Genomic DNA, 113,019 nt, shown 5'->3' on the forward strand with positions numbered 1-113,019 from the left:
AGCGCTGACGCGCCCCCGAAGGGGCGTGCGGTTCGCGCCGCACGCCCCTTCGGATTGCATGCCCCGCAGCGCGCGGTCGTCGCGGAGGCTGGCCGGCGCATGACTGCGGGACTCGACGGTGTCCGACCGGTGCGTGTTTGCCCTTGCGTTTCCATATTTCTATAATTATAGAATTATGGAAACGGAGGCTGCCGTGCAGACCCACGGACCCGACCAGAACGCCCGCTTCGCCGACATGCTCGCCGCACTCGGTTCGGAATCGCGCCTGCGCATCGTGCGGCTGCTGCTCAAGGCGCATCCGGAAGGCCTCGTCGTCGGCGAGATCGCCGCCGACCTCGACATCCCGGCCTCCACCCTGTCCCACCACCTCGAAAAGCTGAAGAACGAGGGACTGGTCCTCGTCCGGCGCGAGAGCACCTTCCTTCGCTACACCGCCAACGCCGATGGGCTGCAGGAAATCCTGGCCTTCCTGTTCGCCGAATGCTGCACGCGCAACAAAGCCATCAAGCCCGAAGCCGTCACCTGCTGCTGAGGAGGATCACATGACGACGGACATCAAGGAAGCGGTTCGACAGAAATACAGCCAGGCGGCGCTGCGCGCCGGCTCGTGCTGCGGCGGCCCCGCCCTCGATCGGGCGAGCCCCATCACGTCCCATCTCTATTCCGACCAGGAGACCGGCGATCTGCCGGAAGCGGCGGTGCTCGCCTCCCTCGGCTGCGGCAATCCGACCGCGCTCGCCGAACTGAAGCAGGGTGAGACGGTGCTCGACCTCGGATCGGGCGGCGGCATCGACGTGCTGCTCTCGGCCCGCAGGGTCGGGCCCACCGGCAAGGCCTACGGCCTCGACATGACCGACGAGATGCTGGCGCTCGCCCGCGACAATCAGAAGAAGGCCGGCGTGCAGAACGTCGAATTCCTCAAGGGCGAGATCGAGCACATTCCCCTGCCCGACAATTCGGTCGACGTGATCATCTCCAACTGCGTGATCAACCTGTCCGCCGACAAGGACCAGGTGCTGCGCGAGGCCTTTCGCGTGCTCAAGCCGGGCGGTCGTTTCGCGGTGTCGGACGTGGTGACCCGCGGCGAGGTGCCCGAGGCGATCCGCAACGACATGCTGCTCTGGGTCGGCTGCATCGCCGGCGCTCTCGAGGAAAACGACTATCGCGGCAGACTCGCGGCGGCAGGCTTCGAACAGATCGGCATCGAGCCGACCCGGATCTACCGGGTCGAGGATGCCCGCGAATTCCTCGCCGCCAAGGGCATCGATGTCGAGGCGATCGCCAAGGCGGCGGACGGCAAATTCATGGGCGCCTTCGTCCGTGCGGTGAAGCCCGGCAAGGATGCTCCCTGTTGCGCTCCGACCTGCGGCAGCTGACCGGGGCCGTTTCGATCTGCCGCGAGCACCGGATCGCTTGCGTCGCGGCAGATAATCGATCCGGCTCGTTCGTGATGCGATTGCGCGGCCGGTAACCGGCGCTTTCAGATCGACCGCTGGTTCACGCGCTCCGAGAGTTCGGCCGCACTCTCCTTGCGTTCGCTGTAGCGATCGACCAGGTAGTCCTTGCGATCCCTGGTCAGCAGCGTGAATTTCATCAGTTCCTCCATCACGTCGACGATGCGATCGTAATAGGGCGACGGCTTCATCCGTCCGGCATCGTCGAACTCGGCGAACGCCTTGGCGACGGACGACTGATTGGGAATCGTGATCAGCCGCATCCAGCGCCCCAGCACCCGCAGCTGGTTCACCGCGTTGAACGACTGGGAGCCGCCACTGACCTGCATCACCGCCAGGGTCTTGCCTTGGGTCGGGCGAACGGCGCCGATGGACAGCGGAATCCAGTCGATCTGCGCCTTCATGATGCCGGTCATGGCGCCGTGGCGCTCGGGCGAGCACCACACCATGCCCTCGGCCCAGGTGACGGCTTCGCGAAGCTCGGCAACCTTCGGATGATCCGCCGAACCGTCATCGGGCAGCGGCAGGCCACTCGGATTGAAGGTCCGGGTCTCGGCGCCGAACCGTCGTAAGATCCGTGCCGCTTCTTCGGTCACCAGGCGGCTGTAGGACCGCTCCCGGACCGAGCCGTAGAGCAGGAGAATACGCGGCGGATGGAGCGAGACCTGAGGATTTACCAGCCGATCTCGATCGATCGGCTCAAAACAGCTCTCGCTCAGATTGGGCAGATGGTCCAGCGGCTCAGACAACGCGATGGCCCTCCGCATCGATCAGCAGCGATCCGTCCTCCTTGTGGAAGGGGCCGGGCGGAAGGGTGTCGAGCAGATCGAGAACGACATCGCTTGGCCGGCAGAGGCGAACGCCTTGGCGCGTACAGACGATCGGCCGGTTCACGAGGACGGGATGCGCGATCATCGCCTCAAGAATGCGCTCGTCGGGCACGCTGTCGTCGAGAAGACCGAGTTCCGCGGCGGGCGACTTGGTGGTGCGCAGCGCCGTTCGCGGCGTCAAGCCGGCCGCAGCGAACAGCCCCAGCAGCTGCGGCCTGGTCCAGCCGGTCTTCAGGTATTCGATGATCGTCGGCCGGTAGCCCGCCGCCTCGATGATGGCGAGGACGTTGCGGGAGGTGCCGCAATCCGGATTGTGATGAATCACGACGTCCATGGTGACCGGTCTCTCTTTCTTCGTCTTGCTGCAGGGTGCCGCCGCGCGCGTTCAGCCCAGCGGTTTGGCTTGCGCGGGCTTCGTCGTCTGCGATCCCGCTTCATACCAGGACCGGGTCGCTTTGACGATCTGGACCACCGACAGCATCACCGGCACTTCGACCAGCACGCCGACCACGGTGGCGAGCGCCGCGCCGGACTCAAGACCGAACAGGCTGATGGCGGCGGCAACCGCCAGCTCGAAGAAATTGCTGGCGCCGATCAACGCCGCCGGAGCCGCGACGCACCAGGCGACGCCGAAGCGACGGCTGAGCAGATAGGCGAGCCCGGCATTGAAATAGACCTGGATCAGGATCGGCACCGCGAGAATCGCGATCACCAGCGGCTGCCTGAGGATCTGGCCGCCCTGAAAGCCGAACAGCAGCACCAGCGTCGCCAGCAGGGCGACGAGCGAGGCGGGCTGCAGGCGATTGAGGGTGCGCTCCAGGGCATCTCGCCCCAGCGACAGGAGACGGCTGCGCCAGGCTTGAGCGATCACCACCGGCACGACGATATAGAGCAGCACGGACAGCAGCAGCGTCGCCCAGGGCACCGAGATCGAGGCGACGCCGAGCAGAAGACCGACCAGCGGCGCAAACAGGAACACCATGATGACGTCGTTCAGCGCCACCTGGCTCAGGGTATAATGCGGCTCGCCCTCGCACAGGTTCGACCAGACGAAGACCATGGCGGTGCAGGGCGCCGCCGCCAGCAGAATGAGCCCGGCGATGTAGGATGAAATCTGCCCGGCCGGCAGCATCCCGGCGAACACGTGGCCGATGAAGAAGGTGCCGAGCAACGCCATCGAGAACGGCTTCACCGCCCAGTTGATGAACAGCGTCACGCCGACGCCGCGCCAGTGCTGTCGGACCTCGCCGAGCGCGCCGAAATCGATCTTCAGCAGCATCGGGATGATCATCAGCCAGATCAGCGCCGCCACCGGCAGGTTGACCTTGGCGAGCTCGGCCGACGCCACCACGGCGAACAGGCCCGGCATCAGGTGGCCGAGCGCGACCCCGGCAACGATGCACAGGGCGACCCACAACGACAGATAGCGTTCGAAAGTGCTCATTGGAATGAAACCGCCTAGGGGATCAGGCCACGTCGGGACGTGGGCGGGTTGCGCCGTCGCTGCGACCGATGTTGCGCAGCCTGGCGCCGAGCGAGATCGCGTCGACGCTTGCGAGCGGCAGGCTGGTGAAGGCGTCGATGCGGTTCTTCAGATAACGGTACGCGGTCAGGAAGGCCGTATGTTTTTCGAAATCCGTGCCGTCGACCGCGGCCGGGTCCTCGATGCCCCAATGAGCGGTCATCGGCTGCCCCGGCCAGACCGGGCAGGACTCGCCGGCGGCATTGTCGCAGACGGTGAAGACGAAATCCATCACCGGCGCGTCCGGCGCGGCGAATTCGGACCAGCTCTTCGAGCGCAGGCCGGCGGTCGGATAGCCGAGAGTTTCGAGCACCTTGAGGGCAAAGGGATTGACCTCGCCCTTCGGCGCGCTGCCGGCGGAGAAGGCGCGGAACACACCCTGCCCCTCCCGGTTGAGGATGGCTTCGGCGAGGATCGAGCGTGCCGAATTGCCGGTGCACAGGAACAGCACGTTATAACTTCTGGCGGGCATGGCTCTTCTTCCTCGCGGCGCTCGTCGTCGCCGGCGCACAGCACGCCTTGATGCTGCCGATCAAAGGCGCGCAGACGTCGGGACGGCCGTCGCAACAGTCTTGAACCAGGAAGGTGGTCAGTTCGCGGAACACACTCAGATCAACGCGATAGATGATGGAGCGGCTGTGCCGCTCGCCGACGACGAGACCGGCCCTCGCCAGCACCGAAAGATGGGCCGACATGGTATTCTGCGGCACGCCGACGAGGCGCGCCAGTTCGCCCGCGGCGACCCCTTCAGGTTCGCGCTTCACCAACAGGCGAAAGGTGTCCAGCCGCGTCGGCTGGGCCAGCGCCCCAAGGGCATCGATGGCTCGCGTTTCATCCATATATCCAGAATATTGGATATCTTAGAAGAGTCAAGCGGCGCCGGAGGCGCGGCGGATGCTCCCTTTCAGCTCGGTGGCCGCCGCGACCGTGTTCGAGATCGTGCCGTACTTGCGCACGTTCTGGTGCAGCAGGTCGAGGCGGCGGTCGGTCTCGTCGGTGTCGACGATGAGCTCATAGGAAATCGAGGCCATGAAGGGCGGGCTGTCCCGGCGCAGGCCATGGAGCCGCACCTCCACGTTGCGGAAATCGAACTGGATGATCGGCGCCACCCGCTCGATCCCCTTGATCATGCAGGCCGCAATCGCAGCCAGGAACAGCTCTGCCGGATTGAACGCGTCGAGCCGGCCGTTGACGTCGGTATCGAGCGTGACGTGGGCATTCTTGCAGCTGGCGACGCTGCCATGCGAATCCAGCCGCTTCGCCGTCACATTGTATTCAAGCATGATCGGACCTCGATGAAATACGCACTCCGGGCGCCGTCATGAAGCAACGACACACCGGTGAAACGCTTGCGATGGATCAAGCCCGCATCCTCGCCGCGTCAGACCGGCGCTCGAACGGGCCGGCTGTGGGATCGTCACCTTGTATCGGCGGCGGACAGAAAATCGCACTCGCGCGATCAACCAAAACGGCGCGCCGGAAGAATGAGAAAGACTATGCATCCCCTGTCTCTGTCAGCGCCGCGAGGCGGCTGACACCGACCGGTTCTTCCGCCTGGAACGGAATCAAGGCGACGCGCCTGGCAAAATCACCGACCTTGCGGATCTGCTCAATCTCAGCGGCCGCCCGTGCCCGCAGCACCGGATCGCACGGCTGGGCTGCCGCGAAGCTGCCATTGACCACCCAGGCAAACGGCTCGATCTTGGCCCGGCGCAGGTCATCCTGAAGCGCCCTTGCCTCCAGCACCGGCGTGGTCTCGGGCAGGGCGACGATCACCACCTTCGTATATTCGGGGTCCTGAAGCATCATCAGCGGCGTCTTGATGCGCCCGGGAGCCGACGATGCCTGCTGCGTCAACTGGCGGTGGTACGCCCCGGCCGTATCCAGCAACAGCAGGGTATGGCCGGTCGGCGCGGTATCGACGACGACGAGTTCCTTTCTTGCATCCATGACGATGTGGGAGAAGGCGAGAAACACCGCCAGCTCATCATAACACGGCGATTTCAACTCCTCCTCGTAGAGAGCGAGCTTTTCGGCGGTCAAGGTCGCGCGCGCCGCCTGGAGCATTCGCTCGCGATATTGCCGCGCCTCGCGCGTCGGATCGATATAGCTGACGCGCAGCCCCGCCACCTCCGCCTGGAGAGTCTCCCGCAGGTGCTGCGCCGGGTCCGTGGTGGTGAGGTGGACCGCCAAGCCGCGCCTCGCCAGCGATATTGCCAGCGCCGCAGCGACCGTCGTCTTGCCGACGCCGCCCTTGCCCATCACCATCACCAGGCCATGGTCCGAGCCGCCGAGTTCGCGGGCGAGTTGCCCCAGCGAGCCGATGCCTTTGGGTAAGGCAGCTTCTATCGGCTTGCCGGGCGCGATCACCTTCGGTGCGAACATCGACCTCAGCGCGTCGAGGCCGACGATGTTGACGCCCAGGAGAGGAACCTCGGCACGCGGCAGCGGCGCGATTTCGGCAGGCATGCACGCCAAAGCCTCCGTTCCCCGGCGCTCGAGAGCGACCGCGAGACCGTCACTGCGGTCTGCGGCACGGAACACGCCATTGACGACCAGCAATTGGTTCGTCATCGCCTGGCCGCGCAGCTCCGTGCTCGCGCGCGCCGCTTCCATCAGCGCGCCCCGGTCCGGACGCGCCACCAGGATCACCGCCGTGCGGGCCGGATCGACCAGCGCGGCCACGGTGCGGGCGTAACGGTCATGCTGCGTTCTCAACCCGGAGAGCGGGCCGAGACAGGATACGTCGCCGGGAGCGGTCTCGAGAAACCCCGTCCAGGCCGCAGGCAGTTCGAGCAGCCGAAGGGTATGGCCCGTCGGCGCGGTGTCGAAGATCACGTGATCGAATTGCTGTGTCCTGTCGTCATCGCCGAGCAGAAGCGCGAATTCGTCGAATGCGGCGACTTCGACGGTACAGGCGCCGGACAATCTCTCTTCGAGCAGGGCGAGCTCAGGCTGCGGCAGAACCTTGCGGTATGGCCCGATCGTTCTTTCCCGGTACGCGCGCGCCGCCTGCTCGGGATCGATATTCATGGCCTGCAGAGAAGGCAAGCCGGCGACGGGCGTCGGCCGGCTTGCCAACCGCGTCTGAAGCACCGCATCGAGATTCGAAGCCGGATCGGTACTGACCAGCAACACCCGGCGCCTTCTCTCCACCAGCAGTGCGGCACAGGCACAGGCGATCGAGGTCTTTCCGACACCGCCTTTGCCCGTGAAGAAGAGATGCCGGGGGGCGGTTGCCAGAAATGCCGGGATACTGATCATGTCCTGTTTGCTCACGCCTTGGCTTCGGCAAACTGGTCAAAGGCGCGCAGCGCATCGCCGCCGTAAACCGCTGCCGGCCCCCCGCCCATGTAGATTGCCAGCGCAACGGTCTCGGCAACCTCCTCCCGCGTGGCGCCGTGCTGGTGGGCCATCTTGGTGTGATAAGCAACGCAGCCATCGCAGTGAACCGCGATGCCGATCGCGAGCGCCATGAGTTCCTTGGTCTTGCTATCGAGGGCCCGGGACATCGTCGCCGCAGCTGACAGGGCACCGAAGGCCTTCATCGTCTCGGGCGCGGCGCGCTGCAACAACCCGACGCCGGTGACGACATCGTGCGCGATCCCTGAATGATCTTTGGGCACATCTTCCTCCTTCGATTGCCGTTTCCGCCGTGTGACGGCGGACATTCCACTCCGCGACGGCCCGGCGACGTCCGGCCATCAACGATGTTGATAGCCGCCATTCCCAGGGTTCCATTGCGATGAATCAAACCTGCAGCCGCGAGCGGCCGCGAGCGGCCGCGTGATCGCTCGTCGAAAGCCAACGATCAGAGGAGACGTTCGCTGATTGGACGCCGGGTGACAGCCCGTTGCGAAGGAGGCCGCGCGCGATCAGTTGATCTTGACGGTGAGACCGCCATCGACAACGAGGTCGATGCCGGTGACGTAGCGCGCCTCGTCGCTGGCGAGGAAGACCGCCGCCCAGGCGACGTCCCAGGCGTCCCCCATTTGCCCCATCGGCACCTGGGCATCGCGCCGCCGCCACATCTCCTCGACGTCGCCGTCGGCATAGGATTGGACGAGCCCGGCGGAGTGCGCCACCATCGGCGTCTTCATCAGCCCGGGGAGAACGGCGTTCACCCGCACCTTGCGCGCGGCATATTCCACCGCGGTCGTCCGCGTCAGGTGGCTGAGCGCCGCCTTGCTGGCGTAATAGGCCGAATAGGCCACGCCAGTATATCGGATGGCAGCGACCGACGAGATGTTGACGATCGAGCCGCCGCCCTGCGCCACCATCAGGGGCAGCACGTGCTTCATCGTCAGGAAAGCGGTCTTGAGGTTGACGGCCATGACCTTGTCCCAGTCGGCCTCGCTGATCTCGACCACACCGCCGGCCTCCGCAATGCCGACATTGTTGTCGAGAACGTCGATCCGGCCGAAGCGCTCGCGGGTCGCCTGCACCATGGCCGCGACCTCGTCGGCGCGTGTCGCATCGCAGCGGATCGCGAAGGCCTCGCCGCCCTCACCCTCGATCAGGCGCACGGTTTCCTGCGCGGCCTCGAGATTGACGTCAGCGCAGGCGACCCGCGCACCCTCGCGGGCGAAGGCGACGGCGGTCGCCTTGCCGTTGCCCCAGCCGGGTCCGATCGATCCGGCGCCGACGACGAGGGCGGCCTTGTCCTTCAGACGGTCAACCATGGTTCACCTCTCGGGAGATTGTCCGTCCGCCTTTAATCAGAAGGGACCGACCGGAGAAAGACCTCGAGGGGCCATGGCCGAATCCGACCCCACCCGACGTGCTCGAAGCACGAGTGTCCCGTCTCCGAATGACCGTGCGAGCATGAGGCAAATGGAGCGGTAATTCGGAGACGGGACACTAGTGTGGCGTCTCGCAATTGCCTATGCCCTTTGCGGCAAGCCCCTGTAGGCAATTGCGAGACATAAGCCACACTAGCATTTTGATTTTGCTAGTGTCCCTATGTCTCCGAATTACCGTGCGAGCGCGAGGCAAACGTAGCGGTAATTCGGAGACGGGACACTAGTGTGGCGTCTCGCAATTGCCTATGCCCTTTGCGGCAAGCCCCTGTAGGCAATTGCGAGACATAAGCCACACTAGCATTTTGATTTTGCTAGTGTCCCTATGTCTCCGAATTACCGTGCGAGCGCGAGGCAAACGTAGCGGTAATTCGGAGACGGGACACTAGGATCCTGCGTCTGCCTCCCGTCATGGGATGGCTCACAACGGCTGTGTCGGCGCCCATGGAAGTCAGATCTTCCGTTGCAGCGCCGCCGCCTCGGCCCTCGCCCGGCTGCGGTGGGCGCCGTAGAACGCATAGATCGCAAGTCCGAGCACCAGCCAGACGGCGAGCCGCACCCAGGTATCGATCGGCAGGCCGAGCATGAGGAAGAGCGCCGCCGCGACACCTGCCGGCGCTATGGCGTAGACTGCCGGCGTCCTGAACGGCCGCGGCAGCTCCGGCCGGGTCCGGCGCAGCACCAGCACGCCGAGGCAGACCATCGCGAAGGCGAACAGCGTACCGATGCTGACGAGTTCGCCGACAAGGCCGATGGGCAGCAATCCCGCCAGGATGGTCACCACCACGCCGGTGACGAGCGTCGCCACATAGGGCGTGCGGAAGCGCGCATGAATGAGGCCGAGCGGCGACGGCAGCAAACCATCACGCGACATGGCGAACAGGATGCGCGACTGGCCGAGCAGCAGCACCAGGATGACCGAGGTCAGCCCGAGCACGATCCCGGCCTTGATCACGGGCGCCAGCCAAAGGAGGCCGATGGCGTCGATGCCGACCGCGATCGGATCGGGGACGTTGAGCCGGTCATAGGGCACGATGCCGGTGAGCACGAAACCGACGGCGACATAGAGCACCGCGCAGACCGCGAGCGAGCCGAGAATGCCGATCGGCATGTCGCGGTCGGGATGGCGCGCCTCCTGCGCCGCGGTGGAGACGGCGTCGAACCCGATATAGGCGAAGAACACCACGGCGGCGCCGCGCAGCACGCCGCTCCAGCCATACTGGCCGAGGCCGAGATTGGGCGGCACGAAATCGCCTTGCGGATTGGCGGCCGTGATCCAGTTGGCGCGGCTGAAGAAAGGTGCCGCGGCGGCGATGAAGGCGATCACCACGGCGAGCTTGAGCAGGACGATGACGTTGTTGATGCGGGCGGTCTCGTGGATGCCGAGCACCAGCAGAAGGCTCAGCACCGCTGCGATCCCCATGGCAGGAACGTTGAGCAGCGCGTCGGTGGTGTGCCAGACATGGGCGGCGGCATCGTAGGTCAAGGGCGCCGAGACCAGCCGCGCCGGGATGACGAGACCGAAATCCTTAAGCAGGCTGACCGCATAGCCCGACCAGCCGATCGCCACGGTGATCGCACCGACGGTATATTCCAGCACCAGGTCCCAGCCGATGACCCAGGCAACGATCTCGCCGAGCGTGGCATAGGCATAAGTGTAGGCGCTGCCGGCGATCGGCACCGCCGACGCCATCTCGGCATAGCATAGCCCGGCGAATCCGCAGGCGATCGCGGCGAGCACGAATGACAAGGTGATGGCCGGCCCGGCATCGGCCGCGGCGGCATGGCCGGTCAGGACGAAGATGCCAGCGCCGATGATGCCGCCGACGCCGAGCGCCAGCAGATGGACGGCGCCGAGGCTGCGCTTGAGGCCAACAGCAGCACACGCGTCGACCTCACCAAAAACCGGAATGGCGGCTTCGGCCCAAAGCCCCTCGATGGACTTGCGCACCCACAGACCGGCCATCTGCCTCACCCTCGCCCAGTGCCGCGAGCCAACACCGTTGCGCACCTGAAGTTCCTTCTCCGGAACGCAGCCCTGAATATGCGGCGATCTTCACCGTCTCTTCAGGACTTCGACGTCAGCTATCGCGCTGGACGCCGGCCGCGCGCCGGGCGATGAAGACAGCGGGGCAGAATCAGTGCGGTGGATCTGAGGAGACCAGCGGGGTGAGCGGACACCGACGCGCCAAGGCGGCGGCAAGCTTTGCCAGCGAAGCCGATCTGTGCGCGAGCTTTCTCGCCGCGGTCGAGGCCAATGGCCAGTGGGTCGCCTATCCGGAGACCTGCAACTGGGACATCCTGCTGGCACGCAGGGCGGACGGCTTCCAGATCGGCATCCAGGCGAAGCTGCGGCTCAATCTCGACGTCATCGCCCAGTCCCTCGAGGACGGCGGTGCCATGAGCGCCGACGGTCCCGGGCCGGATTGTCGCGCCGTGCTGATCCCCTGGGGACGCAACAGCTGCGAGCGGATCTGCAAATATATCGGCCTGACCGTCATCGAGGTGAAGCCGGAGCGAACCTCGCCGCGCGAGATCGGCTTTCGGCCCCGCCTGCCCGGCCTCAAGGCCAAGCCGGCGGCCTCGGAGACCTGGCACGAATGGGCCCCGGTCAGGCGGCACGACCTGCCGGACTACGTTCCCGACGTCCGCGCCGGCGCCTCGGCACCGCTGCGCCTGACCAATTGGAAGATCTCCGCGATCAAGATCGCCGTCACGCTCGATCATCGCGGCTTCGTCACCCGCGCCGATTTCAAGCATATCGGCATCGATCACCGCCGCTGGCTGTCGGCCGAGACGCGCTGGCTGCGCAACGACAATGGCCGCTTCGTCCGTGGCGCGGCGATGCCGGACTTCAAGGCGCAACATCCGCGAGTCTACGGCGAGATCAGCGCCGATCGCGACAAGTGGATCCTGCCGACCTGACCGACAAGCACGTCCGTCATGGTGCGGGGCTACAGCGACAGCACCAATTCGTCGTAGCCGACGCCCTGCTGCCTGAGGTAGCCGGTCAAGAGATCATGGCCGGCGCGCATGCCGTCCTTGGCATTGGCATGGCGAGCCTCCTCCTCGCGAAGCAAGGCGTAGATCGGCTTGACGCGCTCGATCGGTGCCCGGTCCGGCTTGCGGCGGCTGGAGTGATAGCCGGTGATGTTGCCGTGACCGTCGAAGGTCGGCGAGACGTGGGCGAACACCCAATAATGGCTGCCGTCGGCGGCGAGGTTGACCACATAGGCGAAGATCTCCTGCCCCGCCGCGATGGTATCCCACAGCAGCTTGAAGACGCAGCGCGGCATGTCGGGATGCCGGATCAGGCTGTGCGGCGCGCCGATCAACTCGCGCGCCGGATACCCCGCCATCCGAATGAAGACGTCATTGGCATAAGTAATTCGCCCCTTGAGATCGGTCTTCGAGACGATCAGTTCCTCGTCGCCGAGCATGTGCTCGACCCCGGTCGGCCTTATCGCTCGCGCCATCGTCGTGTCCTCAGGACTGTCCCGCGTGCGCCTGCTGCGCTTCGCGTCGCGAGCGTTAAACCCACAATATTAAGCGAAGGTAACTGCGTCGGATCGGCTGGCTTGATTTTGACCACTATCAACCCCGAGTTTAGTCCGGATCAAGCGCAGCGATCGGGTGCAGGAAATGCCGGTACTTTCCTCCGCCGGCCGGCGCTATCGAAGCAATGGATGAGGCACGCGGATCCGCGGGCGCACCGACGGCCGCCTGCTTGCTCTAAATCAACACGCTCTGTCGTAATTTGCCGAGAGTGCAATTCAGCATCGCCGAGCGGCCATGAGGTGAGGTGCAGTTCCGGCCCTGCTAGGGGCTCGGCAGACCTCGGCCGGGCCCCGCCTCTGCTCGGCGTGCGCGGGCCTTGTGACGTCGGGCGCGAGCACCACGGAGAGCGCAGCCCGGCGCGATGTCCTCTCGCAGCGGCGCCGCGACCGCACCGGCCGCCCCCAGACATCCGAAGCGCAGATCGTAAATGGCGCTTGCGCAGTCCTCGTCCGGGCCTATACGCCTGCCGGCTCCAAGCCGGATCATCCCCGAGCAACCGACGGCGGGCGCCGGCGACTGTCGGTAACACCCTCTCGAGCCCCCCAGCCACCATGCCTGTGCGATGAAGACGACACTGTACGAATTCAGCGCCATGGGATCGGATTGCGGCATCTGTCTTGCCGCCGGCGAAGGCTTTGACCTCGCGCCGGTGTTCGCCGCTGCCGAGGCTGAGGTATACAGGATCGAGCAGCGCTACTCGCGCTTTCGCACCGACAGCGATCTCGCCCTGCTCAATACCACCGCCCGGAGCGGCTCGATGACCGCGACCGACGATGAGACGGCAGGCCTCCTCGCCTTCGCCAGGCGATGCCACGCCCTGAGCGGCGGTTCTTTCGATATCACCGCCGGCCCGCTGCGGCTCGCCTGGGAAGCCAGCGCCGAGCCGACGCAAGCCGAGCTCGACGCGGCGCGGCGGCATGTCGGCATGGACAAGGTCGAACTGGCGCCCGGCACGGTGCGCTTCACCGCGCCGGGCATGACGCTCGACTTTGGCGGCATCGGCAAGGAATACGCCGCCGACCGCGCCGCCGATCTCTGCCGCGCTCTCGGCGCCGCCCATGGCTATGTCAACCTCGCCGGCGACATCCGTGTCGTCGGCCCCACTCCCGATGGCCGGCCCTGGATCATCGGCATCGTCGATCCCCGCGCGCCGGATCGCATTGTGGCGCGGGTCTCACTCGCGGCCGGCGCGATCGCGACCAGCGGCGATTATCAACGGTTCATCGAGCGTGATGGCCGGCGCGTCGGCCACATTCTCGATCCGCGCAGCGGCCGGCCGGCGCAAGGCCTGTCATCGGTCAGCGTGATCGCCGAAACCTGCCTCGTCGCCGGCAGCCTCGCGACGACGGCGATGGCGATGGGATCGGACGGCCGGGCGTGGCTTCAAACGCTCGGCGTCCGCCATATCGCGATCGATGGCGACGGCGGCTATTGGGGCACGGAGCCGCGCCTTCAAAGAAATACCAACGTTGGAAACGGGACACCAGACGATGTCGGGGAGACGAGAACTTAGACTGACAGATTGACGAGCGAACCGGGCGCGCCGAGCCGGTCGAGCGCCTGCTGGCTGCTGCCCAGAGTGTCGGCCGGCGCCGCCGCCGAGGAGCCCGCCGCGGGCGCGCGCAGCGACGACATCAGCTGCGACATGGTCGTGACAAAGTCCGACTTGGAGACGCTGCCGGTGCCCGATGAATCGAGCTGGGCAAAGATCGCGTCCGCGCCCTGCTGCTGGAAGACCGCGGGCGGAGTCCTGGTCTGGAAGGCCTGCTCGAATTGCGCCTTGGTGATCGAGCCAGTGCCGGCGGTGTCGATCGCGTCGAACAGGCTGGACATCTTCTGGCGCGGCGGTGCGCCCGAGCTCGCACCCGAGACCGTGTTCGCTCCGGCAGCGGAAGCGATTGCAGATATGTCCATGGCAGGCCCTCGCAGATGCCCGAATCACGATTGAGACAAAACGTCGCAGTCGGGGCAAAATGGAACCCGAGCCATTAAGAAAGCCCTAACCGGGCTAGTGTGGCGTCTCGCAATTGCCTATGCCCTTCGCGGCCAGCCCCTGTAGGCAATTGCGAGACATAAGCCGCACTAGCTTTTTGATTTTGCTAGTGTCCTGATGTCTCCGAATGACCGTGCGAGGGTGAGGCAAATGAAGCGGTAATTCGGAGACAGGACACTTGAGCGTTTTCCTGCGAAATGCAGCAGGCGCTCTGGTGTCGGCCACCGCGCGAGGACCTTCCTCGCGCACGATGCTGCAGCCGACGCGGCTTCGCGATCGGCGTCCTCTGTCGGCGCGCGCCAAAAGCGCGGAATACTCCCGCGCTGCGCAGCCCGCCGCTCACACCCGGCCGGCGGGTCCCGGCAACTGCTGCCAGTCGAGCCCGAGCCGTTCGCAGGCCTCGCGGACTTCGCGCATGTCGAGGTCCTGGCGCGAGCCGCCGAGCGGTACCTGCGCCGTGCGGCCCTCGCGATGCACCGTCACCATCACCGGACCTTCGTGCCGCTGGTGATGTTCGTGTTTGTCGAACCGACAGCCGTGATCTTCCAGCCACTTTCGAAACGTCGCACTTTCCATGGACTTGCTCCTGTCTTGGCGACATCGCCCGTGTCACGAAACGAAGATGGGTAATGGTCAGCTCAACCGGTGGCGCCTGGCGGCCTCAGTCCTCCTGCGCCGCCCGTTCGATCGCGTCGGCATAGCCGGCCAGCCGGTCATAGCCACTGGCAATCCTGAGCAGGCGCGCCTGCAGGTCGGCGTCCGGCGATGCCCTGGCCTCGTCGCGCGTCATCGTCGCGCATTTACGCCAATATTCCCCATCGTAAACTTCTTCCGGCGTTAAGGGCCTGTGCGCGTCCAGGAACATGGAATCGCTCCCTCCTATCGGAGCGACTGCCACAAAACGCAAAAGTGATGGCGGCTTATTGATCGAGGTCAAAGCCGCCTCGAGGCGCGGCGCCGCGACGCACCATGCGCCAACCGGTGTCCGCGTCACGCGAGAACGCGAGCATGATCCTTTCGATCAGATCTTCTCCGTTGACGGAGTTTCCTCCGCCCCGCGAGGGCCGAGCGCAAACAGGCTGGACAGCGAGGGAACTCCTGGCGGCCGAGCGAATTGCGCGAGATCAGGCCGAGGATCCGCGCATGGCAAAACTGGTCAAGCAGCTTCAAAGGCAGGCCGACAAGGCCGCACGCCTCGCCATCGAGATGAACGACCCGGAATTGTCGAAAGACTTCGCCAATCTCGCCGCCGCCTACCGGGCGCAGGCGGCAACAGTGAAGGAAACGGCAAAGAAGAAGGGCAAGAAGAACCGGGCCGGGAAATAGAGCCCACCGCAATTGCTCGCCTCAACCGTTGCGCCGAGCGATCGCGGTCGATGCCGGGCGGCGAGGAGCGGCGCCAAGCGCACCTCTCCCCGCACTGCGGCTGGCATCCGGGGAACTCGTCAGGCCTGCGAACAGGCTCCCCGGCGGCAAGGACTTGAGACTGCAAGCATTGGGAAGCCTGCGCGCGGATCGAGGCTCTACGACAGCGCGCTCCAGGTGCCGTCGGGATTGCGGCAGGCGGTGCCGCGCTCGGTCTGCGGCTGGCCGTCGATATAGATCACCTGGGTGAATGGCCGGCACCGCATGCCCTGGCGCTGATAGGCGGCGCCGGGGACGACATCGCCGTAGCGGCCGGTCTGCGGATTGCGCCATTGGACCGGCGTTCCGGCCGGTCCCTGATCGAGCGCCCGCATCTGCGCCTCGTAGGCGAGCCGCCGGTCCTGCTCGTCGAGACTGGCGCCGATCCGGTTGCCGATCAGGCCACCGATGGCCGCGCCGGCCAGAGCCGCGCCGACGCGCTCGCCGGTGCCACCGCCGATCGTCGATCCGATCAGCGCGCCGGCGATGGCACCGCCGGCGGTGCCGGTGTTCTCCTTTGGCCCTGCGTTGGACGCACAGCCCGCCAGCGCGACGGCGAAAAGGGTGGAAATGAGAATGGTCGGCTTCCGCATCATGTGTGTCCGCTCGCAGAGTTGGCGGCTGCGCGGGCATTTCCACCCAGCCGGAAGGCAAATCGAAATCGCAAGAGGGGCCACACCGCATGGTCCTTATCCCGGCCATTCGCATCGCGGTGCGCCAGGCGCGCCGCGTGAAATGGTAGGATCAAAAGGACCACCAGAACATTAATGGTCTGGCGGAGCGTTGGATCTGAGCCTCGTTCGCATGTCCGCTGTAACGCGGGCCGCGCCTGAGATCCGCTCCACCGGGCGTCCCCCTTGCCTTTCGAGACGAGCAAGATTGAATGATTGGGGCGGAAATTCGACCGTGCGGATCGCGCAGCGGGCGAATCGCAACTTGCGCGCCGATGTCGCCGTTTGCACCCAGGGCATTGCGCCGCAATGCGTGATAGAATCAAATCATTTCCACAAGCTCAGATATTGCAATTCCGGCTGGCAGGACTTTAGATCGGCCAAGGACAAGAGGGCGACGGCGATGAGAAAACCATCGAAAGCCAGGAAAGCGGCGCGCAAGACGAAGGCGGCGCCCAAGAAGAGATCCCCCAAGAAGCGATCCCTTAAGAAGACATCGCGCAAGAAAGCCGCGGCCAAGAAGTCGCCGGTCAAGAAGACCACCCGCAAGAAGACGGCGGCCACGAAGACCGCGAGCAGGAAGGCGAAGGCCATCGGCAAGCGCGTTGCCGCGGCTACCGGCTGCTGCACGTTGACGGGGAGCGGTCCCGACGAGCAGCGCGAAGGCCTGACCAAGGAGCAATGCCGGCGCCTCGCCATGCGCAAGGGCAAGAATTACCAGTGGATCGCCGGTCTGTGTGCCGAGTCGGGCCGGCGGTGAAGTCCGCCCGCCGGCTTCCCGCGATGGCCGCCCTGCTGGGCGCCATGGCCTGCACCGGCTGCGCCGTCCCCTCCTATGACGTGCCGCGCGACGAATATGCACAGCCAACGGTGCGAACGATCATCGAACGCATTCAATGCGAGTTGCGCGACATGGTGCGCGACGACCGACCGGGCGATCCGGCCGCCTTCCACCGGCTGTTTCTTCTCAATGGCGACTACGAGGTCGTCGCCTCGCTCTCCCTCGAAGTCAACGACGCCGGCGGATTGGCTCCGAGCGTCACATACCTGACGCCGCTCGGGGCGGCCGCCTCGCTGACGGTGAGCGCCAACGCAACGCTCAACGCCTCCCGCGACCACACCTTCAGCGAGAATGTGCAACTCTCCATCCGACAGATCTATCAGGACTGGAAGTCGGGCCTCAGACCCTACGACTGTCCGGCGGCGGACACCCATCTGTCGGGGGCGCTCGGCGTCAAGGATCTGGTGTCGATGGCCGCCTCCACACCCGAGCTGAGCGAAACCACGAAGGACGGGCGAAAAGGCGTCTTCGGCGGAACCATCCAGTTCGTCGTGACGAAATCGCTCACCGCCGCCGGGCCGGCGTGGGCGCTGGTGCGCTTCAGGAACATTTCGCTGCTCGGCAACCTGTCCGAGATCAACACCGACCGGATCACCCTGGCTTTCGCCCAGGGCAGTCTCGCCGGCAAACGGCTGCCTCAGATCAATGGGTACAATGCCGCCGGCTATCAATTCCTGCAGCAGCAGCTGCTCAACTCGATCAATTCGCAATTGGTCATTCAGAACAGCCCGCGATGACGCGGCGAGGCCGGCGCTCATCGACCTGGCGCACCGTCATCGGCAAGCCGCGCTACTGAAAATTTCTGGCGAGCTGGCGGACGCTGTTCAGCACCATGTTCCCCAAGCGCTTGCCGCGGTTGCGCAGAATGCGCTGCAGGCCGCTGTCGACGAAGTACTGCAGGATGATCAGGTCGCGCGTCGTTACCTCCGGGCCGACCGGGTCGACCGAATGCCAGCTCTCGTCGCCGACGGCGAAGGCAAAGCCGGAATTGGGCAGGAACTGGCCTTTGCCGGCGCGCTCGAGGCTGCCGTCGGCCGCACGCCTGTGCAGCACCGTGCCGATATGCGCCGTGGCCGCGTCCCGCGGCAGGTAGATCAGGACGGTGATGCCCTTCCAGTGCGTGTCGGTGTGCGGCGCGATGTGATAGCCGGCGATGTCGCGGGTCAACACCGGAATCGGAAACAGGCCGACCTTGTCGTAGCCGGCGCCGAAGCGCGCGCGCAGGCCGGGCGCCATCCGGCGAACGAAGGCTGCCTGCAATTCGCTCGAGCACAGGACACGGCCGACCAGATCCCACACCGCGCGCTTCTCCGGCGGCAGGGCGCGCGTGTATTCGGGAAACAGATCGATCTTCACCCGCGTCGGTGTGCCGTCGGCGAGGTCGTTCTCCCTGGCGCGGCCCGACATCGGTCGATAGTCCGCCGCATCGGGCAAGGTCGCGGTCATCTGCCGGTAGAGATCAGGCGGAAAGAACCGATCGAATGTAACGTGGTGAAACGGCGCACTCACGTCGCGCGCGCCATCAACGGCCCTCACCACGAAATCGGAAATATCTTTCATCGACCCCAGCTCGCTCATGGAAAATCAATACCGGCACTGCTCGCCGCGAGCAAGCGACTGACATATCAACCCGCAAGCGAGTTGAGAAACGCTCCGATCTCGACGCGAGAGCGGAAGAATGGTTTCGCTCGGCAGCCGTCCGTAAACGCTTCGATGATCCAACGCCCGACTGATGCGGCCTCGCGCGTGGGTGCGATCGCATCGCGCTGCAATCGCGGAGCATCATAGCTGCCGGCGGCTCGGCCACAAGCTCGCCAAGGCAGACGTTACGGTGCAGCCCGCACTCGCCACCTTCGGCTAAGCGACCATGGAGGCGCCGGAGACGAAGCTATCGCCCTGTTCCTCAAAAGGCCGGAATCTGGCCGGGCAACTTGTCCTTGATGACCTGGCGGATGGTGTCATTCTGATAGGCGTGCACCAGCTTGGCTACCCAAGGGGCATTCTTGTCGCGCTCGCGGACAGCTATGAAATTGTTGTAGGGGTTGTTGACCGGCGACTCGATCGCGATCGCGTCTTTCTCTGGAATCAGCCCGGCCGGAACGGCGTAGTTGGTATTGATCACAGCGGCGTCGACATCGTCGAGGCTGCGCGGAAGCTGGGCCGCGTCGATCTCGCGGATCCGCAGCTTCTTGGGATTGTCGATGACATCGAGCACGGTCGGCAACAGGCCCACACCGTCCTTGACCTTGATCAGCTTCTGAGCCTGCAGGAGCAGGAGCGCACGCCCGCCGTTGGACGGGTCGTTCGGGATGCCGATCGAGGCACCGTCCCTGATTTCGCCAACAGACTTGACCTTCCTGGAATAGAGGCCAATCGGCGCGACGATCGTCTCTCCGACCGGGGTGATCTTGTAACCCCGCGTCTTGATCTGGTTGTCGAGGAAGGGCTTGTGCTGGAAGGCGTTGGCGTCGAGATCACCGGCATCGAGCGCGGCGTTCGGCAGCAGATAGTCGTTGAAGACCACGACGGTGATGTCGAGGCCGTCCCTGGCGGCGATCTCCTTGACCTTGCCCCAGACGGCCTCATCGTTGCCGCTCGAGATTCCGACCTTGATTTTCTGATCGGCGAAGGCCGGTGCGGCGAACAGCGCGACACCGACGAGGAGGGAAACTAAACGGTGCATCATCTCATCTGATCCCAAAAACGACGCTTCTTCCAGTCGGGGCACATCCGAAGCCTCGGGCGTGAGGCATGCCTCCGATGGCGACCATTCGTCCAAAACGACAAGCTCGTCAACCGATCGATCTTCTAGTGTCCCGTCTCCGAATTACCGCTTCGTTTGCCTCACCCTCGCACGGTCATTCGGAGACATCGGGACACTAGCAAAATCAAAAAGCTAGTGTGGCTTATGTCTCGCAATTGCCTACAGGGGCTCGCCGCAAAGGGCATAGGCAATTGCGAGACGCCACACCAGAGCTGCTTGATCCCGGGATCGCCCCTCACTCGAAAACTCCACGCCCATTTCGGCGTACACATCTACCGTAGTCCATTCCAAATAATGACGTGCGGTGAGAACGATTCAACTTCGTCCTCTGAGCAGATCAGCCGGTCTCACTCAGTTCAGCATGGTGCTGCAGAGTGCAGCCCCCGCATTTCATCGAGATGCGGGATCATCGCGCTTGTGCCCGAAGTTCAATGACAGCCGTGCCGAGACCAGAATAGCCCTTCGACCGCGCCGACACCGCACGATCGCAGCAGAGTTTTCCGTCCGTCCCATGCCGCGTCGAAACTTCGCCTCCACTTCGATCGAAATACAAAATTGACCGTTTGTGCCGGCGCGCCATAGCTTTTCGTGCGCTGATTTCGCGTATATCGCCCACCGCGACGCCAGAGGTGATCCAGGATGGTCAAGAAGCCCGATCGCATTCGCAGTCTCCTCAACCGGCGACAGGTCCTGACGGCTGGCGCCGGGTTGATGGCATTGCCGCTCGCCGGCTCTCCTGCCCTTGCCCAGATACGCCGCGGCGGCACCTTGACCGTCATCACACAGGGAGAGCCGCGAACGCTCGTCCCGCTGCTCGACACGAACACGTTCACCCGCAACATCAGCACCAAGGTCGTGGAAGGCCTGCTGACCTACGATGCCCAATTCACGCCGCGTCCGCTGCTGGCGATCGCCTGGAATGTCAGCGCGGACGGCCTCGAATATGCATTCACGCTGCGTCCGGGCGTCAAATGGCACGACGATGCCGACTTCACCTCCACCGACGTCCAATTTTCGCTTCGAGCCTTGCAGAAGGTCGGGCCGCGCGGCCGGATCAGCTTTGCCAATATCGAGCGGGTCGAAACACCCGACAAATTGACCGCCGTGGTGAAGCTGTCGAAGCCCATTCCCTATTTTCTCAAGGCGCTTTCCTCTGCGGAGTCCCCCATCATTCCGCATCATGCCTACCAATCCGCCAATCTCGAAAATCTCGATGCCAGCCCAAACAACAACGCGCCCATCGGAACTGGACCGTTCATTTTCGAGGACTGGAAACGCGGCAGCCATGTCAGCCTGCGCCGCAATCCCCAATACTGGCGTCCGGACCGCCCCTATCTGGATCGGGTGGTCGTTAAATTCATTGCCGATCCGGCGGCGGCGTCGGCAGCGCTCGAAACGCGAGAGGCGGACGTCAGCGACAGCGTCTCGCTGTCCGATCTCCAGCGGCTGGAGCAAGGCGGGAAATTCCTCATTTCATCGCAGCGGGATGCCTATCTCAACAATGCGGAGGTGCTGGAGTTCAATCTTGATAACCAGTATCTCGCCCAGCGCGCCGTCCGACACGCGATCGCGCACGCAATCGACCGCGATTTCATTCGCCAGTGGATCTACTATGGCTACGCCAGCCCCATACGCACTCCGATTCCGGACGTGCTGCCGGCGTACTCCGACCCGACGACCTTCGACTATCCTTTCAACCTTGACGAAGCCAACCGCCTTCTCGACGAAGCGGGCCTGAAGCGTGGCAGCGGCGGCGTCCGTTTTGGCTTAAAGCTGACGTTCATTCCAGGAGCCGCTTTCAAGTCGACGGCCAGCTACCTGCGCTCCGCCCTTGGTTCCGCCGGCATCCGCGTCGATGTTGTCGAGGGCGACCTCGGCACCTTCATCAAGCGAGTCTACTACGACCGGGATTTCGACCTCAACGTCAATGGGCTCGGCCTTCTGTTCGATCCGACCGTGGGCGTCCAGCGAATCTACTGGTCTGACGGGATCAAGCACCCGCTGCCTTATGTCAACGCGGCACACTACAACAATCCTGAGGTGGACCAGCTATTCCGCCTGGCTGGCACCGAGCGCGACGAGAGCCGCCGCGCCGAGCAATTCCGCGCGATCCAGAGGATCGTCAGCGACGAGCTGCCCGCCCTGCCGTTGGTGGCGCTGAATACAAGGACCGTGAGCAATCGTCGCGTGCACGATCTCTACAACAGCGTTGACTTGACCGCGGGAGACTTTTCCGATGCCTGGCTTGATCGGTAACGGTGAAGCCTCGACGAATATCGACCGAATGACCTCAGGTGCATTTCGTCCGACACCTGTCTGACGGGCGGCACACCCCAAGGGCTGGCTCTTGACGAGGTCGGAGGCATCCACCCGGTTCCACCATGCAGTCTGAAACGGCAGCCGGCCCGCATCCGCCACACGCGGGTCGCGCATGGGCCGCACCTCGGCCGCAGCGCGGCACGGCACGGCACGGCACGGCAAGGTTGCCTTCACCGGGCGCTCCACCTATAAAGCCCGAATGACATCCGCTCCGATCCGGCCCGCGATCTCGTGGTGGCGCTCCTCATAAGGAGCGGCGTGTCGTCTTTCATCGACCGATATTGCCGCCGTATTGGCTGGCAAGGTTGATATCCGCGCAAAGATCGATACGGCGGCTCCCTCCAGGAGAGCCTTCCGTCATGCCTGTTCGTCCAACCGTTCTCACTGGCGATCGCCCCACCGGGCCGCTTCACCTCGGCCATTATGTCGGCTCGCTGCGTAATCGCGTCGCGCTGCAGCGCGATCACCGTCAATTCATTCTGGTGGCCGACGCCCAGGCGCTGACCGACAACGCCCATGATCCGGCCAAGGTCTCGCGCAACGTCCTCGAAGTCGCTGCGGATTATCTCGCTGTGGGCATCGATCCGGCGGCGAGCACGATCTGCGTCCAATCCGCGCTGCCGGCGCTCGCCGAACTGACGCTGCTCTATCTGAACTTCGTCAGCGTCGCCCGCCTCGAACGCAATCCGACGATCAAGGACGAGATCAAGGCGCGGCAGTTCGGCAGGGACATCCCGGCGGGATTCCTGTGCTATCCCGTGGCCCAGGCGGCGGACATCACCGCTTTCAAGGCCACCATCGTCCCGGTCGGCGACGATCAGCTGCCGCTCATCGAGCAGACCAACGAGATCGTCCGGCGCATCAATCGCCAGGCGAGGCGCGACATCCTGCCGGACGCACGCGGGCTGTTGTCCAGGATCAGCCGCCTGCCCGGCATCGACGGCCGCGCCAAGATGAGCAAATCGCAAGGCAACGCCATCACGCTGTCGGCGTCGGACGCCGACATCATCGCCGCGGTTCAGGCCATGTACACCGATCCGGATCATCTGCGCGTCGCCGATCCCGGTCGTGTCGAAGGCAACGTGGTCTTCACCTATCTCGACGCGTTCGATGACGACAGCGCCACCGTGGCCGATCTGAAGGCGCGCTATCGTCGCGGCGGGCTCGGCGATGTCGAACTCAAGCGCCGGCTCGCGCGCGTCCTCTGCGACGTCATCGGACCGATCCGCCAGCGCCGGGCGGACATCGCCCGCGACCCCGATACGATTCGCGACATCCTGCATGCGGGGACGATGGCAGCCCGCGGGGTGACGGCCACGACGCTGGCGGAGGTGCGACAGGCGCTGGGCCTGTTCGAACTAACGAAGCCTGACAAGTGCCCGGCCCCCGAATGACCGCCCACTTACCGCACGCACTCCGAATACCAGTGCCGCGACCGCCACGCGCTGAACATGCCCGCCAGGATGCTCAGCCTTTAAGCGCGGTGACCACGACTTCAATCGAGGCGCCGCCACCGAGACCGGCCACCTCGACCGTCGCTCGCGTCGGCAGGTTGTCGCCGAAGAATTCGGTCCAGGCCGCGTCCATCTCCTTCTTCTTGGACAGATCCGTCACGAAGATCGAGGCGCTGACGACGCGGGATGCATCCGTTCCCGCCTCTTTCAGATAGCCGGCAATCTTGCCGAGGATGTTGCGGGTCTGCTCAGCCATGGAGGCGCTGGTGTCGTCGGCGATCGTGCCGCCGACGAACACAAGACCATTGGCTTCGACGGCGCGGTGCATGATCGGGGTACGGATGTTACGGATGATGCTCATGATGTCCTCTTGTTAGAGCGTGGAAGGATGAAAACGGCCGATGCTGAGATCGCCGATCCGTGTTGGGGTGCCGCCATTGACGATCAGCTCCGCCATCACGGCACCGGCGCCGGGACCGAGCTGGAAGCCGTGCAGCGAAAACCCGAACTGGTGATAAACGCCGTTGTGGCGGACGCTCGGCCCGAACACCGGCAGATTGTCCTGCATCCGGGCCTCGATGCCGGCCCAGGCGCGGACGATCGTGGCCCCCCGCATCACCGGAAACAGCTCCAGCACCGTGCGCGCACTCACCGCCAGGCTGCGGAAATCCAGCACGGTCTCGTTGCGGTCCTGGTCCGGCGTGGCCAGATGACCGCCGCCGATCAGCACGGTGCCGTTGGCGAATTGCTTGAACGACAGCTTGCGGCCGCCCAGGATCACGACGGGATCGATGAAACGCGGCACGGGCGACGTAATCATCAGCATCGGCGCCACGGTCTCGACCGGGACCGGCTCGCCAAGCGCGGTCGCGAACCGGCCCGCCCAGGCGCCGGCGGCGTTGACGAGCACCGGCGCGGCATAGCTGTCCGCGCCGACGTCGACCTGCCAAAGCCGGTCGCGCTGCCGGATATTGCTTGCGGCCACGCCCTCACGAACCGTCGCGCCGAGCGAGGCCGCCCTACGCCGGAATGCCGTCGTCGTCCGGGCGGGATCGGCCGCGCCATCGCGCCGCGACACCACGCCCCCGGGACAGGTGTCCGCCACGGCGGGCACCAGCCGCCGCAGCTCGGCTCCGTCAATCAACTCCTCATGGCTGAAGCCGAGCGTGTTCAGCTCCGCGACGCGGGCGCGACATTGCTCGAGCTCGGCGTCGGTCTCGGCGACCAGAACCTGGCCGTGGCTTTCGAAACTGCAGTCGTCGTCGACGAGGTCTTCGATCCGCTCCCAGATTTCCATGGAGCGGACCGAGAGCGGAATCTCGGCGACGTGCCTTGCGAGCTGGCGGACGCCGCCGGCGTTGACGCCCGAGGCGTGCCGGCCGGCATAGTCCTTCTCGATCAGCACCGGCTTCATGCCGGCGAGCGCCAGGTGAAGCGCCGTCGAGCATCCATGGATGCCGCCGCCGATGACGATCGCATCTGCGCGTTGCGTCATCCGCGCGCCACCGCCTTGACGTCGGCCTCGGTCTTCGGAAGGGCGGCGAGCTCAGCCAGCGTGATCGGCTTGACCGGCGCCCGCAGCCGGTAATAGCCGATCTCCTGCGGGCTCTTGCCGCGCGCTTGCGCCATCAGTTCGGTGACGGTCAGACCGCACAGTCGCCCCTGACATGGACCCATGCCGGTGCGGCGATAGGCCTTGAGCTGATTGGGCCCGGTTGCGCCGATGGCGACGGCATCGAGGACATCCTTCGCGGTCACCTCCTCACAGCGGCAGACGATGGTATCGCCCGAGGGAATGCGAAACTGCGGCGCCGGACGGAATAGCGTATCGAGAAAGGCGCGCCCGCGCTCGGCCTGAACCAGGCTTGTGCGCAACGTCGCCATGGCCGTGAGCTTCACGGCCGCCGCGGGCGCCAGCGCTTCCACCGCCGCGCGCGCGGCGATACGTCCACGAAACTCGGCGGCTCCAGCGCCTCCGATCCCGGCGCCGTCGCCGGCGATTGCGATGCCGTCGATGGATGAATTGCCGTTCTGATCGAGCTCCGGCGACCAGCACAATTGCCGCTCGTCCCAGCGATGGGTGATGCCGGCCGCCATCGCCAGATTGACGTTGGGCACCACGCCCTGATGCAGCAGCAGCAGATCGGCAGAAACCGTCTCGCGCCGGCCTCCGGCCACATAGCTCACGGTTGCGAGCTGGCCGTCGCCGGCGGCCGCGAGCTCCGTGACGGCGGACACGACCGGCACCTTCGCCCGCACTTCCCGCATCATGGCAAGCCCCTTGGCGAAATAGGGCGAGGTCAGGAAGGCGAAGGCGTGCGGCAGCGCGGCGAGGTAGTTGCGACGCCCGGTCGTGTCGAGGATCCGGTCGATGCGGCCGCCGAGGCGCAGAATCTGCGCCGCGAGCAACCAGAGCAACGGCCCCTGCCCCGCGATCACCGTGCGCCCGTCCGGCACCAGCGCCGAGGACTTCAGCATCGTCTGCGCCGCCCCCGCGGTCATCACGCCGGGCAGCGTCCAGCCGGGAATCGGAAACGGCCGCTCCAGCGCGCCGGTCGCCAGGATGACGCGCCGCGCCTTGACGAAGGTCGAGGCGCCACCGACCGAGACGCCGATCTCAAGATTGCGATCGAGACTCCAGACCGTCGCGCGCTGGATGATCTCGGCGCCGCTTCCGCGCACCGCTCGAACGAGCTCGGCGCCCGCCCAGTATTCGGCGCCGAGGCGATCGCGTTCGGTCACCGGCGTCGACGCAATCGCGCGCCAGACCTGGCCGCCGGGACCCATATTCTCGTCGAGCAGCAGGACCGACAAGCCGGCCTCGGCCGCTGTCGCCGCGGCGGCGAGCCCCGCGGGCCCGGCGCCGATCACCACGACGTCGTAGCTGTCGCGCTTGGGGGTGGTCATCGTCCGATCTCCCGCTTGCCCTTCTGGATCTCGACCTGCATCCCCTCCGCTACAGGCACCAGACAGCCCTGGCGGTTGCCGACGCCATCGATGGTGACGAGACAATCGAAGCACACCCCCATCATGCAGTAGGGCAGACGCGGCGCGCCGCTCACCGCGGTTGCCCGGCGCACGTCGCGGCGCGACGCCAGCAGCGCGGCAGAGACGGTGTCGCCCTGACGCGCCGTGACGGCTTCGCCATCCACGAAGATCTGCACCGACGGCCTGTTGTCCTGATCCGATCGTTTGAACATTGGCATGCCTCCTGGCTTCTTCCCTGATGTCAGTAGTAGCCGCTGCCGGTCGCTGCGCCGCCGCCCTCGAAACGGCGGGCCGAGAAGGCGCCGACCAGTTCAGGCTCGAGCGCGCCCGCGGCGACCATGCGCGCAACCTCGAAGGCGTGGTTGGAGGCAAGCGTCACGCCGGAATGGCAGCAGGCCACGAATGCCCCGGGATGACTTTCCGACTGGTCATAGATCGGGAAGCCGTCCCGCGGCATGACGCGGATGCCGGCCCAGCTCCTGACGACATTCAGCCGCGCCAGATGCGGAAACACCCGTTGCGCGCGATCCGCCATCACCGCGCTGACCGCATGTTTCAACGCCCGATCGTCGATCTCGTCTTCCTTACTGTCGCCGATCATCACCGTGCCCTCGTCGGTCTGGCGGATCGTGGTCAGGGGGTGCGGCAGGAACGGCATCGTGCGCTCGGTCACCACGATCTGACCGCGGGTCGGGCCCATCGGCGCCGACAGACCAACCATCGGCGCAAGCGTCGGATTGGCGTTCCCGGCGGCGAGCACGACCTTGCCAGCGCGGATCTCGCCGTTCGGCGTCGTCAAACGGAATTCGCCGCCGTCCCGGCTGATCGCCGACACCGGGCATTCCGGGAAATAGTCGATGCCGAACGTCGTGAAGCCGGTATGGAAGGCACGGAAGGTCCGCAGCGAATTGACGTGGCCGTCGAGCGGACAGAAGCTGCCGCCGGAAACCTCCGGGCCGATCAGCGGCAGCATCTTCTTCACCCTGGATGCCGGCAACATCTCCATCTTGTAGTCAGCGGTGCCGACCTGGTCGTGCATCCGCGCGACCAGTCGGGCGCGCTGCTCGAACTCGTCATCGCCGAGAGTCAGATGGAAGCCGCCATTCTGCTGGAGGCAGACGTCGAGACCGGTCTGCTCCTTCAATTCGGCGGCGAGCCGGCCCCACGTCGCCGACGCCCGCATGGTCCAGTGCGAATAGGCCGGCATGCCCAACCCCTTGCTCTGCACCCAGACCAGCGCGAAGTTGGCGCGCGAGGCGCGCTTGGCGATGTCGCCCTCGTCGAGCACGACGGTCTTTTTGCCGAGCCGGCCGAGCCCCCAGGCGATGGCGGAGCCGAGCAGCCCGCCGCCGACGACGGCGACGTCATAATCCCTGCGCATGAGTTCTCCTATCGCCCCGTATCACTCTTGCCGGCGAGCACGCGGTCGAGCCCGTAGAAGCGGTCGAGCAGAACGAGGGCGGTCATGGTGATCGCGATCACACAGGCCGAGACCGACGTCACCAGCGGATCGATGTTGTTCTGGATGTAGAGGAACATGCGGACCGGCAGCGTCTCGGTGCCCGGCGCCGCCAGGAAGACGGTCATGGTCAGATCGTCGAAGGACTGGATGAAGGCGAGCGCCCAGCCGCTGATGACGCCCGGCAGGATCAGCGGCAGCGTCACCCGGCGGAACAGGGTCCAGCCGCCGGCGCCGAGCGAGACCGCGGCCATTTCGACCGAACGGTCGATGCCGGTGGCCGCCGCCAACGTCAGCCGCAGCGCGAACGGAAACACGACGATCACATGGGCGATCAGCAGCGCCGGAAAGCTGCCGCTCATTCCGATCGACGTGAAGAAGCGGAGGAAGGCGATGCCGAGCACGACATGCGGAATCATCAGGGGCGACAGGAACAGCGCCGCGAGCGCGTCGCGGCCGCGAAACGCGCAGCGGGCGATCGCCAGCGCCGCCGGCACCGCGAAGAGCAGCGCCACGAAAGAGGACAGCGCGCCGAGGCCGAGACTGACCCAGAACGCGTGGATGAATTCGGGATAGTTCGCGATCGCCCTGAACCAGCGCAGCGAGAAGCCGTTGGTCGGCAGCGACAGGTAGCCCTCGGGCGTGAAGGCGACGAGGCAGACCACCACGATCGGCGCCAGCATGACGACGACGAAGATTGCATGGAAGATCAGCGCGAGCGGGCCGTTCCGCCTCATCGGAACACCTCGGCATAGCGCCGCTCGATCAGCGCGTTGCTGCCGACCACGATCAGCACCAGCGCCACCAGCAGCAGTATGGCAACGGCCGCGCCCAACGGCCAGTTCAGCGTGTTGAGAAACTCGTCGTAGGCGAGCGTCGCCGCGACCTTGAGCCGGCGGCCGCCGATGATCGCAGGGGTCGCGAACGCGGTGGCCGAAAGCGAGAACACGATGATCGCGCCCGACAGCACGCCCGGCATGATCTGCGGCAAGATGATGCGGCGGACGATGGTGAGAGAGCCGGCGCCGAGCGAGAGCGCGGCGTTCTCGATCTGCGGATCGAGGCGCTGGAGCGCGGCCCACACCGACAACACCATGAACGGCATCATCACATGCGCGAGCGCGACCACCATGCCGGTCTCGGTGAACATGAAGCGCAACGGCGTTCCGATCAGCCCGAGCGAGATCAGGAGCTTGTTGACGAGCCCGTTACTGCCGCCGAACAGGAGCGCCCAACCGAGCGTGCGAGCCACCACGGAGATCAGGAGAGGGCCGAGGATCACGAGCAGGAAGAAGCTCTTCCAGCGCCCGCTCATGCGGTTGAGGATGTAGGCTTCCGGCGCGCCGAGCACGGCGGTGATCAGGGTGGCCAGAGCCGCGACGCGGAACGTCCGCCAGAACATTTCGGCGTAATAGGGATCGGTAACGATCTCGCGCCAGTTCTTCAGGATGAAGACCGGCTCGATGCCCTTATACTGGCCCCAGTCGTGAAACGACAGCATCACCGTCATCGCGAGCGGGATCACCAGCACGCCGACGAACAGCATCAGCGCGGGAGCGGCGAGCGCCCAGGGCGCGTTCGCCGTCTGCGCCTGCCCGGCCGCGACGGCTGTCGCGGGAGCGGTGTCGACGACCGCGCTCATGCGGCGCCTCCGGCGCGCAGGCTCATGTCATCGGGACGCCAGGCAAGGCGAACGGCGTCGCCTTCGGCCGGCTGCGCCTGGCCGTCGTTCTGGCGGATCACGATCGCCGGGCCGCATTCGCTGTCGCACTGGAACAGCCAGTGATTGCCCTGGAAGATCCGGGTGACGATCTTCGCGGCCAGCCCAGCATCGCCAAAACCGATCCGCTCGGGACGGATGCTGACCGTCACCGAACCGCTCAGCCCCGCCGGCGCCGCGGCGCTCCAGGAGCCGGCAACCAGCCGCGCGGGAGCGGTCGTCCGATCGACCGTCGCGGCAAAATCATTTGTCTTGCCGAGAAATCGCGACACGAACGCCGAAGCCGGCCGCTCGTAGGTCTCCTGCGGTGTGCCGATCTGCTCGATGCGTCCCTGACTCATGACCACGATCCGGTCTGACAGCGACATCGCCTCGCTCTGGTCATGGGTGACGAGGATCGTGGTGGTGCCGAGCGTGCGCTGGATCTGGCGCAGCTCGATCTGCATGTCCTCGCGCAGCTTGGCGTCGAGGTTCGACAGCGGCTCGTCGAGCAGGAGCACGCTCGGCCGGATCACCAGCGCGCGGGCGAGCGCCACACGCTGCTGCTGGCCACCGGACATGCGGCGCGGATGGCGGTCCTCGTAGCCGGCAAGGCCGACCATTGCGAGTGCGGCGCGGGCGCGCTCGGCCCGCTCGGTCCGCGGCACCCGCCGCATCTCGAGACCGAAGGCGACGTTCTCCGCCGCGGTCATGTGCGGAAACAGCGCATAGCTCTGGAACACGATGCCGAGCGCGCGTCTGGCCGGGGGCACCGCCGTCAGGTCCCTGCCCTCCAACCGGATCGCCCCGTGTGAGGGATCGAGAAAGCCCGCGATCATCTGCAAGGTTGTGGTCTTGCCGCAGCCGGACGGCCCGAGAAAGGAGATGAACTCCCCCTTGCCGACCGCGAGGCTGAAGTCCTCGACCACAGTCTGCGCCCCGAACTGCTTCCCGACCCGATCGAGCTCGAGATAGGCCATCGTAATGTCTCCGCTGCTGCCGATCCGCTCAGCGCTCGACTTCGCGGTTCCAGCGCCTGGTCCACTCCTCGCGCTTGTCGTTGATGACTGTCCAGTCGGGCGCATAGAGCTTCGCCGCGCGCTCGCCGATCGGCGCCATCCTGCCGAGCTCCGGCGGCACCACGACCGATTTCAGCACCGGGCTGTCGCCATAATCCTTCAGCATCAGGAGCTGGATCTTCGGATCGAGCAGCAGCTTGATGAAGCTGGAGGCGAGCGGAGAGGCGTTGGGCTTGGCGACCGGACAGGCGGTCGTCAGCAGCGTTGCCGCGCCTTCCTTGGGGTAGACGAAGTCGACGGGGAAGCCGGTATTGGCGAAACTCTGCACGCGCCCCGTCCCCCACACCGCGATCACGGCCTGGCCGGACTGGAACAGCTCGGTCATCTTGCCCGGCGAGGGCTCGTAGGCGAGCACGTTCGGATTGATGTCGTTCCTGAAGATCCTGAAGCCGGCGTCGACGTTGGCTTCGCTGCCGCCGTTCATCTTCGCGAGCATGATCAGCGCTTCGAGGCCGTAGGTGTTGTTGATCGGCGGAATGACGACCTGCTTCTGGTACTTCGGATCCTTCAGATCGTTCCAGGAGGTCGGCGGGGCCCAGCCCTTCTCCGCAAATACCTTGGTGTTGTACATGAGGCCGGTCGCGACGATACCGATCGCCACGGCGCGATCGTCCTTGATGCGGGCCACGTCGTAGAGATCGGCTTGCAAGCCATCGAGCTTGCCGCAGAAGCCGAGCTGGAGCGCCTGGTACATCGGACCGTCATCGACGATGGCGACGTCGATCTGCTGGTTGCCCTTCTGGGCCTGGAGCCTGGCCAGCGTATCCGTCGAGTTGCCGGCGACGTATTGGACCTTGACGCCATTCTCCTTCTCGAAGGCCGGGATCACCTCGTCGCGGATGGTCTTCTCGAACAAGCCGCCATAACCGGCGACGTAGAGCGTCTGTTGCTCGGCCGAGGCGACCGACGGAACCGCCGCGAGCGCCGAGATGCCGACCGCAGTCAGAAGGCTGAGAGGCTTCATGTGAACCGATCTCCAATGGCGAGGGGACGAGGCGAGGGGCTGAGGATCCGGGCGCCGAAGCTCATCCGCGTTTCATTGGCTGTGAGAGGGCTTTTGGCCCAACTGCCGAAAAAACGAGCCGTCCGCAGCGTTGATGAAAAATATTGCAATGCACGCTTTCGTCGTCCAATGAATAATGATAGGCACTTCATACCAAAATGTTATGAATGGAACTCTGGATGGCGCGGATTAATTCACGGCAGGTGGAGGCCTTTCGCGCTATGATGCTGACGGGCAGCGTGACCGAGGCAGCGAAGCTGATCGCCGTCACGCAGCCGGCGGTCAGCCGATTGCTGCGCGACTTCCAGGCGCTCCTGAAGATGACGTTGTTCGAGCGGCGTGGCACGGGACTAGTGCCGACCGCCGCTGCCACGGCGCTCTACACCGAAGTGGAACGCTCCTTCGTCGGTCTCGAACGCATTAGCGCGGCGGCCGAAGAGATCCGCGGCCGTCGGACCGGCACGCTGCGGGTCGCCGCGCTGCCGGCACTCTCCAACGGTTACCTGCCGCGACTCGCGGGACGCTTCCTCAAGGAGAGGCCCAATCTCAACCTTGCCTTCTTCGGCGTGATTTCGCCGATTGTCGTCGACTGGGTGCTGAACAATCAGTGTGACATCGGCTTCGCCGAGGTGCCGATCGCCCATTCCGGTCTGCCGATGCGACGACTGCCTGCGCTTCCGCGGGTCGCGGTTCTACCCGTCGGACATCGCCTGGCAGCGAAGGAGGTTCTGGAGCCGCGCGATTTCGAGGGCGAAACGTTCGTGTCGCTGTCGGCCGGATCGACCAGCCGACACCTGATCGATCGGGCTTTCCACCGCGATGACGTCCGTCGCGTGCTGAGGGTCGAGACCGCGCTGTCGGAGATCATGTGCGGAATGGTGTCGTCCGGCCTCGGGGTCTCGATCTGCGATCCCTTCACGGCAGAGGAATTCTCGACGCGCGGCATCGTCGTTCGTCGCTTCGTGCCGCAAATCGATTTCGAATTCGCCGCCGTCTTTCCCGCGCAATGCAGCCCCTCGCCCGTGGCCTTGGACCTGGTGGAAACGGTGCAACAGGCGCTCAACGAACTGGATCGCACCCCTCCCGATCAGGCGCGTCGGTAAACGGCCGTTGGGCCTTCAGCGGCACGCCCCTTGCTGCTGCAAAGGAATACGAACGTTGGAAACGGCACAATAGTGTCCTGTCTCCGAATGACCGCTTCGTTTGCCTCACCCTCGCACGGTCATTCGGAGACATCGGGACACTAGCAAAATCAAAAAGCTAGTGTGGCTTATGTCTCGCAATTGCCTATGAGAGGCTTGCCGCAAAGGCGGTAGGCAATTGCGAGACGCCACACTAGAGCGGAGTGACATGCGCATGGAGAACCGCGGCGCGCCCGCGATCGACGGCGCCGAGGCAACGGCTTATCGCCTCGTCGAGTTCCGCCGCATCGGAAACCTGCTCGCCGTAGGCGCCGAATGCCGATGCGACGTCCGCGAAGCGGCGCTGCTCGCCCTGCCGGCCTGACGTCAGCCGCGAGAGAAACTGATTCGTCTGTTGCGCTGCCCCGTCCGGATAGACCCGCTGCACCGACGATTTCACCGCCTGCCAGCCGCCGTTATCGACGACAAGGGTAAAGATCGGCAGTTGATATTGCTGGGCCACCGCATAGACGGAATCCGGCGCGGAAAATTGGAAGGCGCCGTCTCCGACGACCTGCACCACGCGACGAGAAGGTTGGGCCAGCTTGAGCCCCAGCGCCATGCCGCCGCTGAATCCCAGCCCGCCGCCGGCCAGGCCGACATAGCTGCAGGGTTCTATCCGTCGGAGTTGCTGCTGCAGCAACGGTGCGTTCCGGATGGCCTCGTTGATCACGACGTCGCTCGGCGAAAGGCAAGCACCAAGGCGGGAAAACAGATAAGCCGGATTGATCGCACCGGGCACGCCCTTCTCGGCCGCCGCCGCTCTCCGCCGTGCCTCGGCGGCCGCGCGCGCCGGTGCCCAGCCCGCGATCCGCGCCTCGACCTGTCTTCGATAGGACGCGTCCGCCCGTGTCTCGACAATGTCGAGCACCTGTTGCAAGACGGTCGCGCAGTCGCCTTGAACACGCATATCGGTGGCAAACCCCCACATCGGAAAATCCGCCTTAAGCGGATCGACGTCGATCTGGATCCAGCGCTTGGTCGAGGCGGCCTGCAGCGTTTGCGGCACAAAGGGCACATCGACGTCGAGCAACAGGCCGAGATCCGCCTGCGCCACCAGCGCAGCGGGATCGAAGCCCGCAAAGCAGGGCGAATCCTGCGGAATGTTGAGATCGATCGCATTGAATTCGACGACGCGGATGCCGCAGACCCGCGCCAGGCGGTCGAGCACCGCGACCGCCTGCGGCTTGCGGCCCAGGTAGGCGGTCACTGCAATCGGATTTTCCGCTGCCATCACCGCTTGTGCGATCGCAGCAGCCCGCGCGGGCTCGATGCCGCCGGCCCGCACCCCGCCGTACCGCGCGGCCGGATAGGCCGGCATTACGGCATCATCCCAGGTCTCGGCGAGGGTCTCGCGCGGCAGCATCATATAGACCGGCCCCGGTGGATCGCTGTGCATGAATGCGGCCGCGCGCGACAGCGCCTCCTTCACCATGACGCCGGAGGGCAGCGTATATTCCCACTTTACGTAGGGCCGCACGATGCTCCCCGGATCGAAACTGTCCTGGACAAAGTGGACATAGGTGTCACGCGACCCCGGCAGTTCACCGTGAAGCGTAAACGGCGCCCGGCCGGCAAACAGCATGACCGGCAGGCGATAGCGGAAGACATTCTGAATCGCCATGCAGGCATTGGCGGTACCGGCATCGACATGAACAAAGACGGCCTGGCCGCGGCCGGTCGCGAGGGCGTAGCCCGCGGCCATGTGAACGGCGACGACTTCGTGAGGGCAGAGGATGACCTGCGGATGGCTGCGCCCTTCGCTGTCCCGGCGCGCGATCTCCTCGATCAGCGAAACGTGGTCGGTACCGAGATTGGCAAAGATGCAGTCGATGCCGATATCCGCGAGACCCTCGAGGAAATGGTGCGCCGTGCTGTGGATCGCCATGTCTAGTGTCCCGTTTCCAACGTTCGTATCCCTTTGCAGCAGGCGCTCATACGAACGTTGGAAACAAGGGGACACTAGCAAAATCAAAGTGCTGGTGTGGCTTATGTCTCGCAATTGCCTACGACAGACTTGCCGCAAAGGCGGTAGGCAATTGCGAGACGCCACACTAGTCGCCCGATTCATTCAGATTGAAGGGTAAAGGTGCTTGAGTTTGATGCGAGCATTGGGAGTTGTGAAGTGCCAGTTTGCCTTGGTGTGGTTGGCATTGCGGTCTTTCTCCCAGGCGGCGATTTCCTCGGCGAGGGTCTGTTTGTCGGGAATCCGTCGATCGAGGCATTGGGACGATAGGACGCCGAGTTCGGACTCGGCGAGATCAAGCCAACTGCCGTGCTTTGGTGTGTAATGCCATTCAAAGCGCTCGACCAGCCGCCTGGCCTCAGGGGCCGGAAAGGCTTCATAGAGTGACGCCTTGCTGTGGATGTTGAGATTGTCCTGGATCAGAACGATGGTCTTGGCGCCGGCGAAGTGGACATCGGCCAAGTCCTTCAGGACGTGAGCATAATCCACGGCGGTATGGCGATCGGTGACTTTGACATGGCGCCAGCCTTCGAGCGGAGCAAACATCATGAAGAGATTGGCGGTGCCGTTGCGTTTGTACTCGTAATCGCAACGAGCCGGGCGCCCACGCTTCATCGGAATCGGCATGCGCGTCTCGGCGAGGAGTTGCTTTGAGCTCTCGTCCAGGCAAACCAGCGGGTAGTCGGGATCGCGTGGCCGGGTGTAGACGGCCAGCACGTCCTCCATGGCGGCTACGAACGCACTATTGGCTTTCGGCGGGATGACCCAGCACTGTCGGCGATGGGGCTGGAGAGTGTTTTTTTTAGTGCCCGCCCGATCGTCGAGTCGCTGGCACGATCAACAATATGGAGTTCTACGACTTTTTGCTCCAGTAGCCGCAGGGTCCAGCGTGCGCGTCCCTTGGGAGGTTCGGAACAAGCCAGGGCAATCAGTTTGGCTTCCTTCTCACCGTCAAAAATCCGCGCAACCCCCGGTGTTGCGCGCTGCTTACGGCTCAATACCGCCTCGAAGCCTTCTTCCACCAGTTGCTTCCGCACTCGGTAAACCATGGAAACGCTGGTATCGAACGCCTTAATGATCCGGCTGTCACTCCAACCTTCGCCGGCTTCCGAGACATCGGCCTTCAACAATATTCGCGCCTTCAGCAGCTTTTGAGCTGCGCTCTTGCCCTTCCGTATCAGCGTTTCAAGCTGTTCGCGTTCCTCGCCGCTCAGCCGCACAACATACTTCTTTACCGAAATTTCCGTCGCAGCCATGATCCTCTCCGGCGCTCGCGTCGAGACGATCGAATCGAATCACAAATTCTCCATCCTTTCAAATTATTTGAAGCGAGCGACTAGTGTCCCGTTTCCAACGTTCGTATCCCTTTGCAGCAGGCGCTCATACGAACGTTGGAAACAAGGGGACACTAGCAAAATCAAAGTGCTGGTGTGGCTTATGTCTCGCAATTGCCTACGACAGACTTGCCGCAAAGGCGGTAGGCAATTGCGAGACGCCACACTAGTGTCCCGTTTCCAACGTTCGTATCCCTTTGCAGCAGGCGCTCATACGAACGTTGGAAACAAGGGGACACTAGCAAAATCAAAGTGCTGGTGTGGCTTATGTCTCGCAATTGCCTACGACAGACTTGCCGCAAAGGCGGTAGGCAATTGCGAGACGCCACACTAGCCCGCTTGTCCGAATGCGTCAGATTGAGGCTTGCGTCGCCGTTCCTGCGACGATGTAGCAGGTGACGAGCAGGCCGCAGATCAGCGCCCCCGGCAGAGCCGAGCCGGTACGACGCCAGGTGAAGGTCGAGATGACGGCGATGGCGACGAGCAGCGGCACGAACTGGATGGCGATGATCGTCGACAGCGGCACAACCGGCGAAGCGGGCACCGGATTGATCAGCCTGCCGCCGAGCCACAAGGCCAGGTATTGGCCGCCGACGAGGATGACGAAGCCCAGCGAAAGCGACAGGACGATCGTGGCGTAATGGCCGAACGCGGCGGCGCCGCGCCGGCTGAAGTTACGGTGCAGCGCGTGCAGGGCCACAATGAAGTACAGCGTGAACGGAACGAGGTAGATCAACACGATCAGCCATTGCTTGGCGCTCGGAAGCTTCAGCGCCACGACCCAGAAACGGAAGTCGATCTTGAACATCACATCGGCCAGCCAAAGCGCGACATAGCCCACGGCAACCGTCGCAACGGCGATCAGCAGCGACTGGCCTACGACGCTTTTGCGGATCGCGGCCTTCGGCACAAAGGGAAGCAACGCCAGCGTGATTGCCGTATTGATCAGAGCCCAGACCGCGATCTGGGTGGTGCAGGACTGCGGCAGGAAGCCGGATGCGGGCAGCCATGCGTCGCCGATGGCGAAGGCGGGATAATAGGTCACAGCAGGCAGCAACGCCGACACCCAGAACGCCATCCACCAGCGCCCGCTTCGCTGCGGCAACGCGGCCGCCGCCTCTTGGCCGGGCGGAAGCGTCCGGAGGTTTGAAAAGCTGGACCAGCCGAGCAGGAGATCGAACGTGCCGAGCAAGAGCACGACAAATCCGATCAGAGCGATCAACGTACCGAATTCCTTCCGCCGCCAGATCTGATCGGTCGCCGGCAGCGGCGTGCCGCCGGTCAGCGTCGCGGCGAACCAGTCGAGACTATAGCCAATGGCTTCCTGCGAGAAATGATCGGACGGATGTGTGATTGCCGGCGTGTAGAGAACCCGCGCCGTGCCGTGGGCGATGTCGCCGTACACCCTGCCCGGCGCGATCGGGCCCGCGACGCCGAATACCGCGGCAAGCTTTGCCGACTGAGGAACATTCCTTGCGTATTCGCTTCCCCACATGATCAGCGAAAACTCGTCGTACTGGGAGAACACGACCGCAAGGTTGCGCGGCCATGCCGGCGTCCCTTCGGCAGCGAACGGCTTGCCGGTCGAGGACCCCTCGAGCACCACCGATTTGTAGCCGTCCGGCATCGCCGCTGCCGCGGCAAGGACGGTCCAGCCGCCCATTGAATGCCCTTCCAGCCCGATGTTGTTCTTGTCGACGTAAGGGAGGCTGCGCAAATAGGAAAGGCCGTCGGGGCCGCCGAAGCCATTGGCGAATGCCGGCGGATCGCTGTAGCCGTGACCGGTCTGGTCAAGCGCAACGACGACGTAGCCGCGCCGTGCAAATTCGATCGCAAAGCCGTCTTGGGTCTCGCGCGAATTGATGTAGCCGTGCACGGCGAGGATTCCGGGCGCCGGCGTCTTCTCGGTTGCATTGGCCGGAATATAGACAAGGGCGCTCATCGTGCCGCCCTTGGCGCCCTTGAAGCGGACGTCTTCGATCCGAATTCCGTTCGACGTTTGGGTGAAGTGGGCGAGAAGCCCGCCGATCACAATGAGAATGACACCGAATGCGGCCAACGCCCCTCGATGATTCATGAAGTCCCCCTGATGCTGCTGGCAGAACGGCGCGTCGCCTCTGTCCGATTTCCTGGAGCTCAACCGACGTCGGAGGTGTCGGCCTCGCCGACCGGCGCATGGCGGCGCTCGCTCGCCTCGAAGGCGGCCCCCCGCAAGCGGTCAAGCAACCGCCGCGGGTCGCGCGGCAAGGCATCTCCGCGCCAGGCGATATGACAATCCGGCCGTACGATCAGCAGGTTTTCCGCAGAATGTGCCGTTGCCTTGTTTCGCTCGACATCGATGACCGCAAGCGGAACATGAGACAGCGCGGCGGCCTGCGTCAACGCCGCAACATCGATGGTCGGATCGAAGCGCAGCAAGGTATAACCCTCGCCAAGTGCATCCAGCAAGGAGCGGCCATCGGCCAGCCAGGCATGCGGCGCCCTTGCTCCCGGAACGGTCGAGGCGACGAAGCTGCCCATGCTGTAGGGCGGCGGGGTCTCGCCGTCATAGGCGATGATTGGCGATCCCTCATAGTAGTATCCGAAGTTCAGTCCCGCACAGCAATACTGCTGAACATTGAGGTCGTAGGCGGCGCGACCGACCCTGTCGCGCACCTCGTCGCCAGCTGGACCATCGGTCTCGACTTCGGCGGGAACGGAGCGCCGCTGACTCATGACGGCGAGAGCGTGGTTCATCGCGAAATGCGAAACCTGCTCGGTGATCGGCTGCCGCTCCGCCTCATAGGCGTCAAGCATCCGGGGGGGCGCCCAGCCCTGCAGCACCGACGCCAGGATCCAGCACAGATCGACGGCATCGGCGATCCCCGCGTTCATTCCGTATCCGGCGTAGGGGATCCACAGATGCGCGGCGTCGCCGCAAATGAAGGCGCGGCGGTCGCGGAAACGATCGGCGACCAGGCGTCGGCCGACCCAATCCTCCTTGCTCAGGATCTCGTAGCGGAATTGATCGTTGACGCCGAGGATCGTGCGAAGCGCCCAATCGCGATCGACGCTCTCGAACTCGGTCTCATCCGCGGCGAGATGGTTGTGGATCAGCCAGTTGTCCTTGCCGTCGATAGATACGGTCGTGCCGCAGCGGCGCGGATTGAGCGACATGGTCATCCAGGCCGGTTTTTGGACGATCAGGTCTTTCAGCTGGGGCGCATGAATATAGGTCGACTGCACCCGCTGGACGACGTCCGTGCCCGTCAACCGTGAGCCGATCGACTTGCGCACCGTGGACCGGCCCCCATCGCAACCGATCAGATATTCAGCGGCGATGGTGAAGGCTCCGCCGCCGTCGAGATCGCGCGCATAAGCCACCACGCCATCTGCACTTTGCTCGAAGCGGTCGACCTCGACACGGTTGAGAATCCTGATCCGCGGTCGTTCCTGCGCGCAGGCGAACAGGATGGGCTCGAGGTAGATCTGGTTGATGCGATGGGGCGGCTCGGGCGTTGGCCAGTCGGTGTCGGGGCCCTCCGTCGCAGTGTACCGGTCGGCCCGGCAGGGGATGGGAATCCGTGTCAATTCGCGACCGACGACGGCCGTACGATAGGCGCAGTCGTTGGGGAAATCGGCCGGCAGGCCGCCATCCCGCACCTGGCGGACAATGCCGAGGCGGCGGAAGACCTCCATCGACCGGGCGGAGACGTGATTACACTTGACGTTCGGCGGCTCTCCGGCGCGGCGAATCTCGGCCACCACCACATCGATGCCACGAGAGGCCAGATCCATGGCGGCCGTCAGTCCGACGGGACCTGCGCCCACCACGAGCACCTGAGTTTCGATTCCCTGCATTCCCATTTCTCGCCCGTTTTCTTGTTGATCAGGTTCGCTCGGTGACCGACAGCGCGTTCGCTCGGGCATCGCCGGACGCCGCAACGCCACGGCGCATGCTGAAAAGCGTCAATCCAAGGATCACCAGCGCCGAACAGAGCTGCGGCGCGGCGCTCGCCTGGAACAGCGAGGGGATCGTCCATTGTGCGGCGAGCATCCACCCGCCGAGCGTCACTCCGATGATCGACCCCAGCCGACCGATGCCCAGCGCCCAGCCGATGCCCGTTGCGCGGATATAGGTCGGATAGACGCGCGCCGCGTAGGCGTTGCAGCCGATCTGGCCGCCGATCACTGCGACGCCGGCGACGAAGACCGCCGGCACGAGGATCGGCAACGACGCCCCCGCCAGACCAATCGTGACGATCGAGGCAAAACCGGCGACATAGGTCATGAACAGGACCCGGTGAAAGCCCAGGCGCTCGATCAACAGGCCGAGCGCGACCGTTCCAAGCATGCCGCCGATCTGGAAGGCAACGCCGATCGCGATCGCTGCCTGGACATCAAGTCCGACGCCGTGCGTCAAAGTCGGCAGCCAGTTGTTGAGGAAATAGATGTCGAGCATGTTCATAAAGAACATGATCCAAAGCAGCACCGTCGGCACCAGCCGGTCGTTGGTGAAGAGCTGCGGCAGGAGAAAGCCCTTCCCGCTCTCTTCGACGATGGTGAAGCGGGTGTCGGCGGTCACCGTCGCCGAATGATCGATCCTCATGAGCAGGATCCCCACCTGGTCATTCTTTCGTGCGTCAAGCGCCAGCATCGAAAGCGACTCGGGGAGCCAGACGATCAGGATGGGGCAGACGACAAGCGGCAGGGCGCCACCGATAACGAAGACGACCTGCCAGCCATAGGCCGGGATCAGTTTTGCGGCGGCGAAACCGCCGATGGCTGACCCGAGCGAAACCGTCATGAACATCAGCATGATCAACAGCGTTCGGCGGCGCTGAGGCGCGTATTCACCGGTGAGCGCAATCGCGTTCGGCAGAACGCCGCCAAGACCGAGACCGGTGACGAACCGCAGGATCAGCAGGTCGGGGACGCCGGTGGCCCGGCACGTCGCCAATGTCCCCACGGCGAAAACCAGGACGCCGGCAATCACCAGCCATTTGCGGCCGAAATAGTCGGCCAGCGCGCCGAAGAGGAACGAGCCGATCATGACGCCGAACAACGACGCTCCAAAGACCGGCCCCAATGCGCCGCGCGCCAGGTGCCAGTCCTTGGCAAGCGCCGGCGCGACAAAGCCGAGCGCCTGCGCGTCGAACCCATCCAGCCCGATGACGAGTGCGCAGAGACAAATGGTCCTGATCTGAAATGCCGAAAGCGGTCGTTCGTCGATAAAGCGGCCGACGTTGATCATCTGCGACAAGCTTTCCTCCCTCCTCATCGGCTCGCGCCGTATTTTTTTGTCCGTCGTTCACGCACGGGGCGGCGACGACGGGATCGAAATATCTTGCAGGTTCTCATTCATCTGATTAGTCACAAAGTTCTCATAAATTCATAAGGCAACCTCATGACACCGACGATCCGGCAACTTGAGGCGCTGGTTCTGGTCCATCGCCTCGGCAGCGTGACCAAGGCCGCAGCCGAGCTGCGCGTCACCCAATCGGCCGTGAGCCTCCTGATCAGGCAGATCGAGGAGAACTTTCGGCTCAAATTGTTTGATCGCACCACCCGCGCGCTGCATCCGACACCGGCCTGCAACGACGCCATCCCGATTGCGGAGCGGATCCTCGCCGACGCCAACGGCCTCGCCCGGCACATGCGCGATCTGGTCGAGGTCAAAACAGGTCGAATTGCGGTTGCCGTATCGGCGGGAGTTGCATCGGCATTGCTGCCCCGCGTCCTGGCAAAATACCGGGTCGGCTACCCGGATGTCAGGGTCGAGCTGTTCGACGTTGCCGCGGACGAACTGCTTTCGTTCGTGATGGGGGGCAGTGCCGAACTGGGCATCGGCAGCGTCGAGAACGCCGATACGCCGGAGATGAAGATCGAAACCCTCATGCAAAGCTCGCTGTCGGCGATCGGCATCAGGGACGGCCGCTTCGAGAAGCGTTCCCGATTGACATGGGACGAGATCGGCGATGGCGAGCTGATCGCAATGCGCCGCGGGACACGTATCAGAAGCCAGATCGACGAGGCGTTGTCCCGAACAGGGCGTCAGCTCAAGCCGACTTTCGAGGTTTCATTGATCACAACGGCCCTGGCGTTGACGGCGGACGGCGTGGGAATAAGCATTTTGCCGGCGCATATGCTGCCGAAACGGCAGTTCCCGACGCTTGCCGCCGTTCCGTTGTCCCGCCCGACAATAGCGCGACACGTGTCGTTGGTCAGCCGCGCGGGATTTGTCCTTTCTCCGGCGGCACACCGGTTCGTGGAGGCGGCGAGGCTCGGTATGCAATTCTGATCGCCCATTCCGAGCGTGCCTAAGGGAATGAGATGGCGCCGAGGACCTGGCCTGCCGATGGCGCCGCTCACGATGATAAAGGCGGTCCACGCGTGCACCGAGAACGCCGCGTCTGGCGACCGGGCGCGGACCTGCGCGGCGCTCCGATCTGCGATACGGCTGGCGTCGCGATCGGGCGTCTCAGGCTTGAAAGGGATCGGGAAAGAGGTAAAACCCCGGCCGCTGCGGTGGCATGCTGCGGCAAGCCAATCGAGCTCGCGGCGCGGGCTTTCTCAGCCACGGCGTGCAAGCCGAGCCAAGGAATGAATCACAATCGGGATAATTGGAAAACTGGTCGGAGTGGTAGGATTTGAACCTACGACCCCTGCGTCCCGAACGCAGTGCTCTACCGGGCTGAGCCACACTCCGACTTGGTGGCGGCCTTATAACCAACGCATCCGCTCACCGCAAGAACCGGAATTGGGGAAAATTCTGAGCGACACCACACCTGTCCCGGCCGATCCGGCCACCGAAACCGTGCCCGCGGGCGAATCCGCAGCTATCCGGGCCGCGGCCGTGCTGGCGCGCGGCGGCCTTGTCGCCTTTCCCACCGAAACCGTCTACGGCCTCGGCGCCGACGCCACCTCGGCTGCGGCGGTGGCGCGGCTCTACGCCGCCAAGGGCCGGCCCTCCTTCAACCCGCTGATCGCCCATGTGGCGGATCTCGACGCCGTCCGCGCCCTCGCCCGGCTCGAGGGCGACGGCCTGCGCCTCGCGCAGGCCTTCTGGCCGGGGCCGCTGACCCTGGTGCTGCCCAAGGCGCCCGCCTGCCCGGTGTCCGACCTCGCCACCGCCGGTCTCGACACCGTGGCGGTGCGCATTCCCGCCCATCCGCTCGCCCATGCCATTCTCGCGGCCTTCGGCCGGCCGGTCGCGGCGCCCTCGGCCAATATCTCCGGCCATGTCTCGCCGACCACCGCGGCCCATGTCGCGGCGGATCTTGGCGGCCGGATCGACCTCATCGTCGACGGCGGGCCGGTCGCCGTCGGCGTCGAATCGACCATCATCGCCTGCCTTGGCGCGCCGGTGATGCTGCGGCCGGGCGGCCTTCCCCGTGCCGAGATCGAGCGCGTGCTGGGCCATCCGCTCGGCGACGGCGCTGCCGCCCGTGGACCGACGGAGCGGCCGGCCGCGCCCGGCCTTCTCGCCTCCCATTACGCGCCGCGCGCATCGGTGCGGCTCGAAGCGGCGAGCCTTGCGCCCGGCGAAGCCCTGCTCGCCTTCGGCCCGCAGCCCTTGCCGGGGGCCGAACAGGCCGCCAAGGTGCTCAACCTGTCGCCGCGCGGCGACCTCGTCGAGGCTGCGAGCAACCTGTTCGGCTACCTGCGCGCACTCGACGGCTGCGGCGCGGCGAGCATCGCGGTGATGGCCGTGCCGCGCCACGGCCTCGGCGAAGCCATCAACGACCGGCTGCGCCGCGCGGCGGCACCGCGCGACGCGGCCGATGAAGAGATTGAGGGATAGGAGCACGAATTTGCGATGAGCAGGCCGCGCCTGCCCCTTGCACGGTGTCATGCCCGCGCTCGCCGCGGGTATCCACGTCTTAGCTGAAGCTCTGCAAAAAAGACGTGGATGGCCGGGACAAGCCCGGCCATGACGAGGAGAGAAACGAGAGCAGAACGAGGAATTGAGACCATGACTTCAGCGGAACGGCCCGCAGCGGTACTGCCCCCCGAGCTGATTGCGCGCTTTGCCGCCATTGTCGGCGAGCGCTATGCGATCACCGATCCGAACGAGATCGCGCCCTATCTCACCGAGGAGCGCAATCTCTACCAGGGCCGCTCGCAGCTGGTGCTGCGGCCGGGCTCGACCGCCGAGGTCGCGGCGATCTGCCGCCTCGCCACCGAGACCCGCACGCCGCTGGTGCCCCAGGGCGGCAATACCGGCCTCGTCGGCGGCCAGACCCCGCATCACGGCGAGGTCGTGCTGTCGCTGCGCCGGCTCGACAAGATCCGCGATGTCGACGTTGCCTCCAACACCATGACCTGCGAGGCCGGCGTCGTGCTCGCCACCGCCCAGGCCAGGGCGGCGGAGGTCGACCGCCTGTTTCCGTTGTCGTTAGGTGCCGAAGGCAGCTGCACCATCGGCGGCAATCTCTCGACCAATGCCGGCGGCACCACGGCGCTGGCCTATGGCGTCGCCCGCGATCTTGCGCTGGGTGTCGAGGCGGTGCTGGCCGACGGCCGCATCGTCAACGGCCTGTCCAAGCTCAAGAAGGACAATACCGGCTACGACCTGCGCGACCTCTTCATCGGCGCCGAAGGCACGCTCGGCATCATCACCGCGGCGGTGCTCAAGCTGTTTCCCAAGCCACGCGCGGTGGAGACGGCCTTCGTCGCGCTGGGCTCGCCCGAGGCTGCCCTCAAGCTGCTCGCCATCGCCCAGCGGGAAGCCGCCGGCACGCTGACGAGCTTCGAGCTGATCGCCGACATCTGCATCGATTTCTGCGTCAGGCACGGCCCCAACATTCGCGCGCCGCTGCCCTCGCGGCCGCCGTGGTCGGTCCTGATGGAGATCTCGTCGCAACGCGATGACGCCCGCGACACGCTGGAGAAGATTCTCGGCGACGCCATGGAACAGGGCGTGGTCGACGATGCGGTGTTCGCCGCCAGCCTCGACCAGCGCAACGCCTTCTGGACGCTGCGCGAGGTGATCTCGCCGGTGCAGAAATACGAAGGCGGCTCGATCAAGCACGACGTCTCGGTGCCGGTCGCCTCGGTGCCGCAGTTCATCACCGAGGCCAATGCGGCGGTGACGCAGCTGATCCCCGGTGCGCGGCCCTTCCCCTTCGGCCATCTCGGCGACGGCAACATCCACTACAATGTCAGCCAGCCGGTCGGCGCCGACAAGGCGGCGTTTCTCGCGCGCTGGCAGGATGTCCACGATACCGTGCACGAGATCGTCGCGAAGTTCGGCGGCTCGATTTCGGCGGAGCACGGCATCGGCGTGATGAAGCGCGACGAGCTGCCGCATTTCAAGGACGCCACCGCGCTCGCCGTGATGCGCACGCTGAAAGCGACGCTCGACCCGTTGAACATCCTCAACCCGGGCAAGGTGGTGTAAGGGTAGGTGCTCTCTCCGTCATCCTGAGGTGCGCGTGGCTGCGCGCCTCGAAGGATGGACGGCCCGGACTGTCATGGTTCGAGGGCGCTTCGCGCCACCTCACCATGACGGTGATGTCGGTGACGGGCGATGTCGGTGGGCTCGGCTCTTTTCAAAACAACGAGCCCTGGTCGTCGTTCGCCGGCGTTGGTTTGGGCTTTGCCGCGCGCGGCTTCGGCGCGGGCTTGGGCATGGACTTCGGCACGGATTTGGATACGGATTTGGGCACGGGCTTCGCCGCGGACGCGGTGTCTTCAAGCGAGACCGGCAGCAGCAATTGCGGGCCGTCATTGGCGACGCGATTCACCGCGGTCGATACTTCGTGCCAGACGAACCGGCCGGGCGGCGGCGACGTCAACAACGCCATCGCCTGTTCCGGATCGACCGCAGCGCAATCGAGCCAGGTTTCGAAATCATCCGGCGCGACGCTCACCGGCACGCGGTCGTGCAGCGCGCGCATCTCGTCCGGCGCCTGGGTGGTGCAGATCGCCACCGTATCGAGTTCCTCGCCGTTCGGCCCCATCCAGGTCTCGGCGAGCCCGGCGAAGGCGATCGGCTGGCCGTTGCGGGCGTGAATGAAGAACGGCCGTTTGCGGCCGCCGGCGTCCTGCCATTCGTAATAGCCGTCCGCCGGTACGAGGCAGCGGCGGCGGCGCAGCGCATTGCGAAAGGCGGGCTTATCCTGCACCGTTTCGGAGCGGGCGTTGATGACCAGTGCGAATTTGCGCGGGTCCTTGACCCAGGACGGCAGCAGCCCCCAGCGCATCAGCTGGAAGTGCCGCGCCCCCTGCTCCTGCAGCACGACGGGGATCGGCTGCGTCGGAGCTATGTTGTATCGTGCAGGAAAATTCGGCATTTCGACATAGGCGAAAAGCCGCCGCAGCGCCTCCGGCGAGGAGGTAATGACGTAGCGTCCGCACATGATCTCACATGTTTCCCGTCATCTTCAGGCCGCCTTAACCCCGGCTGTCACACAGTGGAACCGATGAACGCTGCAGCGGCCCCCCCCCTTCCTCCACATGGAGCCCCGACCTCCAGCGAGACGGGACATTCCTTCGCTGAATTGCGCGCGCGAGCGAAGGAACTACTGGCAGCCAACATCAATCCCCGCACCGGCCTCGCCACCGACTATCTCAACCACTACAATGAAGCCATTATGCTCCTCGAAATGATTCCGGACATGCCGGAATGCGCCGAGGATTTCCTGGCCTGGCACCCTTTGACCTATGCCGAGCATTTCCGGGCCTCCAATTTCAAGGCGCGCGACCTTGCCATCGCCGCCTATGATGCCGCCGCCCCGACGATCCGGGCGCAATTCGACGCCATCACGGCCAGCATGACCACGATTCTCGTCGCCGTCGGCAACGCCCTGCGCCAGGTCCAGCAGGACCACAGCCGCGCCCGCCTCGCCCAGGAGGCGATCGGCTGGGTCAAACCGCTGGTGATGCAGGCCGGCGCCGTCATCAATGGACCGGGCCACGAGGCCGACGAGGCCGAGGTCGACCACATCATGACCGAGTGATGACGGACAGCCTTTCCCCAACCTTGCGGCCGCAGCTCGCGGTCAGCGCCGCGATCTTCCGCGACAGCCGCCTGCTGCTGGTCCGCCGGGCGGTCGAGCCGGCCCGCGGCTTCTACAGCCTGCCCGGCGGCAGGGTCGAATTCGGCGAGACCCTCACGCAAGCCGTCGCCCGCGAGGTCCGCGAGGAAACCGCCCTCGCCGTCGAGGTGATCGGGCTCGCCGCCTTCCGCGAAGTGCTGCCGGACGCTGGCCGCGGCCAGAACGGTCATTACGTCATCCTGTCCTTCGCCGCCCGCTGGACCGCCGGGGAGGTCCGGCTGAACGAGGAGCTGGACGACGCCCAATGGCGGCGGCCCGGGGCATATCCCGACCTTCCGACCACCGCCGGGCTCGCCGGCGTCATCGACGCCGCGCAGGGCCTCATCGCCGCCTTGCGTCCGCCATCGTGAACAGGCATACGGGCCGCCGATGCGCTCCCTGCCCCCCTTTCGATCGCCTGCCGGCATCGTCCTCGCCGTCGTCCTCGCCGTCGGTCTCGCCGTGCCCTCGGCCGGCCGGGCCCAGCAGGCGGCCGCGCCGTTTGATGGCGACCTGCAGCGGCTCGCGGAGATCCTCGGCGCGCTGCATTATCTGCGCGGCATCTGCGGCGCCAGTGAAGGCCTGAAGTGGCGGAGCGAGATGCAGGCGCTGGTCGACGCCGAAACGCCCGGCGGCGAGCGGCGCACGCGCATGGTGGCGAGCTTCAACCGCGGCTACCACGACTTCCAGCAGACCTACCGGGCCTGCACGCCGGCCGCCAATCTCGCCATTCGCCGCTATCTCGACGAGGGCGCCAAGATCTCCCGCGATCTCACCGCCCGCTACGCCAATTGATTGAGCGCCGACTGACGCGGACCGCCTGCATCGCGTTAACCTTTCCTAAAGAACTGCCTGTTCCCCCCGCCGGCCCGTGCTAAAGCTTTGATCACGCACGACGCGCTCCGACGGGGAGCGCGAGCATCCGGACTGCCCATTCCATGAACCATCTGCCGTCGTTCACCGCTGCCCGCGACCAATTGCCGGATCACGAGCAGAAGCAGGCCGCGCTCGGTTATCTCAACGAGGCCTGGGCGGAAGCCCGCCACGACGGCATCGACGGCGACTGTCTCGCCCAGGTGAGCCTGTTCGCCGCTTTCGCCGAACTCGTCACCACCTATGGCGAAGACGCCGTCGCGACCTTCGTCGAAGGCTTGCCGGCGCGCATCCGCAACGGCGAATTCTCGGTTCGCCTCGCGCGGCAGTAACGCACGATCCCCTTCTGCTGTCATCGCCCGCGGAAGCGGCCGATCGAGTACGCCGCGCATCTCGGCGATGGCCCGCGATCGCTGCGTCACCGGCGCAACAAAGCGCGATACCCGACTTTGGAAATTACATCCTCGGCACCGTGACCGTCACGATTCCACGGCGACTGGATCGCCCGGTCAAGCGGACGAACCAGTACGCCGTGGCGGTGGTGAGGGGCAGAGCGTCCGCCGCGGTGCCCGATTGCGACGACACGGAGTACTGGATCCTCCGCGTGAAGCGGAGGACGACGGTGTGTGGTTGGGGCCGGCGTCTCGGCCGATCCATCGCTGTTGTTATCGACGCCTGACTGGCACAGCGCGCCTGCCGCGCTCTCCGCCGTCATCGCCCGCTTCAAAGCCGGGCGATGACGACGGAGAATGTGGCAAACGCGCCGCCCTTCACTCCCTGTCTCCATCGATTCCAAACTGGGCGGTGGCGACGGCCTTGTGATGGGCCTGACTGCGCCTTACCTTTTGCAGCCAGCGCCGACGCGCAAAGCCATCGCACAGGTTCCCCATGAAGTCCGCATTTCTTCCCGACCGGGGCGTGATCAAGATCAGCGGCGACGATGCCCGGCATTTCCTCGGCAATCTGGTGACCACCGATCTCGACGATATCGGCCCCGGCCGGGCGCGCTTCGCCGCGCTGCTCACGCCGCAGGGCAAGATCATCGCCGATTTTCTCGTCACCGAGGCGCCGGCCGGTCATGGCGGCGGCCTCTTGCTGGATTGTCCGCTGCCGCTCGCCGACCAGCTCACCACCAAGCTCGGCTTCTACAAGCTGCGCGCCAGGATCACCGTGGAAAACCTCTCCGGCGATCTCGGCGTCATGGCGATCTGGGACGGCCGGCCGGCGGCGATGCCCGACCTCACCTTCGAAGATCCGCGCGAGCCGGCGCTGGGCTGGCGCATGCTGGTGCCGCAGGACCTGATCGAGAAGGCGGCGAGCCTCGTCGGCGCCGAACTGGTGTCGCCATCGGCCTATGACGCCCACCGCATCGCCTGCGCCGTGCCGAAAGGCGGCGCCGATTTCAGCTATGGCGACGCGTTTCCGCACGAAGCCAACATGGACCGCCTGCACGGCGTCGATTTCGACAAGGGCTGCTATGTCGGCCAGGAAGTGGTGGCCCGGATGCAGCATCGCGGCACGACCCGCAGCCGCGTCGTCCGCGTCCTGCTCGACGGCCGCTCGGCACCGGCCCCGGGCACGGCGATCACCACGGCCGACAAGCCCGTCGGCACCATGGGCTCGTCGGCCGGGGGCGAGGGGCTCGCCATGATCCGGCTCGACCGCGCCGCCGAAGCCCTCGCCAACGGCACGTCGCTGCAGGCGGGCGAGGCGCCGATCCGCCTTGCCGCCAATGACGACCTTCCCGCCGCGGCCGGAACCGCCAGCGCATGACCGCCATCGCGCATGCCGACGGGCTGGCGCGCTGTCCCTGGCCCGGCGACGATCCGCTCTACGTCGCCTATCACGACACCGAATGGGGCGTGCCGGAATACGACGACCGCGCGCTGTTCGAAAAGCTGATCCTCGACGGTTTCCAGGCCGGGCTGTCGTGGATCACGATCCTGCGCAAACGCGACAATTTCCGCAAAGCCTTCGACGGCTTCGACCCGCAGAAGATCGCGCGCTACAACGATCGCAAGATCCAGGCCCTGATGAATGACGCCGGCATCGTCCGCAATCGCGCCAAGATCGAAGGCGCGGTGGCGAGCGCCAGGGCCTATCTGCGCATCGCCGACGAAGGTCCGGGCTTTTCGAAACTGTTGTGGGATTTCGTCGACGGCAAGCCCAAGGTCAACGCCTTCAAGACCATCAAGAGCGTGCCGGCCTCCACGGCGCTGTCGGTCGCGATCTCCAAGGAGCTCGGCGGGCACGGCTTCAAGTTCGTCGGGCCGACCATCGTCTACGCCTTCATGCAGGCCACCGGCATGGTCAACGATCACCTCGTCTCGTGCCATTGCCACGCCACCTGCGGCACGGCGATGCGGCCGAAGGCGCGCCGCGGATCGACCCGCGCGTCCTGAGCGACGTCGCGGCGGCGAACGACAGCGCGCCGCGTGCCGGGTCGCGACCGGCACCACCCGACGGAAGACGATTCTTCTCGATTGCGCGACATTCAAAGAAGATCGTGCTGCATCGAAAATGCCTCACTCGTCAGACGCTTCCGTGTAGAACATCGATCTCTGCCTTCTCCTGAAAAGAAACTGATCCTCGCATTGACCTGTTGCTGCACGCGCCGGACGATGCCGCAGCATCCCGATCGCTGATCGCGCGTCGTCAAGGCAAGGAGACCTCCCGTGTCCGTTGAATTCATCGGTTTCGTCGGCAACCACAATTCATCGGAGACGATCCCGCGCTCGGGCCCGGTGATCGATCGCGGTTATATCGAGACCATCGCCAAGGCTCACGAGCATGTCGGATTCGACCGCGTGCTGCTCGCCTTCCAGGCCACCAGCCCGGACTCGCTGCAGGTCGGCCAGCACGTGGCAAGCGTGACGCAGAAACTCGGCGTCTTCGTCGCCCAGCGCCCGGGCTTCACCGAACCGACCGTCCTGGCGCGCCAGTTCGCCACCCTCGATGCGCTCTATCCCGGGCGCTTCGCCATCAACATCATCACCGGCGGCGACCACCGCGAGCTCATCGCCGATGGCAACCGCGTCGCCGGCAAGGACGAGCGCTATGCGCGCACCGGCGAGTTTCTCGACGTCTTCCAGGCCGAACTGACCAGCGACAAGCCGTTCGACTACGACGGCAGATATTACGCCGTAAGGGGCGCCCATTCGCTGGTCCGGCCCGAGGGTCGCGCCATCGACATCTTCATCGCGGGGGCGTCCGACGCCGCGATCGAGGTGGCGGGCCGTCACGGCAGCTATTTCGCGTTGTGGGGCGAGACCCATGAACAGACCCGCGAGCTGCTCGGCAAGGTCCGCGCCGCGGTGGCGAAGAACGGCCGGCCAGAGCCGCGTTACTCGGTCTCCTTCCGCCCGATCATCGCCGACACCGAAGAGGCGGCCTGGGCCAAGGCGGACGCGCTGCTCGAACGTGCCCGCGCCCTGCAGGACAAGACCGGCTATCTGCGCGATGCCGCCGGCCCGCAGAACGAGGGTTCGCGCCGCTTGCTGGCCGCTGCCGCCAAGGGGGACCGTCATGACAAGCGGCTGTGGACCGCGCTGGCGGAGCTCACCGGCGCGCGCGGCAACTCCACCGCCTTGGTGGGCACCCCCGACCAGGTGGCCGATGCCCTGCTCGACTACTACGACCTCGGCATCCACACTTTCCTCATCCGCGGCTTCGATCCGCTGGCGGATGCCATCGCCTATGGCCGCGAGATCCTTCCGCGGGTGAAGGTGCTCGTCGCCGAGCGGCAGCGCTCGACGCGGGTCGCGGCGGCATAAAGACAGCGGCAGCGCACCGTTCTCACAGCCATCGCAACAATCATGACAGACCTTTCGCGCCTGCGCGCCTTCGTCGCCGAAACGACCCGCATCGTCGAAGCCCACGGCGCCGATGAGGCGGCCCTGCTGGCGATCCTCAGGCCCTCGCTCGCCGGGCTCGTCGCCCATGACGACTGGCTCCCCGACGCCTATGCGGCGCCGCATCCGCAGTTCTACCGCCAGTACCTGCTCTATGCCGACCCGCTGGACCGCTGGTCCATCGTCAGTTTCGTGTGGGGGCCCGGCCAGACGACCCCGGTGCATGATCACACCGTTTGGGGTCTCGTCGGCGTGCTGCGCGGGGCGGAGGTCTCGACCTCCTTCATTGCCGGCAGCGACGACCGCCTGATCGCCCAGCCGCCGGAGCGCATCGAGGCGGGGGCCGTGGTGGCGGTGTCCCCGCGCCTCGGCGATGTCCATGCCATCGCCAACGCCCATGCCGACCGGACCTCGATCAGCATCCACGTCTATGGCGGCAATATCGGCGGGATTCGACGGCATGTCTTCGATGCCGCAACCGGGGCTGTCAAACCGTTCGTTTCCGGCTATTCCAACGTCGCGATCCCCAATCTCTGGGGCGCTCCGAAAGCGGCTTGAATGGCGAAACTGATCGAGGCGACGGCACTGAGGGAAGCCTGGCGGCGCGGCGAAGAGATCGCCCTGTTCGACCTGCGCGAAGAGGGGCCCTATTCGCTCGCCCATCCGTTCTTCGCCGTGTCGCTGCCGCTGGCGCAGATCGAGCTGCGCATCCGCGCGCTGGTGCCGCGCTTGTCGACGCCGATCGTCGTCTACGACGACGGCGAGGGACTGACCGCGCGCGGCGTCGAACGCATTGCGGCTCTGGGCTATGCCGATGTCGCCGCGCTCGCCGGCGGGCTCGCCGCCTATGCCGAGGTCGGTGAAGTGTTCCGCGACGTCAACGTGCCGAGCAAGGCTTTCGGCGAACTGGTCGAAGCGATCCGGCACACGCCGTCCCTGCCCGCCGAACAGGTCGCTGAGCTCATTGCCGGCGACGCCGATGTCGTGGTGTTCGATGCCCGCCGCTTCGAGGAATATCGCACCATGAGCATCCCGCGCGGCGTCAGCGTGCCGGGCGGCGAGCTGGCGTTGCGCGTCTACGACCTCGCGCCGTCGCCGGAGACGACGATCGTGGTCAACTGCGCCGGCCGCACCCGCTCGATCATCGGCGCGCAAACCCTCGTCAACGCCGGCGTGCCCAATCGCGTCATTGCGCTGCGCAACGGCACCATCGGCTGGACGCTCGCCGGCCTGCGGCTGGAGACCGGCCGCACCGGCCGGTTCGGGCCGCTGTCCGCCGCCGCGCACGCCACCGCGCGGAGCCGCGCGTCGGCGTGGGCGGAGAAGGTCGGCGTGAAGGTGATCGACGCCGCGACCCTTGCCGGCTATCGCGCCGAAGCAACGCAGCGCACGCTCTATCTGCTGGATGTCCGCACCCCCGAGGAATTCGCCGCCGGCCATCCGCAGGGATTCCGGTCGGCGCCGGGCGGACAGCTGGTGCAGGCGACCGACGAATGGGTGGCGGTGCGCGGCGCCCGCCTCGTGCTGTTCGATGACGACGGGGTCCGCGGGCGCATGACGGCCTCGTGGCTTAAGCAGATGGGCTGGGATGCCGGCGTCGTTGCCGAGGGCAGCGTTGCCTGCGACGAAAGCGGCCATCCCGCTGCGGTGGCGATCCCCGTCCCGGAGGTCCCGGCGCTGGGCCCCGCCGATGTCGCCAAGCTCGGCGAAGGCTCCGCGATCGTCGATCTCGGGCCGAGCCCGCTCTACCGCCGCGGCCATATTGCCGGGGCGTGGTTCATCGCCGGCGCGCAGCTCGCCGATCTCGCCACAATTCCGGGCCACGGTCCGATCGCGCTGACGTCGGACGACGGCCGCCTCGCGGCCGCCCATGCCCGCGACGTGGCCGCGGCGACACCGCGCCCGGTCGTCTGGCTGGCGGGCGGCAATGCAGGCTGGCTGGCGGCCGGACTGCCGCTGACCGCGGAAGATCCCCGCTTCGCCAGCGCGCCGGACGACGTCTACAAGCGGCCCTATGAAGGCACCGACAATCCCAGGGCCGCCATGCAGGGCTATATCGACTGGGAACTGCAGCTCGTCGCCCAGATGGCCAATGACGGCATCAGCCGATTCCACGTGGTGCGATAACGCGCGACGTCACCCAACTTCGCCCGTACCAAGCCCTCGCTCCAGCATTTGCCGCTCCGGCGGAATCGGAGCGGAAGCTCCAGCTCTTGGTTTTGACGCGTCTTCTTCACGCGAACCGGCGCCCACTTCGCTCGACATCGGCCCTGCCCGACGATGACGCCGAGCGCGGAACGGCGCCTCGGCCGACGAAATCGCTCTCGCAAACGCACCTGACCAATCGGCCCACGGGCCTGGTTCCGGCTGTGACCGATCTGCCGCTCCCGGTTCCAACTCATACGTGGTAACTTGACGATCTCACACGCGTCGGTTAAAAAACCAATAAGTTATATAACTCATTGGCTTTATAAACGCGGGTCTGCGATGTCCACCGATCACCTCAGCACCACGCTCGCCGCTCTCGCCGATCCGACCCGGCGGGCGATCCTCGCCCGGCTGGCGCTCGGCGAATCCTCGGTGTCGGAGCTCGCCGAACCGTTTCAGATGAGCCAGCCGGCGGTCTCCAAGCATCTCAAGGTGCTCGAGCGCGCCGGGCTGATCTCCCGTGGCCGGCAGGCGCAGTGGCGCCCCTGCCGGCTCGAAGCCGGGCCGTTGCGGGAGGTCGACGACTGGCTCGACCATTATCGCCAGTTCTGGAGCCACAGCCTCGACCGGCTCGAAGCCTATCTCGACGGCCTCAACACGCCGCCGGCCAAGCCCCGGCGGCGGCGGAGCGCCAAACCGAAGACCTAAGTCGACGCATGCGGCGGCGCTGCCGGCGTGAAGCCCCCCTTTTGCCTCGTCCAACCAGGAGCATGTCATGACCGATGCCGTTCAGACCATGATCCCCCATCTCGTCGTGTCGCCGGCCGGCGACGCCATCGACTTCTATCAGAAGGCCTTCGGCGCCACCGAGGTGATGCGGGTGCCCGCCGAGGACGGCGAGCGCGTGCTGCACGCCGAACTCCGCGTCAACGGCATCCGCATCTTCCTGCGCGACGATTTTCCCGAAGCCGAATGCCAGCATGGCGCGCGGGTGACGGCGCCGACCACTCTGCATGGCACCAGCATCGTGCTCCATCTCGAAGTCGCCGATTGCGACACCGCGGTGCAGCGCGCGGCAGATGCGGGCGCCCGCGTTGCGATGAAACCGTGGGATGCGTTCTGGGGCGCGCGCTTCGGCATGATCGAAGACCCTTTCGGCCACGTCTGGAGCTTCGCCCACCCCCTGCCCGCCAAGCCCAACTGATCGTCCGCCCTTGCACACCCGGACAAGAGAGGAGACAATGATGACGGATACGACTACCGCCACAGCGGAATTCTCCGTCAGCCGCAGCTTCAAGGCGCCGCGCGCGCAGATTTGGCAGGCCTGGACCTCGCGCGAGGGCCTCTCCCGGTGGTGGGGGCCGAAAGGCTGGGACCTGCATGTTGCGCAGTTCGACTTCCGGGTCGGCGGCGTCTTCCATTATTCGATGGCGCAGGGCGGACAGACGATGTGGGGCCGCTTCGTCTATCGCGAGATCGCGGCTCCCGAACGCCTCGTCTTCATCAGCTCCTTCGCCAACGAAGCCGGCGACGTCACCCGCGCGCCCTTCAGCACGACCTGGCCGCTGGAAGTTCTCAACGTCCTCACCTTGAGCGAAATCGCCGACGGCACCCGGGTCGACCTGCGCGCCGGCCCCATCAATGCCACCGCCGACGAGCTCGAGTTCTTTGAAGGCATGCGCGATTCCATGCGCCAGGGCTTCACCGGCACGTTCGACAATCTCGACGCGTTGCTCGCGCGGTCCTGAATGGTCCTGCCATGACCATGACGAGCATCGCCCTCGACACTCCGTCGCCGGCTGCGGTATGGACCGGACGCGTGCTCAGCGCCCTCGTGGTCCTGTTCGTCGCCTTCGACGGCACCATCAAGCTGATCCCGCTCGACGTCTATCCGCGCGCCCCGCTGCGGCGCGCCCTGTTCCCGCTGCGTTGGGCGAGCGCGCCATGAGGACAGCCACCGCAGCAGCCCTGCGGCCGGCGTCGTTGCTGCGCCCTCCGCTCGCCGTCGTCTCGTTTTCCGGCTTCGTCCATATCCAACAGGAGACTGCCATGCTCCAGCTCAATCCCTATCTGATGTTCAACGGCAACTGCGAAGAGGCCTTCAACCGTTATCACGAGGTGCTGGGTGGCCGGATCGAGGCCATGCTGCGCCACAAGGGTTCGCCGGCGGAAGGGAGCGTCCCTGCCGAGTGGCAGGACAAGATCATGCATGCCTGCCTCATCGTCGGCGACTTTCGCCTGATGGCCTCCGACGCGCCGCCCGCGTATCAGGAACCGATGCGCGGCTGGTCGGTCAATATCGGCGTCGACACCGTCGCCGAGGCCGAGCGCATCTACGCGGCGTTGAGCGAGGGCGGCGAAATCCGCATGCCGCTGGAGAAGACCTTCTGGGCCGAGCGCTTCGGCATGCTGGTCGATCGTTTCGGCACGCCGTGGATGATCAATTGCACCGGTACGGCGTGAGTTGCCTCCCGCCTCCCCTCAGCGCAGAACGACGTGGATGGCCGGGCCAAGCCCGGCCATGACGAAAATGAGTTGCTGTCAGGGCGCCTCTGTTGCCACCCGAATGTGTCAAGCGGAAGTCGCAGACGAGCTAACCTTGACCGCTAATCATACTTCTGCAATGCCGCTCGCATCAAACGGGCAAACCCGTACGCCGTGCCCAATTGCGACGACACGGAGTGTTTGATCTCCGCTGGCCGCGAGGATGACGGTTGAACGGCGTGACGACGCCCCGCCGAATTCAGCGGAAACGGCGTGTCGGCCGTTCCGGACCACAACGCCACAGCATCGAAAGTCCGCCATGCTCTCCACCTATGCCCGCAACGCCATCGTGCTCGGCCTGTTGTCCGCGGTCGGCCCCTTCGCCATCGACATGTATCTGCCGGCGCTGCCGACCATCGCCGCCGATCTCAACGCACCGACCTCGGCGACGCAGATGACGCTGATGGTGTTCTTCGTCGCCTTCGGCGTCTGCCAGATCGTCTACGGCCCCCTGTCCGACATGGTCGGCCGCAAGCCGCCGCTCTATGTCGGACTGGCGCTGTTCATCGCCGGTTCGCTCGGCTGCGCGCTGGCGCCGAATATCGGCTGGCTGATCGCCTTCCGCGCGCTGCAGGGCGTCGGCGCATCGTCGGTGATGGTGATTCCGCGCGCCATCATCCGCGACCTTCATACCGGCATCGAAGCAACCTCGCTGATGGCCCTCGTCATGCTGGTGCTCAGCGTCTCGCCGATCCTCGCCCCGCTCGGCGGCAGCGCCCTGATCGTCCCGTTCGGCTGGCGCGCGGTGTTCGTCGCCGTCACCGTCGTCGCGGTGCTGGCCTTCGCCCTCACCGCGGCTTTCCTGCCGGAGACGCGGCCCGCCGCGGAACGCACCAGGGTGCGCATCCGTGACGTCGTGTCCGGCTTCGGCATGCTGCTCCGCCACGGCCAGTTCCTCGGGCTGACCTTCATCGGCGGCCTCGCCATGGCGAGCTTCTTCACCTTCCTGGCGTCATCCTCCTTCGTCTATATCGGGCATTATGGCCTGACCCCGACCGCGTTCAGCTTCGCCTTCTCGCTCAACGCCGTCGGCTTCATCGGCGCGTCGCAATTCACCGCCCGTCTCGGCGGCCGGTTCGGCATGGGACCGCTGGTGATCGCGGCAACCTCGGTCTATGCGCTGCTGACGACGCTGTTGTTCGCGCTCAATCTTGCCGGCGTCGACAGCCTCGCGATGATGATGACGCTGCTGTTCTTCGGCTTCGCCGCCATGGGGCTCGTCATCCCCTCGACCATGGTGCTGGCGCTGGAGGAGCACGGCCCAATCGCCGGCATCGCCTCGGCGCTCGGCGGCACGCTGCAGATGGTCGCCGGCGGCATCATGATCGCGATCGTCAGCGCGGTGTTCGACGGCACGCCGCGGCCCATGGTCGGGGCGATCTCGCTGTGCGCGCTCGGGGCGCTGGCGCTCAGTCTGCTTACCCTGGGCCGCCGCCGCTACGCCATCTCGCAGGTGTGAGCGTTATTGCGAGCCTTATAATGCCCGAAACTCACCGATTCGAACCGATATCCGGCACCATGGCCGCCAACACCCCATCAAAGACCCCGTCACGGAAACCGTCTGCGAAACCCGCCGCCAAGATCGCGCCTCGCGCCTGGCAGCGCATGCTGTCGGGGCGGCGTCTCGATCTGCTCGACCCCTCGCCGCTCGACGTCGAGATCGAGGACATCGCCCACGGCCTCGCCCGGGTGGCGCGCTGGAACGGCCAGACCCACGGCGCCCACATCTTCTCGGTGGCCCAGCACACTTTGCTGGTCGAGGCGGTGCTGCGCGCCCATTCGCCGCGCATCGACCACACCATCCGTCTCGCCGCCATGCTGCACGACGCGCCGGAATACGTCATCGGCGACATGATCTCGCCGTTCAAGGCGGTGATCGGCGGCGCCTACAAGCAGATCGAGAAACGCCTGCTTGCCGCCATTCATCTCCGCTTCGGCCTGCCGGCGGTGCTCGCGGACGAGATCGAGGCCCAGATCAAGGCCGCCGACGTGGGCGCGGCCTATCTCGAGGCGACGCACCTCGCCGGCTTCGGCGAGGCCGAGGCGAAGCGCCTGTTCGGCCGCGACCCCGGCCTGCCACCCGCGATCGAGGCCGGCTACATGACGCCCTGGCCAGCTGCCAAGGCCGAGAAGCAGTTCCTGGCGCGCTTCGGCACCCTGGTCTAGTGTCCTTTATGTCTCCGAATGACCGCGCGAGCGTGAGGCAAATGGGGCGGTAATTCGGAGACAGGACACTAGAGCAGACTCCGATCAAGGTGGATCATATCCGCATGCGGCGAAGTAGTTTGCGCATTGGGCGGGCTTAAAGATGTCGGCGCAGGTTTCGAGGGCGCGCATCAGGGCGGCGACGGTCCGCTCGGCGATTTTGCGCAAATGCGCTTTCAGCTTGGAAAACGCCTTCTCGATCGGGTTCATGTCGGGGCTATAGGGCGGGAGGTAGAGCAGCTCGGCGCCCGCGGCCTCGATCAACTCCTTGACCCGCGGCCCCTTGTGGGCGGACAGATTGTCCATGACGACAACGTCGCCTTTCGTGAGGGTAGGAACGAGGCAGTGTTCCACCCAGTCCTCGAACAGGGCGGCGGTGATCGGACGATCATAGGTCTTCGCCGCCACGAGCCCGCGAAGGCGGATGCCGGCGACGAGCGTGACCGTCTTGTAATGGCCGTGCGGCACGCCGACGCGCAGCCGCCGCCCACGCCGGCAACGCCCGCCTTTGCGCGCCAAATTGGTCGAGGCGCCCGTTTCGTCGATGAAGACGAGCTTCTCGAGATCGAGATCGAGCTGTCGCTCGAACCATTCGAGGCGTTGCTTCAGGACGTCCGGCCGCTGCTGCTCCGAGGCGTGTGCGGTCTTTTTTTTAAACGTGACGCCATGACGGTCGAAGAAGCGCCACAGCACGGAACTCGAAAAATGCTCGCCGCAATTCCTGATCAGACGTTCCTGGATCTCCAGCAGGGTGACGTCCGGCGTGCGCCGGATCAGCCCCATCAGGTAGCCGTGATGGGCTTCGATGCGGCCGGAGCGGCGATCGCCTCCAGTAGGCTTCGGCGACATTTCTCCCGTCGTCTCGAATTGCTTGACCCAGCGCACGGCGCTCGCAATGCTGACTTCGAAACGCTTCGCCGCCGCATTGCGCGACAGCCCGCCCGAGACGACAGCCTCCACCACTCGTTTGCGAAGATCGTCGGAAAGCGCCATTCCAGCCGCCTCCATTCTGCGGCAGGAATCATGAATCAGATGTCAGCCGATTCGGGAATCCCGATTCGATTCACATCGCTCGGAGCCTGCTCTAGTGTGGTGGATCTGACGCTCGTTTCAGCATTGGAGCGAGTTCTTCAAACGAGCGTCAGATCCATAACCACACTAGAATCATAATGATGCTAGTGTCCCCTTGTTTCCAACGTTCGTATGAGCGCCTGCTGCAATGGGATACGAACGTTGGAAACGGGACACTAGAGCCAGCCGCGGCGCCGGTTCCCCCGCTCGGCATTTATTGAGCGCAGAGGCGCCACGAAATCGCTATCCCCCGTTCGTCGTGATGCTCTATAACGCAGGCCCATTACCGGACCGATCATGCTGCACGTCTGTTCCCTCGCCGAACTTCATCCCACCGTCGCGCGCACCGGCGCCCGCTATGTGCTCACGGTGATGGGCAATGTCGACAAGGCGTTGCGGCCACCGACCATCACCGAGGCCAATCATCTCAAGGTCTCGATGGACGACATCACCGAGGCGGCCGACGGCTTCGTGGCGCCCTGCGCCGCCCATGTGGAGCAGGTGCTGGATTTCGTCCGCCGCTGGCCACGGGACGCGCCGATGGTCATTCACTGCTATGCGGGAATCAGCCGCTCCACCGCCAGCGCCTTCGCCGCCGCCTGCCTGCTGGCGCCCCAACGTGACGAACTGTCGATCGCCCGGCAGATCCGCCGGGCGTCGCCCACCGCCTTTCCCAACCGCCTGATCGTGACGCTGGCGGATGCGGCACTGGGGCGCAACGGGCGCATGCTGGCGGCGATCGAGGCCATGGGTCCCGGCGCCATGACGACCGAGGGGCGGCCCTTCCGCGTCGAGATCGACTGATCGGGCCATGTTGCGTTCGACCGGCTTCGCCCACCCGCCGCTTTGAACGTCTCCGGTTCCGGATCATACTCATGGGATGGCCCGCGCTGCGGGTCCGTGGCTTGCCGTCTGCAGCGGCTGCCGAGGGGGTCCCATGGAATTTCTGGCGCTGCTGATCGCCATCGTGGCGTTCATTCTCGTCCTCAGGTTGAACGATCGGGTCGGCAGGCTGACGGCGCGCATCGCCGCGCTTGACGGACACCACATCGGCCCGCCTGCGCCCGCGACAGCGGCGCCGCCGGCCGCCGCGACCCAGGACGTCGACATCTCCCCTGATCTCGTCCCCGAGCAGGTCGTCACCGAGCCGGCCGAGCCGGCGGCGGCCGAGCCGCTCGCTCCGACGCCCAGCGAAATCCCGGCCGTCGCCGCAGCGCCGCCGCACGCGACCAGATCCGTTCTCGACGAACCGCCGGGGCCCGGTCTCGAGGAGCGGCTCGGCACGCGCTGGGTGGTGTGGATCGGCGGCCTGACGCTGGCGCTCGGCGGGCTGTTCCTGGTGCGCTACTCCATCGAGCAGGGACTGATCGGCCCCGGCGTGCGCGTCGCGCTCGGCGCGCTGTTCGCACTGGCGCTGCTCGCCGCCGGCGAATGGACACGGCGCACCGAACGGCTCGCGGAGATCGCGGCGCTGCCGAAGGCCAATATTCCCGCGATCCTCACCGCCGCCGGCACTGTCGTGCTGTTCGGCACGGTTTATGCGAGCTATGCGCTCTACGATTTTCTCGCCCCGGCGGCGGCCTTCCTTCTGCTCGGCCTCGTTGCGCTCGCAACGCTCGCCGCGGCGCTGCTGCATGGCCCGGCGCTGGCCGGCCTCGGCGTCGCCGGCGGTTTCGTCACGCCGATCCTGGTGTCGTCGCAGCAGCCGGATTACTGGTCGCTCTACATCTATCTCGCCGTCGTCACCGCCGCGGCCTTCGCCCTCGCCCGCATCCGGTTGTGGCGGTGGCTCGCCGTCACCACCATCGTCTTCGCCCTGCTCTGGCTCCTCCCCTGCCTCGACTGCGGACCGACGATGATCGCGCCGCATGCCTTCCACGTGATCGCGGGCTTCGCGCTCGCCTCGGCGCTCGTGGTCTGCGGCTTCCTGTTCGGGCCGCAGCCGGAGCCGGGCCGCATCGAGGCGGTGTCATCGGCCGCGCTCGCGGCCTATGTGCTCGGCGCGGCCCTGATCGTCCTGAGCAGCGACCACGCGCCATCGGCGCTGACGGTGTTCGCCGCGCTCGTCGTCGCGACGCTGGCGGTGGCCTGGCGCGCGGAAGCGGCCACTGCGGCGATCGGTGTCGCCGCTGCCGGCGTCGCCCTGGTGTTTCTCGACTGGACGGTGCGCGGCTCACCCGAGCTGCTGGTGCTGCCGGGCGGCGCCCTGCCCGGCATCGGCCCGCGCGCCGACGCCTCCTCGATCTCTGCCCATCTCGTCACCGCCGCGGTGTTCGCGATTCTGTTCGGCGCTGCCGGTTTCCTGGCCCAGGGCCGTTCGCTGAGCGCCACGGTTCCGGTGATCTGGTCGGCGGCGGCCTGCTTCACGCCGCTGGCGCTCCTGGTCGCGCTTTATGCGCGGATCGCCCATCTCGACCGCTCGATCCCGTTCGCGGCGATCGCGGTGGTGCTCGCCGGCGCCTTCGCCGCAGCGACCGAGCTTCTCAGCCGCCGCGAGCACCGGCCCGGCCTGCCGATCTCGGTCGCGCTGTTTGCCGCCGCGACGCTCGGCGCCCTGGCGCTTGCGCTGACCTTCGCGCTGGAGAAAGGCTGGCTGACGATCGCGCTGTCGCTGATGTGCGCGGGCACCGCCTGGATCTCGCGACAGCGGCCGATCCCGTTCCTGCGCTGGCTCGCAGCCATCGTCGCCGTCATCGTGGTGCTGCGGATCGGCTACGAACCGCGCGTCGCCGGCGACGATGTCGGCACCACCCTGCTCTTCAACTGGCTGCTGTGGGGCTATGGCGTTCCCGCGGCATCGTTCTGGAGCGCCGGAGCGCTGCTGCGCCGCCGCGGCGACGACATCCCGCTGCGCATGGTCGAAGCCGTCGCGATCCTGTTCACGGTGCTGCTGGCCTTCATGGAGATCCGCCACGCCGTCAATCATGGCGATGTCTACCGGCCCGGCACCGGCCTCGCCGAGATCGCGCTGCAGGTCTGCGTCTGGCTCGCCATGGCGATCGGCCTCGAGCGGCTGCGATTGCGCAGCCACAGCATCGTGCACAACGTTGCCGCGCTGGTGCTGGCAGGGATGGCTGCGGGGGGTATCGCCTTCGGGCTCCTCACCTCGCAATGGCCGATATTCACCGGTGACGATGTCGGCGGGCTCGTCGTCAACCTGCTGCTGCTCGGCTACGCGCTGCCGGCGCTGCTGGCGCTGCTGCTGTCCCATGCCGCCGCCGCAGGCGATCGTCCCGCCGCCTACGGCAACACCATTGCCGGCGTCGCGCTGATACTGGCGCTGGCATATGTGAGCCTGGAAGTGCGCCGCTTCCATCACGGCCCGGTGCTGACCGGGACGACGGAGGACGCCGAGCAGTATGCCTATTCGCTGGCGTGGCTCGTCTTCGGCGTGATCCTGCTCGGCGCCGGATTCGTCTTCACCTCGCAGCGGGCCCGCCTCGCCTCGGCGGTGATCATCGCCCTGACGGTGCTCAAGGTCTTCGTCATCGACATGTCGGTGCTGACCGGCATCTACCGCGCCCTGTCCTTCATGGGACTCGGCCTCGTGCTGGTCTCGATCGGCTGGATCTACCAGCGCATCCTGTTCCGACGGCGGCCACCGGCGGACCGCTCCACCGAGCCGCTATCGTCATGACACGGCGAATCGAGAACGCGCCGGAGCGCGTCCACACCGGCGCGACGCAGAGCTGATCGGTCGGTCGTTATTCGGTCGAGCGGCGCAGATCGCTGGTATCGGCCTTGATCTCGACCTTCGGCGGGTCGGCGCGGGTGCTTGCCGTCACGCTGGTGGTGTCGGCGGCGCGCGATGCATCGACGATGCGATGGGAGCGCGGCCTGATGTGGGCGCGCGCCATGATCATCGAGTTGCCGTGGCGACGGAAGTCGCAATAGGCGAAGCCCATGCCGGACACCGCGCCGCGGAACGAGACTTCATCGCTCTTGGTCAGGCTGAAGCAGGGCTCGAAGGGCAGGCCCTTGAGCGAGGCGCAAACCGAGTTCGAGCGCACCTGGACGGTATTGACCGGAAGCCGCGCGTAGCGGATCGGGCCGGTGCCGCCGAACTGGATCGAACCGGCGACCGAACCGTCGCTGAAGATCCGGCCCGAACCGCGCGAGCCGTCGAAACAGGTGAAGGCGAACAGCTTGTTGGCCACGAACTGCCGGGCCTGGTCTGGGGACATCTCCTCGGCCATGGCCGGGGTGGCGATACCGAGCGTCGCCAGCGAGCCGGCGACCAACGATCGAGCTACGAAACGCGCCAACATCAGCAACTCCAACCCGTCACTCTGCCTCAGGCCCGCCGAGGCCCCCCTTAACCCGCTGCTTACCATGTCCATTGGGGCGCAAGATTGGCGCAGGATGGTTGGCAAAGTCTGAAGATTTCACAGGATTTTCACGACGAGACGCCCCCGGATTTCGCCGGCGAGAATCCGCGGCGCCGTGGCAATCGCCTGGTCGAGCTGGATTTCATGAGTAATTTCAGCGAGTTTCGCGTGGTCCAGATCGCGGGCGAGGCGGCTCCAGGCGCGCTGGCGCCGCTCGATCGGGCACATCACCGAATCGATGCCGAGAAGACACACTCCGCGCAAAATAAACGGCGCCACCGATCCCGGCAGGTCCATGCCTCCGGCAAGGCCGCAGGCGGCGACGGCGCCGCCGTATCTGGTCATCGACAGCAGGTTGGCGAGGGTGGTCGAGCCGACACAGTCGACGCCGCCCGCCCAGCGCTCCTTGGCGAGCGGCTTGGCCGGCCCCGAGAGTTCGCCGCGATCGATCACCTCGCTGGCGCCGAGCGAACGCAGGTAGGCCTCTTCGGCGCGACGGCCGGTGGAGGCGATGACCTGGAAGCCGAGACGCGACAACAGCGCAATCGCCACCGAACCGACGCCGCCGGCCGCGCCGGTGACGACCACGGGTCCCCGCGCCGGCGTCAGGCCATGATCCTCCAGTGCCATCACCGACAGCATCGCGGTATAGCCGGCGGTGCCGATCGCCATGGCATCGCGCGTCGTCATACCTTCGGGCAGGCGCACCAGCCAGTCGCCCTTCACCCTCGCCTTCTCGGCCAGCGCGCCGAGATGGGTTTCACCGAGGCCCCAGCCGTTGAGCACGACCTTGTCGCCGGCCTTCCAACCGGGATGCGAGGATGCGGTGACGGTACCGGCGAGGTCGATGCCGGCGATCATCGGAAACCGCCGCACCACCGGCGCCTTGCCGGTCAGCGCGAGAGCGTCCTTGTAATTGAGCGTCGACCATTCCACGGCGATCGTGACGTCGCCGTCCATCAGCTCGGCTTCGTCGAACGCGGTCAGCGTCGCCGTGGTGCCGTTGTCCGCCTTGTCGATCCTGATGGCCTTGAACGTACCCAATGCGCTCTCCCGATGGTCCCGAATGTCTTTTCTTTTGGCGGCTGTGTCGTTGCAGCAGGCGTGACGCGGGCTTTACGGAGTGCACGCGGTTCAGGCCGGTACGGCGGCGGGCCGCGCCACCGGCCGCTCGACGATCGGCAGATTGATCAGCGCGGACAACACGCCGAACAGCACCGACAGCCACCAGACTACGTCATAGGATCCGGTGCGGTCAAAGGCGATGCCGCCGAGCAGGGCGCCAAGAAATCCGCCAACCTGATGGCTGACGAAGGCAAAGCCGTACAGCGTCGCCAGCCAGCGGGTGCCGAACATCAGCGCGATCAGCGACGAGGTCGGCGGCACCGTCGACAGCCAGGTGACGCCGGTGACGACGCCATAGGCGAGCGCCGAGAATGTCGTGATCGGAAACGAAATGAAGATCACGGTGGACAGGGCGCGCGCGAAATAGATTGCAGACAGGATGTAGCGCCGCGGAAAATAGGTCGAGATCCAGCCGACGCCGATCGAGCCGACAATGTTGAACAGGCCGATCACCGCCAGCACCCAGCCGCCGGTCTGCGCCGGCATGCCGCGATCGACCAGGTAGGCCGGAAGATGGGCGGTGACGAACGCGAGCTGGAACCCGCAGGTGAAGAAGCCGAGCACGAGAAGCACGTAAGAGCGGTGGCCGAAGGCTTCCGCCAGCGCCTGGGTGATCGACTGGTCCGGCTCTGCGCCGGCGCCGGCCTCGCCGCTTCGCGCCGGTGGTGTCGCCAGCACCAGCGAAAGCGGCACGACGATCAGCATCAGGGCCGAGAAGATCACGAGCGTGCTGCGCCAGCCGATGGCATCGATCAGCGCGACGCTGACCGGCGCGAACAGGAACTGGCCGAGCGACCCGGCGGCGGTGCCGATGCCGAGGGCGAGATTGCGCCGCGCCGGCGGCACCAGCTTGCTGAAGGCGGCCAGCACGAGATTGAACGAACAGCCCGACAGGCCAAATCCGACCAGCACGCCGGCCGACAGCGTCAACGTCGAGGGCGAGGTCGCATAGCGCATTGTCAGCAGGCCGGCGGCGTAGAGCAGCGCCCCGGTCGCGATCACCCGCACGCTGCCGAAGCGATCGGCGACGGCGCCGGCGAAGGGCTGGCCGAGTCCCCACAGCAGGTTCTGCACGGCAAGCGCCAGCGCGAAGACGTCGCGGCCCCAACCGAGATCGGAGCTCATGGGCTGCAGGAAGAAACCGAGGGTGGCGCGCGGCCCGAATGTCACCATGCCGATGACGGCGCCGCAGGCGATGATCAGCGCCGGGGTCCGCCAGCGACCGGCCGTGGAAACCGCTACCGTCTCCGCCATGCATTCCTCCCCTGGTGTGGCGGTTCAGAAATTCCCTTCATTCCCGCAGCGAGTCCTCAAAGGGAATTTCTGAACCAAACCACACGAGAATCTAGATTTCTGGTGTCCTTTCGAATCCGAAGCTCGCTCAAGGAACGCTGCGAACGAAGCGAGCTTCGGATTCGGGACACCGGCCGCCCTCGCCGCGGCGGCAAAAGATGCGATTGCATGAATATAGCCGGGCCTTGCCGCGTTGCGAAGGGATCGGCGGCATTGCAGCGATGCAGATCTGGCGGGCTTGCTCAGAGCTTGGCGGAAATTGCGGCGGTTTCGGCGGGATTACTCCAGCTCGGCGCATCGCTGCCGTCGCCCCAGGCCCGCGGCCGATAGAAGGTATGAACGCCGGTGCGATACATCTTCCTCATCTCGTGGACCCAGGACGGCCGCACCCAATAGGCGTGGTAATGGGTCGACTTGGCGACTTCCGGCAGCCAGAGCTGGCCGTCGAGGGTCGCCTTGGCGATCTTCTTGGCCCGCAGCCACATGTCGGGCTCGCGCACCACGTCGGCGACGTCGTCGCAGGCGAAGGTGAACTGGCAGGCGAGATGACGGTTCTTGTTCTGGTAGACGACGCCACACACGGTCGTCGGATAGAACCCCGAAAACACCCGGTTCATCACCACCTGCGCGACGGCGATCTGGCCGCGCACCGCCTCGCCGCGCGCTTCAAAATAGACCGCTTCGGCCAGGCACTTCTCCGCCTTGGCGCGCGCCTTGACGTCGAGGCCGAGGCGCTCCGCCGGGGTCTTCTGGCGCTTCGGCTGCTCGCTGACCTGGCCCTTGCCGGCGATGCTCTCGCCCTCCTTGGCGTCGCCGGGCCGCTCGGACTTGCCGGCATTGGCCTTGAGATCGCCATCGGCCGGAGCGCCGGGCATCACCACGATCGGCTCCTCGCCCGGTTGCCAGCGCTCCAGCCCGCCCGAGGCGGCGCCCATGGCGCCGTTGCCGAAATAAAGGCTTGCCGTCTTCATCGAGAATCCGTCGGCGGGCTCGGCCGCCTCGGCGGCAACCGCGGCCTGCTTGGCGGCGGCCGCCGGATGGGATTCCAGCGACAGCGCGACATCGTATTGCGGCAGCGGCGGAGCCTGCAGCGCGTTCTGCAACTCCTCGTCGAGCGGCTCGAGCGTGGCGGCGTCGGCGGATTTGGCGCCCGCGATCGGCGAAGTCGCGGGCTGCTCGGCCGACGTCGCGGCGTCCGGCGCCGGCTCGACGTAAAGCGGCAGGCGGTCGCCCTTTGACGTTCGATCGACGACCGGGAAATCGGACGGACGCAGCGCCCGCGCCTCGTCGCCGAACGGGCCGCGGGTAATGGCGCCGGTGATGCCGCTGCCTTCGCTGTCGAGGCTCGCCAGACGATAGGCCGGCGCGAGGGGAATGGAGGTTCCGATCGGACGCGGGAAGCTGAACGCCGCAACCTTGATGGTGGTGAAGGTGGTGGCGAGATGCTGCATCGAGCGTTGCGCGACGCCGGGCTGACGCGCGAGCAGCGCCGCGAGATCCTGATAGCCGATCTCGCTGGGCAGCATCGCGAACAGACAGAGGCTGAGGCCGAAGGGTGCAAAGCGCGCACCCCTCGGCTCGTTACGCAACACAGTCATTGATACGCTCACGCAACGCTTACGCCGATCGGCACGTCCTTTCGGAGCAAATCGATCGATTTCATTCGTATCGGATTAAAGTTGCGAGGGAGTTAATCCGCGATGCAGCGCTGCAACAGGCAAGCGGCGCCATCGTCGCGGTTCCGCTTTCGCGGATCGTGGTGAATCGGGCGTCGACGCGAATGGTGAAGACCGCGTCAACGGCGATGGTTGACGAAAGGCAAATTCGCAGCGCAACGGCCCTCATCATGCGCAAGTGTGGTGGATCTGACGCTCGTTTCAGCATTGGAGCGAGTTCTTCAAACGAGCGTCAGATCCAAAACCACACTAGCTTTTTGATTTTGCTAGTGTCCCTATGTCTCCGAATTACCGTGCGAGCGCGAGGCAAACGTAGCGGTAATTCGGAGACGGGACACTAGCGCCGGCGCCGCCGGGCCACTGCACGCATACAAAAAATCGCCCGCGCGAGGCGGGCGACTCCTTATTTCATTCGATAAGCGGCTTCTTCGATCGAAGGCTTACGCCTGGCTCGCCGCGGCCTTGCCGAGCGCCGCCTGCGCGGCGGCGAGACGGGCGATCGGCACGCGATAGGGCGAGCACGACACGTAGTCGAGACCGACCTCGTGGCAGAAGGCGACCGACGCCGGATCGCCGCCATGCTCGCCGCAGATGCCCATCTTCAGGCCGGCGCGGGTCTTGCGGCCGCGCTCGACGCCGATCTTCACCAGCTGGCCGACGCCTTCCTGGTCGATCGAGATGAACGGATCGCTGTCGAGGATGCCGCGGGCCATGTAGGTGCCGAGGAAGCTCGCGGCGTCGTCGCGGCTGATGCCGAAGGTGGTCTGGGTCAGATCGTTGGTGCCGAAGGAGAAGAATTCGGCGGCCTGCGCGATCTCGCCGGCCATCAGGCAGGCGCGCGGCAGTTCGATCATGGTGCCGACCTGGTACTGCAGCTTGGCGCCGCTCTCGCGCGCCACCGCCTGGGCGGTGGCGTCGATGCGGGCCTTGATCAGGTCGAACTCGGCCTTGGTGGCGATCAGCGGCACCATCACCTCGACGTTGACGACCTCGCCGGTGCGCTTGCCGGCGACGCCCGCCGCCTCGAAGATGGCGCGCGCCTGCATCTCCGCGATCTCCGGATAGGCGATGGCGAGACGGCAGCCGCGGAAGCCCAGCATCGGATTGAACTCCGACAGCTCGCGCACGCGATCGGCGAGCCGGCGCGGATCGGCGCCCATCACCCGCGCCACTTCCTCGATCTCCGCCTGGGTGTGCGGCAGGAACTCGTGCAGCGGCGGATCGAGCAGGCGGATGGTGACCGGCAGCCCCTTCATGATCTCGAACAGATCGACGAAGTCGGCGCGCTGCATCGGCAGCAGCTTCGCCAGGGCCGCGCGCCGTGCCTGCTCGTCCTCGGCGAGGATCATCTCGCGCACCGTGCGGATGCGGGTCTCCTCGAAGAACATGTGCTCGGTGCGGCACAGGCCGATGCCCTCGGTGCCGAACTTGATGGCGGTGCGCGCGTCCGCCGGCGTATCGGCGTTGGCGCGGACCTTGAGCCGGCGCACCTCGTCGGCCCAGCTCATCAGCGTGCCGAACTCGCCGGAGAGCTCAGGCTCGATCATCGGCATGCGGCCGGCCAGGACCTGGCCCTGGGCGCCGTCGATGGTGATGACGTCGCCGGCGTTGAAGGTGCGGCCGCCCACGCTCATGGTGCCGCGGCCGTAATCGACGCGGATCGCGCCGCAGCCGGAGACGCAGGGCTTGCCCATGCCGCGCGCCACCACCGCCGCGTGCGAGGTCATGCCGCCGCGGGTGGTGAGGATGCCTTCGGCGGCGTGCATGCCGTGAATGTCCTCGGGGCTGGTCTCGATGCGCACCAGGATGACCTTGCGGCCCTCGGCCTGGAGCTTGGCCGCCTCGTCGGAGGAGAACACGATCTCGCCGGCGGCCGCACCGGGCGAAGCCGGCAGGCCGGTGGCGATGACGTCGCGCTTGGCCTCGGGGTCGATGGTCGGATGCAGCAGCTGATCGAGCGAGGCCGGGTCGACGCGCAACACCGCGTCCTTGCGGTTGATCAGCCCTTCGTTGGCGAGCTCGACGGCGATGCGCAGCGCGGCGCGCGCGGTGCGCTTGCCGTTGCGGGTCTGCAGCATCCACAGCTTGCCCTGCTCCACCGTGAATTCCATATCCTGCATGTCACGGTAGTGCTTCTCGAGCTGCTTGTAGATCCGCGTCAGCTCGGCGAATGCCTGCGGCATCGCCGTTTCCATCGACGGCTTGTCGGAGCCGGACTCCTTGCGGGCGTCCTCGGTGATGTCCTGCGGCGTGCGGATGCCGGCGACGACGTCCTCGCCCTGGGCATTGATCAGGAATTCGCCGTAGAGCTTGCGTTCGCCGGTCGAGGGATTGCGGGTGAAGGCGACGCCGGTGGCGGAGGTGTCGCCCATGTTGCCGAACACCATGGCCTGGACATTGACCGCGGTGCCCCAGGATTCGGGGATGTCGTGCAGACGGCGGTAGGTCACCGCGCGGGCATTCATCCAGGACGAGAACACCGCGCCGATGGCGCCCCACAGCTGAGCATGGGGATCCTGCGGGAAGTCCTGGCCGGTCTCGCGGGCCACCGCGTCCTTGTAGCGGCCGACCACCTCGATCCAGTCGTCGGCGGTGAGGTCAGTGTCGAGGCTGTAGCCCTTGTAGTCCTTGAACGCGTCGAGGATCTCCTCGAAGTGATGGTGCTCGAAGCCGAGCACCACATCGGAATACATCGTGATGAAACGGCGATAGCTGTCATAGGCGAAACGCCGATCGCCGGAGCGCGCGGCCAGCGCCTCCACCGTCTCGTCGTTGAGGCCGAGATTGAGCACCGTGTCCATCATGCCCGGCATCGACGCCCGGGCGCCGGAGCGCACCGAGACCAGGAGCGGATTGGTGGTGTCGCCGAAGCCCTTGCCGGTGATCTTGCTGACGCGCGCCAGCGCCGCCTCGACCTGCGACCTGAGCTCCTTGGGATAGCTCTTGTCGTTGGCGTAAAAATACGTGCAGACCGCGGTGGGGATGGTGAAGCCCGGGGGCACCGGCAGGCCCAGATTGGCCATTTCGGCGAGATTGGCGCCCTTGCCGCCGAGCAGGTTGCGCATTCCCGAAGAGCCCTCGGCCTTGCCGTCGCCGAAGGTGTAGACCCACTTGCCGGCCTTGGGCGCCGCGGCGGCCTTCGCCACCACCGGCTTGCCGCCGGCCTTGGTGGCCTTCGCCACCGACTTCGTGGCCTTCGCCACCGACTTGGCCGGGCGCGCCGCGGGCTTGGCCGCGCGTGCCGCAGGCTTGGCCGGGCGTGCCGCAGGCTTGGCAATGGCCCGGGCCGCCGGCCGGCCGGCCGGCTTGGCCGCGGTCTTCACGGCCCGCTTGGCCGCCTTCTTGGCGGCCTTGGCGGCAGCCTTCGCCGGGGCCCTGCCGGCGGTCTTGGCCGCGGCCTTGGCCCGCGCCGGAGCGGCGGATGTCCTTGATTTTGCTGGGGCGGATTTCGTCTTTGATGCAGCTTTGGCCATGGCTTCCAAGCGTCAACGGGAGGGACAATCAGCAGGGGCCTTACAACACTTTTTTGCGCCGCCACGCAAGCCGCGCCGCCCCGGCGAAGGCACGACTAAAGGGCTAAGCGCCTGATGCGAACGGCTTTCGCACCTTCAAAAGTGCAGCGCCCTGAGCACGCCGAGACCGACCAGGCCGGTGAAGATCAGGTAGATGGCGACGATGAAATTGAGCAGCCGCGGCATCACGAGGATGAGGACGCCCGCGATCAGGGCGACGAAGGCCGGAATATGCGCGCTGGTGAGGACCATGAAGAACTCCAGTGAGGCAGGCCCGAGAGGCTGGACCGAATCGCGCCGGAGTTTATCGCCTGACCTGTGACAATCGACGGCGCTGCCGCCTCGCCCGCGGTTTCCCACAGCCAATTGGTTCCGACGCCCACAAAACGCCGCGATGAAGTCACCTCCGCGCCAGGAACATCACGCGCGGCACGGGATATGTCTCGCAATTGCCTAAGAGAGACTGGCCGCAAAGGCGGTAGGCAATTGCGAGACGCCACACTAGAGCAGACTCCGATCAAGGTGGATCATATCCGCATGCGGCGAAGTAGTTTGCGCATTGGGCGGGCTTGAAGATGTCGGCGCAGGTTTCGAGGGCGCGCATCAGGGCGGCGACGGTTCGCTCGGCGATTTTGCGCAAATGCGCTTTCAGCTTGGAAAACGCCTTCTCGATCGGGTTCATGTCGGGGCTATAGGGCGGGAGGTAGAGCAGCTCGGCGCCCGCGGCCTCGATCAACTCCTTGACCCGCGGCCCCTTGTGGGCGGACAGATTGTCCATGACGACAACGTCGCCTTTCGTGAGGGTAGGAACGAGGCAGTGTTCCACCCAGTCCTCGAACAGGGCGGCGGTGATCGGACGATCATAGGTCTTCGCCGCCACGAGCCCGCGAAGGCGGATGCCGGCGACGAGCGTGACCGTCTTGTAATGGCCGTGCGGCACGCCGACGCGCAACCGCCGTCCGCGCCGGCAACGCCCACCTTTGCGCGCCAAATTGGTCGAGGCGCCCGTTTCGTCGATGAAGACGAGCTTCTCGGGATCGAGATCGAGCTGTCGCTCGAACCATTCGAGGCGTTGCTTCAGGACGTCCGGCCGCTGCTGCTCCGAGGCGTGTGCGGTCTTTTTTTAAACGTGACGCCATGACGGTCGAAGAAGCGCCACAGCACGGAACTCGAAAAATGCTCGCCACAATTCCTGATCAGACGTTCCTGGATCTCCAGCAGGGTGACGTCCGGCGTGCGCCGGATCAGCCCCATCAGGTAGCCGTGATGGGCTTCGATGCGGCCGGAGCGGCGATCGCCTCCAGTCGACTTCGGCGACATTTCTCCCGTCGTCTCGAATTGCTTGACCCAGCGCACGGCGCTCGCAATGCTGACTTCGAAACGCTTCGCCGCCGCATTGCGCGACAGCCCGCCCGAGACGACAGCCTCCACCACTCGTTTGCGAAGATCGTCGGAAAGCGCCATTCCAGCCGCCTCCATTCTGCGGCAGGAATCATGAATCAGATGTCAGCCGATTCGGGAATCCTGATTCGATTCACATCGCTCGGAGCCTGCTCTAGTGTCCTGTCTCCGAATTACCGCTACGTTTGCCTCGCACTCGCACGGTCATTCGGAGACATAGGGACACTAGCAAAATCAAAGTGCTAGTGTGGCTTATGTCTCGCAATTGCCTACGAGAGGGTTGCCGCAAAGGCGGTAGGCAATTGCGAGACGCCACACTAGTGTCCTGTCTCCGAATTACCGCTACGTTTGCCTCGCACTCGCACGGTCATTCGGAGACATAGGGACACTAGCAAAATCAAAGTGCTAGTGTGGCTTATGTCTCGCAATTGCCTACGAGAGGGTTGCCGCAAAGGCGGTAGGCAATTGCGAGCCGCCACACTAGTGTCCTGTCTCCGAATTACCGCTACGTTTGCCTCGCACTCGCACGGTAATTCGGAGACATAGGGACACTAGCAAAATCAAAGTGCTAGTGTGGCTTATGTCTCGCAATTGCCTACGAGAGGGTTGCCGCGAAGGCGGTAGGCAATTGCGAGACGCCACACTAGCCGCGCGGTGACGCACACACCGGCATGGCAGCGTATCGTCGCGTCAGTCGGCGTTGCCCCGCTTCTCGGCGACGATGCGATGAATGACCTTGCCCGAGGAGGCGCTCACCACCTCCTCGTCCAGCAGCAATCTGGCGCCGTCGAGTCCACAACGCACTTCGGCGGCGTCGAAGGCGGCGTAGAGGCGGCCGTGGCCGTCACGCTGGTCGGCGCCTTTCGTCACCCGCCAGCTCAGATAGAGCACGCCCCCCGGCCGGACGATGTCGATCAGCCGTCGCACCGCAGCGGCGATCCGGCCGCGATCGAGATGCATGATCACGGTCTCGCACAACACACTGTCGAAGCTCGCAGGCGCGATGCCATCGAGCGCCGGCAGATCGGCATGAGCGAATGTCAGCGTCGGATAGCGGCGGCGGGCTTCCGCCAGCAGCCCCCGCGAGGCATCGAAGCCCTGCGCGACATAGCCGCGCGCCGCGAGCCAGCCGACCTCACGCCCCGAGCCGCAGCCGATGTCGGCGACGCTCGTGCCCGGCCGGAAGAAGCGATCGACAACCGCATGGAGATCGGAGGGCGGCGGCTGGCCGTGCCAGTCGTCGGCGAACGACGCCGCCGCGCTGTCGTAGGCGGCGAGCGTCGCCTCGTCGGCCATGGGCTTAATCCTGAATCCTGGAGAAATCCGCCACGGCGCGGGTGGCGACGCGGATCTGGTTGAGCAGCCTGAGGCGATTGGCCCGCACCAGCGAATCGTCGTCGTTGACCTTCACCTTGTCGAAGAAGGCATCGACGGCGGGACGCAGCTTCGCCATTTCGGTCATGGCGCCGGCGAAATCCTCCTTGGCGACGGCCGCCGCGGCCGCGGCGCCGACCTCAGCGATGGCGGCGGCGAGCGCCTTCTCCTCGTCCTGGCGATAGAGCGAAGCGTCCGGCGCGCCGTCGAATCGCGTGCCGTCCTTCTTCTCCTCGATGCGCAGGATGTTGGCGGCGCGCTTGGTGCCGGCCAGCAGGTTCCTGCCGTCCTCGGTGTCGAGAAACTTGCCCAGCGCCTCGACGCGACGGACGATCAGCAACAGCTCGTCCTGGCCCTCGAGCGCGAACACCGCGTCGACGAGATCGTGACGCGCGCCCTGTTCGCGAAGCTGGACCTTGAGGCGATCGGCGAAGAAGGCGAGCAGGTCCCGGCCGAGCGCAACCGGATCGGCGTGCCTCGCCTGCAATCCGGCGGCGGCGGTGGCGATGACGGCGCCGAGCGGCAGCCGCAGATTATTCTCCACCACGAGACGGATGACACCCAATGCCGCGCGACGCAGCGCATACGGATCCTTGGAGCCGGTGGGCTTCTCGTCGATCGCCCAGAAGCCGACCAGGACGTCGAGCTTGTCGGCGAGCGCCACGGTGATCGCCACCGGATCGTCCGGCACGCGATCGGACGGCCCCTGCGGCTTGTAGTGATCCTCGATCGCCTTGGCGACGCGGGCGTCCTCGCCCTGCGCCTCGGCGTAATAGCGCCCCATCAGGCCCTGGACCTCGGGGAATTCGCCGACCACCTCGGTGAGCAGATCGGCCTTGGCGAGCCGCGCCGCGCGCGCCACCAGGCCGGCGTCGGCCTTGATGCGCGGCGCGAGATCGGCGGCGAGCGTCTCGATGCGGCTGATCCGCGCCGCCTGGGTGCCGAGCTTCTCGTGAAACACGATCTGGTCGAACTTCGGCAGGCGGTCGTCGAGGCGCGTCTTGAGGTCGGTCTCGTAGAAGAATTTGGCGTCGGACAGCCGGGCGCGGATCACCCGCTGGTTGCCGGCGACGATGGCCTTGCCGCCGTCGGTCGCCTCGATATTGGCGATCAGGATGAATTTCGGCGCGAGCTTGCCGGTCTTCGGATCGCGCACCACGAAGCACTTCTGGTTGTTGCGGATGGTGGCGCGGATCACTTCGTCCGGAATGGCGAGGAAGGACGGATCGAACGAACCCATCAGCACCACCGGCCATTCGACGAGGCCGGCGACCTCCTCGAGCAGGCCCTGATCCTCGACCAGTTCGAGCCCCTGGGCGAAGGCGAGATGGCGCGCATCGGCGAGGATGATGTCCTTGCGGCGCTGCGGATCGAGCACGACTTTCGCCGTCTCGAGCTTCGCCTCGTAATCGGCGAAGCGGCGCACATTGATGGCGCCCTGGGCCAGGAAGCGATGGCCGAACGTGGTGTGACCGGCCTTGATGCCGGCGACCTCGAACGGCACCACATCGGGATCCTCGGTGTCGGGGCCGAAGGTGGCGACGATGGCATGCAGCGGCCGCACCCAGGTGAGCGCGCCGGGCTTCGCCGAGGCCGCGCCCCAGCGCATCGCCTTGGGCCAGGGGAAGGTGCGGATGATCACCGGCAGGATCTCGGCGAGCACGTCGAGCGCCGGCCGCCCCGGCTTCTCGATCAGGGCGACGTAGAAATCGCCCTTCTTCGGGTCACTCTGGATCTTGGCCTCGTCGAGCGAGGCGAGCCCGGCGGATTTCAGGAAGCCCTGGATCGCCGCCTCGGGGCCGCCGACCCGCGGTCCCTTGCGCTCTTCCTTCAGATCCGGCTGACGCACCGGAATGCCGTGCACGGTGAGCGCAAGGCGGCGCGGCGTGGCGAAGGCTTTCGCCCCCTCATAGACCAGGCCTTCGGCGACCAGCTTGTCGGTCACCATCCGGCGCAGGTCGTCGGCCGCCTTGGCCTGCATGCGCGCGGGAATTTCCTCGGAAAAGAGTTCGAGCAGAAGATCGGGCATCGTCTTACACTCCGCCCGCTTCGGTCTTGATCCAGGCTTCGCCGCACGCCTTGGCGAGTTCGCGCACGCGCAGGATGTAGCTCTGCCGCTCGGTCACCGAGATCATGCCGCGGGCGTCGAGCAGGTTGAAGACGTGGCTCGCCTTGATGCACTGGTCGTAGGCGGGAAGCGCCATCAGGTGCCGTTCTTTCTTGTCGCTGGCCCAGCCGGCCTCGAGATATTTGCGGCAGGCGGCCTCGGCCATCCTGAACTGTTCGAACAGCATCGCGGTGTCCGAATGTTCGAAATTGTGCCGCGAATATTCCTGCTCGGCCTGCAGGAAGATGTCGCCATAGGTGACCTTCTCCGCCCCCTGGCGACCGTTGAAGTTGAGGTCATAGATCCGATCGACGCCCTGCACATACATGGCGAGACGCTCGAGACCGTAAGTGAGCTCGCCCGCGACCGGCGCGCATTCGACCCCGGCGACCTGCTGGAAATAGGTGAATTGCGAGACTTCCATGCCGTCGCACCAGCATTCCCAGCCGAGCCCCCAGGCGCCCAGCGTCGGGCTCTCCCAGTCGTCCTCGACGAAACGGATGTCGTGCAGCGCGGAATCGACGCCGATCGCGCCGAGCGATTCCAGATAGAGATTCTGGATGTCCGGCGGCGACGGCTTGAGGATCACCTGGAACTGGTAATAATGCTGCAGGCGATTGGGATTCTCGCCGTAGCGGCCGTCCTTGGGACGGCGCGAGGGCTGGACAAAGGCCGCATTCCAGGGCTTCGGCCCCAGCGCGCGCAATGTCGTCGCCGGATGAAACGTGCCCGCGCCGACTTCCATGTCATAGGGCTGCAGGATGACGCAGCCGCGATCCGCCCAGAAGCGCTGCAGCGTCAGGATCAATCCCTGAAACGAGCGTTCAGGCCGCATGTGGTCGGGCAAAGATTCCATGGTCACTTTAAGGATTGGATCACCTTGATTTGGCGCGCGGGACCGTATCGACGGGGATAACGGGAATCAAGGCGCCGGTACGAGAATCCGGCGGCGAGATCGGGGGTAAAAGCGAGCTCCCCAGCCGGGCGACCCGGGCGACTGCCCGCCGTCACGGCCGGTATTCTTGACCTCACTGGAGATACGATGCTCGCTGCGGCCGCGACCACGGTCCTCGTTCTGTGCGCGACCCTGCTCGCCGCGACGCCCCTGCTGCTCGCCGAGCGGCAGCAGCGCCGCCGCAGCCACGAGATGCGTAAAATTGGCGACACTCGTTCGAGCGAACCGTAACCGTCCCGCGAATTGGATCTTTCCGGCAGGTCGTTCGTTAGGAGCTCGAGGCCCAAAGTGCTCGCGCCGGCGCCCAAGCCGAAAATGGCACACGCCGGTGATGCGAGCGGGCCGACATGCTGCGTTGCGCGTCCGGATTTCTTTCTGCGGAGCGTCAAATGACAATGTTCGAAATGGTCGCAGCGCTGCTGATCACGCTGTCGCTCGGCCTGATGATCATCGAAGACACCCGGGACGACAGCATCCGCGTGATGCCGCTGCCGGTCGACGCCTGAACGGGCGCGCGATCGACGGCACCGATCCCGCGGTCAACCTCCAAGTGTGACCAATGCAATAGCCGGCTGTCGGACAATGCCCTGTCCGCGGCCGGATTTGATTTGTGCGGAGGTCAGGCCGTGCCGTCTGCTATCGACTTCCATCAGGGTCTGGAGGCCGCAGGTCGTCGGCCTGAGCCGGCTTACTCCGGCCGATAGGCGCCGGTCGCGGGGTCGCGACGCAGGCGCCGGATCGGGCTGACGCGGGCTTCCGCCATCTGCGCCGAGCGCAGGCGTTCGAGTTCGTCATTGATCCGCCGGGCCTCACGCAGGCCCCAGCGCACCAAAGCGGCACCGCCAAGCGCGGCGACGACGGTCAGAATCAGCGGTGGCATGGTCTATCCTCGGGTCGACGGCCGGAAGTGTTCCATCAGGCCATGTTCCCATTGTGGCAGAAAACGGCACAGCTAGTGTCCCGGTTCTAACGTTCGTATTCCCTCGCAGCGAGCACTTCTACGAACGTTAGAACCAAAGGGACACTAGCATGATTATGATTCTAGTGCGGTTTTGGATCTGACGCTCGTATGAAGAGTTCGCTGCAATACTGACACGAGCGTCAGATCCACCGCACTAGCGGCCGAGGCTGCGACGCTGTCGCCGCCCGCTCCGTCAGAACCCGAAGCGTCCCCATACGGCGCGGGTTTCCAGCGCGGAGATGAGCTGATCGGCGATCGGCTCGCCGCCGAGCCCCAATCCCGAGGTGCCGGCCCCGCGACGGCCGAGCAGGCCGCTCAGCAATCCGCCGGACGCCGCGATCAGCGGCGTCTGAACGTCCTCGCCGAAGCGGGCGCGCAAGGTCGCGCGCAGGTCGCCGACGGCGTCGGCGAGCCCGAGTTCGACGGCGCGGCCGCCGGCCCAGTATTCGCCGGTGAAGAGGTAGTCGTCGCGGCCCTTGAGGCGGGCGCCGCGCGCGTCCTTCACGAGGCCGATGAAGATGTCGTGGATCTCGCGCTGGATCGCCTTGAGCCGCGCCACGTCGTCCGGGTTCTCGGGCAGGAACGGATCCAGCGTCGCCTTGTGCTCCCCGGAGGTATAGAGCCGCCGCTCGACCCCGATCTTCTTGATCAGGCCCTCCAGTCCGAAGGAGCCGCCGACCACGCCGATGGAGCCGAGAATCGAGGACGGATCGACATAGATCTCGTCGCCGGCGCAGGCAATCATATAGCCACCCGAGGCGGCGACATCCTCGACGAAGACCAGGACCGGCAGCTTCTTTTCCGCGGCCAGCTGGCGGATGCGCAGGTAGATCTGTCGCGACTGGACCGGCGAGCCACCTGGTGAATTGATCATCAGCGCCACCGCCGCCGCATTGCGGACGGCAAAGGCGCGATCGAGCGTGCGGGCAAGGCCGGACAATGTCAGGCCGGGCCGCAGCGGCGTGACGGCGCCGATGACGCCGGACAGCCGTACCACCGGAACCACCGGCCGACCGGTGAGGCGGGCGGGCAGCACCTTGCGGATGCGCTCCCACAACGAACTGGCGAGGCCGTCGAGACCTGTCGCTGGCGGCACGGAAGCAGTCGGATCTGATGAACTCATGCCCGACACATAGTGACCGGCGCGGGCGATGTCATCGGGCCTTCGTGCCGCAGCCGCCTGCCGCCTGCCGCCTGCCGCCTGCCGCCTGCCGCCGCGATCGGCCGCATCGACGCCTTTCGTCAACCGAACCTTAACGCCTGGAACGCTTCTTGCTGATGATGAATCCGGTCTCGTTAACCAAACGGCTCCGGGTCCACCAGAACCACCGGCAAGGGTTGGAAATGAAAATCTATCTGCTGATCATGCTTATGGGCCTGCTGTTGACCGCAGTCCGCCTGAGCGGCGCGCCCAATAGCCAGCCAGGATCGCTGCCGCAATAGGCAGCGAGCGGAGCGGATTTGACATTCACCGCCGCCTCGACGCGGGCGCGTGAGGCGGATGTCAAAATCCCGGCAGCGGCTTGCCGGCACGGAGCACTTGCTCCGTCAGGCTTCGCGGCCGCCCGTCAGGGCCATTGAGCACCAGAGGCGGCAGCAGCATCAGCGGCGCCCGGCCGCCCTTGACCGCGGTCACCAGGATGCGGATTGCCGCAGCCTCCTCGGCAGCATGCACCGGCAGCACCTTCAGCGACCCGAAACCTTTCTCCAGCGCGGCCAGGACCTCGGCGAGACCATCGGCGCGCCAGATCAGCGTCAGCCGTCCGCCGGGACGCAGCACGCGCCGCGCCGCCCGCAGCCACAATGGCAGCGCACCGGCCTCGGCCTGGTGGGCGAGACGACGCCCGCCGTCAGGCGAGGCCTGATGGCGGCGAGAATCGTGGAAGGGTGGATTCATCAGCACCGCATCGGCACTGCCCGGCGACAGGGCCGGCGGGAATGCAGCGGCGGGCGCGGTGACGTCCAGTTCGACGACGTCGGCGGCGATGTGATTGGCGTCGGCATTGTCGCGGGCGAGGCGCGCCAGCGCCGGATCGATCTCCACCAGCACGAGATTCAGCCCCCCCACCCTCACCGCCAGCGCGAGGGCGGCGGCGCCGATGCCGGCGCCGAATTCGACCACCCGCTCGTCCGCCCGCGCGACGGTGGCGGCGGCGAGCAGCACGGCGTCATGGCCGGCGCGATGGCCGCGCCGGGGCTGGCGCAGAGTCAGCCGGCCGCCGAGAAAGGCGTCGCGGGTGGTGGCCTCGTCAGCGGTCATGGCGCAATTCATGGCCGAGCCCGGCCTCGGTCAGTAGCCGTTGCGCGGCAGCCAGATCGTCATCGCCGACCAGCAGGCGGCGCGGCAGCACGCCGAGGGAGCCCTCGATCACGCTCATATTCTGGTCCAGCAACAGATGGCCGATGCCGGCGCCGTCCAGCAGCGCCTCCACCGCCGACACCAGCACGAGGTCGTTGGTTCGCAGCAATTCCCGCACGATGCGCCGTCCCCCTGCTGTCAAGTCGTGTGGTTGATGGCGCGGGGTTTGACGCCCTCGCCGCGATGCGGCACTTTCCGGCCTGATATTGGATTAGCGGTATTCTGGAGACCCGGCGTGGCGGTGATTGTTCCTTTCGAGACTCCCTCGACGGCGTCGATCGACGAACTGGTGGCTCTTGTCGCCTCCGACATGGGGCGCGTCAACAGCACCATCCTGTCGCGCACCGGCTCGGACGTCACCATGATTCCGGAGGTCGCCAACCACCTGATCTCTTCCGGCGGCAAGCGGCTGCGGCCGATGCTGACCCTCGCCATGGCCCAGCTCTCCGGCTACAGTGGCGACGGCCATATCAAGCTCGCCGCCGCCGTGGAATTCATGCATACCGCGACGCTGCTCCACGACGACGTCGTGGACGAGAGCGAGCTGCGCCGGGGCAAGCTGTCCGCCCGCATGGTGTGGGGCAACGAGGCCAGCGTGCTGGTCGGCGACTTCCTGCTCGGCCAGGCCTTCCGCATGATGGTCGAGGTCGGCTCCTTGCGCGCCCTCGACATTCTCTCCGCCGCCGCCGCGACCATCGCCGAAGGCGAAGTGGCCCAGCTCGCCGCGGCCAAGAACACCGCCACCACCGAGGACGAATATCTCGCCGTGATCCGCGGCAAGACCGCCGAACTGTTCGCCGCCGCCTGCGAGGTCGGTCCGGTCATCGGCGGCCGGCCCAAGGCCGAGCAGACCGCCTGCCGCTCGGTCGGCATGAATCTCGGCATCGCCTTCCAGCTCGTCGATGACGTGCTCGACTACGGCGGCAAGGCCGCCAAGCTCGGCAAGAATGTCGGCGACGATTTCCGCGAGGGCAAGATCACGCTGCCGGTGGTGCTTGCCTTCCGCCGCGGCAACGACGCCGAGCGCGCCTTCTGGATCAGGACGCTGGAGCGCGGCGAGATCGGCGACGGCGATCTTGACCAGGCTGTCGGCCTGATGGCCAAGCACCGCGCGCTGGAAGACACCCTCAACCGCGCTCACCATTACGGCGCCATGGCGGTGGACGCCCTGGCGCTGTTTCCGACCTCGCCGATGAAGACCGCACTCGAGCAGGTGGTGGCGTTCTGTCTGGCACGGTCGCATTAGCGCCACCAGGCACCGTCAGCGCGGACGATCCCCCTTGCCCTTGGCCGGCGGGTTCGGCGGCGCAGCCAGACCCGAACCACGGGTTGTGGGCGTCTTGACGGCGGCGAGCACGGCCGGGTCGACCTGCTTGAGCGCGTCGTCCGGCAGCCGGGTCCAGACCTCGTCCTGCCCGAACAGGGGTATGCCGACATAGCCGCGCAAGGTGAGCGACTTGCCGTCCGGGCTCACCGTCATCATCGCCTGGTAGATCTGACCATCGCGCGGATCGAGCACGGTGCCGTTCTCGTAGACGAGGCCGTTGCGCTTCATGGCGCGGATGAAGGGCAGACCGAGCATCGGCGCATTGTGGCGATCATCGGTGCACTTGCTGCAGACCTGCGCTGGCGTTTCGCCGGGACGCGGGAAGAGGCGCGCGAAAAGGCCTTCGTATTCGCCGCCTCGGTCGACGACCAGGACCCAGATCACCGGCCTGCCGTCCTCGGCCTTCTGCCAGAGCCCCGCCGCCGAAGGCTGCTGCGGCTGGGGTTGGGCCTGCGCCGGTCCCTGTCCCTGGGCGAATGCGGGACTGAGGGCGATGACGAGGAACAGCGACAAACGGATCAGGAGCTTCATCGGCGATCTCGCAGGGCAGCCCGGCGCAAAGCCGCCGGACCATCGGGTTCGAGGACGATTCCATATTGACGTCGACGGACGACCGGCCTGCGACGCCGCGCAGCTCAGTTGAGCACGCTCGCTTCCACCCACCAGCCGGGGTGGCCGGCAGCGATCGCGGCCGCTGCCGCGCGAGCCTCAGTCTCGCTTGAAAAAATGGCGAAACAGGTGGCGCCGGAACCGGACATCCGCGCCAGCCGGACGCCCTCGGCGGCGCGGAGCACGGCAAGGACCTGGGCGATCGCCGGCTGGACCCGGATCGCCGGCGCCTCGAGATCGTTGCTGCCGCCGGCCAGGGCATCGATCCAGTCTTCGGCGGCGGCACCGGGCGCCGGCCACGCCACCGCCTCCAGCACCTCGCTGAGACCGGCACGAAATTCGCCAGGCTTGAGCCCCAGTTCCGCGAACACGTCCCTGGTCGCCACCGGCACGCGGGGATTGACCAGCACGCACGGCAGCGGCGGCAGGGTGATCGGCGCCAGGGTCTCGCCCACCCCGGTCATGACGCAGGCCTTGGAGGCGACGCAGACCGGGATGTCGGCGCCGGTGGCCCGCGCCACCGCCATGATCCGCGGATCGTCGAAGGCGATGTTGTTGCTGGCGGCGAGCAGGCGCAAGGCTGCGGCGGCGTCGGCCGACCCGCCGCCGATGCCGGCCGCGGCGGGAAGCTGCTTGTCGAGCGTGAATTGGCCGCTGCGCAGCCCTTCGATGCGCGCGCCAAGCGCACGCGCCGCGCGGAACACCAGGTTGTCGTCGAGCGCGCCGCATTCGGCGGCGCGCGGCCCGGTCACGGTCAGTTCGGCCTTGGCACCGGGCGTCAGCGTCAGGCGATCGGCGACGCCGGCGAAGGCCACCACGCTTTCCAGTTCGTGATAGCCGTCCGGCCGGCGGCCGAGCACGCGCAATGTGAGATTGACCTTGGCCCGCGCCTGCTCGGCCAGCGCCGTTCCGGCCGTGCCGTCGGTGCCCCCGCCTGTACTCACGATCAGCCGCCCTTGTCGTCGCTCTTCTTGGTCGAGTCTTCGGACTTCTTGTCCACCGATGCGGCCGATGACGGCGGCTCGTCGGTCAGCCCGTCGCGGACCTTGGCCTCGATCTTGGGCAGTTCGTCGGGATCGGGCTTGAGATCGCGGGCATGGGCCCACTGGAATTTGGCTTCGAGCTTGCGGCCGACGCGCCAGTAGGCGTCGCCGAGATGGTCGTTGATGGTCGGATCCTCGGGCTTGAGATCGACGGCGCGTTCGAGGTTCTTCACCGCCTCCTCGTAATTGCCGGTGCGGTAATAGGCCCAGCCGAGCGAGTCGACGATGTAGCCGTCGTCGGGGCGCTGCTCGACGGCGCGACGGATCATCTTCATCGCCTCGTCGAGATTGAGGCCCTGATCGATCCAGGAATAGCCGAGATAGTTCAGGACATGGGCCTGGTCCGGCTCCATCTCCAATGCCTTCTTGAGGTCGGCCTCGGCCTTCGGCCACTGCTTGGAGCGCTCCTCGCAGATGCCGCGGAAATAATAGAATACCCAGTTCGGCTTGTCGGCCGACAGGTCGATGCCCTGGGAATAGGTATTGGCGCAGTCGGCGAACTTCTTGCGCGAGCGCTCGATGTTGCCGAGCGCCATCACCGCCTCGATGTCCTTGGGATCCTGGGCAGTGGTCTCCTTGAGGATATTGATCGCCTCGTCCGAGCGGTCGGCGGCATCGAGATCGGTGGCGAGCTGTATCTGCGCATTGCGCTTGAGCGGCGAATTGGCCGGCACGCGCTCGTAGATCTTGATCGCCATCTGCGGCTTCTTCACCGATTCGTACAGATCGGCGAGCGAGAGCAGCGCCAGCGCATGGTGCGGCTCGAGATAGAGCGCGAGCTGCAGATAGACGAGGGCGAGATCCTCGCCGCCGCGCCGCGTCAGCGAGGCGCCGATGCCATAGAGCGCCTCGGCGGCGCCGGCCTGCGGCGACTCCGCCAGCGGCGGCAGCTTCTTGCCGGCCTTCAATTCGCGCTCGGCATCGATCACCAGCGGATGACGGGCGAGCTTCTTGTCGAACGACTGGTAGACCTCGGCGGCGGCCGCCGGATCCTTGGCGCGCGACAGCCAGTTGGCATAGGCCTGGGCGACGCGCAGCGCGGAATCGTCGAGCTTGTAGGCGCGCTCGAGGCGGACGCCGGCATCCTTCTGCTTGCCGGCGAGGTCCAGTATCATGCCGGTGTGGAAGTCCTTGAACAGCGGATACCACTCGGGCCCCTGCAGCTTGTCGACGCTGGCGACGGCGGCCTGGACGTTGCCGGCGCCGAACTGCGCCCACCCCGACAGCAGCGCGGCGACGAGATCGGTGATCGGTCCGCGCACCGACTGGCCGATGTTCTGCTGGGCGAGGCCGTACTGCTTCTGCTTGAGCGCCTTCACCCCGACCACGAGGCGCGCCACGCGGTTGTTCTTGTCGATGGTGAGAATGCGATCGGCGAGCTTCACCGCCTCGTCGATGTCGCCCTCGGCGAGCGAGGAAATGAAGGCGCGGTCGAGCAACTCGTTGTTCTTGGGATCGGCCCGCAGCGCCGAGCGATAAAAGGCGGCGGCCGAGGCGGCATCACGCTCGACGCTGGCGTGCCGGGCGGCGAGATAGCTGCCCGCCGTGGTCATGGCCGTCAGATCGCGGCTGGTGGGAAACGCCGCCTTGCTCTCCGCCGAACGTTCCTGCGGCTGGGCCTTTGCGGCATCCGCAAGCGCGAGCGAGAGGGTCGCGAATGAAACGCCCGCCGCGAAAACGAGGGCGAGACGATTGAAACGGGTGGACTTGATCACGGCGCGGCTCGCTCCAGCGGATGTCATATCGGTTGCCCAAGCCTATCTCAAAGAAGGCAATCTCAAAGAAGCCTATCTCAAGGACGGATATCTCGAAGGGTGTCCCGGAGATCGGGCCCAAGGGGGCATCAAGGTCCCCAGGGCGTCACCAAGAAGACCTCCAAGGGTCGGTCGCTCGGGGATGCGAGGCCACTGACGCAGCTCGCCGGGCCGGTACATTCACAGGCACGAGAATGGCCCCTTTGCAACGCAACCGCAAGGATTCGCGGCCCGTTTGGCCCGCGCAGTGTGGCGGGATCGTGGCCGCGCCTCGCCACCTCGCGGCATCGTGCTCACATTGCTTCGTAATTCGGTCCGCCGCCGCCCTCGGGAGGAACCCAGGTGATGTTGCCGTTGGGGTCCTTGATGTCGCAGGTCTTGCAGTGGACGCAGTTCTGGGCGTTGATCACGAAGCGGGGCTCGGCGCCCTCCTCCATCCATTCATAGACCCCGGCCGGGCAGTAACGGTTCGAGGGTCCGGCGAAGACGTCGTGCTCCGAGGTCTTCTGCAACTGCATGTCCGCCACCTTGAGGTGGATCGGCTGGTCCTCCTCGTGATTGGTGTTGGACAGGAACACCGAGGACAGCTTGTCGAAGGTCAGCTTGCCATCCGGCCTGGGCTGGGCGATCGGCGCGTGCTGCCGCGCCGGGTCGAGCGTCGCGCGGTCGGGCTTGCCATGGCCCATGGTGCCGAACAGCGAGAAGCCGAACAACGTATTGGTCCACATGTCGATGCCGCCGAGGCTGGCGCCGAGCAGGGTGCCGAATTTCGACCACAGCGGCTTGACGTTGCGCACCTTGTAGAGATCCGCGCCGACCGCCGAGGAGCGCCAGGCATTCTCGTATTCGGAAAGCTCGTCATTGGCGCGTCCGGCGGCGAGCGCCGCCGCGATATGCTCGGCGGCGAGCATGCCCGAGCCGATGGCGTTGTGGACGCCCTTGATGCGCGGCACGTTGACGAAGCCCGCGGCGCAGCCGATCAGGACACCGCCGGCGAAGGACAGGCGCGGCACCGATTGATAGCCGCCCTCGGTGATGGCGCGCGCGCCATAGGCGAGGCGCTTGCCGCCCTCGAACACCTCGCGGACCTTGGGATGGGTCTTGAAGCGCTGGAATTCATCGAACGGCGACAGATAGGGATCGCTGTAGTTGAGGTGGACGACGAAGCCGACCGCGACCAGGTTGTCGTCATAGTGATAGAGGAATGAGCCGCCGCCGGTCGAATTGTCGAGCGGCCAGCCAAACGAGTGCTGGATCAGGCCCTTCCTGTGCCTGGCCGGATCGATCTGCCAGACCTCCTTGAGGCCGATGCCGAATTTCGGCGGCTCGCTCTTGGCGTCGAGGGCGAATTTGGCGATGAGCTGCTTGGACAGCGAACCGCGCGCGCCTTCGGCGAACAGCGTATATTTGCCGAGCAGCTCCATGCCGCGGGTGAAGGAGGCCTTGGGCTCGCCGTCACGGCCGATGCCCATGTCGCCGGTGGCGATGCCGCGCACCTCGCCATGCTCGCCATAGACGACCTCGGCGGCGGCGAAGCCGGGATAGATTTCGACGCCGAGGGCTTCCGCCTTGGTGGCGAGCCAGCGGCAGACATTGCCGAGCGAGCCGATATAGCAGCGATGGTTGTCCATCAGCGGCGGCATCAGGAAATTCGGCAGCCGCACCCGGGTCGCGCCGGTCATCCAGTAGAAGTGGTCATCGACGACCTGCGTCTTCAGCGGACAATCCGGGTCCTCGCGCCAGGCCGGCAGCAGCTTGTCGAGGCCCGCCGGATCGATCACCGCACCCGAGAGGATGTGAGCGCCGACCTCGGAGCCCTTCTCCACCACCACCACGCTGAGATCGGCATTGAGCTCCTTGAGGCGGATGGCCGCGCTCAGGCCGGAGGGACCGGCGCCGACGACGACAACGTCGAATTCCATGGATTCGCGCGGCGGCAGCGGCTCGGTTGTCATTTGGCGTCTCGTGGCTCGGCTGGATCGTGAGGGAAACGTGCTGTTGTTTCCGATTTTTCGGTTGAGGACAACCCCGCGGCAACATGTCGGGACCGGGCCTGGTACACCAGGGATGCCCCGGTCCGTCAACCGCGCGGGAGAGCTGCGAAAAGCGATACCCACCCGTCCCGCCGATGCTTTATGAAGGCGGGATCGCCCTCGTCCCGCAACGGCCATGACCCCGGAACCGATGCCCAGCGCCGCCGAACTGCTCGCCTTCTATCTGGAGGCCGGAGTCGACTGCGCGCTGGCCGAGGCGCCGATTGACCGCCTGGCGGAAGAAGCCGCCGCAGACCTTGCGCCCGCCGCGGCGCCGCCGCGACGCCCGCTCGGCGTGGCCGAAAGCGTGCCGGCCGCGGCCATGGCGCGGACCGATGCGGCGCCGGCCCCCGACGTCGCCATCCTGTCGGCGCGCGAGGCGGCGGCGACGGCGGCCAGCCTCGAGGACTTGCGCGCGCTGCTCGAGGCCTTCGAGGGCTGCGCTCTGAAGAATACTGCGACGCGCCTCGTCTTCGCCGACGGCAATCCGCAAGCGCGCATCATGTTGGTCGGCGAGGCCCCGGGCCGCGACGAAGATATCGAGGGCCGCCCCTTCGTCGGCCGCTCGGGCAAGCTGCTCGACCTGATGCTCAAGGCGATCGGACTGGACCGCAATTCGGTCTATATCGCCAATGTCATTCCGTGGCGGCCGCCCGGCAACCGCACGCCGACGCCGCAGGAGACGCAGATCTGCCTGCCCTTTATCCGCCGTCAGATCGAACTCGTCGATCCCGACATCCTGGTGACGCTCGGCAATCCGTCAACCCAGGCGCTGCTGCAGACGCGGGAGGGCATCATGAAGACCCGCGGCCGCTTCATGGAGTATGATACCGGCTCGCGTCGGATCAAGGCGATGCCGACCTTCCACCCGGCCTATCTGCTGCGATCGCCGGCGTTCAAGCGGCACGCCTGGCTCGACCTGCGCGCGGTGCGCCGGGCGCTGACCGCAACGACCGCGTAAGCCCCGCTGCAATTCTGCTAGTGTTCTGCTAGTGTGGCGTCTCGCAATTGCCTATGCCCTTTGCGGCAAGCCCCTGTAGGCAATTGCGAGACATAAGCCACACTAGCACTTTGATTTTGCTAGTGTCCCGTTTCCAACGTTCGTATCCCATTGCAGCAGGCGCTCATACGAACGTTGGAAACAAGGGACACTAGCAATGTTCATGATTCTAGTGTGGTTTTGGATCTGACGCTCGTTCGAAGAACTCGCTGCAATACTGAAACGAGCGTCAGATCCACCACACTAGTGTCCCTATGTCTCCGAATGACCGTGCGAGCGCGAGGCAAACGAAGCGGCAATTCGGAGACGGGACACTAGGGTGCCGCGGGACGCAGGATCGCCCAGCCGACGCGCAGCGGCCCGTGGCGGCCGTTGACCAGGCGGTCGAAAGCGCGCGGCACTTCCGGCGCGAGATTGGGAAAACGGCGGGCGATGTCCTCGGGCGGCGTACCGGCCGTATCGGCGGCGCGCCACACCACGAGGCCGCCGCCGGCCCGGAATTGATCCATGGTCAGCCACGGCGTGCGCGCCGGCGCCGCGTCGAGGAAGAGATGCGGCCGGTCCTTGGCGGCAAAACCGATCAGCCCGGCGAGCTCGGCATCGCCGGCAACCGCGCGCAGCGGCTGGCCGGTCCGCCGCTCGTAACTGTCGTTGAAGAACCGGCCGATATCGCGGGACGGCAGCAGGGTCGGCACCTCGGCGCTCGCCGTCCAGGGCTGGACGAAGATCGACAGCAGCACCGCCGCCGCCGGCGCCAGGATGGCGAGGGTCCAGATCGTGCGCAGCAGCTCCTGGCGGCGCAGCGCAATCAGGTCGCCGCCCAGCATCACCACGGCAAGGCCCATCAGCATGAGCGAGGTGCCGGTGCCGCCGATGATCTGATCGAGCCCGAGCAGCGCAGTGACGAAGCTCGTCGCGAGCGGCAGCGTCAGAGCGAAGAACAGGACGAACAGCCGCGCGAAGGGATCGGTGGGCGGACGGAATACCACCGGATCGTCGTCCGGCCGCGCCGACCATCGCACCGAATTCAAGGCAACCAGCAGCAGCAGGCCGAACATGGCGACGAGGAGAGACAGCAGCCCTTCGCCCCAGCGCAGTCCCCGTCCCGTCCACTGGTCCGGCGGCGGCAGCAGGGGCGTCACCATCGCGCCGGCGCGAACCAGCCAGGCGAGATAGGGCAGCACCAGCACGATCATGACGGCGAGTGCGAACCAGGGATCGGGCGAGCGCAGTGCCCGACGGCCGCGTTCTGTGACGGCGAAGAAGCCGAACAGCAGCGCCAGCAGCAGCACCGCCGCGTGGGTGGTGAGCAGAAGCAGGCCGGCTTCGATCGAGAGCGCGAACCAGGCGTTGCCGCGGCGCTGCCCGACCGCGCGCCAGGCGTGCAGCAGCACCAGTGCCCACAGCGGGCGCGCCAGCACCGCCGGCGAGAATTCGAGGCCCGGAAAGCCGAAGGCGGTGATGGTTGCGGTCAGCAGCACGGCGAGCGCCGCGTGCTGGCGGCCGACAACGGCGCCGCCCAGTTCGAACAGCGCCCACATGGTGACGACGAAGCAGGTTTCAGCGAGCAGATAGACGCCGAACAGATGATGGCCGAACAGGCGGAAGACGATGTCGCCGAGCCAGAAGGCGAGCGGCGGCCCGCTGTCGGTGCCGACCTGATATTCGCGACCGAAGGCGAGCAGCGTCGCGACGTCGCTCGGCGGGCTGCGGTAGAACAGCAGCGACACCATCAGCCAGAGCAGCGCCTGCAGCAGAATGACCGCCCAGATCACGAGGCGCGGCCGCGCGCGGACCAATTCGACGATCAGGGAGGTGAAGCGCATGAAGGATCGAGGCCGGGGCGAGGAAGGCGACGCCCACTGATACGGCGCCCCCCGCGATGGCGCAATGGCGCTCAGAACGCGACCGCCTCGACGGCGGGGTCGGAGACCACGACGGCATCGACCTCGAGCTGCCCGACGTCCTCGGCGAGCAGCGCCGCGACGGGCGCGAAACGGCGGCGGTGATGCCGCGTCGGACCGAGCCGGCGCAGCGCTTCGAGATGCCGGGGCACTCCATAACCCATGTGCTGCTCGAAGCCATAGCCCGGATGTTCGGCGCCGAGCTTGGTCATCAACCGATCGCGCGCCACCTTGGCGACGATGGAGGCGGCGGCGATCGACTGAATGAGGCCGTCGCCGCCGATGACCGGCTCGCAGGCGCAAGCCACATCGATCGGGTCGCGACCGTCGACGAAGACATGCCGGGGCTCGACCGGCAGCGCCGCCACCGCCCGGCCGAGCGCCCACAGCGACGCCCGCAGGATATTGTCGCGCTCGATCCGGGCCGGGGACGCCACCGCGAGGGCGAAGGTCGCGGTGGCGCAGATCTCCTCGAACAGCTCCTCGCGCTTGTCGCGCGTCAGCCGCTTGGAATCGTCGATGCCCTTGGGAATGCGCTTGGGGTCGAGAATGACCGCGGCGGCCACCACCGGCCCGGCCAGCGGCCCGCGGCCGACCTCGTCGCATCCCGCGACCGGCCAGATGCCCTGCTTCAGCAGCGCCCGCTCACGGCGAAAGCTCGCCGGAGCCACGGCATTGACGCCCCTGCGGCCCGCCTTGGCCGCGGGCTTGCCGGCGGCATCGGCCGTCGCCGAAGTCCTGGTTGGCGTCTTTGTCGACGTCTTGGCCGGTGCTTTGGGCGTTATGGACGAAGGGGCGCGACTCATGGCCGCGACGATGCGTCGCCGCCCCCGCGGGCGCAACCGGGAACCCGGGGCTGTGCCCGCAATTCCTAGTGTCCCGTCTCCGAATTACCGTGCGAGCGCGAGGCAAACGTAGCGGTAATTCGGAGACGGGACACTAGCCTGATCGATCGAACGGCGCCGAGGCCCGTCAGGCCGGCATCTGCACCCGGCGGTCGGGACCGACCACGATGTTCGGCGCCACCACCACCTCCCACAGGTAGCCGTCGGGATCGGCGAAGACGCCGCCATAGCCGCCATAATCGGTATCGTGGGCCGCAACGGTGACCGCCGCGCCGCAGTCCGCCGCATGGGCCAGCACGGTGTCGACCTCGGCGCGGTCGGCGCAATTCCAGGCCAGCACCACCCCGGTAAAGCCGCGATCGGGCCTCGGCGGCTCAATGCCCGCGCCCGCCGCCAGGGCGTCGGCGCGATAAAGCGCCAGCACCGTGCCGCCGGTTTCGAAAAACACCACCTCGTCGCCGGTCGCGCTGTAGCGGCGCTCGAAACCGAGCGCGACATAGAAACGGCGGCTGCGCGCCACGTCGGCAACGCCGATGGTCAGCACGGTGAAGCGTGCCTGTGGCAGCTGACCGGTCATGGAATGCCTCCTACTCGACGGCTCTTGATCCACACATCGGTTAAACGCCTCTATCAGTCGAACAGCCCGAGCTGCTGGCCGGCGCGCTTCGGCCGGGCGAAATGATCGGTGGTGAGCTTGGCCCGCTTCTTGTTGAGGCCGAGCTTGCCGCAGGCGATCTCGAAGCGGCGGCCGATCATCCACGCCATCGGCCCGGTGCCCTTCATCCGCGTGCCCCATTGCGAGTCGTAGTCGCGTCCGCCGCGCATGTCACGGATCAGCGTGAAGATATGGCGGTAGCGGTCCGGATAGTTGGCGATCAGCCATTCGCGGAACAGGTCGCGGACCTCGAGCGGCAGACGCAGCAGCACATAGCTCGCTTCCCTCACTCCGGCATGGGCGGCGGAATCGAGAATGCGCTCGATCTCGCTGTCGTTCAGCGCCGGGATGATCGGCGCCACCATGACCGTGGTCGGCACGCCGGCGGCGGCGAGCTGGCGCAGCGCCTCGATCCGCTTCGGCGGGGTGGAAGCCCGCGGCTCCATGCTGCGGGCGAGCCTGGGGTCCATGGTCGTGACCGACAGCGCCACCTTGACGAGGTTGCGCCGCGCCATGCGGGCGAGGATATCGATGTCGCGGGTCACCAGCGCCGATTTGGTGACGATGCCGACCGGGTGGCCGGCGCGCTCCAGCACCTCGAGAATGCCGCGCATGATGCGCTGCTCGCGCTCGATCGGCTGATAGGGATCGGTATTGGTGCCGATCGCGATCATCCGCGGCTCGTAGTCCGGCGATGCCAGTTCCTTCTCCAGCAGCGCGGGCGCATCCGGCTTGGCGAACAGCCGGGATTCGAAATCGAGCCCCGGCGACAGGCCCATATAGGCGTGGGTCGGCCTCGCGAAGCAGTAGACACAGCCGTGCTCGCAGCCGCGATAGGGATTGATCGATCGATCGAAGCCGATATCGGGCGAATCGTTACGGGTGATCACCTTGCGCGCGGTGTCGACGGCGACCGTGGTCTTGAACGGCGGCAGGTCTTCGAGGCCTTGCCAGCCGTCGTCGAAGGCGACCCGCGCCTCCGCCTCATAACGGCCGCTGGCATTGGACTGGGCGCCGCGCCCGCGCCGCCGGCCCTCGCCGACCAGGGCGGCCTCAACCGCGGCGGCGGCCGGTTCGCCAAACGGAGCGATGGCGGGCGTCGGGGGCGTCGGGGGCGGTTCTGCGGGCGAACGGCGGGATCGAGCTGCGCTGGACTTCATCATGGTCTTGCTGCCCTGACGAGGACTCGTGATTGGAGATTAGCGCGAAAAACGAACAAAACAAGAACAAAAGTTTGTTCGCGGCCCGGGAAAGCGCCACCGCGGCGAAGCCGGGTTCCACAGACTGCTGATTTCGCGAACGCGAGGTGATACAGGGACGGTCTGCAACCCCTTGAGGACACGCGCTTTGTCATTGAGTGTCATCATTCCAACGCTGGGCGAGGAGCAGCCGGTGGTCGCCACCCTGGCGGCGCTGGTGCCGGGCGCCGCGGCGGGACTGATCCGCGAGGTGCTGCTGGTCGACACCTCGCAGAGCGACGCCATCGCCCACATTGCAGATGTTGCCGGCTGCAACTTTCTGGCGATCAAGGGCGCGCGCGCCGACGCGCTGGCCGCCGGAGCCGGGGCCGCCCGCTCCGACTGGCTGATGTTCCTCCACCCCGGCGCGGTGCTGGACACCGGCTGGATCGACGAGACCGCCCAGTTCATCCAGAGCGTGGCGACGAGCGGCCGGCCGCGGGCCGGCATCTTCCGCTACGCGCGCGCCCCCTACAGCGAAAACTCTCTCCGCCAGACGCTCCGCAGCGTCGGCCGCGCCTTGTCCGGACCGTCCGCCGACCAGGGTCTCCTGATCGCGCGCAGCCATTACGAGCGCCTCGGCGGCCATGCCCGCGGCACCCGCCGCGCCGAAGCCCGGCTGCTGTCGCATCTCGGCCGGTCCGGCCGGGCGCTGCTGCGCACCCGCATCTATGTCGCCGCCGGCTGATTTGACGTAGTCAACCATTCAGTTGACTCCGTCAAATATGTGGCGCATCCTCGGCCCGATCCAAGCTGGGCCGCCGCCATGACCAGGACACTGTCCGACCGAAGCTCCGCGACACCATCGCTCGCCCCCGTCGACGGCGGCGCCGTCGACGCCGTGCGCGATTTCAACCGCCGCTACACCAGGATCATCGGCGTTCTCGATCAGCACCTGCTGGCGAGCCCCTTCTCGCTCACCGAGGCGCGCGTGCTCTACGAGATCGCCCAGCGCGAACTGCCGAGCGCCAGCGAGATCGGCGCGGCGCTCAATCTCGATGCCGGCTATCTCAGCCGGATCCTGCAGCGATTTACCGAGGACGAACTGGTGTCGCGCACGGCCGGGGCGACCGACCGCCGCCAGCAGCGCCTCAAATTGACCGCCAGGGGCCGAGCCGCCTTCGGCCAGCTCGAAGCGGCCTCGCGCGCCAGCATCGGGCGCATGCTGGAACCGCTGTCCGAAGGCGACCGGGAGCGGCTGCTCGCAGCCTTGGCCACGGTGACCCGTCTGCTCGATGACGGCGCGCCAGCCGAGGCCGCCGTCGTGCTGCGCCCGCCCCGGCCCGGCGACATGGGCTGGGTGGTGGAACGGCACGGCGCGGTTTACGCCGAGACCTATGGCTGGGATTCCGGTTTCGAGGCGCTGGTTGCCGAAATCGTCGCGCAGTACCTCAAGAGCTTCGATCCGGCCCGCGAGGCCTGCTGGATCGCCGAGGTCGACGGCGAACGCGCCGGTTCGATCTTCCTGGTCAGGCATTCCGACACGGTCGCCAAGCTGCGGCTGCTCCTCGTCGAGCCGTCGGCACGCGGCCGCGGCGTCGGCCGCAGGCTGGTGCAGGAATGCATCGCCTTCGCCCGTGCCCGCGGCTACCGCAAGATCATGCTGTGGACCCAGAGCATGCTGACCGAGGCCCGCGCGCTTTATGCCGCCGCCGGATTCGTGAAGATCGCGAGCGATCCGCATCGCAGCTTCGGGCACGATCTCGTCGGAGAGACCTGGGAACTGGAGCTCAGCGCCTAAAATCGCCTCGCGTCGTCGGCGCGGGGCTTGGCGACATCGCCGTTCGAGGCGCCCCACCGCGCACCTCTGGTGCTGTCGAGAAGGTCAGAAGCGCATATCGGAGACTTGACCGTGGACCATCACCGTCCGCGACCGCCGCTGCGCGTCACCGCGGAACGGCTTGCACTCCATCGCCACCGTGCCGGCGAATTGCGCACCGAGGCGCGGCGCAATATGTGGCGATGGCTGCGAGACCGACTGATGCGCTCGTTCAGACGGTCCCAGCGCGCGTGACGCGCTGAAGCGACAGAAGCGCTCTCATCCCTTCGCCTTGCCGCGTTTGAGGTGCTCGTCCAGGCGCGGCATGATCTCGACGAAATTGCACGGCCGGGTGCGGTAGTCGAGCTGGGCGGCGAGGATGCCATCCCAGCCGTCGCGGCAGGCGCCAGGCGATCCCGGCAGGCAGAAGATGTAGGTGGCGCCGGCGGTCCCGGCGGTGGCGCGGCTCTGGATCGTCGAGGTGCCGATCTTGGCGTGGCTGAGCAGATGGAAGACGATCGAAAAGCCGTCCATGCGCTTTTCGAACAGCGGCTCGATGGCATCGGGCGTGACGTCGCGGCCGGTGAAGCCGGTGCCGCCGGTGGTGATGATGGCGTCGATGCCGGGATCGGCGATCCAGGCCTTCACCTTGGCGCGGATGGCATCGACGTCGTCGGTCACGATGTCGCGTGCGGCAAGATGATGTCCGGCCGCGGTTACGCGCTCGGCCAGCACCTTGCCGGAGGCGTCGTCCTCGAGCGAGCGGGTATCGGACACGGTCAGCACCGCGATATTGAGCGGCACGAAGGCTTTGCTTTCGTCGATCGCCATCGGTCTCATCCGTTTACAGGTCGCCGGCGCCGAAGGTGTTGCAGGCCTGCACCGTGCCCTGCTGGTAGCCGGTCATGAACCAGCGCTTGCGCTGCGCCGCCGAGCCATGGGTGAAGGAATCGGGCACGACGCGTCCGGTGGACTGCCGCTGCAAGGTGTCGTCGCCGATTGCGGAAGCGGTCTGCAGCGCGCCGTCGATGTCGCCCGCCTCGAGGAAGCCTGGGCGCTTCTTCTCCTCGCGATTGACCCACACGCCCGACAGGCAGTCGGCCTGCAACTCGACCTTGACCTGCATCGCGTTGGCCTCGGCCTTGCTGCCGGCCTGCTGCTGCAGCCGCGTCACCCGCGGCAGGATGCCGAGCAGGTTCTGGATGTGATGCCCGGCCTCATGGGCGATGATGTAGGCCGCCGTGAATTTGCAGGCACTGCCCGAGCAGCCGTGGAACCTGGTCTCGACCTCGCGGAAGAAGCCGGTGTCGAGGAAGATCTGGCGATCCGGCGGACAGTAGAACGGCCCCATCGCCGACTGCGCCATGCCGCAGCGGCCGCCATTGGTGGCGTTACGGAACAGCACGATGCGCGGCCCGGTATAGTTCTGGCCCGAGGCCTGGAAGATCTCGCGCCAGCGGTCATCGATTTCGCCGAGCACGCCGGAGATCATGCTGCCCATCTCGTCCTTGGGCACGCCGGTCTGCGCCGGCCCCGAGCGACGGTCGGTCTGGTAGCTCGGCGCCTGGCCACCGCCGGTGAGAATCTCGGCGCCGCCAATCAGCAGCCGCGGGTCGATGCCGACCGCCCAGCCGATCAGGCCGAGCACGATGACCGTGCCGATGCCGAGACCGCCGCCGCCGATCGGCAGGCCGAAGCCGCCGCCGCCCCCGCCACCGCTGTCATTGCGGCGGTCGTCGATATTATCGCTCCGACGGAAGTCATCGTAGCGCATGGGTCATTCTCCTCGAACTGGTCACATCGAACTAGTCACAACCGGCTGTGGTCGGCAACACGGCGCAGCGCAATATTTACAACTGCTTTACCAATCACCGCTACCGCGCCCGGCAATAATTGCCGAGTGCGGTGGATCTGACGCTCGTATCAGCATTGCAGCGAACTCGTCGTACGAGCGTCAGATCCAAAACCGCACTAAACATAATGACGCAACCTCCGCTCGCCGCAGCCCATGACGACCGGGCCATCGCAGCCGGACGCAAAGCGACACGGAAATCGTCGCAAGTTAAGTCGATTTTTACCTTGCGCCGTCATGGTGGTGAAAGTCGGTTTGTTGGTCCCGCGTCGCCGACTGCGTCGCCTAAGAGTATCGTCATGGGTGTGTCGCGTCGCGGGGCGTCTGCAAGGGCGCCCCGCACTCAATTTGATCCCTCGCCGTCGTCCCGCATCATCGTGGGCGATTGCGTCGCCGAGATGTCGAAGCTGGCGGCCCATTCGGTCGATCTGGTCTTCGCCGATCCTCCCTACAACCTTCAGCTCAAGGGCGATCTGAAGCGGCCCGACGAGTCCCATGTCGACGCCGTCGACGATGCCTGGGACAAGTTCGAGTCCTTCGCCGCCTATGACGACTTCACCCGCGCCTGGCTGCTCGCCTGCCGCCGCATCATGAAGCCGTCGGCGACGCTGTGGGTGATCGGGTCCTACCACAACATCTTCCGGGTCGGCGCCATCATGCAGGACCTGGGCTTCTGGCTGCTGAACGACATCATCTGGCGCAAGTCCAACCCGATGCCGAATTTCCGCGGCCGCCGCTTCACCAACGCCCACGAGACCATGATCTGGGCGGCCCGCGACGAGAAGGCCAAGGGCTACACCTTCAACTACGAGGTGCTCAAGGCCGCCAACGAAGATGTCCAGGCGCGCTCCGACTGGCTGATCCCGCTGTGCACCGGCGAGGAACGACTCAAGGGCGACGACGGCAAGAAGGTTCATCCGACCCAGAAGCCCGAGCAACTGCTGGCTCGCGTGCTGCTGTCCTCCTCCAAGCCGGGCGACCTCGTCATCGACCCGTTCAACGGCACCGGCACCACCGGCGCCGTCGCCAAGCGCCTCGGCCGGGACTATATCGGCTTCGAGCGCGACCGCGATTATGCCGCCGCCGCGGAAAAACGGATCGCCGCCGTCGAGCCGCTGCCGGCAGCGACGCTCGCTCCCTTCATGACCGCCCGCGAGGCGCCGCGCGTCGCCTTCTCCGAACTGATCGAGCGCGGCATGATCCGCCCGGGCGCGAAGCTGTTCGACGCCAAGAAGAAGCACGGCGCGCTGGTGCGCGCCGACGGCGCCATCATGCTCGGCGACAAGGTCGGCTCGATCCACCGCATGGGAGCCGTGGCGCAGGGCGCCCAGGCCTGCAACGGCTGGACCTTCTGGCACGTCGAGACCGCCAAGGGCCTCAAGCTGATCGACGAGTTGCGCGCCGAGATCCGCAGCGGGATCGCGGCGGGCTGAGCGCGTCCCACGGATCGTTATCGTCACCCGCGAAAGCGAGGGCGATGACGGCGACGCCTTCAAGGCTGCCACCGCCAGTGTGGTGGATCTGACGCTCGTTTCAGCATCGGAGCGAGTTCTTCAAACGCGCGTCAGATGCGCTCGCCGTCCGCAGGGACCATCCGGCCGCAACGAGGCTCGAGCGGCTCGACGACCTGATGCGGGACTGAGCCTGAGAGCCTGCAATCAAGTGCCCGGCTTCACCGACCGCGCCAGCCCGAGATCGATCGCCTTGCGCATGACATTGGGCAGCGCTTCGCCGGGAAGCTCGGCGATCTTGACCCAGCGCATGCCGTCGGGCGCAGCGCTGCGCGGCAGCGCCTCGGCGGCATAGACCACGAGTTCCAGAGGAAAGTGGGTGAAGACGTGGCTGACGACACCGGGCCGGCGACGCCAGCGCGAGAGGCCGGCGAGCCTTGGTGCCTGGCGCCGCGCGGCGGCATCCTCCTGGCCGGCCTTCCAGTCGGAATTGGGCACCTCGGTCATGCCGCCGAGCAGGCCCTTCGCCGGCCGGCTGCGCAGCAGGACGGCGTCGCCGCGGGTGATGACGAAGGCGGCGCCGCGGCGCAGTTCGCCGGCCTTCTTCGGCGTCTTGCGCGGAAAGCTTTCGGCATCGCCCCGCACCCGCGCGGCGCAGTCCGCGCTGAGCGGACACAAGGCGCAGGCCGGGCGCTTCGGCGTACAGATGGTGGCGCCGAGGTCCATCAGAGCCTGGGCACTGTCGCCGGCGCGGGCTTCGCCGAGCAGCGTCGCGGCAAGGCGCCCGATCTCGGGCTTGGCGCCCGGCAGCGGCAGTTCCAGGGCGAACAGCCGCGTCGCCACGCGCTCGATATTGCCGTCCACCGGCATGCAGCGCCGGTCGAAGGCGATGGCGGCGATCGCCGCGGCGGTATAGGGCCCGATGCCCGGCAGCGTTCGCAGCATCGCCTCGGTATCGGGAAAGACGCCGCCATGGTCCTGGGCGACCTTGACCGCGCAGGCATGGAGGTTGCGGGCGCGGGAGTAATAGCCGAGCCCCGCCCACATCCGCAGCACGTCGTCGAGCGATGCTGCGGCGAGCGCCGCGGCATCGGGCCAGCGGCTGACGAACTTGTCGAAATACGGACCGACGGCGCGCACGGTGGTCTGCTGCAGCATGATCTCCGACAGCCAGACCCGATAGGGATCCGCCATCTCGCCGGGCCCGGCACGCCAGGGCAGCCTGCGGCGATGACGATCGTACCAGGCCAGCAACGCCGCGGGGCGGCTCGCCGCCGTGTCGGCGCCGGGCGGGGTTTTCTTTCGCCGGGCTGCGGCACCTGCTAGAGTCATGGTGTCCCTTCTACCCAGCAGCCCATCCCATGAACAAGCCCGGCCCGATCTCCGCCCGACCGCTCTCCGTCCTGGTCGGCGGTGCGATCAACGACGTCTTCCGGCGCCAGGGCTTCGCCTCGCGCGAACTCGTCACCCGCTGGGCCGAGATCGCCGGCGCCGACATTGCCGCCCATGCCCAGCCGCTCAAGATCCAGTGGCTGCGCCCGGTGGAAGGCCAGGCCCAGGAGCCGGCGACCCTGGTGCTGCGGGTCGAGGGGCCGATGGCGCTGGAGATCCAGCACGCTTCCGCCGTGATCCTCGACCGGGTGAACCGCTTCTTCGGCTGGAACGCGGTGGGCAAACTGGCGTTGCGGCAGGCGCCGCTGTCGCGCCCCGCCAAGCGCAAGCCGCGGCCGCGTCTCGACGAGGCCGCCGTTGCCGAGGAGGCGAAGACGCTGACCGCCATCGAGGACGAGGACCTGCGCAAGGCGCTGGCGCGGCTCGGGACTGCAATCAAGCGGAAGTGAGGCCGCGCCGGTCCCGGGAGCGGGGCCAGCCATTGCCACATTCACGGTTTCAAGTTAGCGAACGGCAAAACCTCGCTTGCCGGATCCGGAGTCCCTTGTCCATGCTCACGCGCCGCACCTTCAATGCCCTGCTGTCGCTGACCGGCCTCGCCGCCTTCGCCGGCGTCTCGCCCTGGCGCCTGGTCCGCAGCGCGTCCGCCCAGTCGATCGCCGCCGCGGTGACCAAGCCGAGCCCGCTCGGCGACATGGCGCTGGGCCCGGAAAACGCCAAGGTCACCGTCGTCGAATACGCCTCGATGACCTGCCCGCACTGCGCGGCCTTCACCGTCAACGTCTTCCCGAAGCTCAAGGAACAATACATCGACACCGGCAAGATCCGCTTCGTCTTCCGGGAATTCCCCCTCGACCTGAAGGCCGCGGCGGGTTCGATGCTGGCGCGCTGCGTCGCCAAGAGCGACGCCAACAAGTATTTCGCGGTGGTCGATACCCTGTTCAAGCAGCAGGAGCAGTGGGCCGCCAAGAACACCGTCGAAGAACTCAAGCTCATCGGCAAGCAGGCCGGGCTCAGCGAGGACGGCTTCAATGCCTGCCTCAAGGACCAGCAGGTGCTGGATGGCATCAAGGCCACCCAGGAATATGCGGCCGACACCCTCAAGGTGAATTCGACCCCGAGCTTCTTCGTCAATGGCACCCTGGTGCGCGGCGAGACCTCGATCGAGGCCTTCCAGAAGATGATCGATCCGCTTCTCAAGGCCTGAGCGAACCCGGCGGCTGCGCACAAAAAATCGCCACAGGAACCTGCGATTGCGCTAAACACCTGAATAAGGTGTGGATAACGCCATACAAAAGGCGCCCGAATCCCCTGGCAATGGCCTCGGCAATTCCCTTGGGAAAAGCCCGTGCCGGCGGTTGCCCTGATGGCGCGGCGTCGCCATTGTCGGCCGCTACGGGACGCACCCGCGACTCGGTTACATTCCGACGGAAGGCGCGCGATCGCCTTGGCCGGGCAGGATGAACGGCCACATCACGGTAACGCTGCCGATACGGTAACGCTGTCGGTGCAGTGAGCCGTATGGCGGTGGCGCCGTTCCTGTCAAACGAGCATTGTGTTCATGAAACTCACTCGCCTTCGCCTGCACGGATTCAAGTCCTTCGTCGAACCGACAGACTTCCACATCGAGCCGGGGTTGACGGGAATCGTCGGACCCAACGGCTGCGGCAAGTCCAATCTGGTCGAAGCGCTGCGCTGGGTGATGGGCGAGACCTCGCACAAATCGCTGCGCGCCGCCGACATGGACGCGGTGATCTTCGCCGGCTCCGGCAACCGCCCGGCGCGCAACCACGCCGAAGTGGCGATGACCATCGACAACACCAGCCGCAGTGCGCCGGCGGCGGTCAACGACAGCGACCTGCTCGAAATCTCGCGCCGGATCGAGCGCGAGGCCGGTTCCGCCTACCGCATCAACGGCCGCGACGTGCGCGCCCGTGACGTCCAGATCCTGTTCGCCGATGCCGCGACCGGCGCGCGCTCGCCCGCCCTCGTCCACCAGGGCAAGATCGGCGAGATCATCCAGGCCAAGCCCGAGCAGCGCCGCCGCGTGCTGGAAGACGCCGCCGGCGTCGCCGGCCTGCACGCCCGCCGCCACGAGGCGGAACTGCGGCTCAAGGCGGCGGAAACCAACCTCACCCGCGTCGAGGACGTGATCGGCCAGCTTGCCGGCCAGATCGACGGCCTCAAGCGCCAGGCCCGCCAGGCGATCCGCTATCGCGAGGTCGCCGCCAAGGTGCGCAAGGCCGAGGCGATGCTGTTCCACCTGCGCTGGATGCAGGCCCATGCCGATCTCAACGACGCCGGCCGCACCCACGACCTCGCCGTGCGCGAGGCCGCCGAGCGCATCCAGCACCAGGCCGAAGCCGCCCGCATCCAGGCGATTCGCGCCAGCGAATTGCCGGCGCTGCGCGACGCCGAGGCGCGCGCCGCCGCGGGACTGCAGCGCCTGACCAATGCCCGCGATCTGCTCGACCGCGAGGAGGAGCGCGCCAGCGAGCGCGTCGCCGAACTCGACCGCCGCCTGACCCAGCTCGCCGCCGACGCCGAACGCGAGCTGCGCCAGTCGTCCGACGCCGACGTGGCGCTGGAGCGCCTCGACGCCGAGGACGCGATGCTCAAGGACGACATCCGCGCCCGTGTCGAGAAGCGCTCCGGCGCCGACGAGCGGGTCGCCGAGGCCGACGCGACGCTGGAAACCGCCGAACGTACCTTCTCCGAACTCACCACCGCGCTCGCCGACCTCACGGCGCGGCGCGGTCAGCTCGAGGCCAATGTCCGCAACGCGCAGAGCCGCGTCGGGCGCCTCGACCAGGATATCGCCAATGTCGAGGCCGAGATCAGCCGCCTCGCCGCCGAGACCGGCGCCTTCGGCGATCTCGAGACGCTGACCGCCGCGATCGAAACCGTCCAGGCCGCGCTCGCCGAAGCCGAGGCCGCGAGCCGAGCCGCCGAATCCGCCCATGTCGCCGCGCGGCAGACGCTGGAAGCCTCGCGAGCGCCGCTGGTCGAAGCCGACAAGCGGGTGCAGCGCCTCGAGACCGAGGCCAAGACCATCTCCCGCCTGCTCGACGGCGAGACCAAGAATCTGTGGCCGCCGATCATCGACGGCGTCACCGTCACCAAGGGCTACGAAAAGGCGCTCGGCGCCGTCCTCGGCGACGATCTCGACGCCCCGGTCGATCCCTCGGCGCCGATGCGCTGGACCGCGATCGGCCTCGTCGAGGGCGACCCGGCGCTGCCCGACGGCGCCGAGCCGCTGTCGTCGCACGTCAACGCGCCGACCGAGCTGGCCCGCCGCCTTGCCCAGATCGGCGTCGTCACCAAGGACGCCGGCGTGGCGCTGGCTTCCCAGCTCAAGACCGGCCAGCGCCTGGTGACGCTGGAAGGCGACGTCTGGCGCTGGGACGGTTTCGTCGCCGCGGCCCATGCGCCGACCGGCGCGGCCCGGCGCCTCGCCCAGCGTGCCCGGCTCGGCGAGATCGAGGCCGAGCTCGAAGACGCCCGGTTCGACGCCGCCGCCAAGCGCGAGGCGCTGGAGAATGCCGAACAGGAACTGCGCGCCGCCGCCGCCGGCGAGACCTCCGCGCGCGACGCCTGGCGGGCAGCACAGCGCGAGGCCGACAGCGCCCGCGAGCGTCACGCCACCGCCGAGCGCGAGATCAACCGCCATGCCGCCCGCGCTTCGGCGCTGGCCGAAGCCCAGTCGCGCCTGCACGCCGACCGCAACGAGGCGATCGGCGGCCTCGAAGCCGCCGCCGAGCAGCTCGCCGAACTGCCGCCGTCGTCGGAGGCCGAGGCGCGCCGCGCCCATGTGCGCGAGGAGATCGACGGCTATCGCCGCGTCGCCGCCCAGGTGCGCGCCGAGGCCCAGGCACTCGCCCGCGAGGCCGAGCTCGCCGACCGCCGCCTCCAGGCCATCGTCGCCGAGCGCAACGAATGGCAGAACCGCAAGCAGGGCGCGTCCTCGCAGACCGCCACCATCGAGGAGCGCATCAAGGAGCTCGAAGCCGAGCGCGGCGAACTGGACAACGCGCCGGCGGTGTTCGGCGAAAAGCGCCGCGCCGTGCTCGACGAGATCGCAATCGCCGAGGAGCAGCGGCGCAATGCCGCCGACGCCCTCGCCAATGCCGAAAACCTGATGGCGGAAACCGACCGCGCCGCCCGCATGACGCTGGAAGCGCTGTCCGCCGCCCGCGAGGCCACAGCCCGCGCCGAGGAGCGTCTCGAAGGGACGCGGCGCCGGCTGGAGGACACCGAGCGCGAGATCCGCGACATGCTCGAGGTCGAACCGCAGGGCGTCGCGGCGCTGGCCGAGATCACGCCGGAGACCGAACTGCCGCCGGTCGCCGAGATCGAGTCCGATCTCGAGAAGCTGCGGCGCGACCGCGAGCGGCTCGGCGCCGTCAACCTGCGCGCCGAAGAGGAATTGCGCGAGGTCGAGACCCAGCACGGCACGCTGACCACCGAGCGCGACGACCTCGTCGAGGCCATCAAGCGGCTGCGCCAGGGCATCCAGAGCCTCAACAAGGAGGCCCGCGAACGGCTGCTGAGCTCGTTCGAGACGGTCAACAATCACTTCAAGCGGCTGTTCACCCATCTGTTCGGCGGCGGCGAGGCGGCGCTGCACCTGATCGAGAGCGACGACCCGCTCGAGGCCGGCCTCGAGATCATCGCCAAGCCGCCGGGCAAGAAGCCGCAGTCGCTGTCGCTGCTGTCGGGCGGCGAGCAGGCGCTGACCGCGCTGGCGCTGATCTTCGCGGTGTTCCTCACCAACCCGTCGCCGATCTGCGTGCTGGACGAAGTCGACGCGCCGCTCGACGACCACAATGTCGAGCGGTGCTGCGATCTTTTGCACGAGATGACCAGCAACACCGAGACGCGCTTCATCATCATCACCCATAACCCGATCACCATGGCGCGCATGAACCGGCTGTTCGGCGTCACCATGGCCGAGCGCGGCGTGTCGCAGCTGGTCTCGGTCGACCTCGAAGGCGCGGTGCAGATCCTCGACAAGCACGTGGCGTAAGTTCGGGCTCCTCATCCTGAAGAGCCGCGCGAGCGGCTGTCTGCGTCAAGACCGAGGCGCCATCGGCGTGATGCCGGCGTCACGGTTCGAGACGGTGCCGACGCGCCTCCTCGCCACGAGGGGCGGGAGTAGAGGACTGCCTCGATCATGGCCTTCGACCTGCCCGCCGCCCTCAAGGCCGCACTGGAGCGGCGCACCCAAGGCATCCCGCGCGCCGACCTCGCCCGGCGCGCGGCGACACTGTCCTCGACCTATCGCGGCGGCGGCGGCTCCGCAGTGATCCGCGAGAGCGCCGACGCGCTCGCCTATGCCATCACCCGCATGCCGGCGACCTATGCCGCCACCAGCGCCTGCCTGGGCGAGATCGCGCGGCTTGATCCCGATGCGGCGCCCACGAGCCTGCTCGACGTCGGCGCGGGTCCCGGCACGGCGACCTGGGCCGCCGCGGAGATGTTCGCTTCGCTGTCGCGCTTTGCCCAGCTCGAACCCAACGCGGTGCTGGGCATGCTGGCGCGCGATCTTGCCAAGGACGCGCCGCGCTTCGCCGCCCTCGCGCAGACGGCCGGCGCCGCCGGTGCCATTGCGACCTGCGACGGCGCCGATCTCGTCGTCGCCTCGTATGTGCTGACGGAATTGCCGCCGTCGGAGCTTGCGGCTTTCGCCGCGGCGCTGTGGCAGAAGACGCAGCAGGTGCTGCTGCTGGTCGAGCCCGGAACGCCGGCGGGCTATGGCCGGCTGATGGCGGTGCGCTCGCAATTGCTCGGCGCCGGTGCCCACGTGCTCGCGCCCTGCCCCCATGCCGGTCCCTGTCCGCTCACCGCTCCCGACTGGTGCCACTTCGTCCAGCGCCTCGCCCGCAGCCGCGACCACAAGCTGGTCAAGGGCGCCGACGTGCCGTTCGAGGACGAGAAATTCGCCTATCTTGCGCTGACCCGGCAGGTGGCGGCGCAGCGGCCATCGGCGCGGGTGCTGGCACAGCCGGTCGTCGGCAAGGCGGCGGTGAGCGCCAAGCTCTGCATGGCGGACGGAGCCGTGCGCCAGGTCGGCGTGGCGCGGCGCGACAAGCCGGCCTTCGCCGCGGCGCGGCGCTGGGCCTGGGGCGATGCCATCGACGATCTCGGCGGAGAGGGTTGAGCGCCCGCCATCAGCCTCACGGAATCTCGTAGACCAGCGCCTCGTCGGCGATGCCGCGCAGCGCGGCGCGCTGGGCGGTGGGCGTCAGGCCTGACCGGCGCAGGATCTCGCCGACATGATCGTCCGCGACGATCGCGTCTGTCGCGAAGATCGAGCGCGACTTCGCCAGCCCCTGGACCCGCGCCGCCATGTTGACGGTCTGGCCGAAATAATCCTGCCGGTCGTTGAGATTGACCGCGAGGCAGGGACCTTCATGGATGCCGATCTTCAACATGAGATCGTCGTTGCCGCGCTCGCGATTGATCGCCTGCATGGCATCGCGCATGCGCAGCGCCGCCGCCATCGCTCCCGCGGGCGTCGGGAAGGTCGCCATCACCGCGTCGCCGATGGTCTTCACCACCGCGCCGGCCTCCGATGCGACGATCTCGTAGAGCACACTGAAGTGCTGGCGGACGAGGTCATAGGCGACGAGATCGCCGACGCGCTCGTAGAGTTCGGTCGAGCCCTTGAGATCGGTGAACAGGAAGGTGAGGCTGGTGATCTTGAGCCGCTGATCGACGTCGAGCGTGTCGGTGCGGTAGACGTCCCGGAAGGTCTGGTTGGTGAGGAGGCGCTTGGCGGTGAGAAACGGCTTGCGGCGCCCCAGCATGTCGTGAAGCACGTTGTTGGCGATCCAGACTCCGGGCAGGACGCGGCGAGGGGTGCGGTTCTCCAGGCTGAGGCGCAGCGGCCCTGGCTGCAGGGTCAGCGTCCCGGTCTGTGGCGGCCCGGCGGTGCTGAAGACCACCGACAGCGCCCGGCGCTCCCGCGTCGGCCCGCCCTTGACGTCGATGAATTGCGTCGTATGCGTCACCGGGTCGAAGACGATGATGAATTCGGGCGGCAGCTGCAACGACACCAGCGCCTTTTCGCCCGGCGGCAGTTCGAGCGCCTCCAGCGCGAATTGGTCGAACTGCTCTTCGAGACTGTCGGGCAGATCGACGCCCGAACTCCAGAAGATCTGCCGGTAATATTCCAGGAACGGCAGCGTGTCGGGGGCATGGGCCGCGATCTGGCGCGTCCGCGGATTGACCGTGAAGGTGACCTCGACCATTTCATCGAGCGTCGGCTCGTAGGCGGCCGAGCACAGCGCGCAATCATACTGGTCGTGATCGAAGCTCTTGAGCGTCGCGCCGGCCTCCAGCACTCCGCCGCAGCCGGGACACAACATGTTCCACGACAGATCGAACAGGCCGAGGCGGGCGGCGTGCAGGAAGGCGGCGATGGTCTTTTCGACATCGAGCCCATGCGTGGCGGCGAAATCCAGCACGTTGATCCGGCACAGCGCACGATCGGTGCTGTCGCGCACCAGCCGCTCCATCGCCTCGACGGTCGGCCCGTCGGCGAGCTTGCGAACCATGTCGAACAGCGCCCTGGTCTCGCCCATCTCCCAGCTTCGCGCAAAATAAGTCCGGAGGAAAGGTTCCCGATGGAATAATCGCCTCCCCGGCGGCGTTGGTTCGGGCAGGCGCCGGGTGCGCCGCTCAGGTCAACCAGGAGGACCCCATGTTCAGGACAACGCTTGCGATGATGGCCTTGATGGCTTCGGTCGGTGCTGCGCTGGCGCAGACCGCGCCGGCCAGGACCGCCGATACCGCCAAGGGCAAGGCGCTGGTCGATGGCAAGGGCATGACGCTCTACGTCTTCGACAAGGATGCCGGCGGCAAATCCGCCTGCAACGGCCCCTGCGCGCAGAACTGGCCACCCCTCGCCGCCGCGGCCGATGCCAAGCCGGCCGGCGACTGGACCATCGTCGCCCGCGACGACGGCAGCAAGATGTGGGCCTACAAAGGCAAGCCGCTCTACACCTGGAAGAACGACAAGGCGCCCGGTGACACCACCGGCGACGGCTTCGCCAACGGCGTGTGGCACGTCGCCAAGCCGTGAAGCACGTCGGACCCGAGCCGGGCAAACCCGACCAAGAGATGTCTTCGGCAGGGGCCACGTCGTCCTTCGAGGGGCGGCGCTTCGCGCCGCCCGCCTCAGGATGACGTGGGTGGAATACCGAGTTCTTCGCAGCCCCTGTCATGCTTCAGAATGATCGAACGAACGACCCCGCGACAATCGTTGATTCATGGCTCGTCTCTCCCCACGTCACCCTGAGGTGCGCGGCATAGCCGCGCCTCGAAGGGCGACGTGGCCCACTTAATCAGGCGCTCGACGGCGTGCTGTGCTTCAGAACCGCCGAACGAACGACGCTACGTCAACCGGTGACCTGCCGTCCCCTTGAACGTCTGACGCCCTTCGCGCATTGAACGTCCACCTCGCCTCGGGCGACGAACATGAATGCGCCGCTGCGGGGCCCTCCCCCGTGGCGGCAAAAGCGTCTAACCTGCCCGCCTTCTCGTCCCCTCGGAGCCTCTCATCATGTCCACCGGCTGGATCGTCCTCGGCGTTATCGTGCTGCTCGCCCTGTTCGTCATGGGCGCCTACAACCGCCTCGTCACCTTGAGCCAGCGGGTCAGCCAGGCCTTCGCCGACATCGACGTGCAGCTCAAGCAGCGCCACGATCTGATCCCGAACCTCGTGGAAACGGTGAAGGGCTATGCCAGCCACGAACGCGGCACCCTCGACGACGTGGTCAAGGCGCGCAACGCCGCCATGGCCGCCCAGGGGCCGGCCCAGGTCTCCGCCGCCGAGGCCCAGCTGTCCGGCGCGCTGGGCCGCCTGATCGCGCTGTCCGAGGCCTATCCGGACCTCAAGGCCAACACCAATTTCCAGCAGTTGCAGAGCGAACTGTCGGACATCGAGAACAAGCTCGCCGCCAGCCGCCGCTTCTTCAATAACGCGGTCCAGGAGTACAACACCGGCATCCAGCAGATGCCCGCGGCGCTGTTCGCCGGCATGCTCGGCTTCACCCACAAGGACTTCTTCGACCTCGGCGACAGCCGCGCGCAGCTCGACCAGGCGCCGAGCGTGAAGTTCTGAGCCCGCCGCGCCGGCTGCCGCAACCGCTTTCGACCGTCCCGACGAGGCGCAGCCCATGGCCGCCTATGGTCTCTACACCCACATCGCATCGAACAAATTCCGTTCGATGCTGCTGCTCGCCGGTCTGTTCCTGCTGATCTACGTGATGGTGTTTGCCGGCGCGCTGATCGCCGAGGCCATCGGCGACAGCTATCGGCCCGCCGATGACTACCTGCGCGCCGCCGCCTCCGACCTGATCCGGGCGTTTCCCGTCGCCACGCTCGCCGCCGCGGCCTGGATCGTGATCGCCTATTTCTTTCACCAGTCGATCATCGACGCGGTCACCGGCGGGCGTGACGTCACCCGCAAGGAACAACCGCGGCTCTACAACCTGCTCGAAAATCTGTGCATCTCGCGCGGCATCCCGATGCCCAAGCTCAAGATCATGGAGAGCGATGCACTCAACGCCTTCGCCACCGGACTCAACCGCCGGCAATATGCCGTCACCGTCACCACCGGCCTGCTCGGGAACCTCGACGATGCCGAGACCGAGGCGGTGCTCGGCCACGAACTGACCCATATCCGCAATGGCGACGTCCAGCTCATGGTGATCGCCATGATCATCGCCGGCGTGGTCGGGTTCTTCGCCGAACTGTTCTTCCGCCTGTTCTTCAATTCCGGCATCCGCATCGGCGGCGGGTCGTCGTCCTCGTCGGACAACAACCGTCGCAGTTCCGGCGGCGGCGCCGTCATTGCCGTCGTCATCGCCGTCGCGCTGATCGCGGTGGCCTGGCTGCTGTCGCTGGTGGTGCGCCTCGCCCTGTCGCGCTCGCGCGAATTTCTTGCCGATGCCGGTTCGGTCGAACTGACCAAGAATCCCGACGCCATGATCTCGGCGCTGCGCAAGATCGAGAACCGCGGCGAATTGCCCGGCGCCACCTCGGCGGTGATGGAGATGTGCGTCGACAATCCACGCGAAGGCTTTGCCGACCTGTTCGCCACCCACCCCTCCGTCGAGGCCCGGGTCAAGGCGCTGGTGCAATATGCCGGCGGCCACGACCCGGGTCCGCTCGCCCTGCCGGCGCCCGGCGAGACGGAGGCCGACGGCGCTACGGCGCCGGAGGCCCGGCCGCCCGGTCCATGGAGCGGGGACGGGAGCAGGCCGCCGGCTGGCCCCTGGGACGGCAAGCCGCCCGGCGGCACCGGGCAGTCGGCCAATGGCCGAGCGGACGGGCCGTCCGATGCCGCGCCGGGGCCCTGGGGGCCGCACGGGCGGTAAAGACATACGAACATTGGAGCCGGGACGCTGGTGTCCAGGCTCGATTTCGCGCTATGTAGCCGCCGCGCCAAGGAAACTGCGCGCGTCCCTTGTTTCTGCCATCTTCGGCCTCAATGCAGACAGGGACAAATTTCTTGCCCGCCGGGGGGACGACCGTCAGGCGCGGCAGATCAGGGGCAAGGGGATCTCATGGCAACCAAGCCGGCAGTGATCGTGGTGGGCGCGGACAAGGGTGGCGTCGGCAAGACGACAGTCTCTCGCACCGTGCTGGACTATTTCGCCGCCAACAACGTGCCGACCAGGGCGTTCGATACCGAGGCCCCGCGCGGCACCCTCAAGCGCTTCCATCCGGACATTACCGAGATCGTCGACATGACGTCGACGGCGGACCAGATGAAGATCTTCGATACGCTGAATTCCGCCAGCTCGTCGGTGACCGTGATCGACGTCCGCGCCGGCCTGCTGTCCCCGGCGCTCGCCTCGCTGCGCGACATCGGCTTCCTCGATGCCGCCAAGAGCGGCCAGATCACCTTCGCCGTGTTCCACATCCTCGGCCCGTCGATCGCCTCGCTGGACGAGATCGCCGAGACCGCCGGCTTCATGGACGGCGCGAAATACTTCCTGGTGAAGAACTTCATCAACAACACCAGCTTCTTCGAATGGGACCAGGCGACCTACAATTCCTATTTCCACCGCATCAAGGACGCCACCGAGCTGACCATCCCCAAGCTCAACGAGATGGCCTATGAGCAGGTCGAGGTCGCCTCGGTGCCCTTCCTGAAATTCGTCGCCAACAAGGGCCATCGCGACGAGACCGCCAACTATTCCTTCGTGCTGCGCGGCTATGTCCGTCACTGGCTGAGCAATGTCTGGGGCGAGTTCGACCGGATCAAGCTCACCGACATCGTCGGCTCGACCGAGAAGGCGTCGCGCAAGGCTGCGGAATAGACCGCGGCCGCCCGGTCACTTGTGCCGGGCTCTTGCCGCCGGCCCAGCAGCGCGCGACCTCCTCGGGGTGACGTGGAGATCGACCGCGGCGGTTTGCCGGCGCATTCGTCGCGTTCACCATGGCGGATCAGCATTTTTTCTGGCCGCCCGGCCGAATTTCGGCCATAGAGCGCTCCCGACCCGACCGTCGCGCCTGCCCCGTCCGGACCGATGAGCCGAACGCCCGTTTACATTGTCGCCTCCCCCCGCCCCTTCGTCGGCAAGACGCTGCTGGCGCGGCTGCTCACCGAATTCCTGCTGCTGGAACGCGGCGAGGTCATCGGCTTCGACGTCAATCTCAAGGAGCCGTCCTTGATCGATTTCCTGCCCGACGTCACCGAGACCGCCGACATCATGGACACCTTCGGCAAGATGCGGCTGATGGACCGCCTGATCGTCAACGACAATGTCGGCAAGGTCGTCGACCTCGGCTTCCACGCCTTCGACGAATTCTTCAGGATGGTCGAGGAGATCGGCTTCATGAAGGAGGCCGAGCGCCGCGGCATCGATCCGGTGGTGTTCTACATCGCCGATTCCGACCGGGCGTCCGGCGCGACCTTCGCCCGGCTGCGGCGCACCTTCGTCAACCACGCCATCATCCCGGTGGACAACGAGCATGTGCTGCACGGCGAGCCGCCGGCGTCCTATCACGGGCTGCGCCCGCTACGCCTGAAGGTACTGCCGGCCTTCCTCAAGACCTATATCGACCGCCGCACCTTCTCCTTCACCCGCTTCCTGCGCCAGGACAACGACCCTTCGTCCGAACTCAATCAATGGATCCGCGGCAACTATCTCGCATTCCGCGATATCGAACTGAACCTGATCCTGCACCGGCCGTGACGGCGGAGGTCGCGCGGCCGGCCCGTCATCCCGCACCGATCGGCTTGTTCGCCTCGCCGTGCGCCCGCACCCCGTAGTTGGCGAAACTCTGCGCAGCTTCGGCGATCTCGGCATCGCTCAGGATGTGCGGCGTGCCGATGGCGAGCGACAAGTAATACTGCCGGGCGAGGGTCTCGAGCTCGACGGCGAGCCACATCGCATGATCGAGGTCGCCGCCGGCGGCGATCATGCCATGGTTGGCGAGCAGGCAGCCGTTGCGCCCGTCAAGGGCGGCGAGCGCCAGATCGGACAATTCCCTGGTCCCGAAACGCGCATAGCCGGCGCAGCGGATCTCAGGGCCGCCGAAAGCCGCGATCATGTAGTGGACCGCCGGAATCGGCTTGCGGGCGATCGCCAGCACGGTCGCGTAGGTCGAATGGGTATGGACGATGCCGCCGACGTCGGGCCGCGAGCGCATGATGTCGAGGTGGAAGCGCCATTCGGTCGAGGGCGGCAGCGGCCCGGTCCAGCTGCCGCCGTCGCCCGCGATCGGCATCGCCGCGATCATCTCCGGCTCCATCGCATCGTAGGCAACGGCCGACGGCGTGATCAGCATGCGGCCGTCATGACGGACCGAGATGTTGCCGGCCGTGCCCTGGTTGAGGCCCGATGCGTTCATCCAGCGGCATTGGGCGATGATCGCCTGACGCAGTTCTCGCTCATTGCGCGGCATGGCCGCTCCCCCTGTGTGTCTCCAGCATACGGCCACCGCCTCATCCCGCGCCGGTTCGCGGCCTTCTCGCGCTCGACCCCGCTCGGTGACGTCGCGCGCCACCGCCACCGA

At 66.4% G+C, this 113,019-nt stretch carries 108 protein-coding genes and 1 tRNA gene (1 of these 109 only partly in view); 48 read left to right on the forward strand and 61 right to left on the reverse strand.

What is annotated here, in order from left to right; all coding sequences use genetic code 11:
- From DB459_RS01360 to DB459_RS01370, 3 genes are all read left to right on the forward strand, one after another.
- On the forward strand, positions 1-8 hold the 3' end of the coding sequence (locus tag DB459_RS01360) for an SDR family oxidoreductase (RefSeq protein WP_253711104.1). It extends 850 nt beyond the left edge of the window; only the last 8 of its 858 coding nucleotides appear in the window; its start codon lies beyond the left edge, outside the window; its stop codon occupies positions 6-8.
- Positions 9-193: 185 nt separating this feature from the next.
- Positions 194-532 carry a helix-turn-helix transcriptional regulator gene (locus DB459_RS01365; RefSeq protein WP_253711106.1) on the forward strand — a complete coding sequence of 113 codons (339 nt, stop codon included), beginning with the start codon at positions 194-196 and terminating at the stop codon, positions 530-532.
- A 10-nt stretch (positions 533-542) separates the two neighbouring features.
- A complete protein-coding gene (locus tag DB459_RS01370; RefSeq protein ID WP_253711108.1) occupies positions 543-1,376 on the forward strand; it encodes an arsenite methyltransferase in 834 nt (277 codons plus the stop codon).
- Positions 1,377-1,480: 104 nt separating this feature from the next.
- Here the strand turns inward: DB459_RS01370 and arsH are convergent, their stop codons facing one another.
- The 10 genes from arsH to DB459_RS01420 all read right to left on the reverse strand — a co-directional run bounded on the left by arsH (position 1,481) and on the right by DB459_RS01420 (position 10,571).
- On the reverse strand, positions 1,481-2,203 hold the full coding sequence (arsH, locus tag DB459_RS01375) for an arsenical resistance protein ArsH (protein WP_371926840.1): 723 nt from the start codon (positions 2,201-2,203) through the stop codon (positions 1,481-1,483).
- Positions 2,196-2,618 (reverse strand): arsenate reductase (glutaredoxin), encoded by a 423-nt coding sequence (arsC, locus tag DB459_RS01380; RefSeq protein ID WP_253711111.1) that lies wholly within the window; start codon positions 2,616-2,618, stop codon positions 2,196-2,198. Before arsC ends, arsH begins: the two co-directional genes overlap by 8 nt.
- Positions 2,619-2,669: 51 nt before the next feature.
- Complete coding sequence (arsB, locus tag DB459_RS01385) at positions 2,670-3,728, reverse strand: ACR3 family arsenite efflux transporter (protein WP_253711112.1); 1,059 nt, start codon at positions 3,726-3,728, stop codon at positions 2,670-2,672.
- A gap of 22 nt (positions 3,729-3,750) precedes the next feature.
- Positions 3,751-4,278: an arsenate reductase ArsC gene (locus DB459_RS01390; RefSeq protein ID WP_253711113.1), complete on the reverse strand. Its 528-nt coding sequence runs from the start codon at positions 4,276-4,278 to the stop codon at positions 3,751-3,753.
- Positions 4,259-4,645, reverse strand: a complete 387-nt coding sequence (locus DB459_RS01395; protein WP_253711114.1) for a helix-turn-helix transcriptional regulator — start codon at positions 4,643-4,645, stop codon at positions 4,259-4,261. The genes DB459_RS01390 and DB459_RS01395 overlap by 20 nt, the downstream gene beginning before the upstream one ends.
- A 30-nt stretch (positions 4,646-4,675) precedes the next feature.
- A complete protein-coding gene (locus DB459_RS01400; protein WP_253711115.1) occupies positions 4,676-5,089 on the reverse strand; it encodes an OsmC family protein in 414 nt (137 codons plus the stop codon).
- Between the two features lie 211 nt (positions 5,090-5,300).
- Complete coding sequence (arsA, locus tag DB459_RS01405; RefSeq protein WP_253713724.1) at positions 5,301-7,070, reverse strand: arsenical pump-driving ATPase; 1,770 nt, start codon at positions 7,068-7,070, stop codon at positions 5,301-5,303.
- A gap of 11 nt (positions 7,071-7,081) precedes the next feature.
- Positions 7,082-7,477, reverse strand: a complete 396-nt coding sequence (locus DB459_RS01410; RefSeq protein WP_253711116.1) for a carboxymuconolactone decarboxylase family protein — start codon at positions 7,475-7,477, stop codon at positions 7,082-7,084.
- Between the two features lie 204 nt (positions 7,478-7,681).
- Positions 7,682-8,488, reverse strand: a complete 807-nt coding sequence (locus tag DB459_RS01415; RefSeq protein WP_253711117.1) for an SDR family NAD(P)-dependent oxidoreductase — start codon at positions 8,486-8,488, stop codon at positions 7,682-7,684.
- Positions 8,489-9,056: 568 nt separating this feature from the next.
- Positions 9,057-10,571 (reverse strand): amino acid permease, encoded by a 1,515-nt coding sequence (locus DB459_RS01420; RefSeq protein ID WP_253713725.1) that lies wholly within the window; start codon positions 10,569-10,571, stop codon positions 9,057-9,059.
- 203 nt (positions 10,572-10,774) lie between these two features.
- On the opposite strand from DB459_RS01420, the gene DB459_RS01425 reads away from it, so the two are divergent.
- On the forward strand, positions 10,775-11,530 hold the full coding sequence (locus DB459_RS01425; RefSeq protein WP_253711119.1) for a hypothetical protein: 756 nt from the start codon (positions 10,775-10,777) through the stop codon (positions 11,528-11,530).
- A 29-nt stretch (positions 11,531-11,559) separates the two neighbouring features.
- On the opposite strand, the gene DB459_RS01430 is transcribed toward DB459_RS01425, so the two are convergent.
- Positions 11,560-12,081: a PAS domain-containing protein gene (locus DB459_RS01430; protein WP_253711120.1), complete on the reverse strand. Its 522-nt coding sequence runs from the start codon at positions 12,079-12,081 to the stop codon at positions 11,560-11,562.
- 644 nt (positions 12,082-12,725) lie between these two features.
- On the opposite strand from DB459_RS01430, the gene DB459_RS01435 reads away from it, so the two are divergent.
- Complete coding sequence (locus DB459_RS01435) at positions 12,726-13,676, forward strand: FAD:protein FMN transferase (RefSeq protein WP_253711121.1); 951 nt, start codon at positions 12,726-12,728, stop codon at positions 13,674-13,676.
- Here DB459_RS01435 and DB459_RS01440 read toward each other — a convergent pair.
- From DB459_RS01440 to DB459_RS01450, 3 genes are all read right to left on the reverse strand, one after another.
- Positions 13,673-14,077: an EF-hand domain-containing protein gene (locus tag DB459_RS01440; protein ID WP_253711122.1), complete on the reverse strand. Its 405-nt coding sequence runs from the start codon at positions 14,075-14,077 to the stop codon at positions 13,673-13,675. The genes DB459_RS01435 and DB459_RS01440 overlap by 4 nt on opposite strands.
- 418 nt (positions 14,078-14,495) lie before the next feature.
- Positions 14,496-14,732 carry a hypothetical protein gene (locus tag DB459_RS01445; RefSeq protein WP_253711123.1) on the reverse strand — a complete coding sequence of 79 codons (237 nt, stop codon included), beginning with the start codon at positions 14,730-14,732 and terminating at the stop codon, positions 14,496-14,498.
- Positions 14,733-14,817: 85 nt separating this feature from the next.
- Entirely contained in the window at positions 14,818-15,021 is a 204-nt protein-coding gene (locus tag DB459_RS01450) for a hypothetical protein (protein WP_253711124.1), read from the reverse strand.
- A gap of 143 nt (positions 15,022-15,164) precedes the next feature.
- On the opposite strand from DB459_RS01450, the gene DB459_RS01455 reads away from it, so the two are divergent.
- Positions 15,165-15,482, forward strand: coding sequence for a hypothetical protein (locus DB459_RS01455; RefSeq protein WP_253711125.1), 318 nt, complete (start codon positions 15,165-15,167; stop codon positions 15,480-15,482).
- A gap of 197 nt (positions 15,483-15,679) precedes the next feature.
- Here DB459_RS01455 and DB459_RS01460 read toward each other — a convergent pair whose 3' ends face one another.
- The gene (locus DB459_RS01460) at positions 15,680-16,153 is read right to left on the reverse strand and encodes an RT0821/Lpp0805 family surface protein (protein ID WP_253711126.1); all 474 of its coding nucleotides are present in this window, start codon (positions 16,151-16,153) and stop codon (positions 15,680-15,682) included.
- Positions 16,154-16,634: 481 nt separating this feature from the next.
- On the opposite strand from DB459_RS01460, the gene DB459_RS01465 reads away from it, so the two are divergent.
- A complete protein-coding gene (locus DB459_RS01465; protein WP_253711127.1) occupies positions 16,635-16,991 on the forward strand; it encodes a hypothetical protein in 357 nt (118 codons plus the stop codon).
- A gap of 23 nt (positions 16,992-17,014) precedes the next feature.
- Positions 17,015-17,809, forward strand: a complete 795-nt coding sequence (locus DB459_RS01470; RefSeq protein WP_253711129.1) for a hypothetical protein — start codon at positions 17,015-17,017, stop codon at positions 17,807-17,809.
- Positions 17,810-17,861: 52 nt separating this feature from the next.
- On the opposite strand, the gene DB459_RS01475 is transcribed toward DB459_RS01470, so the two are convergent.
- Together DB459_RS01475 and DB459_RS01480 are read right to left on the reverse strand one after the other, a co-directional pair.
- The gene (locus DB459_RS01475) at positions 17,862-18,650 is read right to left on the reverse strand and encodes a hypothetical protein (RefSeq protein WP_253711130.1); all 789 of its coding nucleotides are present in this window, start codon (positions 18,648-18,650) and stop codon (positions 17,862-17,864) included.
- Between the two features lie 325 nt (positions 18,651-18,975).
- The gene (locus DB459_RS01480; RefSeq protein WP_371927019.1) at positions 18,976-19,755 is read right to left on the reverse strand and encodes a MetQ/NlpA family ABC transporter substrate-binding protein; all 780 of its coding nucleotides are present in this window, start codon (positions 19,753-19,755) and stop codon (positions 18,976-18,978) included.
- Positions 19,756-20,475: 720 nt separating this feature from the next.
- On the opposite strand from DB459_RS01480, the gene DB459_RS01485 reads away from it, so the two are divergent.
- Together DB459_RS01485 and trpS are read left to right on the forward strand one after the other, a co-directional pair.
- The gene (locus tag DB459_RS01485; protein WP_253711132.1) at positions 20,476-22,092 is read left to right on the forward strand and encodes an ABC transporter substrate-binding protein; all 1,617 of its coding nucleotides are present in this window, start codon (positions 20,476-20,478) and stop codon (positions 22,090-22,092) included.
- A 422-nt stretch (positions 22,093-22,514) separates the two neighbouring features.
- Positions 22,515-23,549, forward strand: coding sequence for a tryptophan--tRNA ligase (trpS, locus tag DB459_RS01490; protein ID WP_253711133.1), 1,035 nt, complete (start codon positions 22,515-22,517; stop codon positions 23,547-23,549).
- A 73-nt stretch (positions 23,550-23,622) separates the two neighbouring features.
- Here trpS and DB459_RS01495 read toward each other — a convergent pair whose 3' ends face one another.
- From DB459_RS01495 to DB459_RS01535, 9 genes are read right to left on the reverse strand one after another with little or no spacing between them, the layout of a single operon-like run.
- A complete protein-coding gene (locus tag DB459_RS01495) occupies positions 23,623-23,970 on the reverse strand; it encodes a RidA family protein (protein ID WP_253711134.1) in 348 nt (115 codons plus the stop codon).
- A 12-nt stretch (positions 23,971-23,982) separates the two neighbouring features.
- Entirely contained in the window at positions 23,983-25,104 is a 1,122-nt protein-coding gene (locus tag DB459_RS01500) for an FAD-binding oxidoreductase (RefSeq protein WP_253711135.1), read from the reverse strand.
- A complete protein-coding gene (locus DB459_RS01505; protein ID WP_253711136.1) occupies positions 25,101-26,516 on the reverse strand; it encodes an NAD(P)/FAD-dependent oxidoreductase in 1,416 nt (471 codons plus the stop codon). Before DB459_RS01505 ends, DB459_RS01500 begins: the two co-directional genes overlap by 4 nt.
- Entirely contained in the window at positions 26,513-26,809 is a 297-nt protein-coding gene (locus DB459_RS01510; RefSeq protein ID WP_253711137.1) for a (2Fe-2S)-binding protein, read from the reverse strand. The genes DB459_RS01505 and DB459_RS01510 overlap by 4 nt, the downstream gene beginning before the upstream one ends.
- 29 nt (positions 26,810-26,838) lie before the next feature.
- Entirely contained in the window at positions 26,839-27,978 is a 1,140-nt protein-coding gene (locus DB459_RS01515) for an FAD-binding oxidoreductase (RefSeq protein WP_253711139.1), read from the reverse strand.
- An 8-nt stretch (positions 27,979-27,986) separates the two neighbouring features.
- Positions 27,987-28,793, reverse strand: a complete 807-nt coding sequence (locus DB459_RS01520) for an ABC transporter permease (protein ID WP_253711141.1) — start codon at positions 28,791-28,793, stop codon at positions 27,987-27,989.
- Entirely contained in the window at positions 28,790-29,698 is a 909-nt protein-coding gene (locus tag DB459_RS01525) for an ABC transporter permease (RefSeq protein ID WP_253711143.1), read from the reverse strand. Before DB459_RS01525 ends, DB459_RS01520 begins: the two co-directional genes overlap by 4 nt.
- Positions 29,695-30,735 carry an ABC transporter ATP-binding protein gene (locus DB459_RS01530; RefSeq protein WP_253711146.1) on the reverse strand — a complete coding sequence of 347 codons (1,041 nt, stop codon included), beginning with the start codon at positions 30,733-30,735 and terminating at the stop codon, positions 29,695-29,697. The genes DB459_RS01525 and DB459_RS01530 overlap by 4 nt, the downstream gene beginning before the upstream one ends.
- 28 nt (positions 30,736-30,763) lie before the next feature.
- Positions 30,764-31,798 (reverse strand): ABC transporter substrate-binding protein, encoded by a 1,035-nt coding sequence (locus DB459_RS01535; protein WP_253711148.1) that lies wholly within the window; start codon positions 31,796-31,798, stop codon positions 30,764-30,766.
- Positions 31,799-32,016: 218 nt separating this feature from the next.
- Between DB459_RS01535 and DB459_RS01540 the strand changes: the two genes are divergently transcribed.
- Positions 32,017-32,940 carry a LysR substrate-binding domain-containing protein gene (locus DB459_RS01540; protein WP_253711150.1) on the forward strand — a complete coding sequence of 308 codons (924 nt, stop codon included), beginning with the start codon at positions 32,017-32,019 and terminating at the stop codon, positions 32,938-32,940.
- A gap of 232 nt (positions 32,941-33,172) precedes the next feature.
- On the opposite strand, the gene DB459_RS01545 is transcribed toward DB459_RS01540, so the two are convergent.
- From DB459_RS01545 to DB459_RS01565, 5 genes are all read right to left on the reverse strand, one after another.
- On the reverse strand, positions 33,173-35,071 hold the full coding sequence (locus DB459_RS01545; protein WP_253711152.1) for a thiamine pyrophosphate-requiring protein: 1,899 nt from the start codon (positions 35,069-35,071) through the stop codon (positions 33,173-33,175).
- 18 nt (positions 35,072-35,089) lie between these two features.
- Positions 35,090-36,240 (reverse strand): IS630 family transposase gene (locus DB459_RS01550; protein ID WP_253706060.1). Its coding sequence is split into 2 segments (ribosomal slippage): positions 35,090-35,790 and positions 35,790-36,240, totalling 1,152 coding nucleotides; the frame shifts between segments, so codons are not numbered across the junction.
- Between the two features lie 430 nt (positions 36,241-36,670).
- Entirely contained in the window at positions 36,671-38,395 is a 1,725-nt protein-coding gene (locus DB459_RS01555) for a S9 family peptidase (RefSeq protein ID WP_253711154.1), read from the reverse strand.
- Positions 38,396-38,454: 59 nt separating this feature from the next.
- Positions 38,455-40,158, reverse strand: coding sequence for an FAD-dependent oxidoreductase (locus DB459_RS01560; RefSeq protein ID WP_253711155.1), 1,704 nt, complete (start codon positions 40,156-40,158; stop codon positions 38,455-38,457).
- 28 nt (positions 40,159-40,186) lie between these two features.
- Positions 40,187-41,551, reverse strand: coding sequence for an MFS transporter (locus tag DB459_RS01565; protein ID WP_253713726.1), 1,365 nt, complete (start codon positions 41,549-41,551; stop codon positions 40,187-40,189).
- A gap of 153 nt (positions 41,552-41,704) precedes the next feature.
- Here DB459_RS01565 and DB459_RS01570 point away from each other — a divergent pair, with 153 nt between their 5' ends.
- Complete coding sequence (locus tag DB459_RS01570; RefSeq protein WP_253711157.1) at positions 41,705-42,598, forward strand: LysR family transcriptional regulator; 894 nt, start codon at positions 41,705-41,707, stop codon at positions 42,596-42,598.
- A gap of 331 nt (positions 42,599-42,929) precedes the next feature.
- Here the strand turns inward: DB459_RS01570 and DB459_RS01575 are convergent.
- Positions 42,930-43,006, reverse strand: a tRNA-Pro gene (locus DB459_RS01575).
- Between the two features lie 51 nt (positions 43,007-43,057).
- On the opposite strand from DB459_RS01575, the gene DB459_RS01580 reads away from it, so the two are divergent.
- Positions 43,058-44,101 carry an L-threonylcarbamoyladenylate synthase gene (locus DB459_RS01580; RefSeq protein WP_253711160.1) on the forward strand — a complete coding sequence of 348 codons (1,044 nt, stop codon included), beginning with the start codon at positions 43,058-43,060 and terminating at the stop codon, positions 44,099-44,101.
- 171 nt (positions 44,102-44,272) lie between these two features.
- A complete protein-coding gene (locus tag DB459_RS01585) occupies positions 44,273-45,700 on the forward strand; it encodes an FAD-binding oxidoreductase (protein ID WP_253711161.1) in 1,428 nt (475 codons plus the stop codon).
- Between the two features lie 151 nt (positions 45,701-45,851).
- Here the strand turns inward: DB459_RS01585 and DB459_RS01590 are convergent, their stop codons facing one another.
- Entirely contained in the window at positions 45,852-46,661 is an 810-nt protein-coding gene (locus tag DB459_RS01590; protein ID WP_253711162.1) for an SOS response-associated peptidase, read from the reverse strand.
- 63 nt (positions 46,662-46,724) lie between these two features.
- Here DB459_RS01590 and DB459_RS01595 point away from each other — a divergent pair, with 63 nt between their 5' ends.
- The 16 genes from DB459_RS01595 to DB459_RS01670 all read left to right on the forward strand — a co-directional run bounded on the left by DB459_RS01595 (position 46,725) and on the right by DB459_RS01670 (position 58,921).
- A complete protein-coding gene (locus DB459_RS01595; RefSeq protein ID WP_371926842.1) occupies positions 46,725-47,261 on the forward strand; it encodes a hypothetical protein in 537 nt (178 codons plus the stop codon).
- Positions 47,261-47,710 carry an NUDIX hydrolase gene (locus tag DB459_RS01600; RefSeq protein WP_253711166.1) on the forward strand — a complete coding sequence of 150 codons (450 nt, stop codon included), beginning with the start codon at positions 47,261-47,263 and terminating at the stop codon, positions 47,708-47,710. Before DB459_RS01595 ends, DB459_RS01600 begins: the two co-directional genes overlap by 1 nt.
- A gap of 19 nt (positions 47,711-47,729) precedes the next feature.
- Positions 47,730-48,134 carry a TIGR02301 family protein gene (locus tag DB459_RS01605; RefSeq protein ID WP_253711168.1) on the forward strand — a complete coding sequence of 135 codons (405 nt, stop codon included), beginning with the start codon at positions 47,730-47,732 and terminating at the stop codon, positions 48,132-48,134.
- A gap of 143 nt (positions 48,135-48,277) precedes the next feature.
- Positions 48,278-48,544: a hypothetical protein gene (locus DB459_RS01610; protein ID WP_253711170.1), complete on the forward strand. Its 267-nt coding sequence runs from the start codon at positions 48,278-48,280 to the stop codon at positions 48,542-48,544.
- Between the two features lie 556 nt (positions 48,545-49,100).
- Positions 49,101-49,985, forward strand: a complete 885-nt coding sequence (locus tag DB459_RS01615; RefSeq protein ID WP_253711172.1) for a folate-binding protein YgfZ — start codon at positions 49,101-49,103, stop codon at positions 49,983-49,985.
- Positions 49,982-50,614 carry a DNA-3-methyladenine glycosylase I gene (locus DB459_RS01620; RefSeq protein WP_253711174.1) on the forward strand — a complete coding sequence of 211 codons (633 nt, stop codon included), beginning with the start codon at positions 49,982-49,984 and terminating at the stop codon, positions 50,612-50,614. The genes DB459_RS01615 and DB459_RS01620 overlap by 4 nt, the downstream gene beginning before the upstream one ends.
- Positions 50,615-50,887: 273 nt before the next feature.
- Positions 50,888-51,985: an LLM class flavin-dependent oxidoreductase gene (locus DB459_RS01625; protein ID WP_253711176.1), complete on the forward strand. Its 1,098-nt coding sequence runs from the start codon at positions 50,888-50,890 to the stop codon at positions 51,983-51,985.
- 42 nt (positions 51,986-52,027) lie between these two features.
- Entirely contained in the window at positions 52,028-52,621 is a 594-nt protein-coding gene (locus DB459_RS01630; protein WP_305884148.1) for a cysteine dioxygenase, read from the forward strand.
- Positions 52,622-54,190 (forward strand): rhodanese-like domain-containing protein, encoded by a 1,569-nt coding sequence (locus DB459_RS01635; protein ID WP_253711178.1) that lies wholly within the window; start codon positions 52,622-52,624, stop codon positions 54,188-54,190.
- Between the two features lie 360 nt (positions 54,191-54,550).
- Positions 54,551-54,919, forward strand: coding sequence for a helix-turn-helix transcriptional regulator (locus tag DB459_RS01640; RefSeq protein ID WP_253711179.1), 369 nt, complete (start codon positions 54,551-54,553; stop codon positions 54,917-54,919).
- A 67-nt stretch (positions 54,920-54,986) separates the two neighbouring features.
- Positions 54,987-55,415, forward strand: a complete 429-nt coding sequence (locus DB459_RS01645) for a VOC family protein (RefSeq protein WP_253711181.1) — start codon at positions 54,987-54,989, stop codon at positions 55,413-55,415.
- Between the two features lie 40 nt (positions 55,416-55,455).
- Positions 55,456-55,959 carry an SRPBCC domain-containing protein gene (locus DB459_RS01650; protein WP_253711183.1) on the forward strand — a complete coding sequence of 168 codons (504 nt, stop codon included), beginning with the start codon at positions 55,456-55,458 and terminating at the stop codon, positions 55,957-55,959.
- Between the two features lie 11 nt (positions 55,960-55,970).
- Complete coding sequence (locus DB459_RS01655) at positions 55,971-56,159, forward strand: hypothetical protein (protein ID WP_371926843.1); 189 nt, start codon at positions 55,971-55,973, stop codon at positions 56,157-56,159.
- On the forward strand, positions 56,156-56,674 hold the full coding sequence (locus tag DB459_RS01660; protein WP_371926844.1) for a VOC family protein: 519 nt from the start codon (positions 56,156-56,158) through the stop codon (positions 56,672-56,674). Before DB459_RS01655 ends, DB459_RS01660 begins: the two co-directional genes overlap by 4 nt.
- A 340-nt stretch (positions 56,675-57,014) precedes the next feature.
- Positions 57,015-58,214: a multidrug effflux MFS transporter gene (locus DB459_RS01665; RefSeq protein WP_253711185.1), complete on the forward strand. Its 1,200-nt coding sequence runs from the start codon at positions 57,015-57,017 to the stop codon at positions 58,212-58,214.
- Positions 58,215-58,273: 59 nt separating this feature from the next.
- Positions 58,274-58,921 (forward strand): YfbR-like 5'-deoxynucleotidase, encoded by a 648-nt coding sequence (locus DB459_RS01670; protein WP_371926845.1) that lies wholly within the window; start codon positions 58,274-58,276, stop codon positions 58,919-58,921.
- Between the two features lie 84 nt (positions 58,922-59,005).
- Here the strand turns inward: DB459_RS01670 and DB459_RS01675 are convergent, their stop codons facing one another.
- A complete protein-coding gene (locus tag DB459_RS01675) occupies positions 59,006-59,953 on the reverse strand; it encodes an IS630 family transposase (protein WP_253711186.1) in 948 nt (315 codons plus the stop codon).
- Positions 59,954-60,328: 375 nt separating this feature from the next.
- Here DB459_RS01675 and DB459_RS01680 point away from each other — a divergent pair, with 375 nt between their 5' ends.
- Both DB459_RS01680 and DB459_RS01685 read left to right on the forward strand, forming a co-directional pair.
- On the forward strand, positions 60,329-60,835 hold the full coding sequence (locus DB459_RS01680; protein ID WP_253711188.1) for a tyrosine phosphatase family protein: 507 nt from the start codon (positions 60,329-60,331) through the stop codon (positions 60,833-60,835).
- 133 nt (positions 60,836-60,968) lie between these two features.
- Complete coding sequence (locus tag DB459_RS01685) at positions 60,969-63,668, forward strand: DUF2339 domain-containing protein (RefSeq protein WP_253711190.1); 2,700 nt, start codon at positions 60,969-60,971, stop codon at positions 63,666-63,668.
- 67 nt (positions 63,669-63,735) lie between these two features.
- On the opposite strand, the gene DB459_RS01690 is transcribed toward DB459_RS01685, so the two are convergent.
- From DB459_RS01690 to DB459_RS01735, 10 genes are all read right to left on the reverse strand, one after another.
- Positions 63,736-64,299, reverse strand: a complete 564-nt coding sequence (locus DB459_RS01690; protein ID WP_253711192.1) for a hypothetical protein — start codon at positions 64,297-64,299, stop codon at positions 63,736-63,738.
- A 117-nt stretch (positions 64,300-64,416) separates the two neighbouring features.
- A complete protein-coding gene (locus DB459_RS01695; protein WP_253711194.1) occupies positions 64,417-65,403 on the reverse strand; it encodes an MDR family oxidoreductase in 987 nt (328 codons plus the stop codon).
- Between the two features lie 90 nt (positions 65,404-65,493).
- Positions 65,494-66,738, reverse strand: coding sequence for an MFS transporter (locus DB459_RS01700; RefSeq protein ID WP_253711196.1), 1,245 nt, complete (start codon positions 66,736-66,738; stop codon positions 65,494-65,496).
- Between the two features lie 281 nt (positions 66,739-67,019).
- Positions 67,020-68,375: a cell wall hydrolase gene (locus DB459_RS01705; RefSeq protein ID WP_253711198.1), complete on the reverse strand. Its 1,356-nt coding sequence runs from the start codon at positions 68,373-68,375 to the stop codon at positions 67,020-67,022.
- A gap of 518 nt (positions 68,376-68,893) precedes the next feature.
- Positions 68,894-71,926: a pyruvate, phosphate dikinase gene (ppdK, locus tag DB459_RS01710; RefSeq protein ID WP_253711200.1), complete on the reverse strand. Its 3,033-nt coding sequence runs from the start codon at positions 71,924-71,926 to the stop codon at positions 68,894-68,896.
- Between the two features lie 135 nt (positions 71,927-72,061).
- Positions 72,062-72,217, reverse strand: a complete 156-nt coding sequence (locus tag DB459_RS01715; protein ID WP_253711202.1) for a DUF3096 domain-containing protein — start codon at positions 72,215-72,217, stop codon at positions 72,062-72,064.
- Between the two features lie 265 nt (positions 72,218-72,482).
- A protein-coding gene (locus tag DB459_RS01720) for an IS630 family transposase (RefSeq protein WP_253706756.1) occupies positions 72,483-73,429 on the reverse strand; the annotation gives its coding sequence in 2 pieces (ribosomal slippage) (positions 72,483-73,090 and positions 73,090-73,429; 948 coding nt in all).
- A gap of 627 nt (positions 73,430-74,056) precedes the next feature.
- On the reverse strand, positions 74,057-74,662 hold the full coding sequence (locus DB459_RS01725) for a bifunctional 2-polyprenyl-6-hydroxyphenol methylase/3-demethylubiquinol 3-O-methyltransferase UbiG (RefSeq protein ID WP_253711204.1): 606 nt from the start codon (positions 74,660-74,662) through the stop codon (positions 74,057-74,059).
- Between the two features lie 4 nt (positions 74,663-74,666).
- Positions 74,667-76,769, reverse strand: a complete 2,103-nt coding sequence (gene glyS / locus DB459_RS01730) for a glycine--tRNA ligase subunit beta (RefSeq protein WP_253711206.1) — start codon at positions 76,767-76,769, stop codon at positions 74,667-74,669.
- 4 nt (positions 76,770-76,773) lie between these two features.
- Positions 76,774-77,682: a glycine--tRNA ligase subunit alpha gene (locus DB459_RS01735; protein ID WP_253713730.1), complete on the reverse strand. Its 909-nt coding sequence runs from the start codon at positions 77,680-77,682 to the stop codon at positions 76,774-76,776.
- A 207-nt stretch (positions 77,683-77,889) separates the two neighbouring features.
- Here DB459_RS01735 and DB459_RS01740 point away from each other — a divergent pair, with 207 nt between their 5' ends.
- A complete protein-coding gene (locus DB459_RS01740) occupies positions 77,890-78,033 on the forward strand; it encodes a hypothetical protein (protein WP_253711208.1) in 144 nt (47 codons plus the stop codon).
- A gap of 457 nt (positions 78,034-78,490) precedes the next feature.
- On the opposite strand, the gene DB459_RS01745 is transcribed toward DB459_RS01740, so the two are convergent.
- Entirely contained in the window at positions 78,491-78,682 is a 192-nt protein-coding gene (locus DB459_RS01745) for a hypothetical protein (protein ID WP_253711210.1), read from the reverse strand.
- Positions 78,683-78,956: 274 nt separating this feature from the next.
- Complete coding sequence (locus DB459_RS01750) at positions 78,957-79,808, reverse strand: S49 family peptidase (protein WP_253713731.1); 852 nt, start codon at positions 79,806-79,808, stop codon at positions 78,957-78,959.
- Positions 79,809-80,035: 227 nt separating this feature from the next.
- Here DB459_RS01750 and DB459_RS01755 point away from each other — a divergent pair, with 227 nt between their 5' ends.
- Positions 80,036-80,206 carry a hypothetical protein gene (locus DB459_RS01755; RefSeq protein ID WP_253711212.1) on the forward strand — a complete coding sequence of 57 codons (171 nt, stop codon included), beginning with the start codon at positions 80,036-80,038 and terminating at the stop codon, positions 80,204-80,206.
- A gap of 61 nt (positions 80,207-80,267) precedes the next feature.
- Here the strand turns inward: DB459_RS01755 and DB459_RS01760 are convergent, their stop codons facing one another.
- Both DB459_RS01760 and DB459_RS01765 read right to left on the reverse strand, forming a co-directional pair.
- Positions 80,268-81,023 carry a tRNA1(Val) (adenine(37)-N6)-methyltransferase gene (locus DB459_RS01760; RefSeq protein ID WP_253711213.1) on the reverse strand — a complete coding sequence of 252 codons (756 nt, stop codon included), beginning with the start codon at positions 81,021-81,023 and terminating at the stop codon, positions 80,268-80,270.
- Complete coding sequence (locus DB459_RS01765; protein WP_253711215.1) at positions 81,013-81,240, reverse strand: DUF2007 domain-containing protein; 228 nt, start codon at positions 81,238-81,240, stop codon at positions 81,013-81,015. The genes DB459_RS01760 and DB459_RS01765 overlap by 11 nt, the downstream gene beginning before the upstream one ends.
- 117 nt (positions 81,241-81,357) lie before the next feature.
- Here DB459_RS01765 and DB459_RS01770 point away from each other — a divergent pair, with 117 nt between their 5' ends.
- A complete protein-coding gene (locus DB459_RS01770) occupies positions 81,358-82,368 on the forward strand; it encodes a polyprenyl synthetase family protein (protein WP_253711217.1) in 1,011 nt (336 codons plus the stop codon).
- Positions 82,369-82,383: 15 nt separating this feature from the next.
- On the opposite strand, the gene DB459_RS01775 is transcribed toward DB459_RS01770, so the two are convergent.
- The 4 genes from DB459_RS01775 to DB459_RS01790 form a co-directional block, all read right to left on the reverse strand.
- A complete protein-coding gene (locus DB459_RS01775; protein WP_253711218.1) occupies positions 82,384-82,980 on the reverse strand; it encodes a DUF2147 domain-containing protein in 597 nt (198 codons plus the stop codon).
- A gap of 104 nt (positions 82,981-83,084) precedes the next feature.
- Complete coding sequence (locus DB459_RS01780; RefSeq protein ID WP_253711219.1) at positions 83,085-84,002, reverse strand: 4-(cytidine 5'-diphospho)-2-C-methyl-D-erythritol kinase; 918 nt, start codon at positions 84,000-84,002, stop codon at positions 83,085-83,087.
- A 2-nt stretch (positions 84,003-84,004) separates the two neighbouring features.
- A complete protein-coding gene (locus tag DB459_RS01785) occupies positions 84,005-85,816 on the reverse strand; it encodes a tetratricopeptide repeat protein (protein ID WP_371926846.1) in 1,812 nt (603 codons plus the stop codon).
- 332 nt (positions 85,817-86,148) lie between these two features.
- Entirely contained in the window at positions 86,149-87,810 is a 1,662-nt protein-coding gene (locus DB459_RS01790; RefSeq protein WP_253711220.1) for an electron transfer flavoprotein-ubiquinone oxidoreductase, read from the reverse strand.
- A 214-nt stretch (positions 87,811-88,024) separates the two neighbouring features.
- Between DB459_RS01790 and DB459_RS01795 the strand changes: the two genes are divergently transcribed.
- Complete coding sequence (locus DB459_RS01795; RefSeq protein ID WP_253711221.1) at positions 88,025-88,849, forward strand: uracil-DNA glycosylase; 825 nt, start codon at positions 88,025-88,027, stop codon at positions 88,847-88,849.
- Positions 88,850-89,202: 353 nt separating this feature from the next.
- Here the strand turns inward: DB459_RS01795 and DB459_RS01800 are convergent, their stop codons facing one another.
- The 4 genes from DB459_RS01800 to DB459_RS01815 form a co-directional block, all read right to left on the reverse strand.
- Positions 89,203-90,714 carry a glycosyltransferase family 39 protein gene (locus DB459_RS01800; RefSeq protein WP_253711222.1) on the reverse strand — a complete coding sequence of 504 codons (1,512 nt, stop codon included), beginning with the start codon at positions 90,712-90,714 and terminating at the stop codon, positions 89,203-89,205.
- A 71-nt stretch (positions 90,715-90,785) separates the two neighbouring features.
- Positions 90,786-91,598, reverse strand: a complete 813-nt coding sequence (locus DB459_RS01805) for a ribonuclease HII (protein WP_253711223.1) — start codon at positions 91,596-91,598, stop codon at positions 90,786-90,788.
- Positions 91,599-91,764: 166 nt separating this feature from the next.
- Positions 91,765-92,214 (reverse strand): VOC family protein, encoded by a 450-nt coding sequence (locus tag DB459_RS01810; RefSeq protein WP_253711224.1) that lies wholly within the window; start codon positions 92,212-92,214, stop codon positions 91,765-91,767.
- Between the two features lie 53 nt (positions 92,215-92,267).
- Entirely contained in the window at positions 92,268-93,452 is a 1,185-nt protein-coding gene (locus DB459_RS01815) for a PA0069 family radical SAM protein (RefSeq protein ID WP_371927020.1), read from the reverse strand.
- Between the two features lie 187 nt (positions 93,453-93,639).
- Here DB459_RS01815 and DB459_RS01820 point away from each other — a divergent pair, with 187 nt between their 5' ends.
- Together DB459_RS01820 and DB459_RS01825 are read left to right on the forward strand one after the other, a co-directional pair.
- Positions 93,640-94,218 carry a glycosyltransferase gene (locus DB459_RS01820; RefSeq protein ID WP_253711226.1) on the forward strand — a complete coding sequence of 193 codons (579 nt, stop codon included), beginning with the start codon at positions 93,640-93,642 and terminating at the stop codon, positions 94,216-94,218.
- A 78-nt stretch (positions 94,219-94,296) separates the two neighbouring features.
- A complete protein-coding gene (locus DB459_RS01825) occupies positions 94,297-95,271 on the forward strand; it encodes a helix-turn-helix domain-containing GNAT family N-acetyltransferase (RefSeq protein WP_253711227.1) in 975 nt (324 codons plus the stop codon).
- A 297-nt stretch (positions 95,272-95,568) separates the two neighbouring features.
- Here DB459_RS01825 and moaB read toward each other — a convergent pair whose 3' ends face one another.
- Together moaB and DB459_RS01835 are read right to left on the reverse strand one after the other, a co-directional pair.
- On the reverse strand, positions 95,569-96,120 hold the full coding sequence (gene moaB, locus DB459_RS01830) for a molybdenum cofactor biosynthesis protein B (protein WP_253711228.1): 552 nt from the start codon (positions 96,118-96,120) through the stop codon (positions 95,569-95,571).
- Between the two features lie 13 nt (positions 96,121-96,133).
- Positions 96,134-97,063 carry a neutral zinc metallopeptidase gene (locus DB459_RS01835; protein WP_253711229.1) on the reverse strand — a complete coding sequence of 310 codons (930 nt, stop codon included), beginning with the start codon at positions 97,061-97,063 and terminating at the stop codon, positions 96,134-96,136.
- Positions 97,064-97,440: 377 nt separating this feature from the next.
- Between DB459_RS01835 and DB459_RS01840 the strand changes: the two genes are divergently transcribed.
- On the forward strand, positions 97,441-98,574 hold the full coding sequence (locus DB459_RS01840; RefSeq protein ID WP_253711230.1) for a site-specific DNA-methyltransferase: 1,134 nt from the start codon (positions 97,441-97,443) through the stop codon (positions 98,572-98,574).
- 225 nt (positions 98,575-98,799) lie between these two features.
- On the opposite strand, the gene mutY is transcribed toward DB459_RS01840, so the two are convergent.
- Positions 98,800-99,924 (reverse strand): A/G-specific adenine glycosylase, encoded by a 1,125-nt coding sequence (gene mutY / locus DB459_RS01845; protein ID WP_253711231.1) that lies wholly within the window; start codon positions 99,922-99,924, stop codon positions 98,800-98,802.
- Between the two features lie 29 nt (positions 99,925-99,953).
- Between mutY and DB459_RS01850 the strand changes: the two genes are divergently transcribed.
- The 4 genes from DB459_RS01850 to DB459_RS01865 all read left to right on the forward strand — a co-directional run bounded on the left by DB459_RS01850 (position 99,954) and on the right by DB459_RS01865 (position 106,144).
- On the forward strand, positions 99,954-100,433 hold the full coding sequence (locus tag DB459_RS01850; RefSeq protein WP_253711232.1) for a DUF721 domain-containing protein: 480 nt from the start codon (positions 99,954-99,956) through the stop codon (positions 100,431-100,433).
- Between the two features lie 101 nt (positions 100,434-100,534).
- Entirely contained in the window at positions 100,535-101,191 is a 657-nt protein-coding gene (locus DB459_RS01855) for a DsbA family protein (protein ID WP_253711233.1), read from the forward strand.
- Between the two features lie 354 nt (positions 101,192-101,545).
- The gene (gene smc, locus DB459_RS01860) at positions 101,546-105,010 is read left to right on the forward strand and encodes a chromosome segregation protein SMC (protein WP_253711234.1); all 3,465 of its coding nucleotides are present in this window, start codon (positions 101,546-101,548) and stop codon (positions 105,008-105,010) included.
- Positions 105,011-105,154: 144 nt separating this feature from the next.
- Positions 105,155-106,144, forward strand: a complete 990-nt coding sequence (locus DB459_RS01865; protein ID WP_253713733.1) for a small ribosomal subunit Rsm22 family protein — start codon at positions 105,155-105,157, stop codon at positions 106,142-106,144.
- Between the two features lie 16 nt (positions 106,145-106,160).
- On the opposite strand, the gene DB459_RS01870 is transcribed toward DB459_RS01865, so the two are convergent.
- Positions 106,161-107,570: an adenylate/guanylate cyclase domain-containing protein gene (locus tag DB459_RS01870; RefSeq protein ID WP_253711235.1), complete on the reverse strand. Its 1,410-nt coding sequence runs from the start codon at positions 107,568-107,570 to the stop codon at positions 106,161-106,163.
- 119 nt (positions 107,571-107,689) lie between these two features.
- On the opposite strand from DB459_RS01870, the gene DB459_RS01875 reads away from it, so the two are divergent.
- From DB459_RS01875 to DB459_RS01895, 5 genes are all read left to right on the forward strand, one after another.
- Positions 107,690-108,070: a hypothetical protein gene (locus DB459_RS01875; protein ID WP_253711236.1), complete on the forward strand. Its 381-nt coding sequence runs from the start codon at positions 107,690-107,692 to the stop codon at positions 108,068-108,070.
- A 480-nt stretch (positions 108,071-108,550) separates the two neighbouring features.
- Complete coding sequence (locus DB459_RS01880; RefSeq protein WP_253711237.1) at positions 108,551-109,111, forward strand: LemA family protein; 561 nt, start codon at positions 108,551-108,553, stop codon at positions 109,109-109,111.
- Positions 109,112-109,166: 55 nt separating this feature from the next.
- Positions 109,167-110,369 (forward strand): M48 family metalloprotease, encoded by a 1,203-nt coding sequence (locus DB459_RS01885; protein ID WP_253711238.1) that lies wholly within the window; start codon positions 109,167-109,169, stop codon positions 110,367-110,369.
- Between the two features lie 189 nt (positions 110,370-110,558).
- A complete protein-coding gene (locus tag DB459_RS01890) occupies positions 110,559-111,317 on the forward strand; it encodes a hypothetical protein (RefSeq protein WP_253711239.1) in 759 nt (252 codons plus the stop codon).
- A 210-nt stretch (positions 111,318-111,527) separates the two neighbouring features.
- Positions 111,528-112,196 carry a hypothetical protein gene (locus tag DB459_RS01895; protein ID WP_253711240.1) on the forward strand — a complete coding sequence of 223 codons (669 nt, stop codon included), beginning with the start codon at positions 111,528-111,530 and terminating at the stop codon, positions 112,194-112,196.
- Positions 112,197-112,221: 25 nt separating this feature from the next.
- On the opposite strand, the gene DB459_RS01900 is transcribed toward DB459_RS01895, so the two are convergent.
- The gene (locus DB459_RS01900; RefSeq protein ID WP_253713734.1) at positions 112,222-112,908 is read right to left on the reverse strand and encodes a class II aldolase/adducin family protein; all 687 of its coding nucleotides are present in this window, start codon (positions 112,906-112,908) and stop codon (positions 112,222-112,224) included.
- Positions 112,909-113,019 lie beyond the last annotated feature (111 nt).

This window comes from Bradyrhizobium sp. WD16 (assembly GCF_024181725.1).
Lineage (GTDB): Bacteria > Pseudomonadota > Alphaproteobacteria > Rhizobiales > Xanthobacteraceae > Bradyrhizobium_A.

What these genes read in the sequence shown, in the direction of transcription:
- DB459_RS01420 (WP_253713725.1), bottom strand. Translation starts at nt 10,571, where the DNA reads ATGGCCGGTCTGTGGGTGCGCAAGTCCATCGAGGGGCTTTGGGCCGAA.
- glyS (WP_253711206.1), bottom strand. Translation starts at nt 76,769, where the DNA reads ATGCCCGATCTTCTGCTCGAACTCTTTTCCGAGGAAATTCCCGCGCGC.
- DB459_RS01890 (WP_253711239.1), top strand. Translation starts at nt 110,559, where the DNA reads ATGGCAACCAAGCCGGCAGTGATCGTGGTGGGCGCGGACAAGGGTGGC.
- DB459_RS01635 (WP_253711178.1), top strand. Translation starts at nt 52,622, where the DNA reads ATGGCGAAACTGATCGAGGCGACGGCACTGAGGGAAGCCTGGCGGCGC.
- DB459_RS01585 (WP_253711161.1), top strand. Translation starts at nt 44,273, where the DNA reads ATGACTTCAGCGGAACGGCCCGCAGCGGTACTGCCCCCCGAGCTGATT.
- DB459_RS01590 (WP_253711162.1), bottom strand. Translation starts at nt 46,661, where the DNA reads ATGTGCGGACGCTACGTCATTACCTCCTCGCCGGAGGCGCTGCGGCGG.
- DB459_RS01455 (WP_253711125.1), top strand. Translation starts at nt 15,165, where the DNA reads ATGATCCTTTCGATCAGATCTTCTCCGTTGACGGAGTTTCCTCCGCCC.
- DB459_RS01630 (WP_305884148.1), top strand. Translation starts at nt 52,028, where the DNA reads ATGACAGACCTTTCGCGCCTGCGCGCCTTCGTCGCCGAAACGACCCGC.
- DB459_RS01685 (WP_253711190.1), top strand. Translation starts at nt 60,969, where the DNA reads ATGGAATTTCTGGCGCTGCTGATCGCCATCGTGGCGTTCATTCTCGTC.
- DB459_RS01815 (WP_371927020.1), bottom strand. Translation starts at nt 93,452, where the DNA reads ATGAAGTCCAGCGCAGCTCGATCCCGCCGTTCGCCCGCAGAACCGCCC.
- mutY (WP_253711231.1), bottom strand. Translation starts at nt 99,924, where the DNA reads ATGACTCTAGCAGGTGCCGCAGCCCGGCGAAAGAAAACCCCGCCCGGC.
- DB459_RS01880 (WP_253711237.1), top strand. Translation starts at nt 108,551, where the DNA reads ATGTCCACCGGCTGGATCGTCCTCGGCGTTATCGTGCTGCTCGCCCTG.
- DB459_RS01565 (WP_253713726.1), bottom strand. Translation starts at nt 41,551, where the DNA reads ATGATCAACGTCGGCCGCTTTATCGACGAACGACCGCTTTCGGCATTT.
- DB459_RS01805 (WP_253711223.1), bottom strand. Translation starts at nt 91,598, where the DNA reads ATGAGTCGCGCCCCTTCGTCCATAACGCCCAAAGCACCGGCCAAGACG.
- DB459_RS01450 (WP_253711124.1), bottom strand. Translation starts at nt 15,021, where the DNA reads ATGTTCCTGGACGCGCACAGGCCCTTAACGCCGGAAGAAGTTTACGAT.
- DB459_RS01655 (WP_371926843.1), top strand. Translation starts at nt 55,971, where the DNA reads ATGACCATGACGAGCATCGCCCTCGACACTCCGTCGCCGGCTGCGGTA.
- DB459_RS01480 (WP_371927019.1), bottom strand. Translation starts at nt 19,755, where the DNA reads ATGCACCGTTTAGTTTCCCTCCTCGTCGGTGTCGCGCTGTTCGCCGCA.
- DB459_RS01555 (WP_253711154.1), bottom strand. Translation starts at nt 38,395, where the DNA reads ATGAATCATCGAGGGGCGTTGGCCGCATTCGGTGTCATTCTCATTGTG.
- DB459_RS01840 (WP_253711230.1), top strand. Translation starts at nt 97,441, where the DNA reads ATGGGTGTGTCGCGTCGCGGGGCGTCTGCAAGGGCGCCCCGCACTCAA.
- DB459_RS01810 (WP_253711224.1), bottom strand. Translation starts at nt 92,214, where the DNA reads ATGACCGGTCAGCTGCCACAGGCACGCTTCACCGTGCTGACCATCGGC.
- DB459_RS01790 (WP_253711220.1), bottom strand. Translation starts at nt 87,810, where the DNA reads ATGACAACCGAGCCGCTGCCGCCGCGCGAATCCATGGAATTCGACGTT.
- moaB (WP_253711228.1), bottom strand. Translation starts at nt 96,120, where the DNA reads ATGGCGATCGACGAAAGCAAAGCCTTCGTGCCGCTCAATATCGCGGTG.
- DB459_RS01395 (WP_253711114.1), bottom strand. Translation starts at nt 4,645, where the DNA reads ATGGATGAAACGCGAGCCATCGATGCCCTTGGGGCGCTGGCCCAGCCG.
- DB459_RS01795 (WP_253711221.1), top strand. Translation starts at nt 88,025, where the DNA reads ATGACCCCGGAACCGATGCCCAGCGCCGCCGAACTGCTCGCCTTCTAT.
- DB459_RS01835 (WP_253711229.1), bottom strand. Translation starts at nt 97,063, where the DNA reads ATGCGCTACGATGACTTCCGTCGGAGCGATAATATCGACGACCGCCGC.
- DB459_RS01410 (WP_253711116.1), bottom strand. Translation starts at nt 7,477, where the DNA reads ATGTCCGCCGTCACACGGCGGAAACGGCAATCGAAGGAGGAAGATGTG.
- DB459_RS01460 (WP_253711126.1), bottom strand. Translation starts at nt 16,153, where the DNA reads ATGCGGAAGCCGACCATTCTCATTTCCACCCTTTTCGCCGTCGCGCTG.
- DB459_RS01505 (WP_253711136.1), bottom strand. Translation starts at nt 26,516, where the DNA reads ATGACCACCCCCAAGCGCGACAGCTACGACGTCGTGGTGATCGGCGCC.
- DB459_RS01620 (WP_253711174.1), top strand. Translation starts at nt 49,982, where the DNA reads ATGACCGCCATCGCGCATGCCGACGGGCTGGCGCGCTGTCCCTGGCCC.
- DB459_RS01595 (WP_371926842.1), top strand. Translation starts at nt 46,725, where the DNA reads ATGAACGCTGCAGCGGCCCCCCCCCTTCCTCCACATGGAGCCCCGACC.
- DB459_RS01440 (WP_253711122.1), bottom strand. Translation starts at nt 14,077, where the DNA reads ATGGACATATCTGCAATCGCTTCCGCTGCCGGAGCGAACACGGTCTCG.
- DB459_RS01530 (WP_253711146.1), bottom strand. Translation starts at nt 30,735, where the DNA reads ATGGCCTATCTCGAGCTCGATCGGGTCGGGAAGCAGTTCGGGGCGCAG.
- trpS (WP_253711133.1), top strand. Translation starts at nt 22,515, where the DNA reads ATGCCTGTTCGTCCAACCGTTCTCACTGGCGATCGCCCCACCGGGCCG.
- DB459_RS01760 (WP_253711213.1), bottom strand. Translation starts at nt 81,023, where the DNA reads ATGACCGCTGACGAGGCCACCACCCGCGACGCCTTTCTCGGCGGCCGG.
- DB459_RS01370 (WP_253711108.1), top strand. Translation starts at nt 543, where the DNA reads ATGACGACGGACATCAAGGAAGCGGTTCGACAGAAATACAGCCAGGCG.
- DB459_RS01735 (WP_253713730.1), bottom strand. Translation starts at nt 77,682, where the DNA reads ATGCGGCCTGAACGCTCGTTTCAGGGATTGATCCTGACGCTGCAGCGC.
- DB459_RS01465 (WP_253711127.1), top strand. Translation starts at nt 16,635, where the DNA reads ATGAGAAAACCATCGAAAGCCAGGAAAGCGGCGCGCAAGACGAAGGCG.
- DB459_RS01670 (WP_371926845.1), top strand. Translation starts at nt 58,274, where the DNA reads ATGGCCGCCAACACCCCATCAAAGACCCCGTCACGGAAACCGTCTGCG.
- DB459_RS01705 (WP_253711198.1), bottom strand. Translation starts at nt 68,375, where the DNA reads ATGACTGTGTTGCGTAACGAGCCGAGGGGTGCGCGCTTTGCACCCTTC.
- DB459_RS01700 (WP_253711196.1), bottom strand. Translation starts at nt 66,738, where the DNA reads ATGGCGGAGACGGTAGCGGTTTCCACGGCCGGTCGCTGGCGGACCCCG.
- DB459_RS01800 (WP_253711222.1), bottom strand. Translation starts at nt 90,714, where the DNA reads ATGCGCTTCACCTCCCTGATCGTCGAATTGGTCCGCGCGCGGCCGCGC.
- DB459_RS01605 (WP_253711168.1), top strand. Translation starts at nt 47,730, where the DNA reads ATGCGCTCCCTGCCCCCCTTTCGATCGCCTGCCGGCATCGTCCTCGCC.
- DB459_RS01510 (WP_253711137.1), bottom strand. Translation starts at nt 26,809, where the DNA reads ATGTTCAAACGATCGGATCAGGACAACAGGCCGTCGGTGCAGATCTTC.
- DB459_RS01900 (WP_253713734.1), bottom strand. Translation starts at nt 112,908, where the DNA reads ATGCCGCGCAATGAGCGAGAACTGCGTCAGGCGATCATCGCCCAATGC.
- DB459_RS01475 (WP_253711130.1), bottom strand. Translation starts at nt 18,650, where the DNA reads ATGAGCGAGCTGGGGTCGATGAAAGATATTTCCGATTTCGTGGTGAGG.
- DB459_RS01740 (WP_253711208.1), top strand. Translation starts at nt 77,890, where the DNA reads ATGCTCGCTGCGGCCGCGACCACGGTCCTCGTTCTGTGCGCGACCCTG.
- DB459_RS01645 (WP_253711181.1), top strand. Translation starts at nt 54,987, where the DNA reads ATGACCGATGCCGTTCAGACCATGATCCCCCATCTCGTCGTGTCGCCG.
- arsB (WP_253711112.1), bottom strand. Translation starts at nt 3,728, where the DNA reads ATGAGCACTTTCGAACGCTATCTGTCGTTGTGGGTCGCCCTGTGCATC.
- DB459_RS01470 (WP_253711129.1), top strand. Translation starts at nt 17,015, where the DNA reads ATGGCCGCCCTGCTGGGCGCCATGGCCTGCACCGGCTGCGCCGTCCCC.
- DB459_RS01540 (WP_253711150.1), top strand. Translation starts at nt 32,017, where the DNA reads ATGGCGCGGATTAATTCACGGCAGGTGGAGGCCTTTCGCGCTATGATG.
- DB459_RS01485 (WP_253711132.1), top strand. Translation starts at nt 20,476, where the DNA reads ATGGTCAAGAAGCCCGATCGCATTCGCAGTCTCCTCAACCGGCGACAG.
- DB459_RS01895 (WP_253711240.1), top strand. Translation starts at nt 111,528, where the DNA reads ATGAGCCGAACGCCCGTTTACATTGTCGCCTCCCCCCGCCCCTTCGTC.
- DB459_RS01675 (WP_253711186.1), bottom strand. Translation starts at nt 59,953, where the DNA reads ATGGCGCTTTCCGACGATCTTCGCAAACGAGTGGTGGAGGCTGTCGTC.
- arsC (WP_253711111.1), bottom strand. Translation starts at nt 2,618, where the DNA reads ATGGACGTCGTGATTCATCACAATCCGGATTGCGGCACCTCCCGCAAC.
- DB459_RS01615 (WP_253711172.1), top strand. Translation starts at nt 49,101, where the DNA reads ATGAAGTCCGCATTTCTTCCCGACCGGGGCGTGATCAAGATCAGCGGC.
- DB459_RS01445 (WP_253711123.1), bottom strand. Translation starts at nt 14,732, where the DNA reads ATGGAAAGTGCGACGTTTCGAAAGTGGCTGGAAGATCACGGCTGTCGG.
- DB459_RS01885 (WP_253711238.1), top strand. Translation starts at nt 109,167, where the DNA reads ATGGCCGCCTATGGTCTCTACACCCACATCGCATCGAACAAATTCCGT.
- DB459_RS01560 (WP_253711155.1), bottom strand. Translation starts at nt 40,158, where the DNA reads ATGCAGGGAATCGAAACTCAGGTGCTCGTGGTGGGCGCAGGTCCCGTC.
- DB459_RS01640 (WP_253711179.1), top strand. Translation starts at nt 54,551, where the DNA reads ATGTCCACCGATCACCTCAGCACCACGCTCGCCGCTCTCGCCGATCCG.
- ppdK (WP_253711200.1), bottom strand. Translation starts at nt 71,926, where the DNA reads ATGGCCAAAGCTGCATCAAAGACGAAATCCGCCCCAGCAAAATCAAGG.
- smc (WP_253711234.1), top strand. Translation starts at nt 101,546, where the DNA reads ATGAAACTCACTCGCCTTCGCCTGCACGGATTCAAGTCCTTCGTCGAA.
- DB459_RS01520 (WP_253711141.1), bottom strand. Translation starts at nt 28,793, where the DNA reads ATGAGGCGGAACGGCCCGCTCGCGCTGATCTTCCATGCAATCTTCGTC.
- DB459_RS01745 (WP_253711210.1), bottom strand. Translation starts at nt 78,682, where the DNA reads ATGCCACCGCTGATTCTGACCGTCGTCGCCGCGCTTGGCGGTGCCGCT.
- DB459_RS01415 (WP_253711117.1), bottom strand. Translation starts at nt 8,488, where the DNA reads ATGGTTGACCGTCTGAAGGACAAGGCCGCCCTCGTCGTCGGCGCCGGA.
- DB459_RS01650 (WP_253711183.1), top strand. Translation starts at nt 55,456, where the DNA reads ATGACGGATACGACTACCGCCACAGCGGAATTCTCCGTCAGCCGCAGC.
- DB459_RS01875 (WP_253711236.1), top strand. Translation starts at nt 107,690, where the DNA reads ATGTTCAGGACAACGCTTGCGATGATGGCCTTGATGGCTTCGGTCGGT.
- DB459_RS01430 (WP_253711120.1), bottom strand. Translation starts at nt 12,081, where the DNA reads ATGGCGCGAGCGATAAGGCCGACCGGGGTCGAGCACATGCTCGGCGAC.
- DB459_RS01600 (WP_253711166.1), top strand. Translation starts at nt 47,261, where the DNA reads ATGACGGACAGCCTTTCCCCAACCTTGCGGCCGCAGCTCGCGGTCAGC.
- DB459_RS01665 (WP_253711185.1), top strand. Translation starts at nt 57,015, where the DNA reads ATGCTCTCCACCTATGCCCGCAACGCCATCGTGCTCGGCCTGTTGTCC.
- DB459_RS01855 (WP_253711233.1), top strand. Translation starts at nt 100,535, where the DNA reads ATGCTCACGCGCCGCACCTTCAATGCCCTGCTGTCGCTGACCGGCCTC.
- DB459_RS01525 (WP_253711143.1), bottom strand. Translation starts at nt 29,698, where the DNA reads ATGAGCGCGGTCGTCGACACCGCTCCCGCGACAGCCGTCGCGGCCGGG.
- DB459_RS01850 (WP_253711232.1), top strand. Translation starts at nt 99,954, where the DNA reads ATGAACAAGCCCGGCCCGATCTCCGCCCGACCGCTCTCCGTCCTGGTC.
- DB459_RS01775 (WP_253711218.1), bottom strand. Translation starts at nt 82,980, where the DNA reads ATGAAGCTCCTGATCCGTTTGTCGCTGTTCCTCGTCATCGCCCTCAGT.
- DB459_RS01495 (WP_253711134.1), bottom strand. Translation starts at nt 23,970, where the DNA reads ATGAGCATCATCCGTAACATCCGTACCCCGATCATGCACCGCGCCGTC.
- DB459_RS01515 (WP_253711139.1), bottom strand. Translation starts at nt 27,978, where the DNA reads ATGCGCAGGGATTATGACGTCGCCGTCGTCGGCGGCGGGCTGCTCGGC.
- DB459_RS01870 (WP_253711235.1), bottom strand. Translation starts at nt 107,570, where the DNA reads ATGGGCGAGACCAGGGCGCTGTTCGACATGGTTCGCAAGCTCGCCGAC.
- DB459_RS01690 (WP_253711192.1), bottom strand. Translation starts at nt 64,299, where the DNA reads ATGTTGGCGCGTTTCGTAGCTCGATCGTTGGTCGCCGGCTCGCTGGCG.
- DB459_RS01500 (WP_253711135.1), bottom strand. Translation starts at nt 25,104, where the DNA reads ATGACGCAACGCGCAGATGCGATCGTCATCGGCGGCGGCATCCATGGA.
- DB459_RS01400 (WP_253711115.1), bottom strand. Translation starts at nt 5,089, where the DNA reads ATGCTTGAATACAATGTGACGGCGAAGCGGCTGGATTCGCATGGCAGC.
- DB459_RS01570 (WP_253711157.1), top strand. Translation starts at nt 41,705, where the DNA reads ATGACACCGACGATCCGGCAACTTGAGGCGCTGGTTCTGGTCCATCGC.
- DB459_RS01535 (WP_253711148.1), bottom strand. Translation starts at nt 31,798, where the DNA reads ATGAAGCCTCTCAGCCTTCTGACTGCGGTCGGCATCTCGGCGCTCGCG.
- DB459_RS01435 (WP_253711121.1), top strand. Translation starts at nt 12,726, where the DNA reads ATGAAGACGACACTGTACGAATTCAGCGCCATGGGATCGGATTGCGGC.
- arsA (WP_253713724.1), bottom strand. Translation starts at nt 7,070, where the DNA reads ATGATCAGTATCCCGGCATTTCTGGCAACCGCCCCCCGGCATCTCTTC.
- DB459_RS01715 (WP_253711202.1), bottom strand. Translation starts at nt 72,217, where the DNA reads ATGGTCCTCACCAGCGCGCATATTCCGGCCTTCGTCGCCCTGATCGCG.
- DB459_RS01390 (WP_253711113.1), bottom strand. Translation starts at nt 4,278, where the DNA reads ATGCCCGCCAGAAGTTATAACGTGCTGTTCCTGTGCACCGGCAATTCG.
- DB459_RS01825 (WP_253711227.1), top strand. Translation starts at nt 94,297, where the DNA reads ATGACCAGGACACTGTCCGACCGAAGCTCCGCGACACCATCGCTCGCC.
- DB459_RS01725 (WP_253711204.1), bottom strand. Translation starts at nt 74,662, where the DNA reads ATGGCCGACGAGGCGACGCTCGCCGCCTACGACAGCGCGGCGGCGTCG.
- DB459_RS01680 (WP_253711188.1), top strand. Translation starts at nt 60,329, where the DNA reads ATGCTGCACGTCTGTTCCCTCGCCGAACTTCATCCCACCGTCGCGCGC.
- DB459_RS01660 (WP_371926844.1), top strand. Translation starts at nt 56,156, where the DNA reads ATGAGGACAGCCACCGCAGCAGCCCTGCGGCCGGCGTCGTTGCTGCGC.
- DB459_RS01610 (WP_253711170.1), top strand. Translation starts at nt 48,278, where the DNA reads ATGAACCATCTGCCGTCGTTCACCGCTGCCCGCGACCAATTGCCGGAT.